This window comes from Pseudarthrobacter oxydans (assembly GCF_013314975.1).
Classification (GTDB): domain Bacteria; phylum Actinomycetota; class Actinomycetes; order Actinomycetales; family Micrococcaceae; genus Arthrobacter; species Arthrobacter oxydans.
On sequence record NZ_JABTYH010000018.1, the window covers coordinates 1 to 82,019 of the forward strand.

An 82,019-nucleotide genomic window follows, 5' to 3' on the forward strand; every position below is an offset into this window, starting at 1 on the left:
CGTCCGCGGACCCCAGCGCACCTCCCGCACGCGGTGGTGCTTGTTCTCCACGGCCTGGCAGTGTTCCAGCAGCTCGTGCGGGGCCAGGCTGGTTTCCACGGTGATCACCATGTTGAGGAAGTCCGGCTGGTTGGGGGGACCGCCCACCGCCCTCGTCTGCACAACCGGCGAGACGGCGAGCAACCGCACCTCCGGCGGATCAACGAGGTCGGCCACAGCCTCGGACAGGGTGTCGTTGCGCTCACCGAGGTTGCTGCCGAGCGCCAGGACCGCCTTGGTATAGCCGCTGTTCATGGCCCCTCCCCCTGGGCTTGCTTGTCCCCGGCGCGGTTTTCCCCGTCGCGTTCTTCCCCAACGGGCCGGGCGCGGTGGACGCTGACCGCCACGTCACCGAAGGGAACCTCGATGGGCGCCTGCGGCTTGTGGACGGTGATGTCCACGGCCTCCAGCCGGAACTCGGACAGCAGGCCGTCAGCGATCCGCACTGCCAGGGCTTCGATCAGGTTCAGCGGCTCGCCGGAGATCCACTCGGTAATACGCTGCGCCACCTCGCCGTAGTGCGCGGTGTCCCGGACGTCGTCGGACTCCGCAGCCTTGGCGAAATCCAGGTACAGCACTGCGTCCACAACAAAAGGCTGGCCCTCGCGGCGTTCAAAATCAAACACGCCGTGATAGCCGACGGCGGTCACCCCGCTCAGCGTAATCCTGTCCATGGCGCGCGGCTTAGCTGTCGGCGCGGGGTGCGGCCATGCGCGCGGCAACCTTGACGGCGTCAAGGCTGGGGCCGACGTCGTGCACGCGGACGGCCCAGGCGCCGCGGTAGGCGCTGATGGCGGTAATGGCAGCGGTGGCGCCGTCGCGCTCCTCCGGGGCGGCAGCCTTGCCGGCCACTGTGAGCAGGGTTCCGAGGAACCGCTTGCGTGAGGCCCCCACCAGGACGCGGTGGCCCAGGCTGTCCAGCTGGTCCAGGTTCTGCAGGAGCTCCCAGTTCTGGGCGTCGTTCTTGGCGAACCCCAGGCCCGGGTCCACTATGATCTTTTCCGCGGTGACGCCGGCGGCGTACAGCTTGTCCCGGACGCCTGCGAGTTCGGCCACCACTTCCCCCGCCACGTCCTTGTAGTCGGCCAGCGAATTCATGGTGCGCGCGTCCCCGCGGCGGTGGGTGAGGATGTACGGAACCTTGGCGGCCGCCACGAACTCCGCCATTTCCGGTTCGATGCTGAGGCCTGAGATGTCATTGACAATGGCAGCGCCGGCTTCCACCGCGGCGGCGGCGGTGGAGGCATGCGTGGTGTCGATGCTGACGAGCGCCCCGGCCTTCACCAGTGCCTGGATGACGGGGATGACGCGCTGCTGTTCTTCCTCCGGACTGACGTCCTCGGCACCGGGCCGGGTGGATTCGCCGCCGACGTCAATGATGTCCGCACCGGCGTAGAACATGCGGAGCCCCGCCGCGATGGCGGTGTCCGCGGTGGCGTGGCGGCCGCCGTCGCTGAACGAATCCGGGGTGACGTTCAGGATGCCCATGACCAGTGTGCGGTCCGTAGGCAGGTCTTCGAACCGGGCCGCCGGCCGCGGTTTGCGAAGGATGGGCAGGGGGGACGTTGCGGGGCCGGTTCCCGGCGCTGCAGCTAGTGAGTCCATGGTCTGAGGTTTACCTTCCGAGGATGAGGCTCATGGCTTCGGCACGGGTGGCCGGGTCATGAAGCTGCCCGCGGACCGCGCTGGTGACGGTCTTCGCTCCGGGCTTGCGGATACCGCGCATTGACATGCACATGTGTTCGCATTCAACAACGACGATGGCGCCACGGGGTTTGAGGTAGCGGACCATCGCCTCGACGATCTCAGTGGTGAGCCGCTCCTGCACCTGCGGGCGGCGGGCGTAGATGTCCACGAGCCGGGCCAGCTTGCTCAAGCCCGTCACCTTGCCCTCGTGCGACGGGATGTAGCCCACGTGGGCCACCCCGTGGAACGGCACCAGGTGGTGCTCGCAGGTGGAATAGAACGGGATGTCCTTGACCAGGACGAGTTCCTCATGGTCAAGGTCGAAAGTGGTGGACAGGACGTCCGCGGGGTCGTGGTGCAGCCCGGCAAACACCTCGGCGTAGGCCTTGGCCACGCGCTTGGGGGTGTCGATGAGGCCGCCGCGGTCCGGGTCCTCTCCGATGGCAAGGAGAATCTCACGGACGGCCGCCTCTATCCGGGGCCGGTCCACCTTCTGGTGCTTTGAGTGGTGGGCGCCGCCCTCCGCCGGGTATCCGGCGGAGGCGGGAACGTCGTCGTCGTCGAAGTGGGTCACGTAGAAAGCTTAGCCGCGAAGGGTGTCAGGGCCCGCGTCGGTGACGCCGCCCTGGAACGGAGCATCCTCCGGAACACCCTGCGGGTGCGGCGGCTGGGCGTCGAGCGGCTCATCCAGCCGCGCCTGCTTCGCCTCCTCCTGGGCCTCGCGTTCCGCCCTCTCCTGGCGGGACTCCACCGGACCCGCCATCTGGACCGGACGGGACTCCTTGGACAGCCACACTTCGCGGAAATCCCGTTTGCGGATGTCGCGGAAGATGTCGGCGATCTCGGCCTGGTTCAGGGTTTCGCGTTCCAGCAGCTCGAGGGCCAGGCGGTCCAGGACGTCGCGGTTTTCGGTGAGGATGGCGTAGGCCTCGTCGTGGGCCTGGTCGATGAGCCGGCGCACTTCCTCGTCCACCACGTAGGCGATCTGGTCAGAGTAGTTCCGCTCGTGCCCGGCGTCGCGGCCCAGGAAGGGCTCGCCGCCGCCCTGGCCCAGCCGCACGGCGCCGACGCGCTCACTCATGCCGTACTCGGTGACCATCTTGCGTGCGGTGCCGGTGGCCTTTTCGATGTCGTTGGACGCGCCGGTTGACGGGTCGTGGAACACGATTTCTTCTGCAACGCGGCCGCCCATGGCGTAGGCCATCTGGTCCAGCAGTTCGTTGCGGGTCACCGAATACTTGTCGTTGTCCGGGACCACCATGGTGTAGCCCAGGGCGCGGCCGCGGGGCAGGATGGTGATCTTGGTGACCGGGGCGGAGTTCCGCAGCGCTGCCGCCACCAGGGCGTGGCCGCCTTCGTGGTAGGCGGTGATCTTGCGCTCGTGCTCCTTCATCACGCGGCTGCGCTTCTGGGGGCCGGCCATGACACGGTCAATGGCCTCATCCAGGGCGCGGTCGTCGATGAGGTTGGCGTTGGAGCGTGCGGTGAGCAGCGCTGCCTCGTTCAGGACGTTGGCCAGGTCCGCGCCGGTGTACCCGGGGGTCTTCTTGGCCACTGCCTTGAGGTCCACTCCGGGCGCCATCGGCTTGCCCTTCGAATGGACCTGCAGGATCTGGTCGCGGCCGATCAGGTCCGGTGCTTCCACGCCGATCTGACGGTCGAAACGTCCGGGGCGGAGCAGCGCAGGGTCCAGCACGTCCGGGCGGTTGGTGGCGGCGATGAGGATGACGTTGGTCTTGACGTCGAAGCCGTCCATCTCAACCAGGAGCTGGTTGAGGGTCTGCTCGCGTTCGTCGTTGCCGCCGCCGATGCCGGCACCGCGGTGGCGGCCAACGGCGTCGATCTCGTCCACGAAAATGATGGCCGGGGAGTTGGCCTTGGCCTGCTCGAACAGGTCGCGGACGCGTGAGGCACCCACACCCACGAACATTTCCACGAAGTCGGAGCCGGAAATGGAGAAGAAGGGAACGCCGGCCTCGCCTGCGACGGCACGGGCCAGGAGGGTCTTACCGGTACCCGGAGGGCCGTACAGCAGCACGCCCTTGGGGATCTTGGCGCCGACGGCCTGGAACTTGGCGGGTTCCTGGAGGAATTCCTTGATCTCCTGGAGCTCTTCGACGGCTTCGTCGGATCCGGCGACGTCGGCGAAGGTCACCTGCGGCATGTCCTTGCTGACCATCTTGGCCTTGGACTTGCCGAACTGCATGATCTTGGAGCCGCCGCCCTGCATGCGGGTCATGAGGAACCAGAAAAGGGCGCCCAGGAGGATGACGGGAATCAGCAGGGAGAGCAGGCCGGAGAACCAGTTGCTCTCAATCGGCTGGTCCGTGTAGCCCTGGGCCGGCCTGGCATCGGTGACGGCCTTGACTACGTCCTCGGCGCGGGCGTCCACGAAGAAGAACTGGACGCTCTTGCCCTTGTCCTGCCCGTCAAGCTGCAGGTTGTCCTTCAAAGTCAGGTCAACGCGGTTTTCGCCGTCGAAGATCTTGGCCTGCTCCACCTGGTCCCCGGAGAGCAGTTCAAGGCCCTTGTCCGTGTCGATCCGTGCCGCACCACCGGGGGCAAGCGTTGCAAAGGCCACCAGGAGCAGACCGACCACGACGACGATCCAGATGCCCGGGCCTTTGAAGAAGTTCTTAGCTTTCATCTGTTCGGGGGCTGGCCCCGTCCCTTCTGGTAGTGCTTCACGGCGAGTAGTCTGCGCGCGTGATGGTGCTGCGTCAGCTTCTAGCTATACACCGTCCGGAGTAGATCACGCATGATGAACGGCAAAAGTTCCCTGTGGGCGTAGCGCCGCCAGGACGGCGGCGGGCCTGGTCAGGGGCGGGGTTCTGCAGGTCAATGCCGACGGCGGCGCGGACGGCGGTCCGGGCGGGAGGCCTACTCGTAAACGTGCGGCGCCAGGGTGCCCACGAAGTCCAGGTTGCGGTACTTCTCGGCGTAGTCCAGGCCGTAGCCGACCACGAATTCGTTGGGGATGTCGTAGCCGACGTACTTGACGTCGATCTCCACCTTGGCGGCGGTGGGCTTGCGGAAGGCGGTGCAGATCTCCACGGATGCCGTGCCGCGCGATTCCAGGTTGGTCTTCAGCCAGGAGAGGGTGAGGCCGGAGTCGATGATGTCCTCGACGATCAGGACGTCCTTGCCCATGAGGTCCGTGTCCAGGTCCTTCAGGATGCGGACAACCCCGGAGGACTGGGTGCCGGAGCCGTAGGAGGACACAGCCATCCAGTCCATGGAAATGTGGCTGTGCAGCGCCCGGGCCAGGTCAGCCATGACCATCACCGCGCCTTTGAGCACGCCCACGATGAGGATTTCGCGGCCCTCGTAGTCCTTGTCGATCTGGGCCGCGAGTTCGGTGATCCGCTGCTGGATCTGTTCCTTGGTGTAGAGAACGTGCTTGAGGTCTGCCTGGACGTCGTTTGAATCCACCAATGGCTCCTGTGTAGATGCGGGGGTGCGACTATTTTGCGGGGGGCTTTTGAGGCCGGAGTACTAGCTTCCCACAGCGTGCGGCTTCGCGGGGAACGGGTTTGCCTTTACCGCCGGCAGCCGGGCTGTCCGCGGGTTCCGCGCCGGCCAGCTGCGCGAGGGACAGGCGGTAGGCGCTCACTCCGCCGGGGAGTTCCACGGGCCCGGCCGAGCCGTGCCGCCGCAGCAGCGCCTCCGCCGCCAGAAGGCGCTGGTAGCTGGGCTGCTGCCCGCCGACGTCGGCCGCGGCCTTGGCGATCACGCGGTACCTGATGGCAGCGGGCAGGGCGCGCAACGCCTCCTCCGGAAGGCTCACCTCCGGACCGTTCCGCTCCACGAGCGACGCGAAGGTGGCTTCGGCCACATCCTCGAGGTAGTCGGCGTCGAGCTGCAGGATGGAGGCTGTGCGGGCAAGGGATTCCGCGACGCCGGGTCCGAGTTTTTCCTCCAGGCGCGGCAGGACCTCCACGCGCGTCCGGGACCGGGCATAGGACGGGTCCGAGTTGGTGGGGTCGTGCCACGGCTCGAGTTCCTCCACCTCGCAGATCTCTTCAGTGTCCGCCCGGCGAAGCCCCAGGAACGGCCGCAGCAGGGCACCCCTCGCCGGCCTCATGCCTGCCAGCGAGCGCGTGCCGGAGCCGCGCGCCAGGCCCAGGAGCACCTGCTCGGCCTGGTCGTCCAGGGTGTGGCCCAGCAGGATTGCCGCCGCTCCCTGGCTTGCCGCTGCCGCTTCCAGTGCGGCGTGCCGGGCCTCCCGGGCAGCGGCCTCGGGGCCCATGCCGGTGCCGTCCACCGTTACGGTCCGGATTTCCACTGGGGACAGGCCCAGCTCCTGCAGCATTTCCGCGGTCCTGGCGGCGACCTGCGCGGACCCTTCCTGCAACTGGTGGTCAACCACGGCCGCCCCGACCGTCACCGGGTGGCCGTCCACATGCCCGCGCCGGGCAAAGTACGCTGCCACGGCTGCCAGGGCCAGGGAGTCCGGGCCGCCGCTGCAGGCAACCAGGATGTGCCGCGGATAGCCGGCCCGGGCGAGGGCGTCCCCCAGCGCCTTGCGCGCTGTGCCGACGACGGGCGCCAGCCTGCCGGGCCGTCGTCGTCCACTGCTGAAACCGCCGCTCATGGCGCCCGCGGCGGTGCCCCCAGTACGGCCCCCGGCGGTGGCTTCGGCGTTGGAAGCGGCTTCAGGCTGGCTGCGCGGCAATCAGAGTCCCATCCGCTCAAGCCACAGCTTGGCGTCGTGGATCTCGGGTTCGGTGGGCAGGTGGTCCGCAGACTCCCAGACCCTGTTGAAGCCTTCCATGCCGGCGGCGTCCACCACGGCGCGGACGAACCTGGCGCCGTCCGAATACTGGCGCATCTTCGCGTCCAGGCCCAGGAGGCTGCGGATGAACTTTTCGATCACGCCGCGGTCCTTGCCGCGGTCGTTGAACCTCTGGCGGATGGTCTTCACGGACGGGATGATGCTGGCGTCCACGGCGTCCATCACCACGTTGGCGTGGCCTTCCAGGAGGCTCATCACAGCGGTGAGGTGCGAGATGGCGGCCTTCTCATCCGGGTCCTGGAGGAGGTCCAGGATGGCGCCCCGGCCGGGAGTGTTCCCCGAGGCGGTACGGTCCTTCAACGAACGGGCAGCAGCGGTGGCACGCTCCATGAGGGAATCGACGTTGCCCAGCAGGTGCACGCTGAGTTCGTCGATCTGCTCCAGCATGTGGTGCCGGAGCCACGGTGCGGCGGCAAACTGCACGCGGTGGGTCTGTTCGTGCAGGCACACCCAGAGCCGGAAATCCTCCGGGGTGACGTTGAGTTCGCGTTCCACGGCCACAATGTTCGGGGCCACGAGCAGGAGCCTGCCGGCCGGAGGCGCGGTGGAGCCTTCGGCGAGGGCGGCGAAGGGATCGTACTGGCCAAGGACCTTGCTGGCGAGGAAAGCCAGGACGGCGCCGAGCTGGCTTCCGGTGATGGCCCCGCTGACGCTGGCGGCGCCCGGGCTCAGCGTGCCCTGCCTGTTTTCCAGCATCTTTTCCATGGCGGGTTTGAGCATCACGGCGAAGCTCTGCGTGTTGGCCTTGGCCCAGGAGGCGCGGTCCACCACCAGCACGGAGGAGTCGCGGAGGTCGCGCGCGGCTTCCAGCCCGGTGATCTCATGGACATGGTCAACGGACACGTCCGCCAGGCGCCGCAGGCTGCCCACGGCCTCGCTGATGGCGGCCTGGTCCAGCACAGGCCCGGCCGGGACCAGGCGCGCGGCGGTGGAGGCGGCGAGGTCCCAGTTGATCAGGGACTGTGCCGTGGCGGACAACGTCTGGGCTGACGACTCACGTGCGGTGGGCTCCATGGTTCCCATCAGAACACAGCAGGCTGGGGATAGTCCTTAAGTTCGCTCACCGGCGAACCTTCCGGGGGCATCCGGAGGCATCCGGTCCGCCAGGAACGGCCCTGGACCGCCTGAAGGGTTGGCCAGCAGCGTTCAGGCGGGGAGGGGCCGCTCAGGTGGCAGGGCTGGCAGGCAGTGTGGCGGGGTCCGCCCTGGCCCGAAGCTCAGCGGCAGCCGCAAGCGGCCAGCGCGGTGGCGGCGCGGTCCAGCGCCTCCTTGTTCCCCGCGGCACCGGGGGTCAGCCCGTTTCCGATGAAGGAAAAGGCCAGGAGCCGGCCGTCCGCGTCCACCACGTAGCCGCTCAGTGCCAGCACTGTGTTTAGGGTGCCCGTCTTGGCGCGCACCAGGCCCGCACCCCGGGCGGTGGCGGCATCGCCGTACCGGGTGTCCAGGGTTCCGGAGAGGCCGGCCACCGGGAAGCCGTCCAGCGCCGACCGGAGCCTGGTGTCCGTTCCGGACGTGATGGCCCGCACCACCTCGGAAAACTGCCGGGCCGGGACCTGGTTGCCCATGGCCAGGCCGCACACGTCCACCAGTTTCATCCCCTCCGCAGCCAGTCCGGCAGCGGCAAGCTGCGCGCCCACCGCTGCCGTGGCGCCGTCGTAGCTGCCCGGCAGCCCGTCGGCCAGCGCTGTCAGCCGGCCCAATGCCTCCGCCAGGTAGTTGTCCGAGTCCTGGAGCATCAGGTTCACCTGCTCCGCAACGGTGGCGGACTGGACTTCGCCCAGCACGACAGGCTGGCTGGTCCCCTCCCCCTCCGGGCGTGCCGGCGCCGTTGTGCCGGCTGCCGGCTGGGGCAGGCGTTCGACGGCGGCTGCCACGGTGAGTCCCGCGGCCGCGCCTGCGCTGCGCAGCCCGGCGGCGAATTCCTCAGCTGCCGTCATTGCCGCGTCCTGCGGGCGCGGTCCGGTTGTAACGGCAGGATCGTAGCGGGCGGAATTTAATGCCATGGAATATACGGGAGCGACTTCACCGGCAGCCACGTCCCCTGGTTCCCACGCCGGGTTCAGGGCTGGGCCGGAGAAGAGGGAATCATCCACCAGGACCTTGATCTCCCCTGTGGCGCCGCCCGTTTGCAGCGCCTCCACGGCCTGGGCGGCCAGCGTTGCCAGGCCTGCGTGGCCCATCACCTGGTCCTTCTTGGACCCGCCGGGTCCAAGAAGGACGTCGCCGCCGCCAACCAGCACCACCTGGCCAGGCGCCGGCCCGGCGACAACCCGGGTGGCGAACGTGTGCTCCGGGCCCAGGACCCGCAGGGCAGCGACCGCCGCCAGCAGCTTCATGTTGGACGCCGGCACCCGGCCTTCGGAACCGCCGCGGTCATACAGGACCTGGCCGGTGAGCGCATCCTGCACCACGGCGGTGAAGGTTCCGCCGCCATCGGCCGTCAGCAGCGGTTCCAGCTGGGCACTGACGGCGGACGGGAGCGGGACGGGAGCGGAGCCGTCCGGCGGGGCGAGCCCCGGCACGGGAGAAAGCGCGGTTGGAACCTGCTGCCAGGCGGGCGCAGGCGGAGCGGGGGCTGGTGGTTCCGGACCCAGGAAGCCCGGCGCGACCAGCAGTGCTGCCGGGACGGCGAGCGCCACCAGAAGCGCTGAGAGCAGGACCAGCGGCCAGGACCTCCGCACGCCACCGGAGCCGTTCCCCGCCGCCTGCCGGGCACGGCCAAGCCCCTGATCCCTACTGCGTGTTTTGGTCATGCCCGTGCCGGTCCTCAAGTCCTGAAATTTCCCCACAAGTTCCTGATTCCAGGGCCTCTCGCTATATCCTCGATAATAGTCGGCGGCACTGACAGTCCTTTTTGTTGCCCGTCAGAAGTGCCGCGAACCCCCTGACTTGCCGAGGAGCATTCCATGAAGCATGACGTGACCATCGAGATCCCCAAGGGATCGCGCGTCAAGTACGAAGTCGACCACGAGACCGGCCGCGTCCGCCTGGACCGCGTCCTCTTCACCTCCATGCAGTACCCCACGCACTACGGATACTTCGAGAACACCCTCGGTGAAGACGGCGACCCGTTGGACGCACTGGTGCTGCTCCAGGACTTCGACCTGCACCCCGGCGTCATCGTTGAGTCCCGCCCCATCGGCGTGTTCAACATGACCGACGACGGCGGCGGAGATGCCAAGATCCTCTGCGTCCCCGTGGATGCCCGCTTTGACCACATCCAGGAAGTCACCGACGTCAGCGACTTCCTGATCAAGGAAATCGAGCACTTCTTCACCCGTTACAAGGACCTGGAGCCGGGCAAGTGGGTCAAGGCCGAGGGCTGGGGCGACCGCGCCGCCGCCGAAGCCGAGCTCGAAGCCTCCATCAAGCGATACGTGCCCACGGGCCACTAGTCCCCACCGTCTCCCTTACCTCGCTTCGCTCGGTCAGGGAACCCTGCCGGCGTGGGCCCACCCACCGTCACCGTCTCCCGGTGAGGGCGCCAGCTGACGCCCGACGGCGGGTGGTGCGGTTCTTCAGGAACCGCACCACCCGCCGTCGTCATCCCCGGAACTTTTGTCCAGATATGCAGGCTTCAACGCCTTCAAAGCCTGCATATCTGGGCAAAAACTCCCAGGAATTTGTGGAATCGTTGCCCTGTGAGTTCCGAGCCCCTGTTTAGTCCCCCCTGCGGTCCCGTTACAGGATGGCGGGACGGCGACGTCCTCCGCGCCACCGGGATCCCGTACGCCACCGCCGGACGTTTCCAGCCGCCTGCTCCGGCCCCCGACTGGACCCGGCCGTATGCCGCAACCTCCCCTGCTCCCGCCTGCCCGCAAGGGCCCGTGCCCTTCCTGGACGACATCCTGGGCACCCGGTACGGCGAACTGCCCGGGAGCGAGGACTGCCAGAACCTGTCCATCACCATGCCCCCGGACGTGGACCTGTCCAGCCCGGAAGGCGCGCGGCTGCCCGTGATGGTGTGGATCCACGGCGGTTCCTACACCACCGGATCGGGCGACCTCGCCATCTTCGACCCGGCGGTGCTGGTGGCCGAGAACCGCGTGGTGGTGGTCTCGGTGACCTACCGGCTGGGGCTGTTCGGCTTCCTGGCAACCCGCTCGGGCCGGCCTGCCAACCTGGGCCTGCTGGACCAGCTCGAAGCCTTCCGCTGGGTGCAGCGCAACATCGCCGCATTCGGCGGCGATCCCCGCCGGGTCACGGCCTTCGGCCAGTCCGCAGGCGGTGACGCGATCGCCCACTTGATGGCGACGCCCGAAGCCCCGGCACTGTTCCAGCGCGCCATTATCCAAAGCGCCCCCTTGGGCATTTCGCGCGGGCGGGCCAGGATGAACCACGCCATGGGCATCGCCGCCGAGGCCGTCACCGAGGAGACTCCCGCCATGGAAGTGGTGGAACGGGAGGACCACGTGGCGCAGGTGGCGCGGAAGTTCGGGATGCTGGCTGCGATGCCGTTCGGCACCCAGTACGGTCACGCGCCCCTGCCGGAGGAAACCGGGATCGAGGCCGCCTGGAACCGCTCTGCGCCCGGCGTCGAGATCCTGATAGGCCACACCTCCGAGGAGGCGAGGCTGTTCCTTCCCCGCAGCCCCTACCTCAGCCGCCTGGACCGTGTTCCCGTCGCCGGCCACACCCTCCTCCGGGCCATCAACTGGGTGGTCACGGAGACTGTTTATGGCCGGGCAGCCCGTAAGTTCGCCCGCCGGCACGTCCTGGCCGGCGGCAGCGCCCACCGTTACGTGCTGCACTGGCATGCCCCCGGGAACGTCCTCGGCGCCGCGCACACAATCGACCTGCCGCTGCTCTTCGGAAAGCGGAGCACGTGGGAGGGAGCAGGACTGGTTGCCGGGGCCGGCTGGGAGGACGTGGACGCCGTGGGACGGGAACTGCGTGCACTGTGGTCAGGTTTTGCGCGCGGTGACAGCCTTGGCGAAGAGGGCGGCATTCCGGGCGCCCTGGACTACACGTGGGAGCGGCGTCATCAGCCCCGCCGGCGGCCCCGGGTGGTGGAAACCGTGCTGCGGACAGCGTCCACCAGGATGTCCTGGCGCTGGAAGTAGGCATTGTGGCCGGCGTCCCCGACAACCAGGAGACGGGCGCCGGGCACCGTGGCGGCAACGTGCTCCGCCCCGCGGCGGATCCGCGGCCTTTCTTCCTCCCCGATCAGCACCACCAGCGGGCTGGTTACTGATTCCAGTCCCTGCTGGAAGGCTTCGACGTCCCGTGGGTCAGCGCTGAGGAACTCCCCCTGGCTCTGTTCGAGGCTGCGCGGGTACCTGGCCGCTTCAATGGCTGTGGCGGTTGATCGGACCCTGATATAGCGGGCAAAGTCCTTCGGGTTGTCCTCGATCCACTGCTCCGTGAAGGAGTTTCCCACGCCAAGCCAGATCCGCTCGTCCTGGTCGAGGGAGCTGAACACCTGGAACTTTTCCGGCGTGCCCGCCTGCCCGGGAGGCGGCACCACCAGGGGCCAGCCCATCCCGCAGACCACCAGGGCAGCCGCGCTGCCGGGGTGGCGGACCGCCCAGCGGAGCGTGGTCATGCCACCCATGGACTGCCCCACAATGACCGGGTCGTCCAGGCCCAGGGAACCTATGAAGTGCTCCAGCTCCGCAGCCCGGTCAACCAGGGGTCCCTGCCGCGGGGAGTTCGACGACCAGCCGTGATCGTAGGTGTCGTACGCCAGCACCCGGAAGTCCCGCTCGAGGTCCTGGATGATCGGTTCCCAGCACGCCGCGGCCGAGGCATGGCCGTGCAGCAGCACCACCGGCCGGCCGCGGCCGGAGTCCGTGTAGTGGATGTCGTTGCCGAGCAGATCGAGCCAGGGCATGGGGATGTTCCTTTCGGGCCTGGTCAGCCGGGGCGGCCCACCACGCCCCAGCCTTGCAGAACCGGGGCGGGGCGTCATCCGCTGTCCAGTACGGGCTGGCGCGCGCCGGTACAGGCCGGGGCGGCCGGCGGTAGAGTCTGGTCACGTGAAGACGCTCGGAGTGGACCTCGCCGCGGCTGCCAAGAAGACGGCCGTGGCCGTCATCGAATGGAGCCGCGGATCAGCCCGGCTGGTGCACCTCGGGCTGGATGTGCAGGACGAGGAGATCGTTCCCCTCTTCGGTGCCAGCGACATGACCGGCGTGGACTGCCCGGTTGGCTGGCCGGACGCCCTCATTCCCTTCCTGGCCGGGCACCTTGCCTTCGACGCCGGACCCGTGCTGGAGTACGACGGGATTGAGGGACGGCGGCTGCTGGCCTACCGGGACACGGACCGCTTCGTCACGGGCCGGACACGCCTGATTCCGCTCAGTGTTTCCGCTGACAGGCTGGCACATCCGGCCATGCGGTGCGCCGTGATCCAGGCAAAGATCGCAGCACTCCACGGGCCGCAGCTCCGGGACGGTTCCGGACGCCTTGCGGAGGTCTATCCGGCCGCGTCGCTGAAAATCTGGGGCCTGAACGCCCGCGGCTACAAGGGACGCGGCAGCTCCGAGGCGGAACGGCTTGCCGTGCTCCTCGGAACCCTCAGGGAACAGGCCCCCTGGCTGGACCTGAACGGCTACGGGGACCGGTTGGCCGGCTCGGACGACATGTTCGACGCCGTCATCGCCGCGCTCACGGCCCGCGCCGTTGCCCTTGGACTGACGGCCGGTCCGGACGAGGCGCACGCCGCAGCCGCCCGCACGGAGGGCTGGATCCACCTGCCGACTTGCGGCCTCGACGGGCTGGTTGCCTAGGGGGAACTAGCCGAGGGTCCAGTTCCGGATCTCCTCCGGGTCCTCACCGTGCGTGCGGGTGTGTTCGCGCGCCCGCATCCGCCGGTCCTGGAGGCTCTGGCGGAGGGATGAATGCCGCTCGGCCAACCCGGGCACGCGGTCGATGGCGTCGATGGCCAGCTGGAACCGGTCAATACCGTTCAGCATCGCCATGTCGAACGGCGTGGTGGTGGTTCCCTCTTCCTTGTAGCCGCGCACGTGCAGCCCGTCCTGGTTGTTGCGGCGGTAGGCAAGCCGGTGGATCAGCGCGGGATAGCCGTGGTACGCAAAAATAATGGGCTTGTCCGCCGTGAAGATCCCGTCGAAGTCCCGCGCCGGAAGCCCGTGGGGGTGCTCGCTCTCGTCCTGCAGCCGCATCAGGTCCACCACGTTCACCACCCGGACTTTCAGCCCGGGCGCACCCTCTTTCAGCAGTTCCGCCGCGGCTACGGTCTCCACCGTGGGGACGTCGCCCGCGCAGGCCATCACGACGTCGGGCTCCTCGCCGGGCACCTCGGACCCCGCGAAGTCCCAGATGCCCAGCCCCCTGCGGCAGTGGTTGGCGGCGTCGGCCGGGCCCAGCCACGTGGGCGAGGGCTGTTTGCCGCTGACCACGATGTTCACGTAGTCCGTGGAGGCCAGGCAGTGGGCCATGACGCACAGCAGGGTGTTGGCGTCGGCCGGCAGGTACACCCGGATGACCTCTGCCTTTTTGTTCACGGCGTGGTCAATGAACCCTGGGTCCTGGTGCGAGAACCCGTTATGGTCCTGCTGCCAGACGTGGGAGGACAGCAGGTAGTTCAGCGAGGGCACCGGCTGGCGCCACGGCAGCTGCCGGTGCACCTTCAGCCACTTGGCGTGCTGGTTGAACATGGAGTCGACAATGTGGATGAAGGCCTCGTAGCAGCTGAAGACGCCGTGCCGGCCGGTGAGGAGGTAGCCCTCCAGCCAGCCCTGGCACAGGTGTTCGCTGAGCACCTCCATCACTCTGCCGGACCGCGCGAGGTGCTCGTCGACGTCGTCAATCCGGTACTGCCACACCTTGTCGGTGACCTCGTAGACGTTCTGCAGGCGGTTGGACGCGGTCTCGTCCGGGCCGAAGAGCCGGAAGGTCTCCATGTTCAGCGAGATGACGTCCCGCATCCACGAGCCGAGCGTGATCATCGGGCTGACGCGGTCCGTTCCGGGCTCCGGGACCTCGACGGCGTGGTCCCGGTACGCGGGCAGCTTCAGCGCCTTGCGGAGCAGCCCGCCGTTGGCATGCGGCGTGGCGCTCATCCTCAAGGAGCCGGCGGGCGCTGCCACGGCGACGTCGGGCCGGAGCCGGCCGTCGCCGTCGAACAATTCCGCAGGCCGGTAGGACTGCAGCCACTCTTCCAGCTGCTTCAGATGCTCCCCGTTGGTGCGGACCTCAGAGAGCGGAACCTGGTGGCTCCGCCACGTCCCTTCCACCTGCAGCCCGTCCACCACGCGGGGTCCCGTCCAACCTTTCGGCGAGCGCAGGACGATCATGGGCCAGCGCGGCGCACCGTCCACATCCGCTGCCCCGTCCGTTCCGGCCTCCGGCGCCCGGCGCGATTCCTGGATGGCTCGGATGCCGGCAAGGCTCCGGTCCAGCGCTTCGGCGAAGTCCCTGTGCGCCTGTTCGGTGTTGTCCGGATCCTTCACCGTGACGAAATACGGCTCATGGCCGTACCCGCGCAGCAGCTGTTCCAGCTGCTCTTCCGGCATGCGCGCCAGGATGGTGGGGTTGGCGATCTTGTAGCCGTTCAGGTGCAGGATGGGCAGCACGGCACCGTCCGCGGCAGGGTCCAGGAAGTTGTGCGAGTGCCAGCTGGCGGCGAGCGGGCCGGTTTCGGCTTCCCCGTCGCCAATGACGACGGCGGTGACCAGCTGGGGATTGTCCAGCACCGATCCGTACGCGTGGGCCAGGGAGTACCCCAGTTCGCCGCCCTCGCTGATGGAGCCGGGGGTCTCGGGGGCCGCGTGGCTGGGGATGCCGCCCGGGTAGGAAAACTGCCGGAAGAGCTCTGCCATGCCGTCGGCGTCATTGCCCACATGACCGTAGATCTCGGAGTAGGTGCCTTCCAGCCAGGCGTTGGCGACGACGGCGGGGCCGCCATGGCCGGGACCTGCCACGAAGAGCATCTCGGCGGAGTCGCGGCGGATGACGCGGTTCAGGTGGGCATAGACGAAGTTCAACCCGGGGGTGGTGCCCCAGTGGCCCAGCAGCCGGGATTTCGTGTGCTCGGCCTTCAGCGGTTCGCGCAGCAGCGGGTTGGAGCGGAGGTAGATCTGCCCGACGGAAAGGTAGTTGGCGGCGCGCCACCAGCTGTCCACAAGTTCAAGTTCGTCGTGCCCCATGCTGCTGGTCATAACCGTCCTCACGTAGCGTGCTCCCCCGCTGTCGCCATCCGGCAGGTGCGGCCGTTCCCCCATCGCACCAGATGGGCCAGCCCGAGGCAACCCCGCTTGCCTTGGGGCTGCTACCAACCGGTAGTCTTTGGATTCAAATGTTCACGCTGACAATCAACCAGACGGATAGCCGGCGCGATGGCGACCGCGTGCCGCAGCTGCTCAAGGACCTGCGGCACATTCCTGCGCGCCTCGACTTCGACCGTTCGGTGGAGGACGAGGTCCAGGGCATCGTGGACTGCCCCCACCAGGCGGTGGAGGCAGCGATGATCGCGCTGCGGTGCGGTTCCTGGTACGTGGGGATCGGCGTCGGGCCCGTCAACGAGCCGTTGCCCAACCAGATCAAGGACGCCTCGGGCCACGGGCTGGTGTATGCGCGGCGTGCCGTGGACCGGCTCCGCAACAGCAAGGAGCGGGTGCCCGTTGCGGTGGAGGGCCCGCTGGCGGACATAGCCCACGACGCCGAGGCCGTGCTGCGGCTGCTGGGGCATATTGTGCGGGACCGGTCCGGGGCCGAGTGGCGGGTTCTCGACCTGATGACCCCCGGCGTCCGCGGCCAGCAGAAGGCGGTGGCCCAGGAGCTGGGCATCACCACGCAGGCCGTCAGCAAGGCAGTGGCGCGGGCGCAGTGGAACGAGGAGCACGCGGCCCGGCCTGCGGCGGCAAGGCTGCTGGCCCTGATCCTTGAGGTGCGCTAGCGGCTGCCTGCCTTAGCGCTGCGTTGCGGCCATCACCGGTTCGCCGTTGAAGTACTCCAGCTGCCAGCCGTCGATGGCATGGTGGTGCGCCAGGTTCAGGACCGCGTTGTCGATGCTGGTCAGGGTGCTCCCCACGGCGCGGCTGAGGCTGACCCGCAGGAGCGTCCCGTGGGCGACGACGAGGAGCCGGCTGCCGCGGAATTCCTCGGCGAGTGCCTCCAGGGCTGCCAGTCCCCGGTCCGCAGCCTCGTCCTCGCTTTCGGCGCCGCGGAAGCCGCCGGGAATGCGCAACGCCTCCAGCTCGGGACCGGCCTGCAGGCCCTCGGCCGGGCCAAAGCTGCGTTCCGTCAGTTCCGGGACGCGGCGGACATCGCTGAGGCCCAGCCCGGCCGCGATCAGGTCCGCGGTTTCGGCGGCCCTGCTCAGGGGCGAGGATACGATCGCGTCCCATTCGTAGGCGGACAGCACAGCGACGGCGTCCCGCGCCTGGGCCCGGCCGACGTCGTTCAGGGGAATGTCCGTGGATCCCTGCAGCCGGCGCTGCGCATTCCAGTCTGTCTGGCCGTGGCGGATGAGGGCGAACGTGGTGAGGGTCATGCTGTCCATTCTGCCTTGTGCTGCGTCAGAGCAGGCTGCGCAGCACGTGGGCGGCGCCGTCGTCGAACACTGAGTGGGTGACCTCGTCCGCGGCGGCGATGACTTCCTCGGGCGCCTGCCCCATGGCCACGCCACGCCCGGCCCAGGTCAGCATCTCGATGTCGTTGCGGCCGTCGCCGATGGCCACCGTGAGGTGCTGCTCAATGCCAAGCCTCCCACGGAGGTTCTCCAGTGCACTCGCTTTGGTCACGCCGGCCGCGGCGATGTCCAGCCAGGCCGTCCAGCCCACGGAATAGGTGACTCCGGCGAGGCCCACGTGTTCGATCGCTTCGTTGAACTCTTCCGGGGTGTTCTCCGTGCTGAAGACCACCACGCGCACGGCCGTGGCTTCGAGCATGGTGTGGAAATCGACGCCGACAGCCTCGACGCCGAAACTGGGGTCCTGGAAGCGTTCGGTGGACAGGAAGTTCCCGTCAGCATCCTCCAGCGCGTACTTGGCCGAGGGGAGCCGTTCCCGGAGCGCGCGGAGGGCGGGTCCGGGATCGAAGGTGGCTTTGTGGATGACCTCATAGCCGCCCTCCAGCCCGGGGTGCAGGCGCAGGGTGACACCGCCGTTGCAGCAGACAGCGTAGCCGCGCTCGATCCCGATCTTTTCGATGATGGGCAAGGTGGCGTTGAGGGACCGGCCTGTGGCGATCATGACCTCGTGCCCGGCAGCCACCACGGCCTGCGCCGATTCGCGGACGCCCGGGGACATGTGGCCGTCGTGGTCCACCAGCGTGCCGTCCACGTCCAGGGCGACCATGAGCTTGTGCCCGTTAGTGTTGTTGTGGTCGTCTCGCCGGTCATCGTTGCCGGCGACTGAGGTTTCAGTCAGCGTTGTCATTCACATAGTGAAGCAGACGACCCACCACGGCGCTAGGACGCAGGCCACAGATATGTTGAACACCGCATTAACACTCGCTGGTTTGCTGCGGCCATGCGGTCACACCCTGCGGGACACCGCCTTCCGGACCCCGCACCCCGGCGTTCGCGGGTGCTTTGACTGTTCCGGGGTGCGCACCGCCACGTGCACTTATCCACATGCACCGGCTCCACGCTTCAACGGTCCTGCAGTCAGCCAGACGATAGTCGCATGCACCTGATTCACGCCGGCAGCGTCCGCCGCAGCACTGGAGACGTCCGCTCGCTCAGCCGCCGTTATGCCCGCGGCGAGCTGGTCCGCGTCAGGAAGGGCATCTACGCATCAAAAGAAGAGTGGATTTCGCTGCCGCCCTGGGGAAAGGTACCGCCAGACAGTCCTGGCAGTGGACCTTGAACTGCCGCAGTCAACGTTCTGCCTGCATACGGCTGCTGTTGTGTGGGACCTGAATCTGCTGGAAGTGCCGGGCTTCGTCCACCTGTCAGGAGCATCGAGGGGGCACGTCGGCCGCTGCGTCCCAACAACGTCCGCTGCCCGGCGGTACTCGGGAGAAACCGGACTGGAACGGATCACCTCCTACGGCGTCCGCCGGCACCCCGGACCAACAGCGGCAGTCCGCCACAAGAACCTTTTGGTGACGCCCTTACCGGAAACAGTGGTGGGCGTCATTGCCAGGGAAAACTTCGCGGCCGGAGTGGTCCTGGCCGACCACGCCATGAGCCGGCGGCGTGCTTCCGGCCCCCACCTGGGCAGAGAGGATCTGCTCAGGCAGGCCTCCCTGCTCACCTCGGAGGCAAGGCGCAGGTGGGTCACCCAGGTCCTTGATTTCGCGGAGACGGACGCGGAGTCGCCGGGCGAGTCACTGAGCAGGGCGCAGATGCATGTTCTCGGGTTCCCGGCTCCCCTCCTGCAGGCAAAAGTGCATGTGGGAGGGGTCCTCATTGCTCGAACTGACTTCCTCTGGCCCCGCCACCGGTTGATTGGGGAGTTCGACGGCGCCGCCAAGTATCTGCGCGACGAGTTCCTGGGAGTTCAAACGGCGCGCCAGGCCGTCCTTGCGGAGAAGAAACGCGAGGACAAACTCCGGGCGGCGGGGTTCCGGGTCGTCCGATGGGATTGGGCGACAGCCGCTGATCCTGCGCGGTTTGAAGCATGCCTGCGGCAGGCGGGCTTAGCGAACACGCCCGAAAATACAGGAAGCACCCGCTAATGGACGTTGCACCCGCGGGTTCGCGGGTGCAACGTCCGTTAGCGGGTGCAACGTCCATACGCGGGTGCAACGTCCATATGCGGGCGCAGGAGGAGCGGAAGCTACAGGACCGGGAGGACCTCAAGGCCACCCAGGTACTTCTGCAGCGCCTTGGGCACGTTGACCGAGCCGTCCGCGTTCTGGTGGTGCTCCAGCAGCGCCACAATCCAGCGGGTGGTGGCCAGCGTGCCGTTCAGGGTGGCCACAGCGCGGGTGCCCTTGGCAACCCCCTCCGGATTCACCGCGCGTTCGCGGATGTTCAGGCGGCGGGCCTGGAAGGTGGTGCAGTTGGACGTGGAGGTCAGCTCACGGTACGCGCCCTGGGTGGGGACCCAGGCCTCGCAGTCGTACTTCCGTGCGGCGGAGGTGCCAAGGTCACCGGCTGCAGTGTCGATCACCCGGTAGGGCAGCTCGCACTTGGCCAGCATTTCCTCTTCCCACGCCAGCAGCCGCTGGTGCTCGGCGGCGGCCTCTTCCACCGTTGTGTAGATGAACATTTCCACCTTGTTGAACTGGTGGACCCGGATGATGCCGCGGGTGTCCTTGCCGTGCGAGCCGGCTTCGCGGCGGTAGCAGGAGCTCTGGCCCGCGTAGCGGATGGGGCCGTCGGAGAAGTCCAGAATCTCGTCCGCGTGGTACCCGGCCAGCGCGACTTCCGAGGTGCCCACCAGGTAAAGGTCGTCTTCGGCAAGACGATAGATCTCGGCGTCGTGCTTTACGTCGAAGCCCGTGCCCTGCATGGTCTCCGGGCGCACCAGCGTGGGCGTGATCATCGGGACGAAGCCGGCTTCGATGGCCTGGTCCATGGCCATCTGCAGCAGCGCCATCTCCAGCCGGGCACCAACGCCGCGGAGGAAGTAGAAGCGGGCACCGGAAACCTTCGCGCCGCGCTCCATGTCAATGGCGCCGATCAGTTCACCGATTTCAAGGTGGTCCCTGGGCTCAAAGTCGGGGAATTCACGCGGGGTGCCCACCGTCTTGACCACCACGTAGTCGTCCTCGCCGCCCTCGGGTACGCCGTCCTCAATGACGTTGGGGATGGTGCGAAGCAGCTCATCCTGCTTGCTCTGCGCGGCATCGGCCTCGGCGGAGGCAGCCTTGACCGCGTTGGCCAGCTCCTTGACTTCCGCCAGCAGGGCCTTCTTTTCGTCGCCCTTCGCCTGGGCTACCTTCTTGCCGAACGCGTTCTGCTCGGCCCGGAGGTTCTCGAAGCGGATCAGCGCCGCCCGGCGCGCGGAATCCGCGGAGATGATCGCGTCCACCACTGACTCGTCCGCGCGGCGGGCACGCTGGCTGGCACGGTATTTGTCCGGGTTTTCGCTGAGGTCTTTTACGTCGATCACCACACAAGGGTATCCAATCCCGCGCGCGACGGCGGGCGGCAGCGGACGGGCGGGCCCGCCCGGCTTCCGCCGGGCTACTGTTGAGGCACCATGAGCGACTGGATCCTGTACCTGCTGACCGGGGTGGCCCTTGCGTTTGCCATCTCCAGCTGGTGGGGCGTGCGCAGGCTCAAGGCCCTGCACATCCGCAGTACCGTGGGCGGCGATGCCCAGGATCCGGGCCTCACCGAACAGCGTGTCGCGGTGATCCTCAACCCCATCAAGGCACAGTCGGACGAAGCGAAACGCCTCATCCAGCGAGGCTGCCTTGCGGCAGGCTGGGAGGACCCCGTCTTTTTCGAAACGACGGCGGAGGACCCCGGCTACTCGCAGGTGGCGGCCGCCCTCGCCTCCAGGCCCGACGTCGTCCTGGTGGGCGGCGGCGACGGGACCGTCCGCGTGGTGGCCGAGTCCCTGGTGCACACCAACGTGGCCATGGGCCTGATTCCGCTGGGCACGGGCAACCTCCTGGCGCGGAACGTGGACCTGGACCTGAACGACCTGCACGCCAACGTCAACACCGCCCTGTTCGGCCGGCAGCGCCATATCGACACTGCCCGGATGGGCGTCGAAAACTCACGCACCGGCAGCTCCTCCGAGCACGTGTTCCTGGTGATCGCCGGTATCGGCATGGACGCTGAAATCCTCGCCGACACCAACGCCGGCCTAAAAAAGGCTGTGGGCTGGCTGGCGTATACCGAGGCAGGCATGCGGCATTTGCCCGGACGCCGGAAGAAGGTCTCGATCTCCCTGGACGGCAGCCCGGAGCAGGTCCGGAACATCCGCAGCGTCCTGTTCGCGAACTGCGGCCTGATCCCGGGCGGCATCGATTTCATTCCGCAGGCCATGATTGACGACGGCATGCTGGACGTGGTGGTGATGAGCCCCCGCAGTGCCCTCGGCTGGCTGCTGATGTACGTCAAGATCATGTTCAAGCACAGCGGGAAACTGCCCGTCATGACCGTCTACCGGTCCGGAAGGGTGGTCATCAAATGTCCCGAACCGATGGCCATCCAGCTGGACGGTGATACGGCCGGTGAAGCCACCAGGCTCACCGTCCAGGTGGAGCCGCGCTCCCTGCTGATCCGGGTCAAGGGCCAGGATTAGCGGCTATTCGCTATTGCGCTTCTTTACCTCCGCCGCCTTAGCCGCCGCGTGGGCCTCGGACTGCTCCCGGATCATGGCCTGCTCTTCTTCGAAGCGCAGGCGGTCAGCACGGTCGGCGTCGTCCCCGTCCCAGTCCTGGTTGTCGGCAGTGGGCCGGGGGTTGACGATCATCCCCTGGCCGTCGTTGTCGGTGCCGCTGGCAGTCATGACGCGCTCCCTTCGCTAGGGGCCATCCCCCGTGTGGATCAAGTAAGCATACGCATTGTCCACAACCCGCGGAAGTACTTGGAACGGCATTCACCTACGCTTTGGGCGAAGCGGAGGAACCGTTTTCGGCGGGCTCTCCTGCAGGCCGGAGAATGCCTGCCACCCACGCCCGTGCCGATTGGAAGGCCTGGTCAGCAGTGTGCGGCTCAACCGGTGCTGCCTGCAAGTCGGCCCGCGGATATGACCCCAGGAAGCGGGTGGCGGGACTGATGCGGTGGAGCCCGGCCAGGGCGTCGGCCATCCGTTCGTCGCCCACGTGCCCGTCGGCGTCGATGCTGAAGAAGTAGTCCCCGAGGTACTGTCCGGTGGGCCGGGACTCGATGCGGCTGAGGTTCACTCCCCGGCTGGCGAACTGGTCGAGGATTTCCATGAGGGCGCCGGGCCGGTCCTCGGGGAGCGGGACCACCAGCGTGGTCTTGTCCGCACCTGTGCGCGCGGGCAGGACACCCGGCCGGCTGACCAGGATAAAACGGGTCACGGCGTCCGGGTTGTCGCCGATATCCTCAGCCAACACCGAGAGTCCGGGCTGCTCCCGGGCCACCAACGGAGCGCAAATGGCGGCGTCATAATGGCAGTCCTCTTCAAGGAGCCCCAGGGCTGAGGCAGCCGTGGACGGGCCGGGAACATATTCTGCTGACGGAATATTTGCGTCCATCCACAGGCGGCACTGTGCCCAGGCATGGCCGTGGGTTGATACCCGCCGCACGTCGGCCAAGCGGACTCCGGGCCTTGCCACCAGCACGAAGCTGATGGGCACCAGGACTTCGCGGATAATCCGCAGCTCGCCACCGCCGGCGATCGCGTCGAGGGTGGCGGTGACGCCGCCTTCAACGGAGTTTTCGATCGGGACCATCGCGGCGTGGACTGATCCGTCGCGCACCCAGTCCAGTGCAGCGTTGACGTTCGAGGCCGGGACGCGGGTGGCCTGCCCGGCGTCCGGCACCTGCAGGAGGGCTGCCTCGGTGAAGGTACCCTGTGGCCCCAGGAAGGCATAGGTGGGGGAGGACGCGGACATACACATTCCTTTACGGGATCAGCGCCGACGGGAGCGCCGGCAGAAGCTGCAGCCGGGACATGCCCGGGTCCAAGCCTCCCTGCTAGAGCACCATCGGCTTCAGGCCGTTGTCCGAGACGAGCGGCTTGCCGGCCTCCAGCCACATGTCCATCCCGCCGGAAACGTTGATGGCGGTATAGCCCTGGCCGGTAAGCCACTGCGCAGCGCGGAAGGAGCGCCCGCCGGTGCGGCAGATGACGTAGACATCCTCGTCCGGATCGAGTTCATCCAGCCGCGCCGGGAGCTGGTCCATGGGAATGTGGAGGGCACCATCTGCATGGCCTGCCACCCACTCGTAGTCCTCGCGGACGTCTAGGATGACGGCGTCATCGGGGATGTCGCCGACGGGGACGTTGTCGAAATCGCTCATGGAGGGTCCTGCCTTCGCGGATCGGTGTCGGATTAAAGCCTAGTGCTTCCGCCTCCACCTGGCGGCAGGCCCGGCCCACGTTAAGCTTCTGAGTGACCCTAGGAGGAACCGTTGTTCCCTGCGCAGCCCGCCCCGGCCACTGCCGGAAGCCGCAGCTTCCCGCCACGGCACTGCCCTGGCGTGGAGGCGTGCGGCCTTGCCTGAACTCCACGAACTGCCGGCCGTCGCCCTCCGGGATCTCCTGCGGAAGGGGCAGGTGTCAGCGGCGGAGGCCGCGGCGCATTTCCTGGCCAGGATCGAACAGCAGAACCCGCTGCTGGGCGCTTTCATTACGGTGACGGCGGAACAGGCGATGGCGGACGCCCGCACCGCCGACTCGGCGCGTTCCCACACCCCTTCCGGGGAACTGCCCCTGCTCCACGGCATGCCCCTGGCTTTCAAGGACCTCACCGACGTGGCGGGTGTGGTGACCACCCACGGCAGTGCGGCCCTGGACCATAAGCCGGCACCCGCGGACGGCCCCCTGGTTGCCCTGCTCAAGGAAGCGGGCGTGACCCCCCTGGGCAAGACCCAGGTTCCCGAATTCGGGCTGACGGCCTACAGCGAAAACCGGATTGCGCCTCCGTCGCGCAATCCCCATGCCCTGAGCCGAAGCTCAGGGGGCTCTTCCGGCGGCAGCGCTGCAGCCGTGGCAGCGGGACTCCTGCCTTTCGCCCCAGGCACCGACGGCGGCGGCTCGGTCCGGATCCCCGCAGCCGCCTGCGGGCTGGTAGGGCTCAAGCCGGGCCGCGGTGTGGTCCCGGCCGGTGAAAGCGCTGGTGATCCCGCGCGGCTGGTGGTGGCCGGTCCCATCGCCCGGGACTCCGTGGATGCGGCGCTCATGATGGACGCCCTGGCGGCACCTGGCGCGGCAGGCAGGCCGGATGGCGGCTACCTTGCAGCGGTAGGCCAGGAGCCTCCGCGGCTGCGGATCGGCATCAGCCTGGACAGCCCGTGGTCCGGCACCTTCCCCTTCATCCCGGAGCAGGATGCGCTGGATGCCCTCCGGGTGGGCGGGGACCTGCTGGAACATGCCGGGCATGCCCTCAGCGACGCTTCCATCCGGTACGACAACCGGTACCCGGACGCCTTCACGTCGGCATGGACAGCCGCAGTGGGCGCGGCCAGGATCAGCCCCCACCGCGAGGCCCTGCTGGCGCCCCTCACCCGCACCTTCCGGCGCCGCGCCCAGCAGCGGAGCCCGGCCAAACTCGCCGAGTCCCTCGCATTCCTGCGCCAGTTCCAGCAAGACACCGTGGCGCAGTACGCGCAGTGGGACCTGATGCTCATGCCGTCGCTCGCCCAGGCACCGCGCCCTGTGGGCTGGTTTACCGGTGCCATGCACGGCACTGACCGCTGGCCCGCCGCGCAGTGGCCGGGAGATGCCGACGGCGATTACCGCAAACAGTGCGAATACGCTCCCTGGTCCTCCATGGTGAACGTCTGCGGACTGCCGGCCATCACGCTCCCCGTGCACTGGACCGGCGGGGCGCCAGGGCTGGGGCTGCCGATGGGAATCCAGCTTCTGGGACCTCCGGGATCAGAGTCCCTCCTGCTGCGGGTGGCGCGCCAGCTGGGCTTCTGACCAGCATGTTTGTCCAGCCGGGCCAGTTGTTGACCTCCTCCTTACGCCCGCTTAATGCGCCTGTAACCCGCGGGGAGCAGACTTGTGCCCGTGCCAGGCCGCGGCACCCTTCCGCCAGCCACTGCTCGACGAGGAGTTCCCTTATGAAAGCTGAAAATTCCAGCACGCCTGCCGGCGGGGTGCTTCCTCAACCGGACGGCGCCAGGCCGGACCTCAGCAACGCAACGATCAGGGAGGACCTGGCCGGGCGGGGCCGCTGCGCCCTGGTCCATCTCCCCACCGGACGGACCTGCCTCCTGCAGCTCCGGCACCATGGACCGTGCGAGTTCCACCGTCCACAGGAGGCCGACGACGTCGTCGCCGGCGGGTGACCGCGACGTAGAGCACGAGCGCCGGCGGGCATGGGCACAGGAAGCCGGGCCGTGCGTTGCGCAAAAGTGTCGACTCCGCCGCGGATCAGGAGGACGATTAAAGGGCAGTCACTGTGAGGAGGTCTGTGATGTGCTATTCATCCAGCAAGGACTTCGGGTGGGGCATCAGGAAAGAATCCGACAGCAAGCCCGAGGCAAAGCACGAAGCCCCGGCGGAAACTCCGGAGAAGCCGGTCAAGGCACAGGACTTCACGTTCTGGGCATTCCCGGACTGGCGGAAGACACGGACGCCGGGCACCCGTTCAGCTGAACGGAGCAAGGAGAGGGTCTGAGGCCGCGTCAAGGTCAACGGAAGGGTCTTCGCTGAAGGCCCTTCCCATCTTTCCTGGCCGGCGGCAGGCCGGAGCGCGTCCCGCATTGTGCTGCGGCAAACCCTCCCACTATGGTTGAACCATAAGCATGCTTATTATCTGCACGTGACGAAGGGAACCAGCATGAGTACCGGAAACTACCCATCCGCAGGACAGCCGGAACCGGGAACCGGGAACCACGCCGGCATCCCCTCCGCGCCGGCCCGCACGCCCTCCCCCGCGGATTCCACCGCGGACTCCGCCCTGGCCCGTCCGGACGCGGCCCCGCCGGCAAGCACGGGCACGCCTGCGCCACAGCCATCGGCCGCTGCAGACCAGCCAAGGGTGACCCGGGCGGGGGTTGTGTGGGCGGCAGTCGTAGCGGCCCTGGTGCTCCTGATCCTGCTGATCATCTTCATCCTCCAGAACCAGGACCAGGTGGCCGTCCGGTACTTCGGCCTGGAAGGTCTTGTGCCGCTGGGCATGGCGCTGTTTATTGCCAGCGTGACCGGAGGGGTCCTGGTTGCCATGGCCGGCGGCGCCCGCATCCTCCAGCTCCGCAGGAACGCCCACCGCGCACGGCTGCGGCAACGGAAGTAGGGCGGCGGAACCGGAAGAAGGCGGGTGCAGCGCAGCCGGGCACAGCGATTCCTCCCGTAGAGCGCAGCCGGTCTTGAGTCCGACGGCGGCCTCCGCGGTGCGCGGTCAGCTCACCGCGCGCCGAGGTTGCGGTACTTCGCTGACCGCGCGGCGATGAGCCCATCCACGGGAAGACCGGCGATCGACGCCAGCTCGTATTCGATGGCCCGGGCCATCCGCACGCAGAACTCACGGGGTTCCAGCGAGGCGTCATCGCGCTCGTCCACGATGTGGTCCACCAGGCCGTGGGCATAAAGGGACGCCACATTCACCCCCTGCGCCTGGGCCATCGCGGGTGCATGCTCCACGGTGCGGTGCACGATGGCACTGGCACCCTCGGGAGGCAGGGGGGACAGCCAGCTGTGCTGTGCCGCGATGGTCCTGTCCGCGGGCAGCAGCGCCAGCGCCCCTCCCCCGGACCCCTGGCCCAGCAGCACCGAGACTGACGGCGCGGCCAGCCCGATGAGTTCGTGCAGGGACCGCGCAATCTCTCCTGCCAGTCCGCCTTCCTCCGCCTCCTGCGAGAGCGCCGCACCCGCAGTATCGATGACGGTGAGCAGCGGCAGCCTCAGCTCCTCCGCAAGTTTCATGCCGCGCCGGGCTTCCCGCAGTGAACCGGGGCCCATGCCGGCGGCGGCCTTGCGCAGCGGGCGGGCGTGGCCCAGGACGATGCAGGACTGCCCGCCGAAGCGCGCCAGGGCCAGCAGCAGCCCGGGGTCCTTCTCCCCCTGGCCCGTCCCGTTGAGCGGCAGCGCATCGACGGCACCAAATTTCAGGAGCTGCCTCAGGTCGGGACGCCGGGGATGCCGGGAAATGCCGATGGAGGTCCAGGCGTCCGCAGCAGCGGGCCGCACCGCGAGCGTGGCAGGCGCCTGCGGAAGGGCGGCCTTCTCCCCGCACAGGATGTCCAGGGCCCGGGCCACCAGGCCGGCAAGCTGGCCGGGCTCCACAACGCCGTCGATCAGTCCCTTGCTGAACAGGTTCTCCGAAGTTTGCACGTCTGCAGGGAAAGCCTCCCCGTACAGCGCCTCGTAAACCCGGGGGCCGAGGAACCCCAGCAGTGCCCCGGGTTCGGCCACGTTGATGTGGCCCAGGGATCCCCAGGAGGCCATGACGCCGCCGGTGGTGGGGTGCCGCAGGTAGACGAGGTACGGCAGCCCGGCCTGGCGGTGGGCCCGGACGGCCCCGGTGATCTTCACCATGGACAGGAAGGCCAGTGTCCCTTCCTGCATGCGGGTGCCGCCGGAGGCGGGCCCGGCGAGCAGCGGCAGCCCCTCGGCGGTGGCCCGTTCGACGGCGGCTACGATCCGCTCCGCCGCGGCGTGGCCGATGGAGCCGGCCAGGAAGGAGAATTCGCTGACGATCACCGCCACCCGGCGCCCCCTGATGAGCCCGGCGCCCGTGATCACGGACTCGTCGGTCCCGCTCCGCTCCCGGGCTATTGCCAGGTCGCGGAAGTACTCTGCGGAGACCTCGGGTTCCCGTGCCGGCGCATCCCAGGAAACGAAGGAACCGCGGTCCACCACGTTGTCCAGCAGTTCAGCCGCGCCCAGGTGCCGCACCTTTTCCGTCGTCGGCATGCTACTTCGCCCCGGCGGTCACGGTGGCTGCAAGGCCCGGGCAGTCGCTCGCCTCGCACCGCAAGATTGCCGATGCCATCCGGAGCCAGGACGCTGAGGGGGCGGCGGAGGCCATGCTGGCCCACATCGAGCTGGTCTCGGACGTGGAGCTGCTCCGCTAACTGCACTCCCCTGGCAGGCGGCCGCGCAGTCGACGGGCCAGGCCGCCAAAAAGCTGTTGACCGGGCCCTTCGGCGATCCTAAAATCTGGACATCACCTGAGCCTGCCCCTGGTGCTTGCAGGTATTTCTTCCAGCGAGTATTCCTTCCAGCGAGGTGCCCCGGCGCCTCTCACTTCCCCTCATATTGCACAGGGCCCAGACCCTTAGCGGAAGCACTGATGATGTCCACAGTCCATGACACCAACCGGGAACCGGAAATACAGCAGGCGCTGCACGGGCTGCGCGCCAGGCTGTCGGGTTCCCTGATCGAGCCGGATGATCCCTTGTACGACGAAGCCCGGCGGGTATGGAACGGCATGATCGATCTCCGGCCACGCGCCGTCGTCCGCGCCGGAGCGATAGCCGACATTGACGCCGTGCTGGATGCCGTCCGGCGCAGCGGCCTGGCGCTGGCCGTCCGTGGCGGGGGGCACAACATCGCCGGACACGGCAGTGTTGAAGGCGGGCTGGTACTGGACCTGGGACCGCTGAAGCACGTGCACGTGGACGCCGGGAGGAGGCTGGTGACCGTGGAACCCGGAGCCACCCTGGCCGACGTCGACCACGCAACCGCCGCATACAACCTTGCCGTCCCGCTCGGAGTGATCAGCGGAACTGGCGTGGCGGGACTTGCCCTCGGCGGCGGCGTGGGCTGGCTGACACGCTCCAACGGCCTGACCCTGGATAACCTGGAATCCGTGGACGTGGTCACCGCCACCGGGGAACACCTGCGCGCCAGCATGCAGGAGAATCCTGAGCTGTTCTGGGGGCTGCGCGGCGGCGGCGGAAACTTCGGGGTGGCGTCCTCCTTCACCTTCCGCGCCCGGCCCCTGCCGCCCCAGCCGCTGGGAGGGAACCTGTTCTACCGGCCCGAACACTGGCGCAACGCCCTCCTGGCTTTTGCCGGCTGGACCCGGGACCTGCCGGACGGGATGAACCCGATCGCCTCGTTCCTGGTCTTCCCGGAAGAGTTCGGGATGGGCAGCGACCCGTGGATGATCATAGGATTCGCGTGGGTGGCAGAGGACCAGCAGGCAGGGCTCGCCCTGGTTGACCAGCTCCGGGCCGCCGCGCCTCCCGACCAAGAGGAAATCGGCCCTACCTCCTGGCTTGACTGGCAGAGCGCCATGGACAGCGTGTTTCCCAAAGGTTCCCGCGGCTACTGGAAGAACGTCTCCTTCTCCCGCCTCGACGGGGAGTCAGTGGATGTCCTGCTGGGCTTCGCCTCCGAGCTGGCATGGGAAGGTACCGGCATTGACATCCACCACATGGAGGGAGCGTTCGGACGGGTGCCGGAGGATGCAACGGCGTTCCCCAACCGTTCTGCCCGCTACTGGCTCAATGTCTACGGCTTCTGGCGGGACCCCAGCGAGGACGAGCGGCTGACCGCGTTCGCCCGCACGGCCTACGGGCTTATGCAGCCGTTCGCGGAGCACGGCGAGTACGTCAACTTCCTGGGCGCCGAGGCGGGGCCCAGGGACGCGGACGCCGCCCGCGCGGCCTACGGGCCGGAGAAGTTCCGGCGCCTGGCAGCCCTCAAGGACCGCTATGATCCCCACAACCTCTTCCGCCTCAATCACAACATCCCGCCAACACAGGCGTTCATGTGATCACAGGCGCCCATGTGATGGGGTGAGCGGCCCTAGAACGTGTACGTGGGTCCGCTGGTGGAACTGGCGATCGCCAGGCCGATGATGGCCAGCAGCCAGAACGCGCCGTAGCCCAGGAGGCACAGGTAGCCCAGGACCAGCCCGGCAATGGACATGCCCCTGCCGGCCGGTTCGCGTTTGAGCGCCATGTGGCCGGTGATGATTGCTGCAATCTGCGGGAGCAGGAGCCAGCCCATGATCACCGAGGCGATACCGCACACCATGCTGGCGATGCTCAGCGTCTTGGGCTCCGCCTGCATGCCGTAATACCCCTGCGGGGCGTACGGGCCTGCCGGCTGGCCATAAGGGGCGGGCTGCTGGTTGTACGGGCTCGGCGGCTGGCCGTAGGCACCGCCGTACTGGCCGGGTCCGCTATGCGTGCCTTGCCCGTAGCCACTCCCACGGCCATCCTGCCCGTAGCTGCCCTGCCCGAAGGTCGGCGCGGAGGGCGACTGGCTGCCGTAGGGCGGCACGAAACGGGGCGGTTCAAGGCCGGACGGCGTGCTGGAGTCGGGCTGGCCGGATTCAGGCCGCTGGCTGGGCTGGTCAGACATGGTTCCCCCTAGGAATTGTGGTTCCAGCCTACCCCCGGCCCAGGGGCGGATCTATTGCCCCCAATAGGGCAGGATGTACACCGCAAAGATGACGAACGCCGCAAGCAGGGCTAATCGTCCGGCGCCGCCGGTACCGTGCCGGCGGGCCTTTGGAGCCGCGCGGTGGCCCGCTGGTCGGTAGCCTTCCCCCGTCCCGGCGGCCGAAGGGTTGCCCCGGACCGCCGGCCGCACTGACGAACCCGACCTGGCGGCGGGAGCTCCGGCATTCGCCGGTGGCGCCGCGGGCGGAACCACCGTGCCCGGGCGGACGTGCCGGAACGCCATGATGCCCGGTTCCTGTTCATGGGTGAGGTCCTGGCCCAGCTGTGCGTACAGCCCCGCCACGGCCTGCTGGTCCAGCACCTGGGGCAGTGCCTCGATGGCACCCACCACACGCTGCGTCCCGGCCACGGCCACGTCCGACGCGGTCACCCCAAACAGGTCCGGCTGGGCGGCCATGCAGATCAGCGGGCGGACCAGCCGCCGGTACGGCGGCGACACCACGGACGATACCGCGGCACACTGGGCCAGGGCGCCTTCCACCGCCTGCGTCCGTGCGTACCGGCCCTGCCAAAGCACCCCGGACAACACCCGCACCTCGCCGGTCCAGTTCTTGCAGTCGACCACCACTACACCGCCAGGCCCCACGAGGACGTGGTCCAGGCTGGCCTTCGGCCGGCCGGGCCAGTGCACGTCATGGAGCACGTACCAGCCCCGCGGGACCAGTTCGCCAAGCTTGTCCGCAACCACCTTCTCGCTGACGGCATCCGCATCCCAGGGCTTTGTGGCGCCTTCGGCCTCGTCCAGCCGGCGCTTGAGCCTGGCCACCCTTTCGGCGGCCAGCCTGGACTGCTCGGCTTTCCCGTCTCCTGCCCCCATGGCCGCCCCTGCTTCCCTGCCGGAAGGACGACGGCGGGGGGGCCGCCGTCGTGCCTTGCTCTCGGATGAATTCCCCGACTTTTTCGAAAGTAACAGGGCGTGCAGCGGCCGGTATATAAGTACTTTGGTGGGGTCTGTACTCAGGTTGACTACTCGTTTGATGACGATCTTCCGTCACAGGCCGGACACAGTGGCCGCATTCCGGACGGATCGTTTTGACTCAGGTCCCTGTCTGGCATGCTGGTGGCATGGCTAGCCGCGCGGGCACAGTTGCCCAACCCCAGGACCTTGTTGACATCACTGCGCTCCTTGACGCGTATTACGACATCACGCCCGATCTCGGTGATCCCGGCCAGCGCGTGGCGTTCGGCACGTCCGGACACCGCGGCTCCAGCCTGAAGGCGTCATTCAACGAGCAACACATCGTTGCCATCACCCAGGCCATCGTGGAGTACCGGGCGGGGCAGGGCATCACCGGGCCGCTGTTCCTGGCCAAGGACACGCACGCCCTCAGCGAGCCCGCGCAGAACTCCGCGCTCGAGGTCCTGGCAGCCAACGGCGTCCAGGTCCTCGTTGACGCCCGCCACGGCTACACCCCCACGCCGGCGCTCAGCCACGCAATCCTTACCTACAACCGGAATGCCGGCGCCGGCGCCCCGCAGGCAGACGGCATCGTTGTCACGCCAAGCCACAACCCGCCGGCCGACGGCGGCTTCAAGTACAACCCCCCACACGGCGGGCCTGCCGATTCCGATGCCACCGGCTGGATCGCCAACCGCGCCAACGAACTCCTGGAGAACGGCCTGCGCGGGGTGAAGCGGATCCCGCTGGCCGACGCCCTGGCTGCGGACACCACCGGTAAGTTCGACTTCCTCAGCAGCTACGTGGACGACCTTCCCTCCGTCCTGAACCTGGATGCCATCCGCAACGCCGGCGTGCGGATTGGCGCCGACCCCATGGGCGGTGCCTCCGTGGACTACTGGGGCGAGATCGGCGAGCGCCACCACCTGGACCTCACCGTGGTGAACCCCACGGTGGATCCGCAGTGGGCTTTCATGACCCTGGACTGGGACGAGAAGATCCGGATGGACTGCTCCTCCCCGGCCGCCATGGCCTCGCTGATCCAGCGGATGGCTGCCGGTGCGGACGGGACGGCAGCCTACGACGTCGCCACCGGCAACGATGCCGACGCCGACCGGCACGGCATCGTCACGCCCCTTGTCGATGGAGTGGGTGGTTTGATGAACCCCAACCACTACCTCGCGGTCGCCATCGATTACCTCTACCGCAACCGCAGCGGCTGGAACCCGGCCTCCGTGGTGGGAAAGACCCTGGTGTCGTCCTCCATCATCGACCGGGTAGCCCAGAGCCTGGGCCGCAAGCTCGTGGAGGTCCCGGTCGGCTTCAAGTGGTTCGTGCCCGGCCTGCTCTCCGGGGAGGGCGCCTTCGGCGGCGAGGAATCGGCCGGCGCTTCCTTCAACAAGCTGGACGGCAGCGTCTGGACCACGGACAAGGACGGCATCCTGCTGGCCCTGCTCGCCTCGGAAATCACGGCGGTCACCGGCAAGTCCCCGTCCCAGCTCTACAAGGGCCTGACGGACCAGTTCGGCGCCCCCGTCTACGCGCGCATTGACGCAGCAGCCACGCGGGAGCAGAAGTCGGCACTCGGCAAGCTGTCGCCGTCGGACGTCACCGCCACCAGCCTGGCCGGGGAACCCATCCTGGCCAAGCTGACCGAGGCGCCCGGCAACGGCGCGTCCATCGGCGGGCTGAAGGTGGTTACGGAGAACGCCTGGTTCGCCGCCCGCCCGTCCGGCACCGAGGACGTCTACAAGATCTACGCCGAGTCGTTCAAGGGCGAGGAGCACCTTAAGCAGGTCCAGGCGGAAGCCAAGGCCCTCGTGGACAGCGTTATCGCCTAGCTGCCCCGGTTTCCGGCAGGCTCCAGAGCTGCAGGATGCGCCGGACGGTGCGTTTACCGTCCGGCGCCATGTCCACCAGCGCCACCCGGTCAAGCACCAGGGTGTCGCCCGGGCGCAGGCGGCGGCCGTGCAGGTGGGAGATGTGCGGCCGGTAGCCGGACCTGGTGTGGGCCGGAGTGAGGATCCTGCCGCCGGCGCTTTCGACTGCCGCGGCCAACTGCCCGTGCAGTGCCTGCAGGTCCGGCTGCGGCCGGACAAGGCTGACGGGCACGGAGCCGTTCCGGCCGAACCCCGCGTCCTCCCCCACTGTCAGTGCGGCGCCCAGTGCCGTCTCCGCAGGTGGCCCGGCGAGCGCCGCAAGCTGTTCGGCGACGGCGTTGTCGACGTCGAACCGCAGCAGTGTGATGTGCAGGGGCCACTGCGTCCGCGGAAAGACCTGGCCTTCAGCCACCGGCTCCACGAACGCGACGACGACGAAGTTCCGCATCCGCCCAGTGTGCCACTCCCCCGCGGCCCAACGCTCTCTCACTTAATGCCCTTTAACCGCCATCGCTCTCTCACGCATGAGAGAGCGATGGCCAAAAAGCTGCATTAAGTGAGAGAGCGTCCCGGGGGTTGGGGGTTAGACGGTGCGGACGACATCCTCGTAGGAGAACTTGGGCTTGGCCTCGCCCCAGGCGTCTGCGGCGGGCTGGCCGATGTTGACCACCAGGAAGCTCTTCTGGTCACCCGCGGGGAAGAACGCCTCATCGATGGCACCGAAGTCGGCTCCGGTCATGGGGCCCGCGGAGAACCCGAGGGAGCGTACGGCCAGGATGAAGTAGCCGGCCTGCAGGTGCGCGTTGTTGTTGCCCGTGGCGGCGGCGAGTTCCGGGTTGGCGTCGTACATGGCCTTGGGGGCGTTGTAGCCGGGGAGGAAGGTGTCCCACTGGCCCGCCCAGTTGGTGTCATAGCTGAGGATGGCCACCAGCGGGGCGGAGGCGGTCTTGGCGCGGTTGCCTGGCATGAGGGCGTCAACAAGCTTGGCGCGGGCTTCGTCCGAGCGGACATAGGTGACGCGCAGCGGCTGGGAGTTGAAAGCGGTGGGGCCGAACTTGGTGAGCTCGTAGATGGCCTGCGCCTGCTCGTCGGTCACCTCTCCGGTGAACGAGTTGGCGGTGCGGGCCTGCGCGAAAATAGCGTCGACGGCGGCCGGATCGATAACCGCTTCTTCATGGGCAATGGTCATTGGCGTACCTTTCGCTGTGCCTCCCCGTTTGCGTCGGGGCCGGCGTCGTTGCTTTCCATGGTTGCAACTTCAACCAGCGGTGTCCTCTTCCCGTGACGGCCCGTGACATCGGACACAACGGTCCGTGGGCAGGGCGCGGGCGGTATCCTTGTCCCAGTTAATCTCCGCCCTCCGCGGCATCCCCGAAAGCCCCCGAAAGGCCTCCGCCCATGAGCATGCTCGGAATCAAATGGAAGCTGCACGGCACAGGCAAGTCCATCAAGCCGGGGCACGTGGTGGCCCCCGATGAGCGCCTGGCCTGGCCGCTGACCATCGGCGTGGGCATGCAGCACGTGGTGGCCATGTTCGGCGCCACGTTCCTGGTGCCCATCATCACCGGCATGCCCCCTGCCACCACTTTGTTCTTCTCCGGCATCGGAACGCTGCTCTTCCTGGTGATCACCAAGGGCCGGGTTCCCAGTTACCTCGGCTCAAGCTTCGCGTTCATCGCACCCATCATGGCGTCCCAGCAGCAGTTCGGCGTGCCGGGAGCGCTGGGCGGCGTGGTCCTGGCCGGCGCGGCCCTGGCCCTGGTGGGCGCCATCGTCCAGAAGTTCGGCGCGGGCTGGATCAACCGGCTGATGCCGCCCATCGTCACCGGTGCCATCGTGGCGCTGATCGGGCTCAACCTCGCACCGGCGGCCAAGCAGAATTTCGACGCCGCCCCCGTCACCGCCGTGGTCACCCTGGCCACCATCATCCTGGTCAGCGTGCTGTTCCGGGGGATCCTGGGCCGCCTCAGCATCCTGGTGGGCGTGGTGGTGGGCTACCTTGTGGCGATGCTGCGCGGCGAAGTGAGCTACGACAAGATGGAGGCTGCGGCCTGGGTGGGCCTGCCACAGTTCCAGACTCCCGAGTTCCATGTGGGTGTCCTGGGCCTGTTCGTGCCCGTGGTGCTGGTCCTGGTTGCGGAGAACATCGGCCACGTCAAGTCCGTAGCCGCCATGACCGGCCAGAACCTCGACGGCGTGTCCGGCCGGGCGCTGATGGCTGACGGCGCCGCCACGGTGTTGGCCGGCTTCGGCGGCGGCTCCGGCACCACCACGTACGCAGAAAACATCGGCGTCATGGCCGCCACCAAGGTTTACTCGACGGCGGCATACTGGGTGGCCGGCGTCTTCGCCATCGTCCTGAGTTTCTCCCCCAAGTTCGGCGAGCTCATCGCCACCGTCCCGCCCGGTGTGCTGGGCGGCGCGGCCACCATGCTGTACGGCATGATCGGTATCCTCGGCGTGAAGATCTGGGTGCAGAACAGGGTGAACTTCTCGAACCCGGTGTATCTGACCACCGCCGCCGTGGCACTCATCATCGGCATCGCGGACTACACCTGGACCATCGGTGACCTGAAGTTCACCGGCATCGCACTGGGATCAGCAGCGGCCCTGGTGATCTACCACGGCATGAAGGCCATCGCGAAGGCCCGGGGCACGGCGGCCGAGCCCGAAACCGAGCCGGCGGGGCTTCCTCCCCAGGCCAAGGCAGCGGGGAACGCTGCCGCCCGGCGCGCCCCGAAAAAGCGCTAGCTAGGCCTCCTTCAGGGACAAGGGCTCGGCAGGCAGTCCCGGAGGATGGACTGCCTGCAGATGCCCATGCCCGAAGACGGGCCCGGGACGGGGACGTTTGGGAACCAGCGGGGCCTCCGCGGGGTGCCTGACCTGGCGGATTGCCCAGGGTACGAGGTATTCGCGGGCCCAGGCGATGTCCTTGGCCCGGGCTTCCTTCCAGTTGCGGGGCGGGAGCGCCTTGGGCTGCAAGGGTTCAAGGCTGTGGGGAACGGCCAGCGCCTGCAGCACTCCCAAGGCTATGGTGTGGTGGCCCAGCGGCGAGAAGTGCAGGCGGTCAGGGTCCCACATGCCGGGCCTGGTGAGGTCACGCAGGCACCACAGGTCAACCATCACAGCGTTATGCCGGGCGGCCACCACGTGCAGGTTTTCGTTGAGGATGGCCACTTTGCCGCGTATCTGGCCGAAGACCGGTGTGGCGCCCCAGTCGGGACCGGCGAAGAGGACCACAGTGGCCCCGGAACGGGTGAGCTGCTCCACTCCGGCGTCGATCTTCTCGGCCAGCTTGTCCGGATCGCTGCGGCGGAACACAATGTCGTTGCCGCCGGCGGAGAGCGTCACCAGGTCAGGCTGTGCGGCGAGCGCCGGCCCCACCTGCTGATCCAGGATCTGCTGCAGCCGCAGGCCCCGGATCGCGAGGTTGGCATAGGCGAAATCCGGCTGTCCCGCGCTGAGTTCCTCGGCCACCCTGTCAGCCCAGCCCCGTAGCCCGCCCTGGTTCTTGGGCTCGGGATCCCCCACCCCCTCCGTGAAGGAGTCGCCGAGTGCCACATAGCGGTGCCACGGGTGATGCCCTGGTCCAGGAGCCTGTTCCGCCGGGCTTGCCATATCCAGGCCAACCGGCCAGCCGGGCGACTGCTCCTGCTTCGGCGTTGTCATGCCGTCCTCCCTTCCGCGGTGCGGGATGCGTCCTTGCCCCGCCCGGCCCTCCGCCGGCGGGGCTGTTCCTCCTGCTCCAGCTCGGCTGGGGGCAGCAGGCGGAAGTCCGCGACGCCGTCGGGCGTTCCTTGCCTGAGCCCGGCGGGCTCCCTGCCGGGCTCCCCGGGCATGGGGTTCTCCCTCCCGGGACCCGGCGCAACAACGTTCAGCGCGGCATCGCGCAGGTCGAGTTCGTGGTGCACCGCCTGTGTCTGCAGGAACCGCAGTGCCCCCTCGCGGCTGAGGCCGTACTCGTCCATGAGGCTGCGCACCGCCAGGTCCACCAGGACAAGGGAGCTTTGCACGACGGCGATGCCCGCTTTGGCCTCGGCGCGTTCGGCCGTGCGCACCACAACACGCAGGGCCCGGGCCACATGGTGCGCGTAGCTGCGGCTTCGGAGAAGGTCGTCGCTGCTGAAGGCGTGCGGGACGGCGGCGTAGAGGTTGATGGCGGCGCTCGTCCCGCCTTCGGAGGCGATCGGCATGGACAGGAGCGACTGGACCCCATGGCCGGCGGCCGCGCTGGCGTACCCGGGCCAGCGCCGGTCCCGGCTGACGTCGGACAGCAGCACGAATTCGCCGGTACGGAGGGCTTCGAGGGCCGGTCCGTCAGCGAAGGAGCACTGTTCCTGGTTTGCTTCGAGTGCTCTCTCGGTGCTGGCGGCGACGGTGTGTGCCTGTCCCAGGCGGAAGAGCGTGGCCGCCCAGCTGATGCCGCGCTGCTCGCCCCTGATGTCCGCCATGAAGTCACGGGTGACTTCCCAGAGGTACGTTTCGACGTCCTTGCTGTCGAACACCTGTTCCGGGGGTACTGGAAGGGGTCCCCAGCCGAGCTGCGCTGCGGGTTCAGCCGCCATGATTTACGCCTTGGTTGAAGCGCTCCGGCCTACTGCAAAACCTCTTTCTAAGAATACGTCTCCAGCGCGTTTCAAGGGAGGGGCAGTGCGTTCCGGCCTGCGGGGTTCACACCGTGGACACACGGCATCGCAGGCGCCCCCCGACATGAAAAAGGCCTCCGCGGCGTGGTTCGCAGGGAACCACGCCGCGGAGGCCTTCAGGGACGGCGGTTACCGCCCCCAGGGAGCGGCAGCCGTCCCGTTACCCGGCGTCGAAGCTCTCGCCGCCGTCGTCGTTCGGTGATTTCTCCTCGGGCAGGTCGTTGCCGCTGCCGTCCGGAAGGCCGGCGGCTTCCTGGCCGGACTCGGACGAGACCGGGGCCGAGCCCTGAGAGTCGTCGTTGGACTCATCAATCTCGGCGGCGCTGGAGGGAAGATCAACGTCGCGGGGCACGGGATCCGCCTCCGGATCGGACTGCGGCTCGTTGGTGTCGGCGCCGCCCGCGCCGGAACCGTTCACTGGCGCCTGGGATCCGCCCATCTCCTGCTCGGCGGTGGGAGTGCCGTAGCCGCCCGGGTCCGATTCGGGCTGGGCATGCTGGTTTTCCTGCGTCATGATTTCCTCCTGTTGTCGGTTCGGATGAAGCTGTCCTGCTGGCGTGGATACAGCGTTAGAGGCCCTTGCCGCCGGTTACCGGCAGCACTGCCCCGGAAATGTAGGAGCCGTCCTCGGAGGCCAGCAGCACATAGGCGGCCGCGAGCTCGGCCGGCTGGCCGGCCCGTTCCAGTGGCGTGTCCTGGCCGAACGTGGGGAGTTTGTCCGGCCATTCCGTTGCCGGGATCAGCGGGGTCCAGATGGGCCCGGGGGCTACGGCGTTGACCCTGATGCCCTTGGGCCCGAGTTCCTGTGCCAGCGCCTTGGTGAACGCCACCTGGGCGGCCTTGGTCATGGCGTAGTCGATCAGCGCCGGGGACGGGTTGAAAGCCTGGATCGATGCCGTGGTGATGATGGACGCGCCCGGCTTCAAATGGGGTACCGCGGCCCGCGCCGTCCACAGCAGGGAGTAGAGGTTGGTCTTGAAGACCCGGTCGAATTCCTCGGTGGGCAGCGACTCCAGGCTTTCGCGGTTCTTTTGGTACGCGGCGTTCAGGACCACCACGTCCAGCCGGCCGAATCCGGACGCGGTTTCCTCAGCGATGCGGGTGCTGAAATCCTCTTCCCGGCCGTCTCCCGCAAACAGCAGGACCCGCTGGCCGGCCTTGCGGATCCAGTCTGCGGTGTCCTGCGCGTCCTCTTCCTCTTCCGGAAGGTAGGAGATGGCTACGTCGGCGCCCTCACGCGCGAAGGCGATCGCGGCGGCCTTGCCGATTCCGGAATCGCCGCCCGTGATGAGGGCGGCCTTGCCCTGGAGTTTGCCGTGCCCCTCGTAGCTCAGTTCCCCGTGGTCAGGCTTCGGGTCCATCGGCGCCGTGAGCCCGGGCTGCTTCTGCTCCTGCTCCGGGAACGGTCCGGAGTGGTAGCCGCCCCGGGGATCCTTTGGCTGGTCCTTCTGCTTGTCTGTGTCGCTCATAGTCCGCCTGCTCACTGTGTCGGTTTTCGAAGAGCTCCGCCGTGCACCTGCTCTTCGAAGCTATCCCGGCCGGAGGAACAAAGTCCACCGATCGGAGCGAATAATCAGTAAACTTATCAAATGTAGGTCGCGGTGCAACGCCTGCCGTGTTTCCGGGCACGGGAAGAGCAGAAAGGGAGCGGGCAGGCGGAGGAAGGAGAGGCAATGTCCGAGGTGGAGGATTACACGGGCAGGACGGGCAGGAACGAAACCCGTGAGGAGCAGCTGGACCGCAACTGGGCCGAACTGCTGCAGGAGATGCGGGTGCTGCAGATGGGCGTCCAGATCCTGGCCGGATTCCTGCTCACGCTCCCCTTCCAGGAGCGCTTTGAAATACTTGACGATTTCCAGGTTGGCCTCTACCTCACCAACGTGGTGATTGCTGCGCTCACCACCGCGCTCATCCTCCTTCCGGTCAGCGTGCACCGGAGGCTCTTCCGGAAGCGGCTCAAGGAAACCCTGGTAGCCAGCGGGGACACCATCGCAAAAATCACCCTTGCGGGAATCGCGCTGTTGAGTGCGGGTACCGCTGCGCTGGTTTTCGACGTGACCGCCGGACGTACGGCCGGCCTCACAGCCGGCGGAGCGCTGATGGCGGTGATGGTGGTCCTGCTGGTCTACGTCCCCGTACACCTGAACAGGCGCGCCGCCGCGGGGCAGGGATCGCCCCACCCGAACGGGGAATAGCCATGGCCAGGTGGATCAAGGAGCACGGGCTGCTCCTGGTCAATGCCGGGCTGTTCCTGGCTTTCCTGGCCGGGATGATCCTGACGGGGGCAGCCAACTACAGCGAGGAACAACAGGCGCACGGGGGCTCCGCCGTGTCAGTCCTGCAGTTTATGGCCACCGGGGAATTCGTTGAAGCCACCTTTGAAAACTGGGAGAGCGAGTTCCTGCAGATGGCCATGTACGTGGTCCTGACGGTGTTCCTGTTCCAGAAGGGCTCCTCCGAATCCAAGCCGGTCGGCACAGCCGCGCCCCAGGATGAGGATCCCCGCCAGGCCGCCATCAGCAAGGCCACCCCGTGGCCCGTGAAGCGGGGCGGCGCCGTGCTGAAGGTGTATGAGCATACGCTGTCGATACTCCTGTTTGCCCTCTTCCTGGGATCGTTCGCCGCGCATGCGCTGGGCGGCGCGCAGGCGTACAACGAGGAACAGCAAAGCCACGGGCAGCCCTCTGTCACCGCCCTCCAGTACATGGGCACCAGCCGGTTCTGGTTCGAGTCCTTCCAGAACTGGCAAAGCGAATTCCTGGCCGTCGCCGTCCTCGTGGGGGCGTCCGTTTACCTTCGCGAGAAGGGGTCGCCGGAATCCAAGCCCGTTGCGGAACCCCATCACGACACCGGCACCTGAACCGATGTTCCAGGGTCACTGTCGCGCCGCGGGTCATTGGCGGGAGCGCCCCGCTGACCCGCCCAGGTTTCCGCCGCGCTGCTAAGCGCCCTCGAGGACCTGGCTTGTTGCCCACGCCAGGTACTTGGCGGCATGGGCGACGGCGTCCTGGGGGCTGGGAGCCACGTCCAGCAGCTGCGCGGCAGCCACCACCCCGTGTTCAGCAAGCTCCTCGGGCGTCACCAGGATGCGGCCGGCCACGACGATGACGGGAATCCCGCGCTCCCGTGCCGCGTCGGCGAGCGCGATGGGCGCTTTTCCGGTCAGGGACTGCGAGTCCATGGAGCCTTCCCCGGTGATCACCAGGTCCGCGTCACCCAGTTGCCCGGCCAGGCCGGTGAGTCCCGCCACCAGCGCGAAGCCGCCTTCCAGCGTGGCACCGGTGAAGGCAAGGAACGACGCCGGGAAGCCGCCGGCGGCGCCGGCGCCTGGGACGTTCACGTCCCGGCCGGTGGCCTCACGGAGGATGGACGCCCAGTTGCGGAGGCCGGCGTCGAGCAGTTCCACGGCGTCGGCGTCCGCGCCCTTTTGCGGCGAGAAGACGTGCGCGGCGCCGGACGTTCCATAGAGCGGATTCCTGACGTCCACGGCGATCCTGAAGGTGGTGGCGGCAAGCCGGGGATCCAGCCCGCTGGTGTCCAGTGCCGCGACATCGGCAAGTGACCCGCCACCCAGGGGCACCACGTTCCCGGCGGAGTCGAGCGGCTTAAGGCCCAGGGCGCGGAGGGCGCCACTGCCGCCGTCCGTCATGGCCGATCCGCCCAGGCCAAGCACGATCTCCGTGGCTCCGGCGTCCAAGGCAGCCGCAATGAGCTGTCCGCAGCCGTAGCTGTGGGCCCGGAGCGCGTTGGCCGGGGTGGGCTCCATCTCTGCAAGGCCGGAGGCCTGGGCCGTTTCGATGACAGCGGTGACCTTGCCGTCGTCGGCCTTGTTGATGGCCCACGCGGCGCCGAGGGGGGCGAGGATGGGACCGACCACGGCGTTGAGCCGTTCCTCGAAGCCGGCGGCCACTGCCGCCTCCAATGTTCCCTCGCCGCCGTCGGCAATGGGGAACTGGGTGGCAACGGCCTCCGGGTACACGCGCAGCGCGCCTTCCGCGATGGCAGCAGCGGCTTCAGCCGCCGTCAGGGAACCCTTGAACTTGTCCGGAGCAATAAGAATGCGCATGCGCTCCATCATGCCAGCAGTCGACGGGAAAGCGCTTGCCGAATCCGTCATCCGGACAGCTCGCCCACCGCACCGCAGCCGTACGGCCTACCCTTCGCGCCACTCCTGGCTGGTGATGTGGGATCCGGCCTGCGGCCCCATCTGCAGCATCCCGCCATCCACCGCCCAGGAGGCGCCGTTCACGTAGCTGGAAGCAGGCGAGGCCAGGAAGGCAATAACGGCGGCAACTTCCCGCGCGTCACCGGGCCTGCCCAGCGGGACACCCGGCCGGTCCTTGGTGGCGGCGTCCTCATTTTCCTGTCCGGTCACGGGTGTGGCGATCTCCCCCGGCGCCACACTGTTGGCAGTAATGCCGTGCTCGGCAAGCTCAAGCGCCAGGGTCTTCATGAGTCCGCCGAGGCCGTGCTTGGACGCGTCGTAGGCGGCGGCCCCTACCCTCGGCTGGAATTCATGGACGCTGGTGACGGCAATGAGGCGCCCGCCCCGGCCCGCCTTTACCATCCGGCGGGCAGCGGCCTGGAGGCACACAAACGCGCCGTTGAGGTTGGTGTCCAGGGTGCGCATCCAGGTGTCGACGTCGATGTCCAGGAACTTGGTCCCGTCGCCGGTTCCGGCATTGTTGACGAAGACGTCCACTCCGCCCAGCCCCTCCGCCAGCTCGTCGACGACGGCCGCGGCGGCATGGAGGTCAGTGGTATCAAGCTGCCGCACCACGGCCTTGCGGCCCAGGCCGCGGATCTCTTCCGCCGTACCCTCGGCCCCGGCCTTGTCCGAGTGCCAGGTGACGCCCACGTCCATTCCTGCCCGGGCCAGGGCGAAGGCGGCAGCCTTGCCTATGCCGGAGTCCGATCCGGTCACGATGGCGGTACGTGGCGTGAATCCTGCGGTGTCATGCATGGCGGCAGCCTTTCAGTCGGTCATGCATCCAACGCGTGGAGCATTCAGGTGGTGGGGCATTCGGTGGACGAAGCCTTCAGCGGGAGATGGCTCCAGCGGCTCAGGCCGGGCGGCGGAGCTCCGGCGACGGCGGGTACTCGCCGTTCCGCGGAGCTTCCGGCTCTTCCGGCACGGCCATCAGCGGGACTGCGAACGTCACCACCGGGCGGCCTTCCGGATCATCGGCCGACCGGATGGTCAGGCTCCTGGTGCCCGGGGGCACCGAAGGGGTGAAGGTCTGCAGGTTCCGGGACTCCAGCGTGGCCGAGTCCCGGAAGGAATACTCGGTGCCGAAGTGGTCCTGCAGGATAAGGCGCGGCTCGGGGCCGTCGGCGGAGGCCAACTGGATGTTGACCACCAGCCCGGTAGCCCAGATTTCGACCGAAAGGATGGTGAACTCCGTGCGGTGGGTGACGTGCTGGCCGTAGGTCGGCGGCAGCAGCATCCCCCGAAGGCCGCCGGAGGGAATGAGTTTGCGCATCGTGGTTCCTGTAGGTTCTGGGGCCGACGTTGGCGAAGCGGCGCCGGCCTGGAAGCCGGTGCCGGGCAGCGCGCGGCGGGCGGGGTGGCTTAGGCGTGGTCGCGGCCGGCGTTTTTCGGGCGGAAGAGCGGACCGCTGCGGGCCCTGCCGTCGCGGGGGCCGGCACCCAGGCCTTCGCCATGCCAGCCTGATGCAGGGCCGCTGATCCTCTTGCCCTTGCCCTTGCCCTGTTCCACGGTAGCCAGCCTTTCCCCCGGAAGCTCTAACTAGTAAGACTACTTACCATGTAGCCTCCGGATCCTCCCTCGTGTCAAGGGCTTTGGATCTCTCTTGTGGAACAACTGTGGGGATCACCAACAGGAACCCGACAGCCCCCGGGGCGTGAACCCCTGCCTAACCCCGCGGGCGCAGCACAGCGAAATAGCCCGGAACCCGGCTTTGCCCGTCCACCCCGGTCGTCGGGTTCGTTTCGATGGCCACCTCACCGTCGGCCAGGAGTTCCCAGGCCTCCGGCGGAAAGGCCCGCGAGCGCTCGTCCGGGCCGAAGTGGCCGGGCATGGGCAACCCGCGGATGGCCCGTTCCAGCGGGGCAGGGATGCTGCGGGTTGTGGCGCCGAGGTGGGAAACATACTGCACCGGGTTGCCTTGGAAATTGGTCTCCGCCAGGAACACCGTGCCGCGGCGTCCGGCCAGGAGCCGCAGGTTGTCCACCATTGCCGCCTGGTCCGCTGCATCCAGGACGTGAAGGACGCCCCTGATGAAGACGTTCGCGTCGCCTTGGACGCTGAGTGCCCGCGCCGCTCCGGTCCCGGTCATGTCCAGGGCCTGGTAACGGACCTTGGCTGCACCCCTGCCGGCCTGGGTCTCCGCGTCGGCATGGGCTACGGCGTGCCCGGATACGTCCACGCCCACGGCCTCGGTAAAAACGCCCGCCAGCGCCCTGGTGAAACGGCCATGCCCGCAGCCCACGTCAATGACGGGAAGTTCCCGGTCCAGGTATCGGAGCAGGACGTCCCTGTAACCAAGGAATTCGTTGTCCGTACCCGGGTCCCAGAGAATTTCGCTGCCGGCACCCTTCCCCCGGATGCCCGCCCAGTACGTGTCCCACGCCACCGGCCGGTCCTTGGGGGCAGAGCGGGACAGCCTGATGAGCTTGGGGAGCATCAGGTACTTCTGCAGGACGGAACGCACAGACTTTGCGGCTGGGGACTTCGCTGGGGAGGACACGGAAACAAATATAGGTGCCCCGCCACTCCCGGACGCGACCTGCCGGAATGTTGCAGGCCGCATGTCCGCGATTCCGGCACTTACCCGCCCGCGCGGGGCCGGGGAAAGCCCACCTCCCACTTAACGTGCGGCTTTCACTGAGCCGCCCGTCCGGCGTCGCCATACAATGTACTCAACTGGGAGGGAAGGGGGCACTGTGGCGGCTGAATCGCCGAGTGACCTGCGTGCGCCGCGCACCGCCGTCGTGGCAGATCCCGACGGCGGGCGGCTGGAATTTTACGCCCGGACGTTGCGGGACGCCGGCTACAGCGTCCTGTGCGCGGGGAACGCTGACGAACTCACCGCTGCAGTGGATTCAGGCCAGCCCTCCGTGGTGGTTGTCGACGCCTCGCTCTCCGCCGTGGAAACGGCCGCGCCGGTCCTGGTGGTGGTGGACCTGTACAATCCGGCTGAGCTCGCAGCCATGAGTCCCGCCGGCATCCACGACTGCATCGCCAAGCCGCCGCCGCCCCGGGAACTGGTCCACCGGGCCACCGCACTGATCGACCAGGTGGCACGCCGCAAGGCCGCACGGCAGGAAACCGAAGCCCTCCGCGAACAGCTCCGGGAAGTATCCGCCGCTGTCCGGGCAACAAACGATCCGGAGGAAATAGCCCGCCTCGTGGTGGCCGGCTTCGGCCGGACGTTCAAGGCCGACCACGTCTGGCTGGCCACCTTCGAGGACAGCCGGGTTCCCCGCATCCAGGCCGCATGGAACAGGCCGGGGCTGGAACCCCTCCCGGAACAGGCGCTTCCGGATGAACAGTACTCGCGGCAGACGGCGGACCGGCTGTGGGCCGGCGCCGAGACAATGTCCACCGCCGGGACGGAGGAGCCTGCGGCGGGAGACGCCCCTGCACCGGGGATCGCCAACGCGGTCTCCTCGCTGGCGGTGCCCATGGGCGAGGGAAGCTCATCGCTGGGCATCATCTGGATCGCGATGCTTGACGGGCCGCGGACATGGTCCGGCACCGAGCTCGGGCTCTTGCAGCACGTGGCCGGCAATGCGGCGCACGGACTCATCCAGAGCCACCTGATCAGCAGCCAGCAGCAGGTGGTGAAGCAGCTGCAGCAGCTCGATAAGGCCAAAACCGACTTCCTGGCCACGGTGAACCATGAGCTGCGGACGCCGCTGACGTCCATCATGGCGTACCTGGACATGATCCAGGAGAGCACCGAACAGCCTGTCTCCCCCGAGGTCCACCAGATGCTGGACATCGTGGTCCGGAACACGGAGCGGCTCCGGATCCTGATCGAGGACATGCTGAGCGTCTCCCGCAATGGCCTTGACGACAGCCTGATGCACCTCACTCCCGTACGGCTGGGACACACCCTGGACCTGGTCGCGGCGGCACTTCGGCCCCTGGCCACGCAGCAAAACGTCACCATCGCCGTGGACCCGGTCCCGGAGGATCCGGAGATCCTCGCCGATGAGGTGCAGCTGCAGCAGGTCTTCACCAACCTGGTTTCCAACGCCATCAAGTTCACCCCGAGCGGTGGGCGGATTGAGGTGGGCAGCGAGTCGCACGCGGCCTCGGACGGCTCCCGCTGGGCCACCGTCAGCGTCGCGGACACCGGCATCGGCATTTCGAGCGACGAGATCGACCACGTCTTCACGCGGTTCTACCGGGCCTCCAACGCCATGACCGGAGCCATTCCCGGGACCGGCCTGGGGCTGGCGATCACCAAGGACATCGTGTCCCGCCACGGCGGCCGGATCGACGTGTCGTCCACCCTGGGCAGCGGCACCACCGTCACCGTCAGCCTGCCCCTTGATACCCGCAGCCAGGAAAACTGAGCACAATGCAGGAACACGATGTTTGCGGATAACGACCCGCGGCTCTCCCAGCTGCTGGAAGGCATTGTGCGGCTGGCGTCCGGCGACCTCACCTCCCGGATCGAGGTGTCCCCTGCGCGCGACGAGCTCGACGCGATCATCATGGGCACCAACCTGCTGGCCGAGGACCTGCAGATCATCTATGAGGAGCTCGAGCAGCGCGTGCAGGTGCGCACCCAGCTCCTCCACGAGGCCCACCTGGAAATGCAGAAGATGGCCATGCAGGACCCGCTCACGGGCCTGGCAAACCGTTCCGCCCTGATCGACGCACTCAAGGATGCGCTGGAGGCGGACGCCGCGTCCCCTTCCGGGGAGGGCCCGGCCCTCCTGCTGATGGACCTGGACGCCTTCAAGTCCATCAACGACAGCCTGGGCCACACCGCCGGCGACCACGTCCTGGTGACCGTGGGCGAAAGGATCCGCAGCGCGGTCCGTGAGTCCGACGTCGTTGCCCGCCTGGGCGGTGACGAGTTCGCCATCGTCCTGCCCGCGGCGTCCCCGGACCAGGCAGGCATCGTGGGGCACCGCATCCTGGCGGCCCTGGGCCAGCCGGTGGAGCTGCCCGGCCGCAGCGTGCGCTGCGGTGCGAGCATCGGACTCAGCGCCGGCGGCGCCGGCAAGACCCCGGAGGACATGCTGATGGAGGCCGACGTCGCCATGTACGCCTCCAAGGCTGAAGGCCAGAACCGGCTGCACCGCTTTGAACCCGGGCTCCTGCTGGTCCGCAGGCTCCGCAGCCAGCTGGTGGAGGACCTGCGTGCCACCCTCAAGGACGGCGGCCTCACGCTCTACTACCAGCCCGTGGTGGAGCTGGCCACCGGGCGGATCGAAGGCGTGGAGGCCCTGGTCCGCTGGAACCACCCGACACGCGGCTTCATCATGCCCGACGAGTTCATTCCCCTCGCCGAAGAGGCCGGGCTGATCTCCGAGCTGGGACTGTGGGTGCTCCGGGCCGCGGTGCACCAGCTCCGCGAATGGATCAACGCGTCCCTGGTGGACAGCCGGTTCTCCGTCCGGATCAATATCTCGGCCACAGACCTGCAGAGCCTGCAGTTCATCGAGGACGTCAGGAACGTCCTGAAGGAAACCGGCGTCAGGCCCGAACAGGTGGTCCTGGAGCTGACGGAAGTGGCAATCGTCAAAGGGAACGAGCTGGACCGCTACTCGCTGGGCGGGCTGCGGGGCCTGGGCGTCGGCATCGAGATCGACGATTTCGGCACCGGGTACTCGTCCATCAGTTATTTGCGCCGGCTGCCGGTGGACCGGGTCAAAGTAGACCGGTCCCTCATCACCGGCCTGGGAAGCGACCCCACCCAGCCGGCACTGGTGTCAGCGGTCCTGCAGCTCATCAGGGCCTGTGGGCTGGAAGCCGTGTGGGAAGGTGTGGAAACGGCAGAGCAGGCCGAGTTGCTGCGCGGCCTGGGCTGCCTCAGCGCCCAGGGCTATTTCTTCAGCAGGCCGGTCCCGCCTGAACAAATTCCGGCATTATTGGCGGGCCAGGCGGAAAGCGCAGCCCGGCAAGGGTAAAGTACTGCGCTTTTGTTTCCCGCGATATACGATCATCGTGCGGTGTCTGGGTTTTCGTCGCCGCGAAAATCAGGTTTCAGCATGGACACCGAATTTTAAAGGCGTTTGGAAATTGAACAACATCGGGGCCAATGGGTCATTACTTCGTCAACTGGGGGCGTAGCTAATGTCGGTTCGAATACAGGCATGGGGAATTATTGCCGCTGTGCTGGCGGATACTGATCCGTCCGGAGCGGCTGTCCGGCAGCGGTTGAGCAACAGCCTGGATGAGAATCCGGGAGTGCCGGAACGGGCGCTGCTCGAATATCTCCTCGATACGCGGCGCAGCGATGCCAACACCGCGGAAACGCTGGAGAGCGCGCGGGAAATGCGGCTCACCCCCGCGGTCCCGCCGAAAGTGGCGGAGCAAATCGACGCGATCCGCAGCATGTCACGCATCAGCGCGCTGCTCGAAAGCCAGATGCTGATGACCGCCTTCCAGCCCATCTACGGGCTGGAGGAAAAGAGCGTGGTGGGAGTCGAGGCATTATCCCGGTTCGTCAGCGATGACGGTGCCGCCGCGGAACTGTGGTTTGCCGAGGCCGCCGCCGTCGGCCTGGGCGCGAACCTGGAATTCGCCGCGCTGGGATCCGCTGCCGCTGCGGCGAAGTCGCTTCCCGGGAACCTGTTCGTATCCCTTAACATTTCGCCCGCTTCCTGTCTGGATCCCCGGCTGCCTGAATTGTTTGACCACATCGATCTCCCCATCAACCGTGTGGTGCTCGAAATGACGGAGACCGTCAAGGACGAGGAATACCCGCAGTTCATTTCCGCCATCAATCCGCTGCGTGACAGGGGACTGAGGATCGCCGTGGACGACACCCATTCAGGGGCGGGGGCGCTGAGCCGGATGGTGCACCTGCGGCCGGACTTCCTGAAGCTGGGCCGGAATGTCATTGGCGATGTGGACAAGGACGGCATCCAGCGTGCCCTGGCCGCCTGCCTGGTGGATTTCGCGGAACAGATCGGCACCACGCTTGTGGCTGAGGGGGTGGAGACCGTGGGGGAACTCAAGGTCCTCACCGAACTCGGAATCAGCGCCGGGCAGGGCTACCTGCTGGGCCGGCCCTCTGTCCGGCCCAAGGACTGGGCCAGCTGGAACGGCCGCCTGGACCTGGACGGGCTCAACCGCCACTTTGCCGGACGCGAGCAGGCCGGGGAGGCTTCGGTCGCCAGCGAACAGCACTGACCCGGCCGGCGGCGGCGCAGGGGCCCTCGGGACGGCGTCCGGAGGGCCCCTGCCGCGGGTGCTATTCGCTGTGGCCCTGGTCGCCGCTCATCTGGTCTTCCGCAGGCGGAGTCTCGCCCGGAGGCACTCCCCCGCCCGGTTCCAGCCCCGTGATGTTGCCTTCAGCGGGATCAGGATTCGACGAGTCGGCAGAGTCCTTCCCGCCTTGCCCGGTGCCGCCCGGCGGGGTCTTGCCCGGCTGGTCCGGGTTAGCGGGATCGTTTTCGGGATGGTAGCTGCTCATGGTGCTTGCGTCCTTCCTGCCGGGCCGCGGTTCCTTGCCCCGGCTCTGGACTAATTGTAAGCATGCTGATAATTCTGGAGGGGTAATGCTCCGGGCATCCGCTGGGGTGCCCGGCACGCAAGGTCGGAAGGAGCAGTCACATGGGTATCGGCGACAGCATCGGCAAGGCAGCAGAGAACGCCATAGAGGATCTGGCAGGGACATCAAAGCCCACTGAGACAGCGCATGTTCCCGAGCCCACGGACCCGAACGATGACGTGGAGGTCCACTCCTCCATCAGCGAAGGCTCCAACGCCCTGGAGGCGGAGAAGCAAAAGGTCCCGGGGCCCAATGCCGGAGCGGCTCCGGCCCCGGCCTCGGAATCCCCCTTTGGCGGGGACCTGGAGCCGGATGAGTCGGACGACGACGGCGGGCCGGCTGGCAGTGCGTCCGCACCGGCGGATGAAGCGGCTGCACCGGCGGGCGGATCGCCTGCGTCCCAACGCGCCGTCCCCGGGCCGGGCGGCCTTCCGGAGCCCAACCCGGACGAGCTGCGGGCCGACCCTTCAGAAGGCGACCAGGACCCGTCCACCAGCACTGGCCGCGGCTAGCAGCACAGTCCGGCGGGTAGCGGCACGGCCCGCGGCCGGCCCGAGGCCAGCGGGGGTCCGGGGCAATGCTGCCCGGACAGGGCTGCCGGCGCAGTCAGCCGTGCGGCCATTCCCCGCGTTCACGCAGCACTTCCCGGAGCAGGTCCGCGCGGTCCGTGACCAGTCCGTCCACGCCCAGCTCCAGGAGCCGGCGCATCTCGTCCGGGTCGTTGATGGTCCAGGCATGCACCACGAGGCCCAGGGAGTGCGCGCGCCGGACAAAGCCCGGCGTCACCACGTGCACCGGGCCATAGCCCACCGGCACCTGCAGGGCGTGGACTCCGCGAAGGTTCCAGCGCATGCTCCACCTGAAGACCGGCCCGGGAAGCAGGCGGCCCAGCACAGTGAACAAACCCACGGACACAACACCTGCCGAAGCCGCCACGGGCTGGCTCAGCAGCTTCAGCACCGCCCGCCGCCGGCGGTCCGAGAAGCTGGTCAGCAGTACCCTGTGGTGCACCTGGTGCTCTTCGATTGCGGCTGCGATGCTGCGGACCGAGTTCCAGTCCTTGACGTCCACGTTGAGCCGGACCCCGGGCAACTCCGCAAGCAGCTCGTCCCACCGCGGGATGGGCTCACGCCCGCCGATCCGCGCCTTGGCTACCTCATGGGCGGGGAGCTCGGACACCCGGCCGCTGCCGTCGGTGACCCGGTCCAGCGTTTCGTCGTGGAAGAGGAGCACCACGCCGTCGGCTGTGGTGTGGACGTCCGTCTCAAGGTAACGGTAGCCGAGGTCGACGGCGGCGCGGAACGCGGCCATGGAGTTTTCCAGGCCGTCCCGGGAAAAGCCGCGATGCGCCATCGCGATGGGTATCGGGGACCCGTCCGCGGCGGCATGGTCGAAGAACGGGAGCGTCACACTGCGAGCGTACTCCTGGAGCGCCGGCTGCCCGGCCAGGCAGCGTCAGTCCTCGTAGGCGGCTGCGTCTTCCTGGAGGACGATGTCCACACCGTCGCTGCAGTGCAGCAGCGTCCGGCCGCGGCCGCCGTCGAAATCGATCCACACCGCGGAGTGGTCGGCAGTGACTGCGTCGACCAGGCCGCCGGCCTCGAATCCCGGGGCGAGGAGCACGCGGACGCGGTCACCCGCAGCGAGTTTCTTCCAGTGCGGTGCGGGCGTTGCCTGGCGCGGCAGCGCGTCGGCGGTTCCAAGCTTCGTTTTTCTTGCCATTGTTACCCCTTGAGCCTGTTACCCGGAGCCGGGATGGAGGGGTTGGGCCCTCCATCCCCAAGGTTAGGGAGCGAAGGTGAACGCGAGGTGAGCGCCAGCTGTGAAAACGGCGCTGCGTCCGGCGGGCCGGGGAGGAAGTCCGGCCCGGAATCAGGAAATCTGTACGCCCAGCGAGGCCAGCCGGGACTCCAGAACCTGGGCCACGCCGTCGTCGTCAAAATGGGGCGCCTGCTGCCCGGCCGCGCGGATCGCCTCCGGGTGCCCGCTGGCCATGGCGTAGCCGTGCCCGGCCCAGCGGAGCATCTCGATGTCGTTGGGCATGTCCCCGAACGCCACCACGTCCTCGGCGCCGATGCCCAGGGCGGCGGCGTATTCGGCGAGGGTGACGGCTTTGTTGACCCCGGGCAGGGCGAGCTCGAGCATCGACACCCCCGGCGAGGAATGCGTTGCAGAGGCAAGATGTTCGACGGCGGGGGCCACCTCGGCGAGGAAGTCGTCGGCCGTGCCTTCGCGGACGATGGCCAGGAACTTCACCACGGCGTCGTCCGCTGCCAGCGTTTCGGCCAGCGGCGCCGGCGTGAATTCGGAGAGCAGCTCACTGGAGCCGTTTTCGATGAAGCCGGGTTCGAGGTGGAACCCCCCGAGCGTTTCGGCGGCGAACAGCGCGGCGGGACGCAGCCGTTTGATGACGCGGCGGACTTCCAGGACGGCGTCGAGGGTCAGCGTCCGGGCGGAAACGAGCTTGTCCGCCTCAAGGTCCCAGACGACGGCGCCGTTGGAGCAGATGACGGTGCCGGTGTGGCCGAGCTGGTCCTGCAGGGGGTGCAGCCAGCGCGGCGGGCGCCCGGTGACGAAAACGAGTTCGACGCCGGCGTCCCGGCAGGCGTGGAAGGCCCGGACGGTGCGGTCGCTGATTTTGCCATCGTGGCCGAGAATCGTTCCGTCTATATCGCTTGCTACCAACCGCATCCTGCCAGTCTACGTTGAGGTATGGGCCGGAAAACCCGTGGGGACCGGTTTACTGCGCTCCGGGTGAACGCGATCGAATCGAACCGCAATAGTTGGGTGCGGGGTGGCACATGCGCGCAGGCTTGTAGGTGAAGGGGGAACCGTGATCTCGGCGCTCAACCAACTCGTCGATTACATCGACGGTCACCTCACCGAGGAGATCGCCGTTGATGACCTGGCGGTCAGCCTCGGCATGACCGAGTACCACCTCCGCCGCATGTTCTCATCACTGGCCGGCATGCCGCTCTCCGAGTACGTCCGAAGGCGCCGCATGACGGTGGCGGCAACGGAGGTCCTCGACGGCGGCGAGCTGCTGGCAATCGCTGTGCGGTATGGCTACGGCTCTACCGAAGCTTTCAGCCGGGCATTCCGGTCAGTTCACGGCGCCGGACCCGGCGACGTGCGCCGGGACGGCGGGCCCCTTCGCACGCAACCGCAGCTCAGGTTCCGCCTGACCGTAGAAGGGAACACCCCGATGGACACCCGCATCGCAGACCGGCCGGCATTCCGGCTCATCGGCCATCCGGCCCGTGTACCCCTTATCCACCACGGTCCAAACCCGCACATCCAGGCGCACATCGCCTCACTGCCGGCAGCAGAGCACGACCGGCTCAAAGCACTGGGCAACACCGACCCCAGGGGCCTGCTCCAGGTGAGCGCCGACGTCGACCCGGACTACACGGAGGGCAGCGAGCTCACGTACCTCCATGGCGTGGCCGTAACCCCAACGACGCCGGCGCCCGGGGATCTCGACGCGATCGAGGTCCCCGCGGGCACGTGGGCGGTCTTCCGCGCCGAAGGGGCGTACCCTGCGGTTCTGCAATCCACCTGGGCATCCACAGCCACCGACTGGTTCCCGTCGAACCCGTGGCGGCTGCGCCCGGGCCCCTCGATGGTGGCAGTCCTGGATCGCAGCGCCGACTTCAGCACAGCAAGCTGCGAATTGTGGCTCCCGGTAGAACGTGCCTGACGGATCAGCCCCGCTCTCCGGAGGCGCTGGCCAGCCGGTACAGCCAGGCCCGGATCACTTGGTGTCTTTGGCCGCTTCAGGGCCGGCCCGCCGGGACCTTCCGCCCAGCCGGGCGGTGACCTTCGCTGCGGCGCCGGCGCAGGCCTCCCCCAACGCCTGCAGCCTGTCTTGGGACACCCGGAACCGGGGTGCGGGGATCAGGACGGCCGCCACCACCTCGCCCCGGTGGTCGAAGACGGGTGCCGCCAGCCCCACCTCATCAATGGAGGTTTCGCCGTAGTTGACGGCCCAGCCGCGCCGGATGTCGTCCTTGAGCCGGACCAGGTAGGCGTCCAGGCTGGAGTCATCCAGGCCCGGGTAGCTGATGGCCCCGCTGCTGAGCAGGGACCGGACCCGGGGTTCAGGTTCTTGGGCCAGGAAGACCTGCACCGAGGCGCTGAGGGCGTCGTTGTACCGTGCCCCCAGCGGGGTGGTGTGCTTAATCTGGTGGTGGCTGGCAATCTGCTCCACGCAGATGGATTCATCGCCGCTCCACACCATCAGTGCGCTTGTTTCGCCGGTCTGCTCCGAGAGCTCGCGGAGTACGGGATAGGCAACGCGGCGCTCCTCAAGCTCGGCGAGGAGCGGCCCGGCCACGGCAATCAGCCCCAGCCCGAGCCGGAACCGCCGCGTTTCGGCGTCCCGCTCCACCAGGTGCTCCTGCTCGAAGGTTGCCAGGATCCGAGAGACCGTGCTCTTGTGCAGCCCCACGCGGTTGGCGATCTCGGTGACGCCAAGCAGGGGCTCGTCCGCCGAGAATGTCCGGAGGACCGCAATCGCGTTGACGATGACGGAAGCGCCCTTGCTGTCGCCGTTGCCTGTGGTCTCGGATTCTGTTGCACTCATGGTGTTACCCATCATTCCCTAAGGGAGGGCCGGAAGCGGCGCCATGGGGATGACGCCGCTTCCGGGTGTTCGCCGGGCCTGGTGGAGCCCGTTGGGGACGTTAGGCGCCGATGATGTTGTACTCGGGTCCGAACGGGAACTTGGTGATGTTCTCCGCGCCGTCCTCGCCCACCACCAGGATGTCGTGCTCGCGGTACCCGCCGGCACCCGGCTGGCCCTCGAGGACGGTGATCATCGGTTCCATGGAGACCACCATGCCCGGTTCCAGCACCGTGTCGATGTCCTCGCGGAGCTCGAGTCCGGCTTCGCGGCCGTAGTAGTGGCTCAGGACGCCGAACGAGTGGCCGTAGCCGAAGGTGCGGTTGGCCAGGAGCCCGTAGCCCACGTAGATCTCGTTGAGCTCGGCGGCGATGTCCTTGCAGACGGCGCCGGGCTTGATGAGTTCCAGGCCGCGCTTGTGGACTTCCACGTTGATGTTCCACAGCTCCAGTGAGCGGGCATCCGGTTCACCGTAGAACAGGGTGCGCTCCAGCGCCGTGTAGTAGCCCGAGGTCATGGGGAAGCAGTTCAGGGACAGGATGTCGTGTTCCTGGATCTTGCGGGTGGTGGCCCAGTTGTGGGCGCCGTCGGTGTTGATGCCGGACTGGAACCACACCCAGGTGTCGCGGATTTCGGAGTCGGGGAAGGTCCTGGCGATTTCATGGACCATGGCCTCGGTGCCGATCAGGGCAACCTCGTACTCGGTGATCCCGGCGGTGATGGCGTTGCGGATAGCTTCGCCGCCGAGGTCGCCGATGCGTGCGCCGTGCTTGATGACCTCGATTTCCTCGGCGGACTTGATCATGCGCTGGCGCATGGCGGCCTGGGCCACGTCCACCAGGGTGGCGGACGGGAAGGCCGCCTGGATCTTGTTCCGGTTGTCCAGCGGCAGCGAGTCGTCCTCGACGCCGAGGCGGCGCGGGTTGATGCCGCGGGTCCGCAGGACTTCCTGGATGGCGAAGATGTAGTTGTCGCGGCGCCAGTCCGTGTAGACGATGTTGTCGCCGTAGCTGCGGCGCCAGGGCATTCCGGCGTCGATATTGGCGGTGACGGTGACGGTGTCATCCTTGGTGACCACCATGCCGTAGGAGCGGCCGAAGGTGGTGAAGAGGAAGTCTGAGTAGTACTTGATGGAGTGGTAGCTGGTGAGGACGACGGCGTCCAGGTCCTTCTCGGCCATGATGCGGCGCAGGCCGGCCAGGCGGCGCTCAAACTCGGTGTCGGAGAACGTGAGGCTCACCTTCTCGCCGTTCTTGAGGATCTTGGTGCGCTCGAGTTCGGCGACAGTGGTGGCGTTTTCGGTGGTGATGGTCATCGTGGCGATGCCTTTCTCTCGTGCATTTGTTGAGGTGCAGTTGGTTTTGGTGTGGGGGGGAAGCTATTCGTGCCGCAGGGGCTCTTTGCAGGTTTCCCTGGAGAGCGACACGGCAATGAGGGAGACGACGGCGGCAGCCACCAGGTACCAGGCCGGAGCCAGGTCGCTTGCGGTTGCGGCGATGAGGAGTGTCGCCATGAACGGGGCGGTGCCGCCGAACAGGGCGTTGGAGAGGTTGAAGCTGACCGCAAAGCCGCTGTAGCGCACCCGGGTGGGGAACATTTCCGCCAGGAAGCTGGGGAGTGTGCCGTCGTTGAGGGTGAGCATGGCGCCCAGCAGGATCTGGACCAGGACGATGACCAGGAAGTTGCCGGTGCCGAGCAGTGCGAAGGCGGGGACGGTCAGGACAATGAAGGCAACCGATGCGCTGATCAGCACCTTCTTGCGCCCGTACCGGTCCGAGAGCATGCCGGTGAGGAAGATGAAGCCGATGTAGGTGATCAGCGCGATGGTGGTGGCAAGGAATGATTCGGTTTCGCCCAGGCCCAGTTCCGAGGACAGGTAGGTGGGCATGTAGCTGAGGATCACGTAGAAGCCGACGGCGTTGAGCAGCACGGCGCCGACGGCCTGCAGCAGCTGCCGCCAGTGGTTGCGGAAGAGGCTGGAGACAGGGGCCTTGACGGCGTGGTCCTCGGCGGCCAGTTCACGGAATACGGGGGTGTCCTCAAGCTTGGTCCGGATGTACCGGCCGATCAGGCCCATGGGGGCTGCCAGCAGGAAAGGCAGCCGCCAGCCCCAGCTCTGCATCGCCTCGGTGGAGAGAAGGGTGGTCAGCAGGCCGGCCATGAGTGAGCCCAGGAGCAGGCCGGCGGCGGTGCTCGCGGGGACGACTGCGGCGTACAGGCCACGCCGGTTGGCTGGGGCGTACTCCACCAGGAAGGCCGAGGCACCCGCGTATTCACCGGAGGCAGAGAAGCCCTGGACCACCCTGATGATCAGGAGCAGGACGGGCGCCCAGATGCCGATGGTGTCGTAGCCCGGAATCAGCGCTATGCAGAACGTGGCTCCGGACATGATGAGGATGGAGAGGGAGAGTGCTGTCCGCCGTCCCACCCTGTCGCCGATGTGGCCCCAGACGAAGCCGCCGAGCGGGCGCACCAGGAAGGAGATGGCAAAAAGGGCGAAGGTCAGCAGCAGCCCGGTCTGCGGATCGGATTCCGGGAAGAAGACCGTTGCGATAGTGACGGCCAGGTAGCCGTAGACGGCGTAGTCGAACCATTCAACGAAGTTGCCGATGAAGCTGGCAGCGATGACCCGGCGCCGCGTTTCCTTGCTGACGGCACTGTCGGCAGGTGCGGGACGCGGGTCGCTCACGATGCTGCCCGGGGAGGAAGTTTCGTTACTCATATGTCCACCAAAGTGTTGTGGTTGCATTCAGCGCAACGCTGTTGCAACAGACTAAGGCGTGATGGCCGCCACAGTCAATGGTTTCGAGGCGGCGAATTACAGTTCCGGAAAAGGCCAATTTGAGGAGCGCCAAATCAACCCCAGCACTTGGGCCACACTTATGGGCTGGGGAGATTGAAACCCCAAGAGTTGCTTTGAATGCAATAGAGTTGCGGAAAGCTTGCGCACTAACCTCGCCCGCCCGGCGCCCAGGCAGGTCCAACCGCGCGGTTCTATTGACACCCACTACGGCGACTGACATATTTCGAGTAAGCGCTATACGCACCGTGTTGTGCATTACGCAATTGGGGAGGCCCGGACGGAGGGTCGGGGAGGCACGACCACCCGTTCGGGTGCCTGCCACCCGTCCCTTTGGGTAGCCGTCCGGAAGCGTCGCAGCTTCTAGACTTGGGAGTCGGGCCGGGATCTTTGTCCGGCCAACGAAAGGAACACAGGAATCATGGTTCATAAAGTCAAGGCAGTCATCGCCAAGGAAAAGAACGCTCCGGTGTCAGTGGAGACCATCCTGGTGCCGGATCCGGGCCCGGGCGAGGCCCTGGTGGACATCCTGACGTGCGGTGTCTGCCACACGGACCTGCACTACAAGCAGGGCGCCATCAACGACGATTTCCCCTTCCTGCTGGGCCATGAAGCCACCGGTGTGGTCAGCGCTGTGGGTGACGGCGTTACCTCCGTCGCCCCCGGCGACCGCGTCATCCTGAACTGGCGCGCCGTGTGCGGTGAATGCCGCGCGTGCGCCAAGGGACAGCCCCAGTACTGTTTCAACACCGCCAACGCCACCCGGAAGATGACCCTGGAGGACGGCACGGAGCTCTCCCCCGCACTGGGGATCGGGGCCTTCGCCGAAAAAACCCTCGTCGCTGCGGGACAGTGCACCAAGGTGGATCCCGAGGCTGATGCGGCCGCCGTCGGCCTGCTGGGCTGCGGCATCATGGCCGGCATCGGCGCCGCCATCAACACCGGTGAGGTCAAGCGCGGCGAGTCCGTGGCGGTGATCGGCTGCGGCGGTGTGGGCATCGCCGCGATCGCCGGCGCCAAGCTCGCCGGCGCCACCACGATCATCGCCGTGGACATCGACGCCAACAAGGTGGACATGGCCACATCCCTCGGCGCCACGCACGGCATCGACTCCAGCAAAGAGGACCCCGTCGAGGCCATCCGCGCCCTCACCGGAGGCAACGGGGCGGACGTGGTGATTGACGCCGTCGGCCGTCCTGAAACGTACAAGCAGGCGTTCTACGCCCGCGACCTCGCCGGACGCGTGGTCCTGGTGGGCGTCCCGACGCCGGCCATGCAGCTTGAACTGCCGCTGCTGGACGTCTTCGGCCGCGGCGGCTCGCTCAAGTCCTCCTGGTACGGCGACTGCCTGCCCTCCCGCGACTTCCCCATGCTGGTGGCGCACTACAAGCAGGGCAACCTGGACCTGGACGCGTTCGTGACCGAACGGATCACCATCGACCAGGTGGAGGAAGCCTTCGACAAGATGCACGAGGGCAAGGTCCTGCGTTCGGTGGTGGAGCTCTAATGGTCGCCATCGAGAACCTGGTCACCTCGGGGACATTTTCGCTCGACGGCGGCACCTGGGACGTGGACAACAACGTCTGGATCGTAGGCAATGACGAGGAGTGCGTGATCATCGACTCCCCGCACGACGCCGCCGCGATCATCAACCAGGTCCGCAGCCGGAAGGTCAAGGCCATCCTGCTCACGCATGCGCACAACGACCACATCGGTGCTGCCCGCGAGGTTGCCGACGCCGTGGGCGCCCCGATCTACCTGAACCCCGAGGACCTGGTCCTCTGGGAACAGGTGTACCCGGACGCGCACCCGGACCGGGAACTGGCCGACGGCGACGTGTTCGAAGTGGGCGGTGCAACACTGAAGGCCATCCACACCCCCGGCCATTCCCCGGGCTCCACCTGCTTCTACCTGGAAAGCGAAGGAACGGTCTTCACCGGAGACACGATGTTCAACGGCGGCCCGGGTGCCACAGGACGGTCCTACAGCGACTACCCCACCATCCTGGCCTCCATCCGGGAACGCCTGCTCACCCTCCCGCCCGGGACTGTGGTCCGCACCGGCCACGGGGACAACACCACCATCGCGGCCGAAACGGAAACGCTGGCGAAGGTTTCGCAGTAGCCGTCGAGCTGAGCATCGCGCGGGGCGCGCCGGGATTACCCGGCGCGCCTTCGCGGCGCCAGCGGCAACCGCGCCTTCGTGGCGCCCACGCAACACAGTACAAACACCACGCATGCCGGTAAGGAAGTTGGAACAATGAAGTTCGGTAAGCAGCCCGCCCCCGTTGCGGACATTGACGAGGACAACCTCGAAGTCCATAAGCCCAAGGCCGAGGCGGCAGGCGTGAAGGCCGTGATGGTGGCGCTGGAACGCGCGGTGGCCCAGGCCGGGGTGGCCCGCACGGCGCACTCGCTGCTGCGGCTGAACCAGCGGGGCGGTTTCGACTGCCCGGGCTGCGCGTGGCCGGAGTCGGACAAGAAGCGCAAGACCGCCGAGTTCTGCGAGAACGGCGCCAAGGCGGTGGCCGAGGAAAACACCCTCCGCACCGTCGGTGCCGAGTTCTGGGCCAGGCATTCGATCGCCGAGCTCTCGACGAAGACCGAGTACTGGCTGGGCAACCAGGGCCGGCTGAGTGAACCCGTGGTGATCCGGGCAGGCGAGAGCCACTATTCACCGATCTCCTGGGGTGATGCCTTCGACCTGATCGGCGAGCATGTGCGGGCCACCACGGCCGACCGTTGCGTTTTCTACACCTCCGGGCGCACCGCGAACGAGACGGCGTTTATGTACCAGCTGTTCGCTCGGGCTTTGGGCACCAACAACCTGCCGGACTGCTCCAACATGTGCCACGAGTCCTCGGGTTCGGCTCTGAACCCGACCATCGGGATTGGCAAGGGGACCGTGTCCCTGGACGATATCCATGATTCCGAGCTGATCTTCGTGGTGGGGCAGAACCCCGGGACCAACCATCCGCGGATGCTGTCCGCGCTGAAGGAATGCAAGGACAAGGGCGGCAAAGTGGTGGCGGTCAACCCGCTGCCCGAGGCCGGGCTGTTCAACTTCAAGGACCCGCAGACCGTCTCCGGCGTGGTGGGCGGCGGCACGCCGCTTGCCGACGAATACCTGCAGATCAAGGTCGGCGGTGACCTGGCACTGTTCCAGGCCCTTGGCCACCTGCTCCTGGCGGAGGAAGAGCGGAACCCGGGCACCGTCGTCGACCATTCCTTCATCGAGGCGCAGACAGACGGGTTCGCCGCCTACCGCGAGGCCCGCGGCAGCCTGGACTGGGCCGAAACCGAGAAGGCCACCGGGCTGACCCGGGAGCAGATCGAGACCGTTGCCGGGATGCTCATCAAGTCCAAGGCCACCATCTTCTGCTGGGCCCTGGGCGTCACCCAGCAGCCGCACTCGGTGGACACCATCAAGGAGATGGTCAACGTCCTGCTGCTGCAGGGCAACTTCGGCAAGCCCGGAGCCGGCGCCTGCCCGGTCCGCGGGCACTCCAACGTCCAGGGCGACCGCACCATGGGCATCTGGGAAAAACCCAAGGAATGGCTGCTGGAGGCGCTGGACACCGAGTTCGGGATCACCTCACCCCGGCACCACGGGTATGACGCCGTGGAAGCGATGGAGGCGTTCGAACGCAACGAGGTGGACGTTTTTGTGTCCATGGGCGGCAACTTCTCCCTGGCCTGCTCCGACACCGAGACCCTGGAAGCCGGCATGCAGCGGATCGGCCTGACCGTGCACATCTCCACCAAGCCCAACCGCTCCCACATCGTCCACGGGCGCACCTCGCTGATCCTGCCCACCCTGGGCCGGACGGACAAGGACGACAAGCACCCCAACGGCGCACAGTTCCTCTCCGTGGAGGACTCGATGTCCGTGGTCCACTCCACCCAGGGCAGGCTCACGCCGGTCTCCGAGCACCTGCTCGCCGAACCCGTCATCGTGGCACGGATGGCCGAGGCCGCGTTCGGCCCGGACCACCCCGTGGACTGGAAAGCCATGGCCGAGGACTACGACGTGATCCGCGACCACATCGCCCGCGTGCTGCCCGGCTTCGAAGACTTCAACGCCAGGATCCGGACCAAGAACGGGTTCGTCCTGCCCAACCCGCCGCGCGATACCCGGTCCTTCAAAACCGACATCGGCCGGGGCCGGTTCACCGTGAGCCCGCTGGAATACCTCACCCCGCCCGACGGGCACCTGGTGCTCCAGACCATCCGCAGCCACGACCAGTACAACACCACCTTCTACGGCCAGGACGACCGCTACCGTGGCATCTCCAGCGGCCGCCGGGTGATCCTGGTGCACCCCGAGGACCTGGTGGAGCTGGGCTTCAAGGACCGGGACCTGGTGGACGTGGTCAGCACCTTCCGCGGCCACGACCGGCAGGCCGACAAGTTCCGCCTGATCGCCTACCCCACCGCCAAGGGTTGTGCCGCCGCGTACTTCCCCGAAGCCAACGCCCTGGTCCACAAGGAAAACGTGGCCCGCGAATCCAACACCCCCGGCTTCAAAGCCATGTTCGTCCGGTTCGTGCCGCACCTCGCGGAAACCACCGACCAGGATTCTTCCGGGCAACTGGAGCCTGCCACGGCGGGATAGCCCCCGCGGCGCTCCTACCGGCAGAACGACGACGGCGGCACGCGGCAGGTGCCCGTGTCGCCGTCGGTGTTTCATCCACACGCCGGTGGCCGATGCGTAGTCACGCGCGGACGCGGAGGAAGCGCTCCAAGGCGTCCTCTCCCGGCGACTGGGCAGTGTGCAGGAAATCCGCCGTACCTAGCTTCAGCTGGCTCGGCCAGTGGGGTGGTTCCCAGTCCTGGTGTTCGCTTTTGTAGTGGCGACCGGTGGGTGAGGTCCAGCCGGGTGGTTGGTTTTTGGTGGCTGGTGTTGGTTTCCAGCCGCTGGTGTGCCGGAGTTTGTGGTGTTTCGGGCAGGGCTGTCCCAGGTTGCTGATCCCGGTGGTCCCGCCGTGGTGCCAGGCGACGAGGTGGTCTGCCTCGTTGTCGAGGGAGTTGTTGCTGCAGCCGGGGAAGGGGCATTTGCCGTCCCTCAGCCTGAGCCAATTCCGCATGGCCTTGGTGACCCGGTAGCTGGTGCGCCCAATTTCCAGTGGTGCCCCGTCCCGCGGGTCGACCAGGACGCGGTGAAAGGAGTCTGCTCCGTGTGCAACCAGGTTTCGTGCCATGGACGGCGGAACGGGGCCGAACCCGTCCAGCACCGCCGGCTCCTCCGTGAGGCCCATCAACGAGAACACCGGCACGGTGACCAGGACCTGGGCCCGGATCCCCGGGGAAAGCAGGCCAGCACCGGTTCCTGCACCGGCTCCGTCGCTGTCGCTTGCTTCCTCGCCGTTACCTGCACTGTTGTCTGCATGGAAGGTTGCACTGGTTCCGCTGGTGAGGATGGCTTCGGCGAATTTGTCGGTCCGGAGTTGGGTGAGGGTGCGGGGTTCGTTGGGTCCTTGTGCGGCCCGCGCGAGGGCGTTAAGGCGGTTCCAGCCTGCCATGGCCTGGTCGGCGGGGAGGCAGGCCGAGAGCCAGGCCATGCCGTCCTGGTCCGGCCGGTATTCCACGCGCCGTTCAGCAACCCCCTTGGCATGGCGCTTTTCAATGGATTCGGCGTGGTGGCGGTTCACGCCAGGTCCGGGCTTTGTGCCGGAGCCGGTGCGCCGGCATTTCGCCGATTGCTGCGGCGGTGGGCGGTTTAGGGACGGACGGGTCGAGGAAGTGGGCTTCCAAGGCGACGACCCCGGCCGGGTCCAGGGTTGCGGCCTCGTCAACCATGACCAGGGCGTGCTGCCAGGAGATCGTCCCGGACTGCAATGCCGATAACGTCCGCGGCAACTCCTTGGTCAGCGCGTGGGATACGGACAGGAACGTACCCGCTGCCCGGTGTCCGAGAGCCAAAAGGCAGCCGATTTCCGCCGCGACAGCCATCTCCTGCGCCTGCACCGGCATATCCGGCGCTATGGCTTGGGCGCTGTCCGCATACTTCACGGCAGCACGGGCCTTCAGGCCTGCGAAACCGGCCTCCACCTCCCGCACCCCGGCAAGGATGTCCAGGCTCCCCTCCGCCAGCCCGGCCAACGGATCGGCAGCAGAGAACGGCTCCGAACCACACCCGTCCACCTCAGCGTTGAGCACGGCAAGGGCGGCCCTGATATCCGCAAACGCCCTCGCCACCGCTTCGCTGCCCATAAACCCATCCTGCCAAGGGGGTCCGACAATAAGCCGGGAACCGGGCCGGCACACGAAAAACCGGGGGCCGCCTGTTCGGCGGCCCCCGGTTTCCGATGACAAGTACGGACAGGTTCCGGGCTAGCCCCGGAGGCGCTCCATGCCCGGATCGAACAGCGGCTCGGCAGAGACCGTGGCGGCGATGCGCTTGCCGAAGTACTCAACCTCCACCGAATCACCAACGGAAACTGAGGCGGGCAGCCACGCGTACGCGATTGGCTTGCGCACGGAGTAGCCGTAGGCGGCGCTGGTGACGTACCCCGCTGCGGAACCGTCCACGTACACAGGTTCCTTGCCCAGCACGAGGGACGTGCCGTCGTCGACCGTCAGGCACCGCAGCTCCCGCGCGGAAGGCTGCTCCTTGCGCGCCGCAAGGGCCTCACACCCCACGAACCCGGTCTTGTCCTTGGCAACCGAGAAGCCCAGGCCGGCCTGGTACGGGTGGTGTTCGGAGGTCATGTCCGTGCCCCACAGCCGGTAGCCCTTCTCAAGCCGCATGCTGTTGAACGCGCCGCGGCCGGCGGCAATGATTCCGTGTTCCCGGCCCGCCTCGAACAGCAGGTCCCACAGCTTCAGCCCGTGTTCGGCGGTGGTGTAAAGCTCCCAGCCCAGCTCGCCCACGTAGGAGAGCCGCATGGCCGTGACGGGGATGCCGCCAACGGAGATTTCCTTGGTGCGGAAGTACTTGAGCCCGTCGTTGGTCAGGTCGTCGGAGCTGACCTTGCCGATCACCTCGCGGGCCAACGGCCCCCACAGCCCGATGCAGCAGGTGCTGCCGGTGATGTCGGCAACATGCACCCACTGGGTGGGATCGGCGGCCGACTGCTTCCGGGCCTCCACCCGCAGGTAGTCGAAGTCCACGTTGCTGTTAACGCCCAGCTGGAAGTCTTCCTCCGCCAGCCGCGCCACCGTCACGTCACTGCGGATGCCGCCGTCGTGCTCCAGCAGCAGGCAGTACGTCACGGCACCCGGCTTCTTGGCGATGTTGCCCGTGCTGAGCCGGTGCAGCAGCGCCTGCGCGCCCGGCCCCACCACGGACAGCCGCTTCAGCGGCGTCATGTCGAAAAGTCCGACGGCGGTACGCGTCTTCCACGCCTCGGCCGCAGAGATGGGGGAAGAGAACATGGCGGACCACTCGTCGCGCTCAGGTGCCTGCCACTCTGCGGGAAGCTCCTCCAGCAGGCCGCGGTTGGCTTCGAACCAGTGCGGACGCTCCCAGCCGGCGGACTCCAGGAAGAAGGCCCCCAGTTCCTTCTGCCGGACGTTGAACGGGCTGACGCGCAGGTCGCGCGGGGATTCCTTGGGCTGCAGCGGGTGCAGGATGTCGTAGATTTCCACGAAGTTCTGCTGGGACGTTTCGCTGACGTAAGCGTCGGAGGTCTGCACCTTTTCGAAGCGGGTGAGCTCGCAGCCATGCAGGTCCGTCTGGGGGTGGCCGTCCACCAGCAGCTCGGCCATCGCCTTGGCCACACCGGCGGAGTGGGTCACCCAGACGGCTTCGGCCACGAACAGGCCCTGGAGGTCGGGCGCCTCGCCCATGAGCGGGCCGCCGTCGGGGGTGAAGGAGAAGATGCCGTTGAAGCCGTCCTGGATCCCGGAGTTGCGCAGCGCCGGCAGCAGGTCCTGGCTGTCCTCCCACGCGGGCAGGAAGTCTTCCAGGGTGAAATCGAGGCGGGAGGGCATGCGGTGGTCCGACATTTCCTCCGCGGAGACCTTCGGCAGGGCGGACATGTCCACCGGCATGGGGCGGTGGGCGTAGCTGCCGATGCCGATGCGGTCGCCCCATTCGCGGTAGTACAGGTCCTTGTCCTGGTAGCGCAGGATGGGCTTGCTGGCGCCCTTGGGGAGCTCGTTGACGCCCTCGAGTTCGGGCAGCGGGTTGCTGATGGCGTACTGGTGGGCCAGCGGCAGCAGCGGAACTTCCAGGCCCACCATCTTGCCGAGTTCACGGCCCCAGAAACCTGCACAGGACACCACGATGTCCGCCGGGATCAGCCCGTTGTCCGTTTCGACGCCGGTCACCTTGCCGCCCTCCTGGGCGATGCCGGTGACGGTGGTGTTGCCCTGGTACTTCACGCCGGCCTCGCTGGAGCGCTCGATCAGCAGCTGCACCGCACGGGCGGCCAGGGCCAGGCCGTCGGTGGGGATGAGCAGGCCGCCCAGGACTTCGCGGCCGCCGGTGAGCTTGCCGGTGTTCAGGAGGGGGTAGATCTTTTCGCACTCGTCGGCGTCCACGATCCGGCTTTCGACGCCCCAGGAGGTCATGACGCCCATTTTGCGCTTCAGGTCGGCGAGGCGCTCGGGGGTGGTTGCCAGCTCCAGGCCGCCCACCTGGTTGAAGCAGGACTGGCCGTCCTTGCTCAGGGCCAGCAGTTTGTTCACGGTGTACGTGGCGAATTCCGTCATGGTCCGTGACGGGTTGTTCTGGAACACCAGGCCCGGCGCGTGCGAGGTGGAGCCGCCGGCAAGTTCCAGCGGGCCCTGTTCCACCACCGTGATGTTGGTCCAGCCCCGGGTGGCGAGTTCGTCGGCAAGGTTGGTTCCGACGATGCCGGCGCCGATGATGACAACGCGTGGTGATGCGCTCATAAGTAGTTCTCCTGGTGTTCGCGTTAGCGGAAGACGACGGTGCGGGTGTTGTTGAGCAGGACCCTGTGCTGGCAGTGCCACCTGACGGCGCGGGACAGTGCCTGCGATTCGGCGTCCCTGCCCACAGTGACCAGCGCATTCGGGTCCAGGCTGTGGTCCACGCGGAACACTTCCTGCTCGATGATCGGGCCTTCGTCCAGGTCTGCGGTGACGTAGTGCGCGGTGGCGCCGATGAGCTTCACGCCGCGGTCGTAGGCCTGGTGGTAGGGCTTGGCCCCTTTGAACCCGGGCAGGAAGGAATGGTGGATGTTGATGGCGCGGCCGCGGAGGGTCTTGCTGAGGCCGTCCGAGAGGACCTGCATATAGCGGGCCAGGACCACCAGGTCCGCCTGGTACTCCTCGACCAGTTCCAGCAGGCGCGCCTCGGCCTGCGGCTTGGTGTCCGCGGTGACCGGGACGTGGATGAACGGCAGGCCGGCGGCTTCAGCCATGGGGCGGAGGTCCTCGTGGTTGGACACCACGACGGCGATCTCCGCACCCAGGCTTCCGGCGCGCCACCGGAAGATGAGGTCGTTGAGGCAGTGGCCGAACTTCGAGACCATCACCAGCACGCGCTGGGGGCTGCCGTCGTGGATGGCGAACTCCATGTCGAACTCATTGGCAGTGGCGGCGAACTCTGCGCTGAGGCCTTCCGCGGAAACTTCCTTGTCTCCCGGGGTGAAGGCCGTGCGCAGGTAGAGCTTGCCGCTCATGTGGTCATCGAACTGCTGGTGTTCAACGATGTCGAAGCCGCGGTCAGCGAGGAATGCGGTGATCGCCCGGACGATTCCGGGGCGCTCCGGGCACGCCAGCGTGAGGACGTACTGTGCGGTGCCGGTACTGCGGACGCTGGGGACGGCGCCGGCTTCCGCCGTCGCGTTTGCGGCAGGGCGGCCCTCAAGGACTGTGGTCATGGTCTACTCCTGGTTCTTTGCGGGGGCTGGGGTGTCAGCGGCGGAAGCGGCGCACGGGCCGTCCTCTGAACAGTGCTGATCACATTGGTGCTGGGTCACGAGATCGAACTGGACGCCGCCGTGCTGGTCCACTCCGGTCCGGATGGCGCGTTCCACCACCGAGTCGGCGAGCCGCCGCCGCAGGGACAGCGGGTCCCGGCGCAGGTCCTTGACCAGGGCGAAGCAGAGCAGCAGCATGACCAGCACGAACGGCAGGGCTGCCACGATGGTGATGCGCTGCAGCCCGGAGAGCGCCTCCGAGGGCTTGTCGCCTCCGGCGAGCAGCATCACGGCCGCCACGGCGCCGGTGAGCAGGCCCCAGAAGATGACCAGCCCTCGTTTTGGTTCGGCAGAACCGTTGGAGCTGAGGGAAGACATCACCAGTGACGCCGAGTCGGCGCCGGTGACAAAGAAGATTCCCACCAGGACCATGGCCAGGACAATGACTGCTCCGGTCAGCCAGCCCGGCATGGCCAGGTTGTTGACGAGGTCGAACAGTGCTCCGTCGAAGTCGATGGACGGTGCGCCGTCAGACATGGCCACCAGCCCTGGCTGGCCGGCCTGGTCCGCTTTCTCCTGGACCTTGAACGCGGCCCCGCCGAAGATGCCGAACCAGATGACACTGACAACGCTGGGGACCAGCAGGACGCCGGTAACGAACTGCCGGATGGTGCGGCCGCGGCTGATCCGGGCGATGAACATGCCTACGAAAGGCGTCCAGGACACCCACCATGCCCAGTAGAAGATGGTCCAGCCGGACATCCAGGTGCGAAGGGCCTCGTCACCGACCGCCTCGGTGCGGGAGGACATTTCGGCCAGATCCCGGGCGTAGTCCCCCACTGCGGCAGGGATGAGGTTAAGGATGAAGAGCGTGGGGCCGGCGATGAAGACGATGAGTGCCAGGACCACGGCCAGGACCATGTTGATGTTGGACAGCCACTGGATGCCGCGGCTGATGCCGGACACTGCCGAGGCCACAAAGCAGGCGGTCAGGACGGCCACAATGGCCACGAGCACGGGCGTGCCCACCTCGCCCATCCAGCCGTTTGAGCTCAGCCCGCTGCCGATCTGCAGCGCGCCAAGTCCCAGGGAGGCCGCCGTGCCGAACAGCGTGGCGAAGATCGCCAGGATGTTGATGAACTTTCCTACCGGCCCTTCCACCGTCCTGATGCCGAACAGGGACGTGAAGGCCGCGGAGATCAGTTGCCTGCGCCCCAGGCGGTAGGTGCCGTAGGCCATGGCGATTCCTACGACGGCGTACATCGCCCAGGGATGCAGGGTCCAGTGGAAGATGGAGGTGGCCATGGCTGTCTGGATGGCAGCGGGCGTCCGGCCGTCCACGGTGCCCGGCGGTGGGGCGATGTAGTGGTACAGCGGCTCGGCCACGCCGTAGAACATCAGGCCGATGCCCATGCCGGCGGCGAACATCATGGCGATCCACGAGACCGTCCGGAATTCGGGGCGTTCCCCGTCCTTGCCCAGCGGGATGTTGCCCCATTTTCCGAGGGCCAGCCAGAGGACAAAGACGACGAACAGCGAGGCCAGCACCATAAAAAGCCAGCCGGTGTATTCCATCACCCAGTCCAGCGCGACGGTTGAGGTTGCAGCCAGGCTGTCCCGGCCCAGGAAACCCCAGGCCACGAACGCGAGGGCCAGGATGCCGGTGATGCCGAAGGTGGCCTTGTCGAGGGTGAGCTTACGGTTCCGGCGCTCCGCCACGGCCTGCTCGGCCTTGGTCTGGCGGAGTTCCTGCATGATCTGCTGGGTGTCCTCCGCGTCGAGTGCGTCGTGGGCGGAAGGAGAGTTCTCCGGCGCAGGTGGAACGAGCTTGGGCTCCTCCTGCTCAAGGGGGGAATGGGCATCCGGGCGGATGTCGCTGTTCAAAGCCATGTCAAGTCCTTTGGTTTGAATTCATGGGCTGGCGCAGTGCTCCGGCGTCCCCAAGCCGGGCGGAGGATCTGGTGCTTCCTGTCATTCAGTAAGCAGAATCAGCTTTGCTGTGAACGGTGCGGTTGTTCCGCAAGGATCAACGCGTCTCGCAATAAGCAACAGAGTGGCCCGGGCCAATCTCGCGTGTCAAGGATTTTCCGAATTCTTAAGCCCTATTTCGGGGGCTCGGCTGCGCCTTGACCGTGGTCCGGGAACAGGGTCAGGCATCGATCACCAGGTCCGTCTGCGCGGTGGAGCAGCAGGGCAGGAACTTGCCTGCAGCGATTTCCCGTGCCCGGATCCCGCCCTGGTGGTTCATCTCGACTTCCCCGGAAAGCTTGACGACCTTGCAGGAGCCGCACATCCCTTCCTTGCAGTTCGCGCCAATCCTGACTCCAGCACGCTGGGCCACCTCGAGGATGCGCTCGCTTGGGTCGATCCGGACATTGATGCCGGTACGCGTGAAGGACATGGTGAGGCTGCCTGTTCCCACCGTGTCAAAGCTCGAGGCGTCAGGGGAGCCGGCGTCCGGCTCGCCGCCCGGGCTGTCGGCGGAGGGGCCTGGGCCGGGCGCCTCCGGGTCGACGATTTCCAGCGGCATCCCGGAGGCCTGCAGGGTTCCGTCGGCGTCGTAGCCAGGCTCGTAGAGGCCGAACGCGGCCGGCTGGCTTTCAAAGTAGTCCTCGGCGGATTCGGCGATCTCCTCAGCGATCTCCTCCGCAACGTCGGCTGCAAGCGCCACCTCCGCCTGGTATTCAAGGAGCGTCTGGCGGTCTCCCGAGAAGAACTCCATGTAGATGGAAGTGTCATCGACACCGACCTTCCCGAGGAGCCCGGTGGCGGTGTTCAGGTAACCCTCAGGACCGCATGCGTACACCTGGCGGCCGTTGGCGTCCGGGGCCACCTCCTCGAGCATGGCCGCCGTCAGCCTTCCGCTGAGCCCTTCCCACCCCTCCGGTACCCTGCGGTCGCCCAGGGAGTAGTGGACCTTGACGCGTGAGTCCACGGAGGCGATGTAGGCCAATTCCCGGTGGAAGGCAAAGCCGCCGGCATCCGAGCCATGGTAGAGCACCACAACATCGGCGTGTCCGGGCAGGGAGTGGATGGTCCGCACCATGGACATGATGGGAGTAATGCCTGCGCCGGCGGCAAGCAAGAGGTACCGTGCCCGCCGGTCTGCATCAGGCAGGTGGAATGCTCCCACCGGTCCGAGCATCTCTAGGACGGTGCCGGGTTTGACGTTCTCGTGCACCCATGGCGAGACCAGGCCCGTGGGGTCACACTTGACGGTGATGCTGAAGGTCCACGGCTGGGTGGGCGAACTGGACAGCGAGTAGCTGCGGTCCGCTGGCTCCTGGTCTTCGCCATTCACGGGAAATGCGACGTTCACGTACTGGCCCGCACGGAACGCCAGGGGCGCACCGTCACAGCGGCGGAACACGAAGGTCATCATGCCGCCGGCCTCGGGGACCGTCTCGACGCATTCGGCCATAAACTCCTGCGGATGCCATGGGCCCAACGCTCGGGCTGCCCGGGCGGGCGTCTCGGTGCTTCCCATCACCCTGTTCCACGGCATCTCAAGACCCCGGATACGCTGTGGTTCCTGGATTGCCGTTTCAGTGAGGAGTTCAATCATGCCAAGTGCTCCTGCACGCGCTGTACGTACCAGTTGATGAATGCCTCCACCTGGTATTCGCTCTTCATGTAGGGGCCCGGCTCGTAGGCGGGGCTGCCGGCACCCTGCTGGCAGAGCTCCACGAATGCCTTGTCCTGCAGATTGGTTTGCTTCCAGGTGTAAGTGAGCTTTTCCAGGTCGTAGTCGACGCCTTCCACGGCGTCGTCAGCCACCAGCCATGTGGTGCGCACGAGGCTTTGGTGCTCGTTGATGGGGAAGACACCGAACGTGATGACGTGGTCGCCCAGGAAATGGAACCAACTGTTGGGCTGCAGGTGCATGGAGCAGCGGCCAAGGCGGAAGTCGGGCAAGTCGCCGAGCAGCTTCTTGGAAAGCCTGCGCCCGTCGGCAGAGAACGATTCGCCCTCTCCATCGAGTGATTCCCGTGAGATGCGGAGTCCCGCGATGCGGGTGTCAAGCTGCTCGACCACCTCGTAAGGAAGGCCATAGCGGCGGCAACGCTCCTCGAGGGAGGACTGGGCTTCCTTGTTCCGGTTCCACACTTCCTCAAGGTGGGGCGGGATAAGGCCCTCCGTCAGGCCCCAGGTGGGGAAGAGGGAGCAGGCGAGCTCGGGGTGGCCGTCACAGTGGTAGCACTCACGGTTGTTCTCCATGACGAGCTTCCAGTTGCCCTCTTCGATGATGTTCTGCTGGTAGGCGATCTTTGTCTTCGAGAGATCGTGGGGCGCCAGGTAGGGCTCGAAGATTTTCGCGGTTTCGTCGAAGTCCGTTGGCGGTTCATCCGCGATGCAGACGAAGATGAGTCCGGCGACCTCGCGTCCGTGGGCGCGCTTGAGGCCGAAGCAGCTCTTGTCGAACTTCGTTTCCCCCGGAGCGGAGGCATGGATCAGATTTCCCTCCGGCGAGTAGGTCCACGAGTGGTAGCCGCACACCAGGTTTCCGGTTGACCCTGCAGCGTCAGTCAGGACGCGGGCGCCGCGGTGGCGGCATACGTTGTGCAGGACGTTCACGCCGCCGTCGTCGTTGCGCAGCACAATCAGGGAGTAGGGCCCGTAGTCGACGGTGACGTAGTCACCCGGCTCGGGCAGCTCGGCGGTGCTGGCTGCAAAGATCCAGTGCTGCCCGAAAATGGCCTCCATGTCCACCTTGAAGATCGAGGCATCAGTGTAGAAGGGGGCGTCGAGGGAGTAGCCGGTGCGACGGAACTCAAACAACGCGGTGATCTCGGCCAGCTGCTCGGCAGGCAATGATGCAGCGATTTTTCCGCGTGAATTGAGGGGCACGTTCACTGAAGCAGTCATGGGTTTCCTCCCGGGAGGCATGGGTAGTGGGTGTTGCGTGTTGACCAGGGGTGCGGGGGTGGTACCGGCAGTGGTCGATGTACTCGTTGTCATGAGATTAGGGTCACAACTGCTGCAAGAAAAGCGCAAAACTTTGAAGATTACCGTGCAGAATAAATGCATGATTGACGCGCGACTCATCACGCTCCGCGTATTCGCCCGGTGCGGCACGGTAGGCGCGACCGCGGAACTCACGGGCTATTCCCCCTCCGCCGTCTCCGCGCAGTTGCGGGAGCTCCAACGCGTACTCGGAATGCAACTGCTGACGAAAGACGGCCGGGGCCTGCGGCTTACCGCCACGGGACGTTTTCTCGTGGCGGGCTCGGATCCCCTCATCGCCCAATGGGAGAGCCTGCGCGCCGCGGCCATGGAGGCCGGCGACCAGGTGCAGGCCCATCTTGGCCTCGGCGGATTCTCCTCTGCAGCCGCCCACTTGCTGGCGCCGCTGGCCGCCACCCTGCGCTCGACACACCCCTCGCTGGAGGTGCAGGTTCTTGAGGCTGAGCCTGCCCGCTGCTTCGACTTGCTGATTGCGGAACGGATCGACCTGGCAGTCATTGTCGCCATGCAGTCCGACAGTTATGGTGAGGACGATCCGCGCTTCGAGCAGAGAGTCCTGCTCGACGATCCACTGGACGTGATCATTCCCGGTGACCATCCGCTGGCATCACGGGAAACGGCGACGCTCGAAGAGCTGGCATCGGAACCCTGGATCACGGAGGCCGCCGGTTCCGCCTACCACTCCCTCTTCACCGCGGCCTTCACGGCAGTCGGGGTGACGCCGCGGATTGCCCACGAAGCCGTTGAATGGGAAACCCACATCGCCTTCGTGGGTGCCGGGCTGGGCGTAGGCCTGCTGCCCCGGCTTGCACCTTTGCATGGTGCCGAAAACGTGGTTCGGCTGCGCCTCACCGGCCGGGCGAAACCCACGCGCCGCATTGTCGCCGCGGTGCGCAGGGGCAGCATCGCCTCACCCCTGATCCAGGAGTCGCTCCGCATCCTGCAGGTTAACGCCAACCGGATCCTTACCGCCCGTCTCGAAGAGGATCTCTGAGCGCTGCCTGCGCGCGGAATCACAGCGTTTGGCAGCCTCCCAATCCTCCCTGTGGACCCCGGCGGGACCCCGCCGCACTACCGCCGGGTGTAGCCCATCCTTGCACTCACCTGGAGGCCTGCATCCTTGAGGCCTTCTGCCAGTCCCGGCTCCTTCTCCGGATCGAAACGGAAGGCCGGCCCGGAGATGCTGATGGCGCCAATGACGGTTCCCAGGTGGCTGTACACCGGCACGGACATCGAGTTGATTCCGATTTCGAATTCCTCCCGGGTCACGGCATAGCCGTCCCGGGCCACGGTGATCAACTCGGTTTCAAGGTCTTTGCGGTTGGTGATGGTACGCGGGGTCCGCGCCGGCAGCCCCGTCTCCGTCAGGATCCGGTCCCGGTCATCCGCTGAAAGTGCCGCCAACAGGACTTTGCCGCTGGAGGTGGCGTGCAGCGGGGTCAGGCTGCCCACCCAGTCATACGTGGCCAGTGTTGACGGCCCCATCGCCTGGTCTACGTTCACGGCATAGTTGGAGCGCAGCACGGCGAGGTTCACTGTCTCCTTGAACTGGTCCGCCAGGGCCTCCATGACCGGACGGGCCTCCCGCACCAGGCTCAGGCGCCCGGGGATGGAGCTTGCCAGCCGGAGGATGCCGAAGCCCAGCTGGTACTTTCCGCGCTCACTGTTCTGGTGGACCATCTCCCGGCTCACCAATGAGCCGAGCAGCCGCGACACAGTGGATTTGTGGATCCCCATTTCCTCGGCAATGTCGCTCACGCCGGCGTGGCCGTCCCGCGCCAGGATCTCAAGGACCGCGAGGGCACGGTCCACGGACTGGACGCCGCCGTGGCCCGCTTCAGCATCGACGTCGGGTTCGCGCTCATTGTTCGAAGCCATGACTAATACTCTCAAGTAGCTTGCGCCGCGTGAAATCAGCGCAGGCCGTTGCTGTGGGCGAGCGCCATCGCCTCAGTGCGCGACGATGCGCCGATCTTCCGGTAGAGGTTGCGCAGGTGGAATTTCACGGTGTTTTCGCTGATGTGCAGCTTCGCGGCAATCCCCCGGTTCCGCTGGCCGGCGGCCAGCAGCTGGAGGACTTCCAGCTCGCGCTCCCCCAGGTTCCACTGGGCGACGTCGGCCAGCGGCCGGGCGGGCGGGTCCAGCGGAATTGCCACAGCGACGTCGGCGCCCCAGCCGGGCATCACGTCCACGCCCATGGTCCCGTCCAGCGCTTCAACACGCTGGACCAGGCGCGCCATGGCAGGCGCCGACGCGGAAAGCTCGCCCGGGCCGTCGTCGCGCACGTTGATGAGGAGGTTCACGCCGTCGCAGTCCCATTGCGTGCGGATCCGGCGGACGCCCTCCTGGTCCACCATGGCGAGGACCAGCCCGCGGACAATCGCCCTGGCAGCATGAGCCACCTCACCGGGAAGCGCGCGGCCGTTCACTGGCGGTTCGATGAACTGGACGTCGATGCCGCTGAAGCCCATCAGCGGCCGGAGGTCCTCGCGGAGCCGCTGGAATGCTGAAGCGACCGGTTCCTCCACGAGGTCGGTGGTGCGGTCGCTGAGGGTGCGCAGGCCCACCAGTGCCCTGGCCGCGACGTCCGTTGCCGCCGTCCGGGCCGCGGCGTCCCCCAGCGAAGGCGACCTCAGCGCCGCGAGCAGCGTTTCGAGGGTGGTGGAGTGCTGGTCCACCAGTTCAGCGGTCACCCGCAGGCGCTCCGCCGAGGTGGCGCGTGATTCGATGAGGTACGACGGCGGCGCATCAGCCACCTTTTCGCGGATCCGTTCAGCTGCGAGGGTCCAGAGGTAGTGCAGCATCCACTGCGCCTCCGGCCTGGCCGGCTGCGGGTCCGCGAGGACCAGGAGCGCATTGCTCGGCGAGGACACCGCGAGCACCGGGCGAACGCCACCGCCGAACGAGGCGTCCCCGCTCCAGGTTCCGGCGTCGCCCGCCTCCACGAGCGTTGCACGGATGGCATCCAACTCCGCTATGGACACCCGGCTGATGATGGCCTCGTCACCAGCCTTCTTCTGCGGCCGGCCGGTGCAGTCCTCCGTGAAAATCACCAGCGCGCTGGACGTGATGTAAGGGGCGGCAGCCGCGCGCAGCTGGTGCGCCATATCCAACAGGGGTGCCGTTGCCAGGGCGGCTATTGACTGGAGCAGGGCTGCGTCTTGGTGATCCACGAGTCCAGTGTAGGTGGGCTGCCCTCGATGCACCTACCCATTCGGACGGCCAAGGCCGCCCCATCATGCCGTTCCACCCACCCGCTGGGCAGGCGAGGATGGATAGGCGCCCACGTCCCAGGAGGTAAACGCATGAACGCCACCACAGAAGCAGGCCCGGCCGCCCTGACGGGAACGGCACGGGCTTTCCACCACAACCGTGGCCTCGTCCTGGACGAAATCGGCTCGGTGTTGCAGCAGGTCGACCCGCTCGAGGTAGCCGCGCTGGTGACCGAACTTCGGCTGGCAGACAGGATCTTCGTGGCCGGCGCCGGCCGCAGCGGCCTGGTCCTGAAGATGGCGGCCATGCGGCTCATGCACCTGGGCCTGACGGTCCACGTGGTGGGCGAGACCACGGCGCCTGCCATCCGCGCCGGCGACCTGCTCCTCGCGGCTTCCGGCTCAGGCACCACCGCCGGCGTCGTCAAGGCCGCGGAAACCGCGGCCGCCCACGGCGCCCGCGTGGCTGCCTACACCACCGCACCAGGTTCCCCGCTGGCGGCCGCTGCTGCCGCCGTCGTGATCATTCCTGCCGCCCGGAAGACCGATCACGGCTCGTCACTCACGCGCCAGTACTCGGGCAGCCTCTTTGAGCAGGTGCTGTTCGCCGCCACCGAGGCGGTGTTCCAAAGCCTGTGGGACGAGGACACCTCCGCGGCCGAGGACCTCTGGCTGCGGCACGCAAACCTTGAATAAGTTTCCCCACCCCGCCTACCCGCTGTCCCAACCCGAAAGAGAAACCAGATGAAACTGCAAGTAGCCATGGATGTCCTCACCGTTGAGGCCGCACTGGACCTGGCCGGCAAGGTTGCCGAGTCCGTGGACATCATCGAGCTCGGCACACCCCTGATCAAGAACGCAGGGCTCTCCGCGGTAACCGCCATCAAGACGGCCCATCCGGACAAGATCATCTTCGCGGACATGAAGACCATGGACGCCGGCGAGCTCGAGGCCGACATCGCCTTCAACGCGGGCGCGGACCTGGTGTCCGTCCTGGGCAGCGCCGACGACTCCACCATCGCCGGCGCCGTCAAGGCAGCCACAGCCCACAACAAGGGCGTGGTGGTGGACCTGATCGGTGTGGCGGACAAGGTGTCCCGCGCCAAGGAAGCGCGCGCCCTGGGCGCCAGGTTCATCGAGTTCCATGCCGGCCTGGACGAGCAGGCGCTGCCCGGCTACAACCTGAACGTCCTGCTGGGCGCCGGCGAAGAAGCCCGCGTGCCCTTCTCGGTGGCCGGCGGCGTGAACCTCTCCACCATCGGGGCCGTGCAGCGCGCCGGCGCGGACGTGGCCGTTGTGGGCGGTTCCATCTACAGCGCCGAGGATCCCGCCCTGGCGGCCAAGGAACTGAAGGCAGCCATCATCTGATTCTTCCTGCCGGCGGCTGGTTTTCCCGCCGGCTGCTGAACATGCCGCAATACCGACGGCGGCCCCCACCGATGCGTGGGGGCCGCCGCTTCCGGTGGCCGGCTACCGGAAAGACCGGATGGTGATGCCGGAGAACGAGGCAGGCCCGCCGTCCGTGTAGAACGAGATCCCGGTGTCGCGGTCGGCGAAGTGCACCTGCTGCGAGAGCACCGTGTGGCCGGCGTTGACGAACACCTCGACGCTTTGGGTGTCCACGAAGATCCGCAGGTGGACGGACCGCGCGGCGGCGTCGATGGGCGCTGCCGCACGCGTGTACGGCAGCAGTGGGAAGCCGGCGAGGTCCGAGGGCGCACGGTCCACGTACAGCTCATTGCCGTACTTGCCGATGTTCGTGTGCCGGGCGCCGTCGGCGGAGCGGCCCACCGAGACCCCGATGTTCGCGGCGGCCTCCCAAGAGATGTCGAGCTCCAGCTCGTAGGCGCGGCCGTTCCAGGGCAGGACATAGCTGCCGTTAACCGTCCGGGCCGGGAACGCGGTGGTGGAGCCGGCGTAGTTCGAAAGCGCCGTGACGGGACTGCTGAGCAGGCTGTACCAGCCTCCGCCCTGGCGTGCCAGGCGCAGTTCCCGCACGATCGAGTTCTGCCCGTTGTACCCGTCGGACGCATCCGTGGGAACGTCGCGGGCGGCGTACTTCCAGTTGTTCATCCACCCGATGGCGTACCGCCGTGTTGCCGGCGCCTCTGCAGCCGGCCATGTCACCGCGCCGTACCAGTCCCAGCCCCAGTCCAGCCATTGCGGATTGCTGACATCGTCAGCCAGGAACTGGGTGCCGTCCCACGTGCCGGTCCAGTAGGCGTAGGTCATGGGCAGTCCGATGCCGTAGGCGTCCATGCTGGCGCCGAGCACCCAATGGCTGGTGCCGTCGTCGGCCGTCATCTCGAACAGGTCGGGGCATTCGATGCCGCCCAGCGCGGGGTTGGGGAAGTCGAAGTTGCGCTTCAGCTGCCAGTCACGCAGGTTCTGGGAGGTATAGAAGGCCGCATACCGCGCCCGGCCGATCACGCAGACCCACTCGTTGCGCACCGCATCCCAGTGGATCTTCGGGTCCCGGAACCATTCGGCATTGTCGATTTCCGCCTGCGTGGTGGCCGCCCTTCCGTCCGTGTTCACGATGACCGGGTCCGGCAGCGCAGTAAACGTGTAGCCGCCGTCGGTCGACCAGTAGAGGTACTGCTCCTGGTACTTGCGGATGCCGCCGGTGGGCTGGGTGGCAAGGACCACGATGGCCCCCGCGCCGAAGCCCGCTGTGTTGGCGGTATCCACCACTGCCGATCCGGACCACACGGGGAAGTCGGGCTGCAGCGGCAGCGCATCGCCATGGTGGGTGAATGCCACGCAGTCTGCCGTGGTGGCGTGGTCCCAGCCGCCCTGGCCGTTGTTCTGCGTGGAGTGCAGGTAGTAGAGGTGGTACTTGCCGTCCAGGAACACCGGCCGCTGCGGGTCGCACAGCCAGCCGGACGGCGGCGTCATGTGGTAGACGGCCCGCTGTGAGCCCTGCGCCGCCCGGGCAGGGACGGCAGCTGCGGCACCGCCCATGAACAGGGCGAGCGCTCCTGCTCCGGTGCCTTGCAGGACGTGGCGACGGGAAAAGGCATGTGTCATCGTTGACTTCCTTTCAGGGGGCGGCTGCTCCGCCTGGCGCTCGGGGTGATGGAACCTTCGGTGGTTCGCTGATCGGATCACCGGCTGCTTAAGCGCTTTAGCAGAAGAACATACCGAGCGGCAACCCCACGGTCAAGCGTTTCAGCAAAAGTGCCCTCCGTCACAAACCAGCCACAAAAGACCTTCGGAACAATTTTTGCTAAAACGCTTGATCAACATGCGATTTCACGCTAGCTTCATGGTGATCAAACGCTTTAGCAGAAATGGACATCAACGCCGATGAGCTACCCAGTCTTCTTCCAGCCCGCCGATGCATGGGTTGGAGACCTTATCCCTTACCAGAAGGACGGGGAGTTCTGGCTCTTCTACCTTCACGAGGTACGCGCCGACCCGAAGCCCGGCACGGCCTGGAACCTGGTGACCACCAAGGACCTCACCCAGTTCCAGGACCACGGGGTGGCCCTCCCCCACGGAACCACAGAGGACTTGGACTTCAACTGCTACACAGGCAGCGTCATTGCTGACGACTCAGGCGTCCACCACCTGTTCTACACCGGCCAGAACCCGGGCAACCTCGGGACGGACGGCCTGCCCCTGCAGCTGGTCATGCACGCCACCAGCACGGACGGCATGAACACGTGGGTCAAGCACCCGGAGCTTACGTTCGGCGCACCGGACGGCTACGAGTCAGCGGACTGGCGGGACCCCTTTGTCTTCCGTGACGAGGAGGCCGGCCTGTGGCGGATGCTCCTGGCGGCCCGGCACTCCGACGGTCCCGAACGCCGCCGCGGGGTCATCGCCCAGTGCGTTTCCACGGACCTGATGACGTGGGAGCACACGGAACCGTTCTGGGATCCCCGCAGGTACATCACGCATGAATGCCCGGACGTCTTCGAATGGAACGGGTGGTGGTACATGGCCTACTCCGAGTTCTCCGAAACGTTCACCACCCGGTACCGGATGGCCAAGAGCCCCACGGGGCCGTGGACAGTTCCGGACCTGGACAGCATCGACGGGCGTGCGTTCTACGCCTCCAAGACGGCGGAGCGGGACGGCCGGCGGTTCTTCTTCGGCTGGATTGCCAGCAAGGAAGGCAATTGCGACGACGGCGCGTGGCAGTGGGCGGGCACCATGTCCGTCCTGGAGGCACGGCAGAACCCCGACGGAACGCTGGCATTCGGCCTCGCGGACGAGCTTGTGGACAGCTTTTGGGACACGGTCCCGCTCGAGCTGGAGAGCTCGCTGCCCATCCGGTTGGACGCGCCGGACTCCTATAGAGCCGCCGTCACAGCACAGGACCTGCCCACGCAGTTCTATGCCAAAGCGGTGCTGGACATCCAGCCGGGCACCACGGAATGCGGGATCCTGCTGCGCTCCAGCCCGGACGGCGACCACTCCTACGTCCTCCGCCTCGAACCGAAGCGCGGACGCCTTGTGTTCGACCGGTGGCCCCGGACCATCACCGGGGCAGCCCAGTGGCATGTCTCGGGCGACGTTCCCTACGCCATCGAACTGGAACGCCCCTGCGACCTCTCCCCCGGCAGCCACACGCTGGAAGTGGTGGTCGACGGCGACCTGTGCGTCGCCGTCGTGGACCGCCAGGTGGCGCTCAGCACCCGCATCTACGACCTCCCCGCCGGCGGAATAGGCGTGTTCGCCGGCGAGGGCACGGTTACCGTCACGGATTTCGACGTACGCAAGCGCACCGACAACTGAATACCCCAACACCCATCCTCCGTTCCAATCAAGGGAGATTGACCCATATGAAGAACATGTTCCGCGCTGCCGCTGCCGCAGCCGTCACCGCCCTGGCACTGACAGCCTGCGGGGGCGCGAGCTCCACCGACCCGTCCAACGTCAGCCCCACCGGCGAGATCAAGGCCCGCGAGATCTCGTGGCTGCTCTCCCGCCCCGCTGACGGAGCGGTCATCAACATCATGAAGAAGCTCGCCGACGACTATGCCAAGGACCACCCGGGCTTTGAGCTCAACCTGATCACCACCCCGGACCGGCCCTCCTACATCCAGAAACTCGAAACCCTGGCGGCAGCCAACAAGCTGCCCGAACTGTTCGATACGGACGCAACTCCCTTCGCCCAGCAGCTGGCCAAGCAGGGCAAGATGGTGGACGCCGAGAAGCTGCTGGAGTCACTGGACATCTACGACAACTACCGTCCGGGCGCGCTGGACTACCAGCGCTTCGACGACGGCTCCCTGTACATGATCCCCTTCCAGTTCGAGCTGGAATTCATCTGGTACAACAAGGCACTGCTGGAGAAGGCCGGCGTGGCGGTACCAACATCGCTCGATGACATCCCGGCCATGTGCACCGCCCTGCGCAGCGCCGGCATCACCCCCATTGCCATCGACGGCCAGGACCAGTGGCCGCTGGAACGCTACATTGCCTACCAGCCCTTCCGCGAAGCCGGCCCCGAGTTCGTCCAGAAACTGAAGAAGGGCGAGGCGAAGTTCAGCGATCCTGCCGGCCAGAAGACCGTGAGCTGGATGGCGGAACTGGGCAAGGCCAAGTGCTTCCAGGACGGCTTCTCCGCCCAGGGCTACTCGGACGCGCAGAACCAGTTCACCTCCGGACAGGCCGCCATGTACAACATCGGCACGTGGGAACTCCCCAGCCTGGCCACGGACAAGCTGGACCCGGCCGTCCGCAACGACATCGACTTCTTCACCCTCCCCACCACGGCAGGATCCGTGACGGGGGCCAACGAGTTCGTGTCGCCGTCCGGCATCGGCATGGCCGTGAACGCCAAGACCTACGATCCCCTGGTGAGCGACTTCCTGAAGTTCGCCCTGGAAAAGTACCCCGCGGAATATGCCGCCACCGGGGCACTGTCCCCCACCACCGACGTCGAAACCGTTGTGCCGGCCAATGCCACGCCGCTGTACCAGAAGGCCCTGGACCAGGCCGACGGCCTCGGTTCCATGCAGGCCATGCCGTGGGACACGCAGCTGGACCCGACCACCAACGGCCGGCTGCAGCAGGAGCTGGTGCTGCTGGTGCAGGGCAACATCACGCCTGAGCAGTTCACCGAAACCATGGACAAGACGATCGCGCAGAACGCCCCCAAGTTCTTCAAGTAGGCACTGCTTCCCCACGAAACCAACGCGGCGGGGGGACGCACAAGCGAAAGCGTTCCCCCGCCCGCAAGGCCCGAAAGGCCCCGCCATGCAACCCAACAGGATGCTGCCCAACAGGTCACGGACCTCGGTCCTGGTCTTCCTGCTTCCACCGCTGCTCCTTTACGGCGCAGCAGTCCTCTTTCCCATCCTCCAGTCCCTGTTCCTGAGCTTCTTTTCCTGGAACGGCATCAGCGATATGGAGTTCGTGGGCCTGGACAACTACGTCCGGATGTTCGTCGCCGACGATATCTTCTGGAGGGCGTTCCTGAACGCCCTCGTCTACCTGGCCATCTGCCTGGTGCTGCAGCTCGGCGGCGCCCTGGTGGTCGCCAGCCTCCTCACGTCGCTCCGCCGCGGACGTGAACTGATCAAGACCCTCTACCTGCTGCCGGCCGTGATCTCCACGGTGGCCATCGCCTTCCTCTTCGTGCGGATCTACTCCCTGGAACCCGTGGGCCTTCTCAACCAGCTGTTCCACTGGGTGGGCCTCGACAGCCTCGAGCGGCCCTGGCTCTCGGACGTCAACACGGTCCTTGCGGCGGTCTCCGCACCGGAAGGATGGCGTTTCACCGGACTGTACATGCTCATCATCTACGCGGCCCTGCTCGCTGTGCCCAAGGAGCTTGAGGAAGCCGCCGTCCTGGATGGCGCGTCCCGGTGGACGCTGTTCACCAAGATCCGCTTCCCGTACATCCGCCCGGTGTGGATCACCACCACCATTATGGCCACCACCTACGGGCTGCGCGGTTTCGACATCCCCTACCTGATGACCAACGGCGGTCCGGGGCAGTCCTCGGAACTGCTCACCACCTACATGTACAAGACGGCGTTCACCAGCACGGACTTCGGCTACGCCAGCACCATCTCGGTGTTCATCGTGGTTGAGTGCCTCGTC

The 82,019-nt window shown here is 67.1% G+C and carries 76 protein-coding genes and 1 pseudogene; 30 read left to right on the forward strand and 47 right to left on the reverse strand.

Annotated elements, in window-relative coordinates:
• The 9 genes from folK to dacB form a co-directional block, all read right to left on the reverse strand.
• A partial coding sequence (gene folK / locus HTS88_RS12770) for a 2-amino-4-hydroxy-6-hydroxymethyldihydropteridine diphosphokinase (protein WP_174178925.1) occupies nucleotides 1-294 on the reverse strand: 294 nt, incomplete at its 3' end.
• Nucleotides 291-713, reverse strand: a complete 423-nt coding sequence (gene folB / locus HTS88_RS12775; protein ID WP_174178927.1) for a dihydroneopterin aldolase — start codon at nucleotides 711-713, stop codon at nucleotides 291-293. The genes folB and folK, both read right to left, overlap by 4 nt.
• Before the next feature lie 10 nt (nucleotides 714-723).
• Entirely contained in the window at nucleotides 724-1,644 is a 921-nt protein-coding gene (gene folP, locus HTS88_RS12780) for a dihydropteroate synthase (RefSeq protein WP_174178929.1), read from the reverse strand.
• 10 nt (nucleotides 1,645-1,654) lie between these two features.
• The gene (folE, locus tag HTS88_RS12785) at nucleotides 1,655-2,299 is read right to left on the reverse strand and encodes a GTP cyclohydrolase I FolE (protein ID WP_174178931.1); all 645 of its coding nucleotides are present in this window, start codon (nucleotides 2,297-2,299) and stop codon (nucleotides 1,655-1,657) included.
• 9 nt (nucleotides 2,300-2,308) lie between these two features.
• On the reverse strand, nucleotides 2,309-4,372 hold the full coding sequence (gene ftsH, locus HTS88_RS12790) for an ATP-dependent zinc metalloprotease FtsH (protein ID WP_174178933.1): 2,064 nt from the start codon (nucleotides 4,370-4,372) through the stop codon (nucleotides 2,309-2,311).
• 233 nt (nucleotides 4,373-4,605) lie between these two features.
• A complete protein-coding gene (gene hpt / locus HTS88_RS12795) occupies nucleotides 4,606-5,157 on the reverse strand; it encodes a hypoxanthine phosphoribosyltransferase (protein WP_041651844.1) in 552 nt (183 codons plus the stop codon).
• Nucleotides 5,158-5,188: 31 nt separating this feature from the next.
• Entirely contained in the window at nucleotides 5,189-6,244 is a 1,056-nt protein-coding gene (gene tilS, locus HTS88_RS12800; protein ID WP_246256285.1) for a tRNA lysidine(34) synthetase TilS, read from the reverse strand.
• Nucleotides 6,245-6,400: 156 nt separating this feature from the next.
• Nucleotides 6,401-7,534 carry a zinc-dependent metalloprotease gene (locus tag HTS88_RS12805; protein WP_174179052.1) on the reverse strand — a complete coding sequence of 378 codons (1,134 nt, stop codon included), beginning with the start codon at nucleotides 7,532-7,534 and terminating at the stop codon, nucleotides 6,401-6,403.
• A gap of 203 nt (nucleotides 7,535-7,737) precedes the next feature.
• Entirely contained in the window at nucleotides 7,738-9,273 is a 1,536-nt protein-coding gene (gene dacB, locus HTS88_RS12810) for a D-alanyl-D-alanine carboxypeptidase/D-alanyl-D-alanine endopeptidase (RefSeq protein WP_174178935.1), read from the reverse strand.
• Nucleotides 9,274-9,426: 153 nt separating this feature from the next.
• Between dacB and HTS88_RS12815 the strand changes: the two genes are divergently transcribed.
• Complete coding sequence (locus HTS88_RS12815) at nucleotides 9,427-9,915, forward strand: inorganic diphosphatase (RefSeq protein WP_104185712.1); 489 nt, start codon at nucleotides 9,427-9,429, stop codon at nucleotides 9,913-9,915.
• A 246-nt stretch (nucleotides 9,916-10,161) separates the two neighbouring features.
• Nucleotides 10,162-11,583 (forward strand): carboxylesterase family protein, encoded by a 1,422-nt coding sequence (locus HTS88_RS12820; protein ID WP_343044955.1) that lies wholly within the window; start codon nucleotides 10,162-10,164, stop codon nucleotides 11,581-11,583.
• Here HTS88_RS12820 and HTS88_RS12825 read toward each other — a convergent pair.
• The gene (locus HTS88_RS12825) at nucleotides 11,505-12,353 is read right to left on the reverse strand and encodes an alpha/beta fold hydrolase (protein WP_174178937.1); all 849 of its coding nucleotides are present in this window, start codon (nucleotides 12,351-12,353) and stop codon (nucleotides 11,505-11,507) included. The two genes, HTS88_RS12820 and HTS88_RS12825, sit on opposite strands and share 79 nt — an antisense overlap.
• 145 nt (nucleotides 12,354-12,498) lie before the next feature.
• On the opposite strand from HTS88_RS12825, the gene HTS88_RS12830 reads away from it, so the two are divergent.
• Entirely contained in the window at nucleotides 12,499-13,251 is a 753-nt protein-coding gene (locus HTS88_RS12830; protein WP_174178939.1) for a DUF429 domain-containing protein, read from the forward strand.
• Nucleotides 13,252-13,257: 6 nt separating this feature from the next.
• Here the strand turns inward: HTS88_RS12830 and HTS88_RS12835 are convergent, their stop codons facing one another.
• Nucleotides 13,258-15,645, reverse strand: coding sequence for a phosphoketolase family protein (locus HTS88_RS12835; RefSeq protein WP_174178941.1), 2,388 nt, complete (start codon nucleotides 15,643-15,645; stop codon nucleotides 13,258-13,260).
• A 137-nt stretch (nucleotides 15,646-15,782) separates the two neighbouring features.
• Between HTS88_RS12835 and HTS88_RS12840 the strand changes: the two genes are divergently transcribed.
• A complete protein-coding gene (locus tag HTS88_RS12840; RefSeq protein WP_066273089.1) occupies nucleotides 15,783-16,382 on the forward strand; it encodes a hypothetical protein in 600 nt (199 codons plus the stop codon).
• A gap of 12 nt (nucleotides 16,383-16,394) precedes the next feature.
• Here HTS88_RS12840 and HTS88_RS12845 read toward each other — a convergent pair whose 3' ends face one another.
• The gene (locus HTS88_RS12845) at nucleotides 16,395-16,979 is read right to left on the reverse strand and encodes a histidine phosphatase family protein (RefSeq protein WP_174178943.1); all 585 of its coding nucleotides are present in this window, start codon (nucleotides 16,977-16,979) and stop codon (nucleotides 16,395-16,397) included.
• Between the two features lie 25 nt (nucleotides 16,980-17,004).
• Nucleotides 17,005-17,865, reverse strand: a complete 861-nt coding sequence (locus tag HTS88_RS12850) for an HAD family hydrolase (protein ID WP_174178946.1) — start codon at nucleotides 17,863-17,865, stop codon at nucleotides 17,005-17,007.
• A 421-nt stretch (nucleotides 17,866-18,286) separates the two neighbouring features.
• Between HTS88_RS12850 and HTS88_RS12855 the strand changes: the two genes are divergently transcribed.
• Nucleotides 18,287-19,111 (forward strand): hypothetical protein, encoded by an 825-nt coding sequence (locus HTS88_RS12855; protein WP_174178948.1) that lies wholly within the window; start codon nucleotides 18,287-18,289, stop codon nucleotides 19,109-19,111.
• 101 nt (nucleotides 19,112-19,212) lie between these two features.
• Here HTS88_RS12855 and serS read toward each other — a convergent pair whose 3' ends face one another.
• Nucleotides 19,213-20,493, reverse strand: a complete 1,281-nt coding sequence (gene serS, locus HTS88_RS12860) for a serine--tRNA ligase (protein ID WP_174178950.1) — start codon at nucleotides 20,491-20,493, stop codon at nucleotides 19,213-19,215.
• Between the two features lie 90 nt (nucleotides 20,494-20,583).
• Between serS and HTS88_RS12865 the strand changes: the two genes are divergently transcribed.
• On the forward strand, nucleotides 20,584-21,639 hold the full coding sequence (locus HTS88_RS12865) for a diacylglycerol/lipid kinase family protein (protein ID WP_174178953.1): 1,056 nt from the start codon (nucleotides 20,584-20,586) through the stop codon (nucleotides 21,637-21,639).
• A 3-nt stretch (nucleotides 21,640-21,642) separates the two neighbouring features.
• Here the strand turns inward: HTS88_RS12865 and HTS88_RS12870 are convergent, their stop codons facing one another.
• The 3 genes from HTS88_RS12870 to HTS88_RS12880 form a co-directional block, all read right to left on the reverse strand.
• Entirely contained in the window at nucleotides 21,643-21,846 is a 204-nt protein-coding gene (locus HTS88_RS12870; protein ID WP_174178955.1) for a hypothetical protein, read from the reverse strand.
• A gap of 94 nt (nucleotides 21,847-21,940) precedes the next feature.
• Nucleotides 21,941-22,921: a prephenate dehydratase gene (gene pheA / locus HTS88_RS12875; protein WP_174178957.1), complete on the reverse strand. Its 981-nt coding sequence runs from the start codon at nucleotides 22,919-22,921 to the stop codon at nucleotides 21,941-21,943.
• Nucleotides 22,922-23,003: 82 nt separating this feature from the next.
• Nucleotides 23,004-23,330, reverse strand: a complete 327-nt coding sequence (locus HTS88_RS12880) for a rhodanese-like domain-containing protein (protein WP_174178959.1) — start codon at nucleotides 23,328-23,330, stop codon at nucleotides 23,004-23,006.
• Between the two features lie 196 nt (nucleotides 23,331-23,526).
• Between HTS88_RS12880 and HTS88_RS12885 the strand changes: the two genes are divergently transcribed.
• The 4 genes from HTS88_RS12885 (at nucleotide 23,527) to HTS88_RS12900 (ending at nucleotide 26,275) form a co-directional block, all read left to right on the forward strand.
• Nucleotides 23,527-24,954, forward strand: coding sequence for an amidase (locus HTS88_RS12885; RefSeq protein ID WP_174178961.1), 1,428 nt, complete (start codon nucleotides 23,527-23,529; stop codon nucleotides 24,952-24,954).
• A gap of 143 nt (nucleotides 24,955-25,097) precedes the next feature.
• On the forward strand, nucleotides 25,098-25,325 hold the full coding sequence (locus HTS88_RS12890; RefSeq protein ID WP_174178963.1) for a hypothetical protein: 228 nt from the start codon (nucleotides 25,098-25,100) through the stop codon (nucleotides 25,323-25,325).
• Between the two features lie 128 nt (nucleotides 25,326-25,453).
• Nucleotides 25,454-25,657 carry a hypothetical protein gene (locus HTS88_RS12895; RefSeq protein ID WP_174178965.1) on the forward strand — a complete coding sequence of 68 codons (204 nt, stop codon included), beginning with the start codon at nucleotides 25,454-25,456 and terminating at the stop codon, nucleotides 25,655-25,657.
• A 162-nt stretch (nucleotides 25,658-25,819) separates the two neighbouring features.
• Nucleotides 25,820-26,275: a LapA family protein gene (locus HTS88_RS12900; protein WP_246256283.1), complete on the forward strand. Its 456-nt coding sequence runs from the start codon at nucleotides 25,820-25,822 to the stop codon at nucleotides 26,273-26,275.
• A 110-nt stretch (nucleotides 26,276-26,385) separates the two neighbouring features.
• Here the strand turns inward: HTS88_RS12900 and HTS88_RS12905 are convergent, their stop codons facing one another.
• Nucleotides 26,386-27,894: a carboxyl transferase domain-containing protein gene (locus tag HTS88_RS12905; RefSeq protein ID WP_174178967.1), complete on the reverse strand. Its 1,509-nt coding sequence runs from the start codon at nucleotides 27,892-27,894 to the stop codon at nucleotides 26,386-26,388.
• Nucleotides 27,895-27,917: 23 nt separating this feature from the next.
• On the opposite strand from HTS88_RS12905, the gene HTS88_RS22410 reads away from it, so the two are divergent.
• Nucleotides 27,918-28,055, forward strand: coding sequence for an FCD domain-containing protein (locus HTS88_RS22410; protein ID WP_251420810.1), 138 nt, complete (start codon nucleotides 27,918-27,920; stop codon nucleotides 28,053-28,055).
• A 221-nt stretch (nucleotides 28,056-28,276) separates the two neighbouring features.
• The gene (locus HTS88_RS12915) at nucleotides 28,277-29,704 is read left to right on the forward strand and encodes an FAD-binding oxidoreductase (protein ID WP_174179056.1); all 1,428 of its coding nucleotides are present in this window, start codon (nucleotides 28,277-28,279) and stop codon (nucleotides 29,702-29,704) included.
• Between the two features lie 32 nt (nucleotides 29,705-29,736).
• On the opposite strand, the gene HTS88_RS12920 is transcribed toward HTS88_RS12915, so the two are convergent.
• Nucleotides 29,737-30,297, reverse strand: a complete 561-nt coding sequence (locus HTS88_RS12920) for a DUF4190 domain-containing protein (protein ID WP_174178969.1) — start codon at nucleotides 30,295-30,297, stop codon at nucleotides 29,737-29,739.
• A gap of 51 nt (nucleotides 30,298-30,348) precedes the next feature.
• Nucleotides 30,349-31,215, reverse strand: a complete 867-nt coding sequence (locus tag HTS88_RS12925) for an NERD domain-containing protein (RefSeq protein WP_174178971.1) — start codon at nucleotides 31,213-31,215, stop codon at nucleotides 30,349-30,351.
• A 248-nt stretch (nucleotides 31,216-31,463) separates the two neighbouring features.
• Between HTS88_RS12925 and pgm the strand changes: the two genes are divergently transcribed.
• On the forward strand, nucleotides 31,464-33,137 hold the full coding sequence (pgm, locus tag HTS88_RS12930) for a phosphoglucomutase (alpha-D-glucose-1,6-bisphosphate-dependent) (RefSeq protein WP_174178973.1): 1,674 nt from the start codon (nucleotides 31,464-31,466) through the stop codon (nucleotides 33,135-33,137).
• Here the strand turns inward: pgm and HTS88_RS12935 are convergent.
• Both HTS88_RS12935 and HTS88_RS12940 read right to left on the reverse strand, forming a co-directional pair.
• Nucleotides 33,127-33,624 carry a 2'-5' RNA ligase family protein gene (locus tag HTS88_RS12935; RefSeq protein WP_174178975.1) on the reverse strand — a complete coding sequence of 166 codons (498 nt, stop codon included), beginning with the start codon at nucleotides 33,622-33,624 and terminating at the stop codon, nucleotides 33,127-33,129. The genes pgm and HTS88_RS12935 overlap by 11 nt on opposite strands.
• 135 nt (nucleotides 33,625-33,759) lie before the next feature.
• Complete coding sequence (locus tag HTS88_RS12940; protein ID WP_174178976.1) at nucleotides 33,760-34,365, reverse strand: malonic semialdehyde reductase; 606 nt, start codon at nucleotides 34,363-34,365, stop codon at nucleotides 33,760-33,762.
• A gap of 209 nt (nucleotides 34,366-34,574) precedes the next feature.
• Between HTS88_RS12940 and HTS88_RS12945 the strand changes: the two genes are divergently transcribed.
• Nucleotides 34,575-35,927 carry a uracil-xanthine permease family protein gene (locus tag HTS88_RS12945; protein ID WP_174178978.1) on the forward strand — a complete coding sequence of 451 codons (1,353 nt, stop codon included), beginning with the start codon at nucleotides 34,575-34,577 and terminating at the stop codon, nucleotides 35,925-35,927.
• Here the strand turns inward: HTS88_RS12945 and HTS88_RS12950 are convergent, their stop codons facing one another.
• The 4 genes from HTS88_RS12950 to HTS88_RS12965 all read right to left on the reverse strand — a co-directional run bounded on the left by HTS88_RS12950 (nucleotide 35,928) and on the right by HTS88_RS12965 (nucleotide 39,291).
• Nucleotides 35,928-36,794: an SGNH/GDSL hydrolase family protein gene (locus HTS88_RS12950; protein ID WP_174179058.1), complete on the reverse strand. Its 867-nt coding sequence runs from the start codon at nucleotides 36,792-36,794 to the stop codon at nucleotides 35,928-35,930.
• 47 nt (nucleotides 36,795-36,841) lie between these two features.
• The gene (locus tag HTS88_RS12955; protein WP_174178980.1) at nucleotides 36,842-37,741 is read right to left on the reverse strand and encodes a GAF domain-containing protein; all 900 of its coding nucleotides are present in this window, start codon (nucleotides 37,739-37,741) and stop codon (nucleotides 36,842-36,844) included.
• Between the two features lie 241 nt (nucleotides 37,742-37,982).
• A complete protein-coding gene (locus HTS88_RS12960) occupies nucleotides 37,983-38,336 on the reverse strand; it encodes a hypothetical protein (protein WP_174178982.1) in 354 nt (117 codons plus the stop codon).
• A 55-nt stretch (nucleotides 38,337-38,391) separates the two neighbouring features.
• Nucleotides 38,392-39,291 (reverse strand): SDR family oxidoreductase, encoded by a 900-nt coding sequence (locus tag HTS88_RS12965; protein WP_174178984.1) that lies wholly within the window; start codon nucleotides 39,289-39,291, stop codon nucleotides 38,392-38,394.
• A gap of 204 nt (nucleotides 39,292-39,495) precedes the next feature.
• Between HTS88_RS12965 and HTS88_RS12970 the strand changes: the two genes are divergently transcribed.
• Nucleotides 39,496-40,017: a DUF6328 family protein gene (locus HTS88_RS12970; protein WP_174178986.1), complete on the forward strand. Its 522-nt coding sequence runs from the start codon at nucleotides 39,496-39,498 to the stop codon at nucleotides 40,015-40,017.
• A 2-nt stretch (nucleotides 40,018-40,019) separates the two neighbouring features.
• Nucleotides 40,020-40,682, forward strand: coding sequence for a DUF6766 family protein (locus tag HTS88_RS12975; protein WP_174178988.1), 663 nt, complete (start codon nucleotides 40,020-40,022; stop codon nucleotides 40,680-40,682).
• A gap of 81 nt (nucleotides 40,683-40,763) precedes the next feature.
• Here the strand turns inward: HTS88_RS12975 and HTS88_RS12980 are convergent, their stop codons facing one another.
• The 5 genes from HTS88_RS12980 to HTS88_RS13000 form a co-directional block, all read right to left on the reverse strand.
• Entirely contained in the window at nucleotides 40,764-41,888 is a 1,125-nt protein-coding gene (locus HTS88_RS12980) for a glycerate kinase (RefSeq protein WP_174178990.1), read from the reverse strand.
• An 87-nt stretch (nucleotides 41,889-41,975) separates the two neighbouring features.
• The gene (locus HTS88_RS12985; RefSeq protein ID WP_174178992.1) at nucleotides 41,976-42,785 is read right to left on the reverse strand and encodes an SDR family oxidoreductase; all 810 of its coding nucleotides are present in this window, start codon (nucleotides 42,783-42,785) and stop codon (nucleotides 41,976-41,978) included.
• Between the two features lie 100 nt (nucleotides 42,786-42,885).
• Nucleotides 42,886-43,305 carry a hypothetical protein gene (locus HTS88_RS12990; protein WP_174178994.1) on the reverse strand — a complete coding sequence of 140 codons (420 nt, stop codon included), beginning with the start codon at nucleotides 43,303-43,305 and terminating at the stop codon, nucleotides 42,886-42,888.
• A gap of 89 nt (nucleotides 43,306-43,394) precedes the next feature.
• A complete protein-coding gene (locus HTS88_RS12995; RefSeq protein ID WP_174178996.1) occupies nucleotides 43,395-43,541 on the reverse strand; it encodes a hypothetical protein in 147 nt (48 codons plus the stop codon).
• A gap of 157 nt (nucleotides 43,542-43,698) precedes the next feature.
• On the reverse strand, nucleotides 43,699-44,469 hold the full coding sequence (locus HTS88_RS13000) for a class I SAM-dependent methyltransferase (RefSeq protein ID WP_174179060.1): 771 nt from the start codon (nucleotides 44,467-44,469) through the stop codon (nucleotides 43,699-43,701).
• A 259-nt stretch (nucleotides 44,470-44,728) separates the two neighbouring features.
• Here HTS88_RS13000 and HTS88_RS13005 point away from each other — a divergent pair, with 259 nt between their 5' ends.
• The 3 genes from HTS88_RS13005 to HTS88_RS13015 all read left to right on the forward strand — a co-directional run bounded on the left by HTS88_RS13005 (nucleotide 44,729) and on the right by HTS88_RS13015 (nucleotide 49,163).
• Nucleotides 44,729-46,369 (forward strand): ATP-binding protein, encoded by a 1,641-nt coding sequence (locus tag HTS88_RS13005; protein WP_343044957.1) that lies wholly within the window; start codon nucleotides 44,729-44,731, stop codon nucleotides 46,367-46,369.
• An 18-nt stretch (nucleotides 46,370-46,387) separates the two neighbouring features.
• Nucleotides 46,388-47,935: a putative bifunctional diguanylate cyclase/phosphodiesterase gene (locus HTS88_RS13010; protein WP_174179000.1), complete on the forward strand. Its 1,548-nt coding sequence runs from the start codon at nucleotides 46,388-46,390 to the stop codon at nucleotides 47,933-47,935.
• Nucleotides 47,936-48,101: 166 nt separating this feature from the next.
• Complete coding sequence (locus HTS88_RS13015) at nucleotides 48,102-49,163, forward strand: EAL domain-containing protein (RefSeq protein ID WP_217432576.1); 1,062 nt, start codon at nucleotides 48,102-48,104, stop codon at nucleotides 49,161-49,163.
• Between the two features lie 61 nt (nucleotides 49,164-49,224).
• On the opposite strand, the gene HTS88_RS13020 is transcribed toward HTS88_RS13015, so the two are convergent.
• Nucleotides 49,225-49,446: a DUF6480 family protein gene (locus tag HTS88_RS13020; RefSeq protein ID WP_174179002.1), complete on the reverse strand. Its 222-nt coding sequence runs from the start codon at nucleotides 49,444-49,446 to the stop codon at nucleotides 49,225-49,227.
• 140 nt (nucleotides 49,447-49,586) lie between these two features.
• Here HTS88_RS13020 and HTS88_RS13025 point away from each other — a divergent pair, with 140 nt between their 5' ends.
• Nucleotides 49,587-50,036: a hypothetical protein gene (locus tag HTS88_RS13025; RefSeq protein ID WP_174179004.1), complete on the forward strand. Its 450-nt coding sequence runs from the start codon at nucleotides 49,587-49,589 to the stop codon at nucleotides 50,034-50,036.
• A gap of 94 nt (nucleotides 50,037-50,130) precedes the next feature.
• On the opposite strand, the gene HTS88_RS13030 is transcribed toward HTS88_RS13025, so the two are convergent.
• The 3 genes from HTS88_RS13030 to HTS88_RS13040 form a co-directional block, all read right to left on the reverse strand.
• Entirely contained in the window at nucleotides 50,131-50,934 is an 804-nt protein-coding gene (locus tag HTS88_RS13030; protein ID WP_174179006.1) for a glycerophosphodiester phosphodiesterase family protein, read from the reverse strand.
• A 45-nt stretch (nucleotides 50,935-50,979) separates the two neighbouring features.
• Nucleotides 50,980-51,246 (reverse strand): hypothetical protein, encoded by a 267-nt coding sequence (locus tag HTS88_RS13035; RefSeq protein ID WP_174179008.1) that lies wholly within the window; start codon nucleotides 51,244-51,246, stop codon nucleotides 50,980-50,982.
• A gap of 150 nt (nucleotides 51,247-51,396) precedes the next feature.
• Nucleotides 51,397-52,215, reverse strand: a complete 819-nt coding sequence (locus HTS88_RS13040; protein WP_174179010.1) for an HAD family hydrolase — start codon at nucleotides 52,213-52,215, stop codon at nucleotides 51,397-51,399.
• Between the two features lie 142 nt (nucleotides 52,216-52,357).
• Here HTS88_RS13040 and HTS88_RS13045 point away from each other — a divergent pair, with 142 nt between their 5' ends.
• Nucleotides 52,358-53,224, forward strand: coding sequence for a GyrI-like domain-containing protein (locus HTS88_RS13045; RefSeq protein ID WP_174179011.1), 867 nt, complete (start codon nucleotides 52,358-52,360; stop codon nucleotides 53,222-53,224).
• A 54-nt stretch (nucleotides 53,225-53,278) separates the two neighbouring features.
• Here HTS88_RS13045 and HTS88_RS13050 read toward each other — a convergent pair whose 3' ends face one another.
• The 3 genes from HTS88_RS13050 to HTS88_RS13060 form a co-directional block, all read right to left on the reverse strand.
• On the reverse strand, nucleotides 53,279-54,109 hold the full coding sequence (locus tag HTS88_RS13050) for an IclR family transcriptional regulator (protein WP_174179013.1): 831 nt from the start codon (nucleotides 54,107-54,109) through the stop codon (nucleotides 53,279-53,281).
• Between the two features lie 100 nt (nucleotides 54,110-54,209).
• Nucleotides 54,210-55,463 carry an aminopeptidase P family protein gene (locus HTS88_RS13055; RefSeq protein ID WP_174179015.1) on the reverse strand — a complete coding sequence of 418 codons (1,254 nt, stop codon included), beginning with the start codon at nucleotides 55,461-55,463 and terminating at the stop codon, nucleotides 54,210-54,212.
• 63 nt (nucleotides 55,464-55,526) lie between these two features.
• Nucleotides 55,527-56,870 carry an MFS transporter gene (locus HTS88_RS13060; protein ID WP_174179017.1) on the reverse strand — a complete coding sequence of 448 codons (1,344 nt, stop codon included), beginning with the start codon at nucleotides 56,868-56,870 and terminating at the stop codon, nucleotides 55,527-55,529.
• Between the two features lie 499 nt (nucleotides 56,871-57,369).
• Between HTS88_RS13060 and HTS88_RS13065 the strand changes: the two genes are divergently transcribed.
• The 3 genes from HTS88_RS13065 to HTS88_RS13075 all read left to right on the forward strand — a co-directional run bounded on the left by HTS88_RS13065 (nucleotide 57,370) and on the right by HTS88_RS13075 (nucleotide 61,562).
• Nucleotides 57,370-58,455 (forward strand): S-(hydroxymethyl)mycothiol dehydrogenase, encoded by a 1,086-nt coding sequence (locus HTS88_RS13065; RefSeq protein ID WP_174179019.1) that lies wholly within the window; start codon nucleotides 57,370-57,372, stop codon nucleotides 58,453-58,455.
• Nucleotides 58,455-59,072 carry an MBL fold metallo-hydrolase gene (locus tag HTS88_RS13070; protein WP_174179021.1) on the forward strand — a complete coding sequence of 206 codons (618 nt, stop codon included), beginning with the start codon at nucleotides 58,455-58,457 and terminating at the stop codon, nucleotides 59,070-59,072. The genes HTS88_RS13065 and HTS88_RS13070 overlap by 1 nt, the downstream gene beginning before the upstream one ends.
• 135 nt (nucleotides 59,073-59,207) lie before the next feature.
• Nucleotides 59,208-61,562: an FdhF/YdeP family oxidoreductase gene (locus HTS88_RS13075; protein WP_174179023.1), complete on the forward strand. Its 2,355-nt coding sequence runs from the start codon at nucleotides 59,208-59,210 to the stop codon at nucleotides 61,560-61,562.
• 100 nt (nucleotides 61,563-61,662) lie between these two features.
• Here HTS88_RS13075 and HTS88_RS13080 read toward each other — a convergent pair.
• The 6 genes and pseudogenes from HTS88_RS13080 to HTS88_RS13105 form a co-directional block, all read right to left on the reverse strand.
• Nucleotides 61,663-63,160, reverse strand: a pseudogene (locus tag HTS88_RS13080) (HNH endonuclease signature motif containing protein).
• A gap of 120 nt (nucleotides 63,161-63,280) precedes the next feature.
• Nucleotides 63,281-65,788, reverse strand: coding sequence for a GcvT family protein (locus HTS88_RS13085; protein WP_174179025.1), 2,508 nt, complete (start codon nucleotides 65,786-65,788; stop codon nucleotides 63,281-63,283).
• A gap of 23 nt (nucleotides 65,789-65,811) precedes the next feature.
• Nucleotides 65,812-66,741 (reverse strand): formyltetrahydrofolate deformylase, encoded by a 930-nt coding sequence (gene purU, locus HTS88_RS13090; RefSeq protein WP_174179027.1) that lies wholly within the window; start codon nucleotides 66,739-66,741, stop codon nucleotides 65,812-65,814.
• A 3-nt stretch (nucleotides 66,742-66,744) separates the two neighbouring features.
• Nucleotides 66,745-68,670 carry a BCCT family transporter gene (locus HTS88_RS13095; protein WP_174179029.1) on the reverse strand — a complete coding sequence of 642 codons (1,926 nt, stop codon included), beginning with the start codon at nucleotides 68,668-68,670 and terminating at the stop codon, nucleotides 66,745-66,747.
• A gap of 259 nt (nucleotides 68,671-68,929) precedes the next feature.
• On the reverse strand, nucleotides 68,930-70,345 hold the full coding sequence (locus tag HTS88_RS13100; RefSeq protein WP_174179031.1) for a ferredoxin reductase: 1,416 nt from the start codon (nucleotides 70,343-70,345) through the stop codon (nucleotides 68,930-68,932).
• The gene (locus HTS88_RS13105) at nucleotides 70,342-71,646 is read right to left on the reverse strand and encodes an aromatic ring-hydroxylating oxygenase subunit alpha (RefSeq protein ID WP_174179033.1); all 1,305 of its coding nucleotides are present in this window, start codon (nucleotides 71,644-71,646) and stop codon (nucleotides 70,342-70,344) included. Before HTS88_RS13105 ends, HTS88_RS13100 begins: the two co-directional genes overlap by 4 nt.
• A 160-nt stretch (nucleotides 71,647-71,806) precedes the next feature.
• Here HTS88_RS13105 and HTS88_RS13110 point away from each other — a divergent pair, with 160 nt between their 5' ends.
• Nucleotides 71,807-72,739 carry a LysR family transcriptional regulator gene (locus tag HTS88_RS13110; RefSeq protein WP_174179035.1) on the forward strand — a complete coding sequence of 311 codons (933 nt, stop codon included), beginning with the start codon at nucleotides 71,807-71,809 and terminating at the stop codon, nucleotides 72,737-72,739.
• Between the two features lie 77 nt (nucleotides 72,740-72,816).
• Here HTS88_RS13110 and HTS88_RS13115 read toward each other — a convergent pair whose 3' ends face one another.
• Together HTS88_RS13115 and HTS88_RS13120 are read right to left on the reverse strand one after the other, a co-directional pair.
• The gene (locus tag HTS88_RS13115) at nucleotides 72,817-73,623 is read right to left on the reverse strand and encodes an IclR family transcriptional regulator (RefSeq protein WP_174179037.1); all 807 of its coding nucleotides are present in this window, start codon (nucleotides 73,621-73,623) and stop codon (nucleotides 72,817-72,819) included.
• Nucleotides 73,624-73,658: 35 nt separating this feature from the next.
• Nucleotides 73,659-74,918: a helix-turn-helix transcriptional regulator gene (locus tag HTS88_RS13120; protein ID WP_343044960.1), complete on the reverse strand. Its 1,260-nt coding sequence runs from the start codon at nucleotides 74,916-74,918 to the stop codon at nucleotides 73,659-73,661.
• A 132-nt stretch (nucleotides 74,919-75,050) separates the two neighbouring features.
• On the opposite strand from HTS88_RS13120, the gene hxlB reads away from it, so the two are divergent.
• Together hxlB and hxlA are read left to right on the forward strand one after the other, a co-directional pair.
• Nucleotides 75,051-75,653 carry a 6-phospho-3-hexuloisomerase gene (gene hxlB, locus HTS88_RS13125; RefSeq protein WP_174179039.1) on the forward strand — a complete coding sequence of 201 codons (603 nt, stop codon included), beginning with the start codon at nucleotides 75,051-75,053 and terminating at the stop codon, nucleotides 75,651-75,653.
• Between the two features lie 48 nt (nucleotides 75,654-75,701).
• Nucleotides 75,702-76,325: a 3-hexulose-6-phosphate synthase gene (gene hxlA / locus HTS88_RS13130; RefSeq protein ID WP_174179041.1), complete on the forward strand. Its 624-nt coding sequence runs from the start codon at nucleotides 75,702-75,704 to the stop codon at nucleotides 76,323-76,325.
• A gap of 102 nt (nucleotides 76,326-76,427) precedes the next feature.
• Here the strand turns inward: hxlA and HTS88_RS13135 are convergent, their stop codons facing one another.
• Nucleotides 76,428-77,987 carry a glycoside hydrolase family 32 protein gene (locus tag HTS88_RS13135; protein WP_174179043.1) on the reverse strand — a complete coding sequence of 520 codons (1,560 nt, stop codon included), beginning with the start codon at nucleotides 77,985-77,987 and terminating at the stop codon, nucleotides 76,428-76,430.
• Nucleotides 77,988-78,266: 279 nt separating this feature from the next.
• Here HTS88_RS13135 and HTS88_RS13140 point away from each other — a divergent pair, with 279 nt between their 5' ends.
• The 3 genes from HTS88_RS13140 to HTS88_RS13150 all read left to right on the forward strand — a co-directional run.
• Complete coding sequence (locus HTS88_RS13140) at nucleotides 78,267-79,703, forward strand: family 43 glycosylhydrolase (protein WP_174179045.1); 1,437 nt, start codon at nucleotides 78,267-78,269, stop codon at nucleotides 79,701-79,703.
• A gap of 47 nt (nucleotides 79,704-79,750) precedes the next feature.
• The gene (locus tag HTS88_RS13145) at nucleotides 79,751-81,085 is read left to right on the forward strand and encodes an ABC transporter substrate-binding protein (protein ID WP_174179048.1); all 1,335 of its coding nucleotides are present in this window, start codon (nucleotides 79,751-79,753) and stop codon (nucleotides 81,083-81,085) included.
• Between the two features lie 100 nt (nucleotides 81,086-81,185).
• A partial coding sequence (locus tag HTS88_RS13150; protein WP_174179066.1) for a carbohydrate ABC transporter permease occupies nucleotides 81,186-82,019 on the forward strand: 834 nt, incomplete at its 3' end.

What these genes read in the sequence shown, in the direction of transcription:
- HTS88_RS13100 (WP_174179031.1), bottom strand. Translation starts at nt 70,345, where the DNA reads ATGATTGAACTCCTCACTGAAACGGCAATCCAGGAACCACAGCGTATC.
- HTS88_RS13010 (WP_174179000.1), top strand. Translation starts at nt 46,388, where the DNA reads ATGTTTGCGGATAACGACCCGCGGCTCTCCCAGCTGCTGGAAGGCATT.
- hxlA (WP_174179041.1), top strand. Translation starts at nt 75,702, where the DNA reads ATGAAACTGCAAGTAGCCATGGATGTCCTCACCGTTGAGGCCGCACTG.
- HTS88_RS12925 (WP_174178971.1), bottom strand. Translation starts at nt 31,215, where the DNA reads ATGGGGGCAGGAGACGGGAAAGCCGAGCAGTCCAGGCTGGCCGCCGAA.
- HTS88_RS13110 (WP_174179035.1), top strand. Translation starts at nt 71,807, where the DNA reads ATGATTGACGCGCGACTCATCACGCTCCGCGTATTCGCCCGGTGCGGC.
- HTS88_RS12815 (WP_104185712.1), top strand. Translation starts at nt 9,427, where the DNA reads ATGAAGCATGACGTGACCATCGAGATCCCCAAGGGATCGCGCGTCAAG.
- HTS88_RS12905 (WP_174178967.1), bottom strand. Translation starts at nt 27,894, where the DNA reads ATGCCGACGACGGAAAAGGTGCGGCACCTGGGCGCGGCTGAACTGCTG.
- HTS88_RS12865 (WP_174178953.1), top strand. Translation starts at nt 20,584, where the DNA reads ATGAGCGACTGGATCCTGTACCTGCTGACCGGGGTGGCCCTTGCGTTT.
- HTS88_RS12835 (WP_174178941.1), bottom strand. Translation starts at nt 15,645, where the DNA reads ATGACCAGCAGCATGGGGCACGACGAACTTGAACTTGTGGACAGCTGG.
- HTS88_RS13095 (WP_174179029.1), bottom strand. Translation starts at nt 68,670, where the DNA reads ATGGCTTTGAACAGCGACATCCGCCCGGATGCCCATTCCCCCCTTGAG.
- HTS88_RS12965 (WP_174178984.1), bottom strand. Translation starts at nt 39,291, where the DNA reads ATGAGCGACACAGACAAGCAGAAGGACCAGCCAAAGGATCCCCGGGGC.
- HTS88_RS13065 (WP_174179019.1), top strand. Translation starts at nt 57,370, where the DNA reads ATGGTTCATAAAGTCAAGGCAGTCATCGCCAAGGAAAAGAACGCTCCG.
- HTS88_RS13060 (WP_174179017.1), bottom strand. Translation starts at nt 56,870, where the DNA reads ATGAGTAACGAAACTTCCTCCCCGGGCAGCATCGTGAGCGACCCGCGT.
- HTS88_RS13055 (WP_174179015.1), bottom strand. Translation starts at nt 55,463, where the DNA reads ATGACCATCACCACCGAAAACGCCACCACTGTCGCCGAACTCGAGCGC.
- HTS88_RS13105 (WP_174179033.1), bottom strand. Translation starts at nt 71,646, where the DNA reads ATGACTGCTTCAGTGAACGTGCCCCTCAATTCACGCGGAAAAATCGCT.
- HTS88_RS13000 (WP_174179060.1), bottom strand. Translation starts at nt 44,469, where the DNA reads ATGCTCCCCAAGCTCATCAGGCTGTCCCGCTCTGCCCCCAAGGACCGG.
- HTS88_RS12840 (WP_066273089.1), top strand. Translation starts at nt 15,783, where the DNA reads ATGTTCACGCTGACAATCAACCAGACGGATAGCCGGCGCGATGGCGAC.
- HTS88_RS12825 (WP_174178937.1), bottom strand. Translation starts at nt 12,353, where the DNA reads ATGCCCTGGCTCGATCTGCTCGGCAACGACATCCACTACACGGACTCC.
- HTS88_RS12970 (WP_174178986.1), top strand. Translation starts at nt 39,496, where the DNA reads ATGTCCGAGGTGGAGGATTACACGGGCAGGACGGGCAGGAACGAAACC.
- HTS88_RS13035 (WP_174179008.1), bottom strand. Translation starts at nt 51,246, where the DNA reads ATGGCAAGAAAAACGAAGCTTGGAACCGCCGACGCGCTGCCGCGCCAG.
- HTS88_RS12945 (WP_174178978.1), top strand. Translation starts at nt 34,575, where the DNA reads ATGAGCATGCTCGGAATCAAATGGAAGCTGCACGGCACAGGCAAGTCC.
- purU (WP_174179027.1), bottom strand. Translation starts at nt 66,741, where the DNA reads ATGACCACAGTCCTTGAGGGCCGCCCTGCCGCAAACGCGACGGCGGAA.
- HTS88_RS13050 (WP_174179013.1), bottom strand. Translation starts at nt 54,109, where the DNA reads ATGAGTGCAACAGAATCCGAGACCACAGGCAACGGCGACAGCAAGGGC.
- folB (WP_174178927.1), bottom strand. Translation starts at nt 713, where the DNA reads ATGGACAGGATTACGCTGAGCGGGGTGACCGCCGTCGGCTATCACGGC.
- HTS88_RS12980 (WP_174178990.1), bottom strand. Translation starts at nt 41,888, where the DNA reads ATGCGCATTCTTATTGCTCCGGACAAGTTCAAGGGTTCCCTGACGGCG.
- HTS88_RS12890 (WP_174178963.1), top strand. Translation starts at nt 25,098, where the DNA reads ATGAAAGCTGAAAATTCCAGCACGCCTGCCGGCGGGGTGCTTCCTCAA.
- HTS88_RS13145 (WP_174179048.1), top strand. Translation starts at nt 79,751, where the DNA reads ATGAAGAACATGTTCCGCGCTGCCGCTGCCGCAGCCGTCACCGCCCTG.
- HTS88_RS12915 (WP_174179056.1), top strand. Translation starts at nt 28,277, where the DNA reads ATGTCCACAGTCCATGACACCAACCGGGAACCGGAAATACAGCAGGCG.
- HTS88_RS13040 (WP_174179010.1), bottom strand. Translation starts at nt 52,215, where the DNA reads ATGCGGTTGGTAGCAAGCGATATAGACGGAACGATTCTCGGCCACGAT.
- HTS88_RS12870 (WP_174178955.1), bottom strand. Translation starts at nt 21,846, where the DNA reads ATGACTGCCAGCGGCACCGACAACGACGGCCAGGGGATGATCGTCAAC.
- HTS88_RS12880 (WP_174178959.1), bottom strand. Translation starts at nt 23,330, where the DNA reads ATGAGCGATTTCGACAACGTCCCCGTCGGCGACATCCCCGATGACGCC.
- HTS88_RS13025 (WP_174179004.1), top strand. Translation starts at nt 49,587, where the DNA reads ATGGGTATCGGCGACAGCATCGGCAAGGCAGCAGAGAACGCCATAGAG.
- HTS88_RS12850 (WP_174178946.1), bottom strand. Translation starts at nt 17,865, where the DNA reads ATGACAACGCTGACTGAAACCTCAGTCGCCGGCAACGATGACCGGCGA.
- HTS88_RS12990 (WP_174178994.1), bottom strand. Translation starts at nt 43,305, where the DNA reads ATGCGCAAACTCATTCCCTCCGGCGGCCTTCGGGGGATGCTGCTGCCG.
- HTS88_RS12805 (WP_174179052.1), bottom strand. Translation starts at nt 7,534, where the DNA reads ATGGAGCCCACCGCACGTGAGTCGTCAGCCCAGACGTTGTCCGCCACG.
- HTS88_RS12960 (WP_174178982.1), bottom strand. Translation starts at nt 38,336, where the DNA reads ATGACGCAGGAAAACCAGCATGCCCAGCCCGAATCGGACCCGGGCGGC.
- HTS88_RS12900 (WP_246256283.1), top strand. Translation starts at nt 25,820, where the DNA reads ATGAGTACCGGAAACTACCCATCCGCAGGACAGCCGGAACCGGGAACC.
- dacB (WP_174178935.1), bottom strand. Translation starts at nt 9,273, where the DNA reads ATGACCAAAACACGCAGTAGGGATCAGGGGCTTGGCCGTGCCCGGCAG.
- HTS88_RS12955 (WP_174178980.1), bottom strand. Translation starts at nt 37,741, where the DNA reads ATGGCGGCTGAACCCGCAGCGCAGCTCGGCTGGGGACCCCTTCCAGTA.
- HTS88_RS12920 (WP_174178969.1), bottom strand. Translation starts at nt 30,297, where the DNA reads ATGTCTGACCAGCCCAGCCAGCGGCCTGAATCCGGCCAGCCCGACTCC.
- HTS88_RS13135 (WP_174179043.1), bottom strand. Translation starts at nt 77,987, where the DNA reads ATGACACATGCCTTTTCCCGTCGCCACGTCCTGCAAGGCACCGGAGCA.
- HTS88_RS13085 (WP_174179025.1), bottom strand. Translation starts at nt 65,788, where the DNA reads ATGAGCGCATCACCACGCGTTGTCATCATCGGCGCCGGCATCGTCGGA.
- HTS88_RS12845 (WP_174178943.1), bottom strand. Translation starts at nt 16,979, where the DNA reads ATGACCCTCACCACGTTCGCCCTCATCCGCCACGGCCAGACAGACTGG.
- HTS88_RS13140 (WP_174179045.1), top strand. Translation starts at nt 78,267, where the DNA reads ATGAGCTACCCAGTCTTCTTCCAGCCCGCCGATGCATGGGTTGGAGAC.
- pgm (WP_174178973.1), top strand. Translation starts at nt 31,464, where the DNA reads ATGGCTAGCCGCGCGGGCACAGTTGCCCAACCCCAGGACCTTGTTGAC.
- HTS88_RS13070 (WP_174179021.1), top strand. Translation starts at nt 58,455, where the DNA reads ATGGTCGCCATCGAGAACCTGGTCACCTCGGGGACATTTTCGCTCGAC.
- hxlB (WP_174179039.1), top strand. Translation starts at nt 75,051, where the DNA reads ATGAACGCCACCACAGAAGCAGGCCCGGCCGCCCTGACGGGAACGGCA.
- HTS88_RS12935 (WP_174178975.1), bottom strand. Translation starts at nt 33,624, where the DNA reads ATGCGGAACTTCGTCGTCGTCGCGTTCGTGGAGCCGGTGGCTGAAGGC.
- pheA (WP_174178957.1), bottom strand. Translation starts at nt 22,921, where the DNA reads ATGTCCGCGTCCTCCCCCACCTATGCCTTCCTGGGGCCACAGGGTACC.
- HTS88_RS12895 (WP_174178965.1), top strand. Translation starts at nt 25,454, where the DNA reads ATGTGCTATTCATCCAGCAAGGACTTCGGGTGGGGCATCAGGAAAGAA.
- HTS88_RS12975 (WP_174178988.1), top strand. Translation starts at nt 40,020, where the DNA reads ATGGCCAGGTGGATCAAGGAGCACGGGCTGCTCCTGGTCAATGCCGGG.
- folP (WP_174178929.1), bottom strand. Translation starts at nt 1,644, where the DNA reads ATGGACTCACTAGCTGCAGCGCCGGGAACCGGCCCCGCAACGTCCCCC.
- ftsH (WP_174178933.1), bottom strand. Translation starts at nt 4,372, where the DNA reads ATGAAAGCTAAGAACTTCTTCAAAGGCCCGGGCATCTGGATCGTCGTC.
- HTS88_RS13075 (WP_174179023.1), top strand. Translation starts at nt 59,208, where the DNA reads ATGAAGTTCGGTAAGCAGCCCGCCCCCGTTGCGGACATTGACGAGGAC.
- HTS88_RS12940 (WP_174178976.1), bottom strand. Translation starts at nt 34,365, where the DNA reads ATGACCATTGCCCATGAAGAAGCGGTTATCGATCCGGCCGCCGTCGAC.
- HTS88_RS13015 (WP_217432576.1), top strand. Translation starts at nt 48,102, where the DNA reads ATGTCGGTTCGAATACAGGCATGGGGAATTATTGCCGCTGTGCTGGCG.
- HTS88_RS12950 (WP_174179058.1), bottom strand. Translation starts at nt 36,794, where the DNA reads ATGGCAAGCCCGGCGGAACAGGCTCCTGGACCAGGGCATCACCCGTGG.
- HTS88_RS12985 (WP_174178992.1), bottom strand. Translation starts at nt 42,785, where the DNA reads ATGCATGACACCGCAGGATTCACGCCACGTACCGCCATCGTGACCGGA.
- HTS88_RS13115 (WP_174179037.1), bottom strand. Translation starts at nt 73,623, where the DNA reads ATGGCTTCGAACAATGAGCGCGAACCCGACGTCGATGCTGAAGCGGGC.
- HTS88_RS13020 (WP_174179002.1), bottom strand. Translation starts at nt 49,446, where the DNA reads ATGAGCAGCTACCATCCCGAAAACGATCCCGCTAACCCGGACCAGCCG.